A 115,343-nucleotide genomic window follows, 5' to 3' on the forward strand; every position below is an offset into this window, starting at 1 on the left:
AGATCGGGGCGGTCGACCGTGTGGGTGAAGAAGAAGCGCAGGGCCGAAACGATGCTGTTCCAGGTTGGCACGGGAACACCGTCGTCCTGCTGCCCGACCTGGAACCGGCGCAGATCATCCGGCGTCGCCGTATCCGGCGGCCGGCCCAGAAAGCTTGCGAACCGTCCGACATCGCGCAGGTAGTTGCGCTGCGTCTCCTGGCTGAACCGGCGCAGGGTCATGTCGTCGATCAGCCGCTGGCGCAGCGGGCTGATCGGTGCATCGAGAACAGGATGGGGCATGGTCGGGCTCCTTGTTGAAGAAGCCCGAGATGCTCTGCCCCAGCCGGACGACGTTCAATGCGGGCGCGGGGGCCGGCCCGTGACCTCTACCCCACCGCGCGCGCCCATCCCGCGCAGCGGGTTCGTTCCTCGGCCCCCTTTGCGTCATTCCACAGATTGGGCCCAATTGACGTTTCTGGCGCGCAATGGCTGATCCGCAACGATCCTGCGCTCCGATTCCAACTGAAGGAGCGACAGCGCGTATTGTGTCAGGAGGCCATCTGAAGGGTCTCGATACCATGGCGCCGCATTGGTTGCCGACGCGGAAGATTGCCCGCTTAGTACGCGAGTTTGTGCAGCGCACCCGCGAGCACGCGGATCCCGTCGACGATATCCTCGATGGACGAATACTCTTCCGGCGTGTGGCTTCGGCCGTCCTTGCTGCGCACGAAAATCATAGCGACCTTGGCGATCGCCGCCATCTGCTGCGAATCATGACCTGCTCCGCTCGCCATGGTCAGTGTTTTCACGCCCTGCGCCTCGGCTGCGCGCTGGATGGTGTTGATGAGATCCGGATCGCTAAGACACGGCTCGTGATCGATGCGATCGTGGATCTGGAGTTGCAGCCCGCGCCGCGTGGCGACCTCACGCATGAGCTCCTCTTGGCTGGCATACATCGCCCGGCGCTTCTCCGGATCGGGATGGCGCGCGTCGATGGTGAAGGTCACCGAACCCGGGATGACGGCCGGGGCGTTGGGCCACGGGCTGCAGCGCCCGATCGTCGTGACCGCGGGGCGGCCCATGCGGTGGGCATGGTCGATCACTCCCGACGCGATCTCCGCGAACCCCGCCATCGGGTCGTTTCGCAGGTCCATCGGAAAGGCGCCGGCGTGGTTCTGGACGCCTGTTAGGGTCACCTCGGTGTGCCGAATGCCGGTAATGGCATCAACCACTGCGACCGGGAGACCGGCCTGCTCCAGAACTGGCCCCTGCTCGATGTGCAACTCGAGAAAGGTGTCAATGTCATCGCGGCGCGCCTCCGGAATGCGGACGGGATTGAGTCCGACCGTGCGCATGGCGTCGGTGATCGACTCACCATCAAAGCCGCGCACAGAATCGATTTCGCTGGGCGCGATGCATCCGGTAATGGCGCGCGAACCCCAGAAGTTGGCGGTTGGAAAGCGGCTTCCTTCCTCCTCGCAGAGCGACACCGCTTCGAGCGTACGCTTCGGGCAGCCGTACTTCTCCTTGAGCGCACGAATGGCGATCAGAGCCGCCAGCACGCCGAGTGCTCCGTCATAGCGGCCGCCGGGTTTCTGCGTATCCATATGCGAGCCCGAGACGATCGACTTGCCTTTTTCGTTGCCTGGAAGCTTTGCCCAGACATTGCCGACGGCGTCGCTGGAGACGGCCAGGCCGGCCTCGCGGCACCAGCGGGAGAAGAGCGCGTTCGCCGCTCTCCATTCTGGCGAATATACGGTGCGCCAGACGCCGGTCCCGCTGTGTGCACCGATCGCACCGAGTTCCAGGATCAGGCGTTCTACCTCGGCGCCGTTGATATCGATCCTGTCCCCAAGCGCCATGGCTGGCTCCTCGTTTCTTCGGTCTGGTGATGAGATGGCGGTGGGACGTTACCCAAAGGCGACCTCGCGTCCCCGCTCGGCGTTTGGCCGGACGGTAGAATGTCTGCCGCTTGGCAAGTAGGCAAGTGAATCCTTCTGCGGAAGGCGAAGAATAGACCGAGACGACGTCAACAATTCGATTTCGAATGGCGCGGCGTTGCACGCTAAAGCAGGAATTCGAGTTGGTCCGCGGACGGCACGTTACTCCGGCCAAGGCCCGAAAGCGTAACGCCCAGCAGCCGAACCGATTTCCGGAAGGGATGGGCTGCTTCCAGTAGCGTCGTCGCGGCCGTGAGGATCGCGTTGTCATCCGGGAACGCGGTCGGAACGGTCCGGCTGCGGGTAATGATCTGGAAATCCGCGAACCGGATCTTCACGGTCACGGTCTTGGCCGCTAGGTCATGGTTCGCGCAGTAGCGCCAGACCTTGGCGACCAGAGGCTCCAGCTCGCGTTTTGCCGCCTCGAGGTCAGCGATATCGATCGCGAATGTGTCTTCCGCGCCAACCGACTTTCTCTCACGATCCGGCCTTACCTGCCGGTTGTCGATGCCGCGCGCGATGCCATGGAAGTAGGGGCCTGATTTCCCGAAGTGGTCTGTCAGGAACTCGATGGATTTTTCTTTCAGATCCGCGCCGGTCTCGATCCCGAGCGCCGCCATCTTCCTTGCCGTGGCTGGGCCGACCCCATGGAACTTTTTGACCGGGAGACCCTCAACGAAGGCGGGGCCGTTCTTCGGGGAGATGACGGCCTGGCCATTCGGCTTGTTGAGGTCCGAGGCCATCTTGGCAAGGAACTTGTTGTAGCTGATGCCGGCCGACGCGTTGAGGCCGGTGACCTGCTTGATCCTGCCACGAATCTCCGTGGCGATATCTGTCGCGATTGCGACGCCTTTAAGATTCTCGGTGACATCGAGATAGGCCTCGTCGAGCGACAGCGGCTCGATCAGCGGCGTGTACTCGGCGAAGATCGATTGGATTTGCATCGAGACGGCGTGATAGACGTCGAAGCGGGGTTTTACGAAGATAAGCTCGGGGCATTGGCGTGCAGCGGTCACCGAGGGCATCGCCGAGCGCACACCAAAGACGCGTGCCTCGTAGCTGGCGGCTGCGACCACGCCGCGGGCGGCCGGGCTGCCGACGGCGACCGGTTTGCCGCGCAGATCCGGATTGTCGCGCTGTTCGACCGACGCGTAGAAGGCATCCATGTCGACATGGATGATCTTCCGCGTCTGTGTCGCCACTTGCTCGGTCATCTCACTTCCATCGAGCGCATGCGCGTACGGCGATTCCGATCTGGCGCGCGCTGCGTTCCCCCGAGTCGGTTGTTCAGTTTCTGTAGGTAGGCCGCCGTTATCTGTCCCTAAAAATTTGCAAGAAAAAATTCCTGTTTCGTTCTCTTTTCCCATCCTCTTGATCGGCTTTGCGGATTCCTCTCGCGAGACTGACCAACGCCGAGCTTCGTGATCGGGAACGCCTTTCGGGGTGGATTGACTCGTCAGGGCGAAAGGAACAAAAGAAGAACATATCAGCTTGAAGAGCTGCTGGAAACCCCAGAAGGAGTGCCATTTCTGCCGTGTCGAAGCCAGCCGTCAATCCTGTGCTTGCCGAGCTTCGAGAGCGCATCAGCCAGTTCGAAGGTGGAGGGGCACGTGCCAAGTCCGTGCTGCCGTTTGCGGTTCCGGAGATGGACCGTGCATTGCCGGGCGGCGGGCTCGCCTTCGGCGCGCTGCACGAGATCGCCGGTGGCGGAGGCGGGACGGTCGACGGCGCGGCAGCCGCGCTATTCGTGGCCGGCATCGCCGCCCGGACACGGGGCAAGGTGCTCTGGTGCATGACCCGCCCTGACCTCTTCTTTCCGGCGATCTCGCAGGCCGGACTTCATCCCGACCGCGTCGTCTGGTGCGAGAGTGACAAGGAGGAAGAGGTTCTGTCGGCGATGGAGGAGGGGCTTTCGTTCGGCGGCCTGTCTGCGGTGATCGGCGAACTGGTCCGCCTGCCGATGAACGCCTCGCGGCGCCTGCAGTTGGCGGCAGAGAAGGCCGGCAGCATGGGCATCGTGCTGCGACGGTGGCGACGACAGACCGAGGCATCGGACTACGGACAGCCGACGGCCTCGGCGACGCGTTGGCGCATCAGCACCCTGCCGTCGGAACAATTGCCAGTGGCGGGCGTCGGGAGGGCCCGGTGGCTGGCGGAGCTGCTGCGGGTGAAGGCGGGCGAGTGCGCCGAGTTCGAAATTGGAGCCCCCGATGCCAAGGGTCGTATCTGTCTACTTCCCGTTTCTGTCGATCGACCGGATCAGGCGCCAGGCTTGCGACGCCTTGCCGGCTGACAAGCCGCTCGTGGTGATCGCGCGTAGTGGCGCCAAGCGCTGGATATCCGCCGCGGACCCGACGGCGCTTAAGCTCGGTCTGAGAGTGGGAATGCCCGCCAGCAAGGCGCAGGCCATGGTCGCTGGTCTCCTGATGGTCGACGCGCGGCCCACCGACGACGCGGGGGCGCTGGAGCGATTGGCGCTGTGGGCGCTTCGCCAATACAGCCCTGTCGTCGCGGTGGACGGCGTCGATGGTCTCGTTATGGACACCGAAGGGGCAGACCATCTTCAGGGCGGTGAGGAGCTTCTGCTTTCCGGTCTCGTCAATCGAATGCGCAGCCACGGTCTGACGGCGCGGGCGGCCATCGCCGACACCTGGGGCGCTGCGCATGCGTTTGCCCGGCTACGAGCAGCGGAGACAACCATCGTGCCCGTGGGCGAGGTTACCAAGGCGGTCATCGACCTGCCGATTGTGGCCCTGCGGCTTGCCACGGAGACTGTTCAGGGTCTGCGGGTGCTCGGCATCGACACGGTTGGTCAGCTCTCGGCCATGCCGCGCGCGCCGCTGACGCTGCGGTTCGGTCCGGAACCGGCCCGCCGCCTCGACCAGATGTTCGGCCGGGTCGCTGAGCCGATCGAGCCGATCCGCACCCCGGAACTCGTCGAGGTTTCGAAGAACTTCGCCGAGCCCATCGGGGCGGCGGAAACCATCGCCAAATACGTCCACCTGCTGGTCGGGCAGCTCACCGCCCAGCTCGCGCAAAACGGCCTTGGCGCGCGGCGTTGCGACCTCATCATCCATCGCGTCGACAACACGCTCCAGTATATGCGCGCAGGTCTCGCCAAGCCGGTCCGCGATTTGGCGCGCCTGTCGAAACTGCTCTGCGACCGCATCGAGACCATCGAGCCGGGCTTCGGCATCGAGAAGATGGCCCTCGTCGCCATCTCTGCCGAGCCGCTGGAGGAGCGGCAGGTCGTGTCGTCACTGCTAGATGAGGCGGTCGCCGACATCACGCCGCTCGTCGACATTCTCGGCAATCGCGGCTATCGGCTCTTCCGGGTCGCACCTGTCGCCTCCGACGTGCCGGAACGATCGGCCCGACGCATCTCGCCGACAGCGCCGGATATCGGGCAGGCCTGGGCCGCCAAGTGGCCGCGGCCGTCGCGTCTTCTCGCAAACCCCGAGCGCATCAAGGTCATTGCGCTGCTTCCGGATCAGCCGCCTGCGGTCTTCACCTGGCGCGGCAAGCGACGGAAGGTCATTCGCGCCGACGGTCCGGAACGCATCTTTGGCGAATGGTGGCTGCGCCCGCGCGAATTCCAGGCGGTGCGGGACTATTTCGTCGTCGAGGACGAGCTCGGCGAACGCTACTGGGTCTACCGTGCCGGCGACGGCGTCGACCCGGAAACCGGCTCGCATTTGTGGTTCCTGCATGGGGTGTTCGGATGATGCGCTATGCCGAGCTGCAGGTCACCACGCACTTTTCCTTTCTGCGCGGCGCGTCGAGTGCTGACGAGCTGTTCGTCTCCGCAGCGGCGCTTGGCATCGACGCGCTCGGCGTTGTCGACCGCAACAGCCTCGCCGGCATCGTGCGCGCCTGGGAGGCGGCCAAGGCCACCGGCGTGCGGCTGGTGGTCGGTTGCCGCCTCGATTTGACGGACGGCATGTCGGTTCTCGTCTACCCGATGGACCGCCCAGCCTATTCGCGCCTGACCCGGCTGCTTTCCCTCGGCAAGGCTCGTGGCGGCAAAGGCAATTGCCTGATCGATTTCGCGGACGTTGCCGAACACGCCGCCGGGATGATCGGCGTGCTGGTGCCCGACGAAGCCGACGAGGCCTGTGGCGTCCAGCTCCGCAAGCTGGCCGATTTGTTCGGGGGCCGGGCCTATGTCAGCCTGTGCCTGCGACGGCGGCCGAACGATCGCATGCGCCTGCACGGCATCGCCACCCTGGCCGCCCGGTTCAAGGTCAGGACGATCGTCACCAACGATGTGCTCTTCCATGAACCCGGCCGGCGGCAGCTTCAGGATGTCGTGACCTGCATCCGAACCCGCACGACCATTGACGATGTCGGTTTCGATCGCGAGCGCCATGCCGACCGCTACCTGAAGACGCCAGAGGAGATGCACCGGCTCTTCGCCGAGTATCCCGAAGCGCTTGCGCGCACGCGCGAAATTGTCGAGCGGTGCAGGTTCGATCTCGCCGAGCTGCAGTACCAGTATCCGGAAGAGGCGATCGTGCCTGGCCTCGATCCGCAGCAATCGCTGGTCAAGTTCACCTGGGAGGGCGCTGCTGGCCGCTATCCCGAGGGCGTGCCTGAGAAGGTCCGCAAATCCCTGCGGCATGAGCTGGAGCTGATCCGGGTCATGAACTATGCGCCCTATTTCCTGACGGTCTATTCGATCGTGCGTTTTGCCCGGTCGAAGGGCATCCTGTGTCAGGGCAGGGGATCGGCCGCAAACTCGGCCGTGTGCTACTGCCTTGGCGTGACCTCCATCGATCCGGAGACGAACGACCTGCTGTTCGAGCGCTTCGTCTCCCGGGAGCGCGACGAGCCGCCGGATATTGACGTCGATTTCGAACACGAGCGCCGCGAGGAGGTCATTCAGTGGATTTATGACACCTATGGTCGAAGCAGGGCGGCGCTCTGTTCGACGGTGACCCGTTACCGTGCCAAGGGCGCGCTGCGCGACGTCGGTAAGGCGCTCGGCCTGCCGGAGGACATGATCGGACAGTTGGCCGCGGGGGTGTGGGGCTGGTCGGAAGGGGTGTCCGAACGCCAGCTCAAGGAGAATAACCTCAATGTGGCCGACTATCGGCTGAAGCTGACGCTGGAACTCGCGCAACAGCTCATGGGCGCGCCGCGCCATCTCGGCCAGCACCCGGGCGGCTTCGTGCTCACCCATGACCGGCTCGACGATCTCGTGCCGATCGAGCCGGCGCGCATGGACGACCGGCAGGTGATCGAATGGGACAAGGACGACATCGAGGCGTTGAAGTTCATGAAGGTCGACGTGCTGGCGCTCGGCATGCTCACCTGCATGGCGAAGGCCTTCGCCCTGATGGCCAAACACAAGGGCGATGTCCGCGACCTCGCCTCCATCCCGGCGGAAGATCCGAAGACCTACGCGATGATCCGGAAGGCCGATACGCTCGGCACCTTCCAGATCGAAAGCCGCGCGCAGATGTCGATGCTGCCGCGCCTGAAGCCTCGCACCTTCTACGACCTCGTCATCCAGGTTGCCATCGTCCGGCCCGGCCCGATCCAGGGCGACATGGTGCATCCCTATCTCCGTCGCCGGGAAGGCAAGGAGCCGGTCGACTATCCCACGCCGGAACTGGAGGCGGTTCTTTCCAAGACGCTCGGCATTCCGCTGTTCCAGGAGTCTGCCATGAAGGTGGCGATGGTCTGCGCCGGTTTCACGGGCGGCGAGGCCGACCAGCTCCGCAAATCCATGGCGACCTTCAAGTTCACCGGCGGCGTCTCGAAGTTCAAGGACAAGCTCGTCTCCGGCATGGTCAGGAACGGCTATTCGGCCGAGTTCGCCGAGCGCACCTTCAGCCAGCTCGAGGGCTTCGGCGCCTACGGTTTTCCGGAAAGCCACGCCGCCAGCTTCGCCCTCATCGCCTATGCCTCCAACTGGGTGAAATGCCATCACCCGGACGCTTTCTGCGCCGCGCTGCTCAATTCGCAGCCGATGGGCTTCTATGCGCCGGCGCAGATCGTGCGCGATGCCGGTGAGCATGGTGTTGAAGTGCGGCCGGTCTGTGTGAACGCGTCACGCTGGGACTGCACGCTCGAGGAGGCGGGCGAGGGCGACATGAAGGCGGTCCGCCTCGGCATGCGGATGGTGAAGGGGCTCGCCACCGCGGACGCCGCCCGCATTGTCGCCGCCCGCGCCGACCAGCCATTCGCCTCTGCCGACGAACTGTGGCGGCGGTCTGGGGTGCCGACGGCCGCGCTGGTGAAGCTCGCCGAGGCCGACGCGTTTTTGCCGTCGCTGAAGCTTCAGCGCCGTGACGCGCTGTGGGCGATCAAGGCGCTGCGCGACGAGCCGCTGGCGCTTTGGGCGGCCGCCGCCGAACGCGAAGCCCGCCAGGTCGCGGAATTGCAGGAGCCGGACGTTGCCTTGCCGTCGATGCGGGCAGGGCACGAGGTCGTGGAGGATTACGCGCATGTCGGGCTGACACTGCGCCAACATCCGGTCGCGTTCCTGCGCCAGGACCTGCAAGGACGGCGCGTCGTGACGTGTGCTGAGGCCATGGCCGCACGGGATGGTCGCTGGCTAATGACGGGCGGTCTGGTCCTCGTTCGCCAACGGCCGGGATCGGCCAAGGGGGTCATGTTCATGACGCTTGAAGACGAAACCGGCATCGTCAACGCAGTCATTTGGCCCAAGCTGTTCGAGCGGCAGCGCCGGCTCGTACTGTCGGGCACGATGTTGGCGATCAACGGCAAAATCCAGCGGGAAGGCGACGTCGTTCATCTCGTCGCCCAGCGGCTGTTCGACCTGTCGGGAGATCTCGGCCGGCTCGGGGAGCGGGATGTCCAGTTTCCGCTGCCGAATGGGCGCGGCGATGAATTTGCGCGTGGCAATGCCGCGCCCGATCCACGCGAGCGGCCGAAAGCGGCCGCGCCAGCGCGGGACATCTTCATACCCGACCTGCATATCGATCGGCTCAAGGTGAAAAGCCGGAATTTTCATTGAGCCATGGCCGCAGTGCCTGACGGCTTCGCGCCGGCGGCCGCCAATCCGTAAGGGGGCGCTTGGTCATTACCCGGAAGCAGACATCGTCAACGAACACTTTGTAGCTCGCGGCTGCGCCACATAGATGCCCGCCTCGGTCCGCCGGGACAGGATTCTTTTGTGGGGTTGGAGGAGCAAAAATCGGAGAGCGATCTTCGTCAGCCTGTGTTTCCACCCTCAAGTGGGAGCGCATACAGCCTCCATCACGACAATGTGAGACGAGCCAGCAGGGGGCGGGGTCCGGTCTGGGGCTAACTCCAGGGCTCGCGATCGGGAATACTTCAATCAAAGGTTGCCAAGGATTCGTCCCTTCGCTCGAGTCAGCGACAGCAAGGCCATTTCAAGCGGCTGATGCGTCGATCCGACCTGCGCAAAGGATTCATTTTGTGCGACGAAGGACCCGTGTTGCGTGATTAAGGATTCATTTCAAGAATAGGAATGTGAATCCCATTGTATGAAATATAAATCGGAAAGAATCATTAATGAAGTGACGAGAATGAGATGAGGAGGCCGGAGATGTTTTAATAGTCATAAATTACATCCTAAAATGGAATTCTTATAACCACAGCGCGGCCTTCACATTGCACATGCTCATCTTGATGACGGCCGCTGAGTGGAGGATGATGGTCGCCTCACACGTAGGAGCCCACAGACAACGAAGGAGCAGTCAGATCTAGCGGTCAGGGAGGTTATGAAACACCAAGAGTTACGAACCGCACGCATCTCCTCGTCGAGATCGCTGTCGGTTGAAATCGAGCGATCGTTCGAACGGATGGTGGTGTTGAGGGCACTTCGCAAGCTACGGGTGCGCGCCGCCCGGTCAACGGTTGCTGGGGGCGAACTCTTCTGTTCACACGAACGTAGGAGACCACAATGCCCAATGCACATAGGCATAACTCGGTCAGTGCATGCCGCGGTCATCTCAGCAATGACCATGAGGCGTCAGTCGCGCCACCTAAGGAGGTCCTTGGGCTACCCCATCCTCTTCGGCAGGCGACGCGAGGCTTCGACATGCGTCGCAAGAACGGGGTCATCTGGGCGATGATGGAGCACCCCGACGACAATGATTGGCCCGGCGTCGCCCGGGCCGAAGTTGAGCAGGTTTGGGAAAGGCATCCCTACCCCCCGCCTGAAGGCCGAGACGGCCTGGAAGGAAAGCTGAGGAGGGCGAGATGAAGATCCTCGCTAGCCATGAGCTACCAACGGAGACTCCTGAGATAGACCGCGGTCGTGCTGACCCATTGGCAAGCCCCTCCGACCGAAGCAGCCTAGACCTTGTCTGGGGAGCTGAGGCGATCGGCGATCTGCTTGGTATCACGACAAGGCGAGCTTTTCACTTGTTGGGACAGAACGCGATCCCTGCAAGGAAGATCGGAGGTCGATGGGTGGCCGCTCGAGCGCGCCTCCGAGAGTTCTTCCAGTTCCAACAGTAGCGGGCCCCAGAACCAGCCACTGAGTACGTAGCGCGTCAACTTTCGACAATCCCAGCGCGACTGTGTGCAGTCCGCGAGGAGGAGAACTATGTCTATTCGCAAGAAGAAATGGAAGAGCGGAGGGAAGATTAGGGCAGCATGGGTTCTCGACTACGTCGATGAGCATGGAAAACGTCGTCAGAAGACATTTCATACCAAGATGGAAGCAAAAAGCGCAGAGGCGAAGTTTAGATATGAGTTATCTGTGCGCCGTCATGTGGATGCAATAGATCAACTTACAGTAAATGGCGCCATAGAATTGTGGGCTAAATCTCGGGAAGGAGGTGATCTCGAGGAGGCAACGAAATTGTCTTACCAATCAATTGTAAAGTACAACATATTACCATTCATAGGTACTCGTCTATTGAATGATTTCTATATACAAGATGTTCTCCGATTTGAGGATGAGCTTAAGAATACTCCTTACCCGCCGGATTTTCCGTCCCCGCGTAAGCGTGGGCGACTACGATCGCGTGACGCTGTGCGACGCGCAACAATGGTGCTCGGAGCGATTTTCGCGACAGCCCAACTCCACGGTAAGGCCACGCACAATCCAGTCTACGCTATTCCGCGGAGGAAGCGCCCTTATCGCAAAACGGATCGAGAGAAAGTCGCCAATAAGCCGCAGGTCGGAGTGGACATCCCCACGCTAGAGGAGATCGGCCTGATACTCGACCATGTCTGTGGTCGGTACTGGCGACTGATCGTCGTCGTCATCTTCTCCGGGCTGCGCGCTTCCGAACTGCGAGGACTTCGTTGGATAGACATCGATTTCAAGCGCGGCGTAATCCAAGTGCGACAACGGGCCAATTTCCGCGGAAGGCTTGGGCCGCCAAAAAGCAAGGCCGGATTTCGGACAATACCAGTACCGCCGTATGTCTTGCAGATGCTTAGCGAATGGAAAGACGAGTGCTCTGGTGGATCCTTGGGCCTGGTGTTTCCAACAAAGAGGGGGACAGTCCCGGGCTATCAGGTCATCATCAGATGTTCGCTCCGCCCTACCATGAAGCGTGCCGGCCTGATGGTGGACAAGGGCAGGGTCGACAAGAACGGGAACAAAGTCCTGTCTCCCAAGTACACTTTGCATGCCCTTCGACACTTCTACGCATCGTGGTGCATAAATCGTGTGGAGGATGGTGGGCTGGGCCTCATGGTCAAGCAGGTGCAGGAGCGTATGGGTCATGCCAACATTCAGATCACCATGGACACCTACGGCCATCTTTTCCCCATCAGGGACGAGGGCGAAGCGCTCGCAAGAGCCGAAAGGCTCTTGCGACGCAACAAGGACGCAACAAGGACGTGGCGCCGAGGAGGCTAAGCCCTTGCTCGCAATAGGAGATCCGCGCAAGGAGTTGCGGAGCTGCAGTCCGTTGGTCCTCCGGGAGCGCCGGATTCGCCAGCATTTTGAGCCAAAATTTCGGCCGCGGAGCTTCCTATGCGGCATAAGCGTGACGCCAAGGCCCTCAAGGGTCGGAAAATGCTGCTAAGTCATTGAAAAATAATGGCTGGGGAACCTGGATACTCATTTCGCCCCTCGTTAAGCTCATGTATCCATTGACTTTCAAAGGCTTACCAACGATCTAGAGGTACGCAATAGAGGTACGCATTGAGGTGCGCACGGATGTCGCGGGCGGACAGACGTTTTCTTGAGAAGATGAATGGTGGCCGTTGGAGGGTGGTGGTGTCGGTACCCCGCGACCTCCAGAAGTTGGTCGGGAAGACCAAGCTGAAAGAGCCGCTAGACACGGACAGCCTCGTCGTAGCTAATCAGCTAAAGTACGCCGTGGTCGCCAGGCTGAAGGCGACCATTGATCGCCATCGGGCGGGAACAGGTTCTGATGATCTTGCCCGCGAGGCACTAGCTCTGCGCGAGGCTTTGGCACGAACGGAGCGCGCATCCGAGCCGAGCGGGTACACCGATTATGATGCCTTAGCAGACACTATTGCCATCCGGGCGGAAGAGATCGCAGGAGCACCGCAGGGAGAGGAAGCCGGTCAACCCGTCTTCGACCCCGACCGCGAGGCACGGGCTATCCAGTTTGCCGACATCGCCTTCGGCCGTGCTACTCCCCTTGACGCACCTATGGACACATTTCTCGCAGAAACGAAGAGATGGAACGCCCGCACGAGGGCGGACTTTGAGCGTGCGTTTGGCTACCTCAGAACATGGATGCTATCGAAGTCCTATCCATGCACGGTGGAAGCAGTGACCCGCCGGGTCGCGGGCGAATTCGTCAGCAGTCGATTGGTGGAGCACGGCATGGCGGGTGCGACCATCAACAAGTATCTGTCTGGCCTCTCGGGCTATTGGAAGTGGCTCGTCAAAAAGGGGTACGTGTCTAGCAACGTGTGGGAGGGGCAGCGGGCTGAAAAGCGCCGATATGATCATGAAGAACTGGGCATGCGCGAGTTCACCTCTGACGAACTCGACAAGCTCTTTATGGGACAGCCAAAACGTTCCTTCGTCTATGACGCGATGGCGATTGCAGCCCTTACAGGTGCGCGGCTGGGTGTTGTTGTCTCCTTAAAGGTGCGCGACTGTCAGGAAGGCAACTTCCACTTTGCGCGAGCCAAGCACGAGAAGCATTCGCGCCTGGTACCAATTCATCCCGATCTGAAAGGCCTGATCGCCGCGCGTACGCGGGGGAAGAGGCCAGATGAAGACTTATTTCCGGAGCTTCCTCCCCTTGGACCGAATGACGACCCAAGGCGCGAACGTGGCCAGCCTCTAACCAAGTCGTTTGGAACCTACCGCCAGTCGCGTGGGGTCGAAGACCTCCGGCCAGACGGGCGGTCGCGGGTGAACTTTCACTCCTTCCGGCGGTGGTTCATATCGAGCGCGAGTAGGGCGCTGAATGAGGGAGCCACAGGCTACTCTCCATGGACGATAGCCGAGGTGGTTGCACACTCGAAGGACGACATGCCGCTGGACATGACTATGGCCCACTACAAGGCACCGGACGACATGAAGGCGCGGCGAGCCTGCGTTATGGCGGTTCAACTACCGCCAAAGGCGAGAAAAGCACTCCTCATGCGCTATCCCGCACCACTGGAATCGTCGCGCGTGGCAGATGAAGAATTGCTGACGCGAGCTTAACGCAACTCCCCAGTAGGCACACGGGGCAACCAGTCCGGGTTCCGCTCGACAACCCCATGCGTGCGATCTGCTAGCCGCGAGCTAGAGAACGCGGTCGGCCGGCTTCTCGCAGTCTTCGGAATAAGCTTGGGGGCTGAACACTCATGACCTGTGGCCAATGCCCCCGCTGTCATCCGGTGGCGGGGGCATTTTCATGCTGCGGTGGACACCGTAGAGAGGCATAGAGAGCGCGTGGTGTGTTCCACCACTCGGCTACTATGACGAGCGTATGCCCGACCCCGCAGCGCAAAGAAGTACAATCCTCACTGCTTGGCCGCACGCTCCTGGTTCAACGCGAACAGGCGCGCCAGAATTTCATCATCGGACAGGTCCGCAGGCCACCCATATGCAGCCGCCACAGCCTCGTCCAGCACCTTGTGGGCGTGCTGGAGCCATGCCGGGCGCTCGTTGTAGAGATTCGTCAGGGTGCGCTTCTTGAGCTTCCGGGCGGCATCCTCGTTGATCGGCAGGATGCGGTCGGGATAGCCGGGAAGCACCTCCTGTTCCCTCTTCACCAGATCAGCGGGATTGAGCCAGTTCTCTCGAAGCTCGTGGAGACGAGCCGCTGCCGTCGCGATAGCCATGGCGCGAGGGTCTTCGGCATAGTCTCCGGCCGGTATGTCCGGAGTCAGCCCCGCGGGGAACGGGAAGGTCTCAAAGGTGGTCGTGGGCGTGTAGCGCGGCCGGTCCTCCAACGAGGTTCCCATGCGCAACGACCATAACTCATGGAAGCGCGAATGAAGGATGCCGAAGACCGTGTCGTCATCCCGAGCAATGGCCACCACTTGGCTGTCCGGGACCGTGACGTTGGACACCCAGATGAACACCCGGTGTTTGGCAACTCGCGCAGTCGCTGCATAACGATTGCAGCCGTTCATGGCAGATCGTAACGCATGTCGAGGTCGTTGATGAAGCCACCAAGAGGCTTGACTGGAGGGATGTGCTTCCGTGAGTCGATAAGGTTTGACCTTTTGCTCGACATGATCGAAGGGGCTCTCGTAAAGTGCCGCATCATCCTCCGCTAGACCGGTGAAATCGATGATCCAATAGTCTCTTGGTCGTCTGACAACGTCGAGACCGTTGATCCATGGAAAGACTACATCAGCGTTGTTTCTGCCATTGGGGTTAGTGGGACACAATAGTAGCTCGCGGGCGGCTTCACCCGAGATATCGAAGTCACCGCCCTTCTGATTTCCAATGAACGCAACGTCCATATTCGTGGCAAGCGGAGCCGCCGTTGTTAGGTCGTAGGCGCTAGAGGTCAGGTCGCTGTTGATGCCAGCAACATCTGCCCCATCTAGGCGACAGGGAAGAGTTTCGTTTATCGTTGATGCGAACGAAACAATTGAAACACGGACGGCAGCGCCTTCGACAATCCATCGCTCATCTGCCCAAGCGTCAAAAATGCCCCCCATATCGGCTATTCGGTCCAACACCCTCCGATTGGCCCCACCTCGGATGGAATTCGTTGCGACTAAACCTGCCATGCTGGTTTGACCAGAGGAGATGAGTTCACGCGCCTTCTCGAACCAGTAACAAACAAGGTCGGCTCCGCCTGGAACTCTGTTGATGAAAAGCTGCCGAAGCTGTTGAACATATGGCGTTCCGAGACGATCAAGCATGAGCTTGTCCCCAAGGAACGGCGGATTGCCGATGATGGCATCGGCCTTCGGCCACCCGGCTTCTAGCCATCGCCCGCCTTCCTCGCCCGGCTCCCATGTCATCAGGGCGTCCCGGCATTCGATGGTCTCCAACGGCTTCAGGATGGGGTCCGCGCTGGCCGCAAAGCCGTTCTTCAGCATCCACTGGATTTCACCTATCCAGATGGACACGCGGGCAAGTTCGGCGGCATAGGGATTGATCTCGATGCCCTTGACCACCTCCGGGCCAATCCTCGGGAAGCCCCTTGGCAGCCCCAAGGCTTCAGCCTCAACCTGCGCCTTGTGCTCCAAGTCCTTCAACGCGCGAAGCGCGAGGTAGAGGAAGTTCCCCGAGCCGCAGGCAGGGTCGAGAACGCGGAAGTCGGCGAGGCGCTTCAAATGCGCGTCAAAGATAGCCTGGGCCTGGTTCCGAGCCTTGGTTGCGGTACCTCCCTTCGAGGAGGTGGCCTTGTCCATAAGAGCTGCGATCTCAGCCTTGGCCTTCTCCCATTCCGCCGTCAGCGGCTCCACGATGACCGGGTTGATGATCATCATGATCTTGTCCCGGTCGGTGTAGTGCGCGCCAAGCTGGCTGCGCTTGTCGGGGTCGAGACCGCGCTCAAACAGGGTTCCGAGGATGGACGGGTCGATATCACCCCAGTAGCGTTTGGCGGCGCTGTGGACGATGCCAATTTCTTCCCTGGTCAAGGCGAAGACGAGTTCGTCATCGAACAGGCCACCGTTGAACCACGCCACCTTTTCGAACCCGACGCGGCCACCTGTCTTCATCGCCGCGAACAAGCTCCGGGCGAAGCTTTCGAACTCCTGGGGGTCTTCCAAGGCGCGTTCCAGCATGCGCGTGAACATCGCATCCGGGAGCAGCTTTACGTCCTCCGCAAACATGCAAAAGACCAGCCGGTTGATGAAATGCGCAACTTGTTCGGGTTGATGACCACGAGCGCGCAACGAACGGGCAAGTTCGGCAAACTCCCCGGCGACCTCTTCGGTAAGCTCTTGCCGAGTCTTGGTGGGGCGCAGTGCCTCCGGGTCGGACAGCGCCGCCTTCAGCCACCCACGCTTGTCAGGGTCGGCAAGATCGCTGATGGCGATCTCGTAGGCCTTGGAAACCGAATTGGTCCAGTTCGTGTGGATGCGGATGGTCGTGCCGATGTCGGACACGATCAGCAGGGGTGGATTGTCCAGGGCGACGGCGTAGCGTTGAAGCTGCGCGAAGGCGGTGTCGAGATTGGCCTTCGTGCCCTTGTATTCCCAGCCGAAATGCCCGCGCTTGAACACGTCCGCGAAGCCATTGCCGCCAGTGGTCTTGGATGCGCCGACCTCGAAGCCATAGTCTTTGCCGGTCGGGTCAGCTTCCGCTGGGCTGGGCTCTCCCAGCATCCGGCAAAGGTCGAGGAAGTGTTCCTGCGCGGCAGCGCTCTCCTTGAGAGACGAGTTCAGCCATTTGGAAATAAATTGTTGCGGTGTCATGCGATGCGGAGCCCCCCTCAGGCATGTTTGGACGCGACAATAGGCAGGCAGTATGCCCGGAAGCAAGCCGCCGATATGCGAAGCAGTGCCGCCCGGGGCTCGCGAGCTAGGGGGTGTTTTCACGCTGCGGTGGAGACCGTAGAGCGCCGTTTGCTGGGTAGAGGGAGTTCTGTACCCGATTGAGGTCCGCGCGCCGCCACGGTCGCTGCGGGTGCGGCAAGAATGATGGTCAATTACCGCCCACAATATAGGAGGGATGGATTACCCCTCACAATAGGAGGGGGCCCAATCCCCGGCCCGGTTAAAGCTATATCTTATGAGACAGCTTTAGGCTCCCCTCATGCGGGCCAAGGACATGTCCTAGGACATACCCTTCTATGATCACCTTCTATCATCCCCTTCTACCTGGCTTGGTCTTCCGCCTTCTGCCAAGCCTGGCCAGAGGCTTTTCAGGAAGGTGATGATGATGGTCTCCCATTGGAGACCTCCCCCTTCCTGATCTTCACCATCCATCTCCAGCCGTCTTCACCCCGGTCCATCTGGTCCGAGGTCATCGGCACGCGACAACTGCAAGGAACAATCGCCATGCTGGTCATCACCATCACGTCGAATGACAACGGTCGCAGCTTCACCGCCTCCTGCGAAGGTGTCAGCTACAGCCATTCCCGGAAAGACCCCATCGCCCCGCTCTGCCGCAGACTTATCGACCATGGCCATTCTCCCGACATGATGGTCATGGTTTGTCGGGGAGCTTTCCCGGTCATGAAACCTCGCTCACTCGGCGCATGGGCCGAGCATGACATCGTGGAGGACGACAACCGTGGTCTTCTGCGCAGACGCTACAGGGCGCTGCCTGACATCCGAGGGGATGCCGCCACGCAGATCAATTGCGAAAGCCAAGCAGCCTGACTGATATCGGCAAGCTCCCGGCCTGAGCCGGAAGCCCCCTTGCTAGAAGGGTATCCAGAGGGTCACGGTGAGGCGCACCGTGGCCCTGTTTTTTTCGGAAGCTCGCGACTCCCTTCGTGGTCGGTAGGCGGCATTCTTTCCGCTGCCGCAGAGATCGTGGAGCCGCGCTTCATGTGGGCCGAAGGTTTCCGCTTGGGCGTTCATTGTTGCCGCTGCCGTAGAGGCCGTGGAGACGGTTTTCATGTTCGCCGAGGGATTTCCTCTTGGGCAGGCATGAGGCCGCTCTATGATCGCTACGGGTGCGGAAAATGGGCCTATGAGGGGGCGGGATGTTTTGCCGCAAAAATTCGAGCCGGTCCCTCTCACAATGGGGCGGCTGGCTTCCCCCTCCGCCCCCGAATGTTTGGCGTTTCTTTCGCGGCCACGTTGTCGGGAGACATGCCCACCCCTAGTTCAATCGCCCCGGAAAAATCCTGCTGGGGAAATGTCGGGTGGGCGCCTGGGAGACTCGGGGGACGTGCTGACAAGGTTTTGGGTTCGGCAGGCTCCCACGGTGACGCTCATCCCCGGACAGGCACGAAGCCCCTCCACGGCCTTCCCTGAGCCGGCATTAATGGTGTAGAGTTTACTCCTATGGACAGCATCTCCCGCTACCATATTTCCGTCTCTGAAGACGGCTTGTGGAACGTGATCGACACCTCCAGTGGTGGGCCTGCCGAGGTCGATCTCAAGGGCTTCATCGTACTGCTTTACCGGCTCCCCGAATGGGAGGCTAAAGCCTTGTCCAGTTGGCTCAATGAGCGCTCGGGCTACAATCGAGCAGGAGGCAGCGCGCGACCCTCCCGCTGGCCTCTCAAAGACCCCTGACAGCTGGCCGCGAGCCGCGCGATGCCGCTGGTCCATGTGCAAGTCTCGGTTCTCCTGACCTGATAGAAGGCACCAGACTGCGCTTGTCCTTTCTGCACTTCTCGCCCGCTCCGGCTTGCTGGTGCGGGCCTTTTTTCGCCCCGAGACGCGCCATACCGAAAACCCCTGGCAAAACCGGCTGCCTCGCCCCAGCCCTTTCAAGGGGGTCAGAAGCGGCTTGACCGCATACGGAAACCAATTGTATACGGTATAGTAATTTGAGCCGATGAGGACGTTTCCCTATGAGCAAGCGTGTTGCCATTTATCTACGCGTCTCCACTGCCGAGCAGACCACCGACAACCAGCGCCGAGAACTTGAGGCCGTGGCCCAGCGGGCAGGCTGGGAGGTGGTCCAGGTCTTCGAGGACAAGGGTATCTCGGGAACGAAGGGCCGCGATAAGCGACCCGCCTATGACGCGATGCTCAAGGCCGTGACGCGGCGAGAGGTAGACATGGTAGTGGCGTGGTCGGTGGACCGCTTGGGCCGCTCCATGCAGGAACTAACTGCGTTCCTGGGCGAACTCCATGGCCGTGGTGCTGACCTCTATCTCCACCAGCAGGCGCTCGACACCACGACGCCCAGCGGCAAGGCCATGTTCGGAATGATGGCCGTCTTTGCCGAGTTCGAGCGGGCTATGATCGTGGAACGGGTGAACGCTGGGCTGGCGAGGGCCAAGGCTCAGGGAAAGAAACTGGGCAGGCCATCGCATGGCGGCGAGATTGAAGCCAAGGTGCGTCAGCTTCGCTCGACCGGGATGGGTGTGGTGAAGGTGGCGAAGACGCTGGGCATCGGCGTGTCGGTCGTCCAGCGTATCGAGAAGGCAGCGGCGTGAGTGGCGTGTCCGCGTGAAGCGGGGCGTCTATTGGTTTTCCACAGGCTCCGGTGAGGTACGCAGAGAGGTGCGCACAGAGGTACGCAATGCGCGAGCCTGGATCGTAAGCTCTTGATAATTATCGGGAAATATCAGCGTAAAAAGGTTGGCTGGGGAACCTGGATTCGAACCAGGACTAACGGAGTCAGAGTCCGCTGGTCTACCGTTAACCTATTCCCCAGCATTGCGGCAAAGAACCAAGTGCCGCGGCTGTGTCGAAGCAGTTGTTGCTGCCTGATGCGGGGTGGGTTTTAGCCATGGCGGGAAAATAGTCAAGTGCGCAAAGCACTTCAATTCACGTTTCATCACGCCCAAAAACCGCAATGGGCGCCGGCGCTGCGAATTTTTCGCCATGCGGCGCTCAGGTGCGGCGGGAGAATTGGGTCTTCTCGAACACCAGAACCATCACCAGCGCCAGAATCAGCGGGATGATGAGATAAAGCAGGCGAAACACCAGCAGCGCGGCAAGGACTGCCACCGGGTCCATGTCGGACAGCCCGGCCAGGAACACCACCTCCAGCACGCCAAGCCCGCCCGGTGCGTGCGAAAGCAGCGCCACCGAGAACGAAATCACGAAAACGCCCAGCACGACGAAGTAGCCGGGATTCCCGGCCGCCGGCAGGGCGAAATAGATAATGGCCGCGGCGGCCATCAGCTCGATCGGCCCGATGATAAGCTGGCGCGCCACGATGGGCAGGCGCGGGTAGTGGATCTGCAGGCCGCCAAGCCGCAGCGGCTTCAGCCCGAGCCAGCTGCCGAAAACATAAAGGCCCACCAACGCCAGAATCATCGCGCCCGTTGTGCGCGAGGTCGAGATCGGCAGCACGTCGACGAAACGGTCGAGCACTTCCGGCTCGAATATCAGAAGAATAGCGCCGAGCAGCAGGGCGCCGAGCACGAAGGTGAAGGAACACAGCGCCACGAGGATGCCGACCTCCTGGCCAGTCAGGCCCTTGGTGGCGTAGGCGCGGTAGCGGATCACCGCCCCCGACAGCACCGAGCCGCCGATATTATGCGACAGCGCATAGGTGGTGAAGGAGCAGGCCGTGATGAAGCCGAAGGAAATCTTCTTTCCCAGGTGGCTGAGGGCGATGTGGTCGTAGCCGGCCAGCGCCGCATAGGCGACAATTGAACTTGCCATGGCCAGGATCCAGGCGCGCAGGGGAATCGCCGCCAGCCCGTCGCCCACATCCTCAAGCGAGATGCCGCGCAGTTCGTTGTAGAGCAGCCAGACCGAGAAGGCGACCGCGCAAAGCCCGATCACGGGCCAGATGTAACGCTTCCAGGTCATCTAGGTGCGGCCATGCCTGCGGGGCTCCTTTGGCGGCGTCGGTGGGCAGGAGGCCGGAAACCGAACCCCCAGCGGCGGTGTTGTTCCAGAAATGCCTGATCGAAGCCGGCTGTTCAACCTTCAAGTCGAGCGCCGTGCGGGTCTATTTTTCATCGATGCCCTTGGTGAAGCAGCCCGGCGCTGCTATCCTGCGCCCAACTGAAAAATCGAAGCGTCTGCAGCGTCCTCTCGGTTCGCGCGACGCAAGAAGGACATTGCAGGTGGAAGACCCCGAAACCGGCGCGCGGGCGCCGGAAGCGGGCGTGTCCAGCGGGAGCCGGTCGCCGCGCGGCGGACCGGGAAACCCGACGGCCAGCCCGAAAAAACGGGCGCCGGGCTCTCGATCCGCCGACAGGCAGGCGAGGGCCGAGGCACCGCAGGCCCCCAAGGGCAAGAAGCGTCGCAAACGCAAGCGCGGCCGCAAGGTTTTCGCGCGCGATGGCGCGCCTGCGCCCGCTGGTAAGGTCGCGCCTGCCGGCAAGGCTGCTGCTCCCCAGGCGCAGGCCGGCCGCCGCGGGGTTGCGGAAGCAGCTCGCAGCAACATTTCCGTCGCCATCGTCGACCGGCGCAAGGAACGACGAGTAGAGACGGGAGACCTCCCGGTCTTTGCCGCGCTCGACCTGGGCACCAACAACTGCCGCCTGCTGGTTGCGGTTCCGGGGCGGCCGGGCCAGTTCAGGGTGGTCGATGCCTTTTCGCGGATCGTGCGCCTGGGCGAGGGGCTTTCCACCACCGGGCGTCTGTCGCAGGCGGCCATGGACCGCGCCATCGAGGCGTTGAAGGTTTGCGGCGACAAGCTTGGCAGCCGCTCCATCCGGCGCGCAAGGCTGATCGCAACCGAGGCGTGCCGCTCGGCCGAGAACGGCGCCGAATTCCTTGCGCGCGTCGAAGCCGAGGCGGGACTGAAGCTGGAGATCATCGACCGCCAGACCGAGGCGCGCCTCGCCGTCTCCGGCTGCGGCTCGCTCGTGGAGCGCGGCACCGAAGGCGTCGTCCTGTTCGACATCGGCGGCGGCTCGTCCGAGATCGCTTTGATCGACATTTCCGGGCGCCGTTCGGCGCGCCTCGCCAACCACATCGTGTCGTGGACCTCGCTGCCGGTGGGCGTTGTCTCGCTGGCTGAGCGATTCGGCGGTCGCCATGTCACGCCGGAAAGCTTTGCGGCCATGGTTGCCGATGTGGCCGACCGGCTGGCGGGCTTCGAGGGGCGGGACCGCATCGATCATCTGATGGATAGGTCGCGTTTCCACCTGCTGGGCACCTCGGGCACTGTCACCACTCTCGCCGGCGTGCATCTGGGGCTGGAGCGCTACGACCGGCGCCGGGTCGATGGCCTGTGGATGGACAATGCCAGCGTGGACCGCATGATCGAGAAGCTGCTGGGCTGGGATTTCCAGGCGCGCGTGGCCAATGCCTGCATCGGCGCCGACCGCGCCGACCTGGTGCTGGCGGGCTGCGCCATCCTCGAGGCGATTCGGCGCGTGTGGCCTTCGGATCGGCTGCGGGTGGCGGATCGCGGCTTGCGTGAAGGCATATTGAGCGAATTGATGGCCGAAGACGGCGTTTGGCGCCGCAACTGGCGGAACGGATCACGTCCATGACCAAAAAACCCGAAAAAGCCGCCACGCGCGTGCTGAAAACGCGCATCAAGAAGAAGAGCGGGCTCAAGGAGTCGTCGCGCCGCTGGCTCGAGCGCCACATGAACGACCCCTATGTGCACCGGTCCAAGGCGGACGGCTATCGCTCGCGCGCGGCCTACAAGCTGATCGAGATCGACGATCGCTATCATCTGCTCAAGCCGGGCCTGCGGGTGATCGATCTTGGCGCGGCCCCCGGCGGTTGGTGCCAGGTGGCGGCGGCACGCACGAAGTCGACGCCGGAAAACCCACATGTCATCGGCATCGATTATCTGGGCATGGATGCCGTGCCCGGCGCGCCGGTGCTGCAGATGGACTTCCTAGACGACGAGGCGCCCGCCAAGCTGATCGAGGCTCTGGGCGGCGAACCGGACCTGGTGCTGTCTGACATGGCGGCGCCCACCACGGGCCACCGCCGCACCGACCATATTCGCACCATGCATCTGTGCGAGGTGGCGGCCGACTTCGCCATTTCGGTGCTGCGGCCGGGCGGTCACTTCCTGGCCAAGACCTTTCAGGGTGGAACCGAGGCGGATCTGCTCACCCGGTTGAAGCAGAATTTCCGCAGCGTGCATCACGTCAAGCCGCCGGCCTCGCGCGAGGAATCGGCGGAGCTCTACCTGCTGGCGAAGGATTTCAAGGGCCGCGCCAGTTCGGAGACAACAGCGGACTGAGGCCGCGCGTCGGCTTCAGCCCCTTGGCGCGGCCTCGATCGCGCGGGCCTTGCGCCCGCCATGGCCCGAAACCGCGCTGCCCGCGTCGGCTGCAAGCGCCATGAAGAAGAACGATGCCGTTGCCGAGATTGCGGCGACCAGAAAGAACGCCGTGTGAAAGTCGGCGAGGGTCAGCGTGCCGCCATGCAGTTGCGTGCTGACCTCCAGCAGGCCACCGCCCACCGCCACGCCAAGCGCAATGCTGATCTGCTGGAACACGGCGGTTATCGGGGTAGCCTTGCTGGTGTCGGCGTCGGAGATTTCGGCATAGGCCAGCGCATTCACGCCGGTGAAGAACATCGAGCGGATGAAGCCGCCGACCAGCAATATCGCCAGCATCAGTGGGTAGGGCGTCTGCGGCGTGAAGAAGCCATAGACGGCTATGGTGGCGCCGGAAACGAGAGAGCCGAGGATAAGCACCCAGCGGAATCCCGCTTTCCTGAACAGCCAGGCGGTCACCAATTTCATGCCGATGGCGCCGAGGGCCGAGACGAAGGTGATCATGCCCGACTCGAACGGCGTCAGCCCGAAGCCGATCTGCAGCATGAGCGGCAGCAGGAAAGGCACGGCGCCGATGCCGATGCGGAACAGGCTGCCGCCCAGAACGGAGGCGCGGAACACCTGGTTTCGAAAAAGGCTCAGCGCAAGAACCGGATGAGCCGCCCGGCGCGCATGAACGAGATATAGCGCGCCCGAAAGCAGCCCGACGCCGAGGGTGACGATTCCCACGCTTGGCGGCAGCGCCGGAAGGCTCACCACCGAAAGTCCGAAGACCACGCCGGAGGCCGCCACGCCGCTAAGCACGAAGCCGGCCACGTCCAGAGGCGGCACGCCGTTGCCCGGCGTCTTGGGCAGGAACCGCGTCGCTAGCCACATGCCAACGATTCCGATCGGTACATTGATCAGGAAGATCCAGTGCCAGGTGAAATAGGTGGTGATGAAACCGCCCACCGGCGGGCCCACTAAGGGCCCCACCAGCGCCGGAATGGTCAGCCAGGACATTGCGGCCACCAGCTCGCTCTTCGGCGTGGCGCGCACCAGCACCAGCCTTCCCACGGGCGTCATCATCGCCCCGCCCATGCCTTGCAGGAAGCGCGATACCACGAATTCGGCCAGTGATCCCGAGACGGCGCAGGCCACCGAGCCGACGACGAAGACCGCGATTGCCGCCCGGAACACGTTCTTGGCGCCGAAGCGGTCCGCCATCCAGCCGCTTACCGGGATGAACACGGCCAGCGCCACCAGATATGCGGTCAGCGCCAGCTTCAGAGCGATCGGGCTGGTGCCTATGTCGGCGGCAATCGCCGGCAGCGAGGTCGAGATCACCGTCGAGTCCATGTTTTCCATGAAAAGAGCGACGGCGAGTATCAGCGGAAGCGTGCGATTCACGAAACTGTCCGGCATTCCGGCCCAGGCGGCCTGCTGTGGCGTTGGTGGCGCCGATTGGTCATGACACAGCAAGTATGTCGCCGGCTTGTGGCGCAGGCAATCGAGCCACCGTTAGGCCAGATATTGTCGCCCTCGAAGAAACCCGCGGGTCAGGCTGCCGACGGTGATCTCGCTCAGGCGGCCAGGCTTTTATAGCGCGTTGGGCATTTTGCGCGGAAACAGCAGAACCTCGCCCCTGCGCGGCATGTGCTCCGCGGTCAGCGCAAGTTCCACCAGCAGTTCGATTGCTTCCTGCAGCTTTCGGCTGGCGGGGTCGCCGCCTTGAAGTTTTTGCTGCGCAATTTCCAGGTGACGCCGGGCGGCGGCGAAATCCGATCTCATTAGAGCCTCCATCCGCCCCCAGGAAAAAAATAGGCTCGGCTCGCTTGAAAAAGGCTCAACACAAAGCCTCGGATTTTAGCGATCGGGCTGTTTGTCGCCGTTTGCGGCCCCTCCCGCGCTGGCCGGTGCCAGCGGCGGTCGGGCGCGGGTGATTTCAAATTCGCGTTACGCTCATTCTGAAACGGGTTGCGCGAGCTAGTTACCCTGGCAGCAGCAATGGAGAACGATCATGGGGCCTCAACCGAGTTCTCCCGACCCGGCATTGCGAAATCTTGACGCGCTGCTTCCCGACCTGACCAGCCTTTACAAGGACATCCATTCGCATCCGGAACTTTCGATGCAAGAGACGCGCACCGCCGGCCTGGCGGCCGAGCGTCTTCGAGCGGCCGGCTATGAGGTCACGACGGGTGTCGGCAACACGGGCGTGGTCGGCCTGCTTCGCAACGGCGATGGCCCGACCGTCATGCTGCGGGCCGATATGGATGCGCTGCCCATCAAGGAAGCGACCGGTCTCGACTATGCCAGCACGGCAACCGCCACCGACCGCGAAGGCCAGACGGTCCCCGTCTCGCACATGTGCGGCCATGACATGCACGTGACCTGGCTTGCCGGGGCGACCAAGCTGCTCGCCGAGGCGCGATCATCCTGGCGCGGCACGCTGATGGCGGTATTCCAACCGGCAGAAGAAACGGGCGAGGGCGCACGGGCCATGATCCAGGACGGCCTGTTCACCCGCTTTCCAAAGCCCGACGTGATCCTCGGCCAGCATGTCATGGTGGGGCCGGCAGGCACTGTTGCTGGGCGCGTGGGGCCCATCACCTCGGCAGCGGACAGCCTGCAGATCCGCCTGTTCGGGCGTGGCGCGCATGGCTCGATGCCGCAGGCAAGCATTGATCCCGTGGTGATGGCTGCATCCACGGTCATGCGCCTTCAGACCGTGGTGTCGCGCGAGATTGCCGCCGCCGAAGCCGCCGTTGTCACGGTTGGGGTCTTGCAAGCAGGCACCAAGGAAAACGTCATTCCCGACGAGGCCATCATCAAGCTCAATGTCCGGACGTTCGATGCAGGCGTCCGCACCCGCGTGCTGGCCGCGATCGAACGGATCGTCAACGCCGAAGCGGCCGCCTCCGGCGCGCCCCGCCCGCCCGAGATCACGCCGCTCGACAGCTATCCCCTCAACGTCAACAATGCAGAGGCAACCAAACGCGTGGGGGATGCATTCCGGGGCTATTTCGGATCGCACCACGTCCATGAAACCGGGCCCGCGCCAGCCAGCGAGGATTTCGGATCGTTCGGATCCGAATGGAAGGTTCCCTCGGTTTTCTGGTTTGTGGGTGGCACAGACCCGGAAATCTACGCGAAGGCGAAAAAGGAAAACCGGATCAACGAGCTGCCGGTGAACCACAGCCCCAAATTCGCGCCCGTTCTTGATCCCACCTTGCGAATCGGGGTCGAGACGCTGGTCGTGGCGACCCGCGCATGGCTGAAAGCGTAAGCACTGCGTTCGGCGAGGCTCGCATGCAAGGCACGTATGCTCTGTGTCCGACACCGGAAGCCATATCATCGAGACGCTCCCGTATGTGCTTGATCTGTCGGGAACCTTCGTCTTTGCGCTGAGCGGTGCCCTGGCAGGTGTCAGGCGCAAGCTGGATTTTTTCGGCGTTCTGGTGCTGTCGTTTGCGGCGGCAACCGCAGGCGGCATCGCCCGCGACCTGCTTATCGGTGCAGTCCCCCCTGCCTCGGTCAACGACTGGCGCTATCTCGGCGTGTCGCTCTTTGCCGGGGTGGTCACCTTCTACTTCTCGTCCGGGATCGAGCGATTGTCGCACTCGGTCCTTCTGTTCGATGCGGCGGGCCTGTCGCTGTTTGCCGTCACCGGGGCATCCAAGGCGCTCACCTACGGCCTCAACCCGGTCATGGCGGTGGTGCTTGGCATGGTAACCGGCATAGGCGGCGGCATGGTCCGGGACGTGCTGCTGGCCGAGATCCCGATCGTGCTGCGCGCGGAACTTTATGCAATGGCGGCGCTGGCCGCCGCTGCAGTCGTGGTCGTCGGCCACGCGCTACGCTTGCCGGAAGTTCCGGTAACGGCCGTGGCGCTCGTGCTGTGCTTTTCGCTGCGCGTGATGGCAATCAGGTATGGCTGGCGCCTTCCGACCGCGAAAACCCCGGACCAGCCCGGTTCGAAGCCCGAGGACGGAAGCGGAGAGGGGGCCGAGCGGTCCTGAGCCGCAGGATGCGCGAGGATGCATCGATGCAGCAACTGCCGAGGAGGCAGGAATGACAAAGACTGTCATCATATGCGGAAGCCTGTTCGACGGCTTGAACGGCGCGGTGCTCGGCCCTTCGGAGGTTCTGATCGAAGATGACGCAATAGCCGAAGTCTCCGCCTCCGTGGGCCGGCCGGGCGGTGCGAAAGTTATCGATCTGAGCGACCGCACCGTATCTCCCGGTTTCATCGACACGCACGTCCATCTCTGCGTCGACGGGCTCAACCTGGCCCGGCAGACGCTCCAGTGTTCTCCTGCGAAGGCCCTCGCTGGACTGCACTACGCCCAGCAATATATGCGCTACGGCTTCACCACCCTCCGGGACATGGGCACGCTGGACCCGGAATGGCCGACCGTCAATTTGCGCGACGCCATCGCAGCCGGCACGGCCCGAGGCCCCCGCCTGGTCGTGGCGGCGCACATGATCAGCGCGACCGCCGGCCACGCCGACATCCAGGGCATGTTCCCGTGCCGCTGTCATATGGGTTTGTCCAGGGTCGCGGACTCGCCGGCGAAAATTCGCGAACTGGTGCGAATGGAGCACGCATTTGGCGGCGATTGGATCAAGACCATGAACACCGGCGGCTACATGAGCGCCGGCGATGATCCGGCCAGAGTGACCTGGTTCGAAGACGAGATGCAGGCCGTCGGGCAGACCGCGCAACAGCTGGGCATGCCGCTCGCAGTGCACACCGGAGCCGCGGAAGGATGCAAGCAGGCCCTGCGTGCCGGTGCCCGCAGCCTGGAGCATTGCTACCTCATTGACGACGAAGGCGTTGCGATGGCGCAGAAGGCGGGAGCGTTCCTGGTGCCCACCATGCAAATGACCCGGGAGGACAAGGCGCTGCTGCTGGCGGGAAAGCTTCCCGAACATGCAGTCTGGAAGTTCCGCCGTGACGTTGCGGCCATCGAGGACGCGCAGAAGCGCATGGCGCGAAGCAATGCGAGAATCGCGTACGGAACAGATTGCGGCATGTTTCCCTTCAGCGAAGGAATACTCGAGTTTCAGGCGATGACGGCGGCCGGCCTCACCACCGCGCGCGCCTTGAAGGCAGCCACAAGCGTCGCGGCCGAACTGCTGCAGCGCGATGACATCGGCGTGCTCGCGCCTGGCAAACAGGCCGACATCGTCGCCATGCCGGGAAATCCGTTCAAGGATATTGCTGCAACGGCGAAAGTGGACTTCGTGATGAAGGGCGGGCGAGTCTACCGGCACGGATCCTTCGATCTCTTCCAGTGAGAACGTGTCGGCGCTCCAACGTGCCTGTGGCAGTAATCGGAAAGTATAAGCGAGCGCGATACCTGCGACGCGCCTGTGAAATTTCGGTGTTTGGAAAATGTTCTTGCGCGTCTAAAAGAAGTGGCTCCCCGGGCCGGATTCGAACCAGCGACCAACCGGTTAACAGCCGGTTGCTCTACCACTGAGCTACCGGGGAACAGCGGCTCAAGAACGAGGCTGCCTATAGCAAACCCTTTTCGACTTTGCAAAGTGCCATTCTCGTTTTTTCGTGGAATATTCAGCCGGCGCTTCAAAAAAGGCCGGAAATCCACATATGGAGGCGCTCTGCCCGGGCCGGATGGCCGCCCGGGTGGGGTTTTCGGGTCAGGAAAGGGACTACATTTCGCCTATGACGAACCAGAATACAGAGCAGGACGACTCGCCGCGTCGCGTCATTTCGGTCATGGGGCGCGATTTCGCCATGCCGCGGTCGCGAAAGAAGCGGGTGGCGATCGGATTCGGGCTGACGATTCTCGGCTGCTTCGGCTTTTTGCCGATTCTCGGCTTCTGGATGATTCCCCTCGGGCTGCTTGTGCTCTCCTATGAGTTTGCGCTGGTGCGCCGTTATCGCCGGCGCGGCATTGTCCGGTGGGGACGCTGGCGCCAGCGCCGCAATGGCGGCGGGCGAAACGGCGATTCATGAAGGCCGGGCGATTCGGATTTGATTCGGATCTTGCGGGGAGGCGCGCAAGCCTCGGAATTCGTTACAGAAATGTAATGTCGCCGTTCAGTTTGCGTTCATCGGGTGCTGCCTAGGGTCCTCGTGTCGAACACGAAAGGAAGCCTCCCAATGAAGCGCATCGTTCTCGCTCTCGCCGCCGTTTCCATGCTTGCCGCGCCAGTCGCCGCGCAAGCTCACCCCAGCGGCTATGGCAGCCAGGTCGAATACCGACACGATCGCAAGCCGCCGCATTACAAGCATCATCACTACAAGCCGGCTCCGAAGCATCATCACTGGAGCAAGGGCAAGCGCGTGCCCGCATGGCAGCGCAAGCATGTGGTGCGCGATTATCATCGCCATGGCCTGAAGCGCCCCGGGCGTGGCCAGGAGTGGGTGCGGGTGGACAACAGCTATCTCCTCATAAACATGGCCTCCGGCATCATCGCCGGCATCATCGCCGTGCGCTGATTCTCGACCGAGTGGAATGAGGGCGGCCGAGAGCCGCCCTTTTCCGTTGCCGGCTTTTTGCCCGAAACCCGTTTCAAGCTCGCTGGGGCGGCCTGGTTCAGTGGTGGCCACGCCAGGGTGGCGAGGAAAGTTTTGCGGGAACCGCGTCAGACCGCTTGACGCAAAAAATCTGGCAACCTATTGAACCCCCGTAGAACGCCGGCAGCGGCGAGGCCTCGTGGCGGAGTGGTTACGCAGAGGACTGCAAATCCTTGCACCCCGGTTCGATTCCGGGCGAGGCCTCCATACTGCCAGGAAAGGGCGGCAACTTGCGCCCGAATGTTCTACCCGGAATGAAATGCGCATAGCTGGCGCCGAGACGGGTTGTTTTGGGCATGGACATTGATTTTTCCGAACAGCGCGTGAAGATGGTCGACGGCCAGATCCGCACGACCGACGTTACCGACGCGGGCGTGCTGGAAGCCATGTTGACGGTGCCGCGCGAAGTCTTTGTGGGCGCCAAGTGGCGCAGCCTGGCCTATATCGACGACCATATCGAGATCGCGCCCGCCGAGGCTGGAAAGCCCGCGCGCTATCTGATGCAGCCTTCTCCCTTCGCCAAGCTGCTGCAACTTGCAGTTGTCCGGCCGACCGACTTTGTGCTCGATGTCGGGTGCGGCACGGGCTACTCCTCGGCCGTGCTGTCGCGTCTGGCCAGCTCCGTCGTGGCGCTCGAAGGCGACGCCGTACTTGCCGAAACGGCTGCGGCCACGCTCTCCAAATTCGGCTACGACAACGTCGCAGTCGTGCAGGGCGCGCTGACCGAAGGCTATAGGGCCGAGGCGCCTTATGACGTTATTTTCCTTGAGGGTTCGGTGGATGAAGTGCCCCAGGCACTGCTCGATCAGCTCAAGGAAGGCGGCCGCCTCGTGGCCGTCGAAGGGCAGGGCAATGCCGGAATTGCCCGTCTGTTTTTTAAGACTACTGGTGTTGTTAGCGGCCGCGGGGCATTTAATGCGGCAATTCGGCCACTGCCGGGATTCGAACGTGCACGCGAATTCGAATTTTAAGCGGTAACGTCTTGCGACTGACCCGCCTTCGTGGTGGCTTTAGAATCAAAGCATCGTTGCTGAGTACTCGTTCCGTTCGAGTGAGGTTTCAGCAGGGGGGCGTCAAGACGAACCGTTGGTGTGGAACGTAAGGTTCCCCTCGGTGCGACACGTCTCCCGTCGAAACGAATGAGGGATTAGTCGTGTCATTTGTACGCACCGGCATTTTGGCTGCCGTATTTTTGTCTGCCAGCGCGCTTTCCACTGCGCCGAGCTTTGCCGAGACCATTATGGGCGCGATGGCAAAGGCTTACCAGAACAACGCCACGTTGAATTCCGGGCGCGCCGGTGTGCGGGTGACCGACGAGAACGTCGCAATCGCCAAGTCAGGCTATCGCCCGACCATCGCCGGCGTCGGCAACATCAATTACACGTCACAATTCGCAACGCGACTCACGACCGGCAGCTTCGGCGTGCAGATCAATCAGACTCTGTTCGATGGCTTTCAGACCAAGAACAATGTCGCCGCCGCGGAGTCACAGGTGTTCGCGGCAAACGAAAACCTGCGCAACAACGAAATGAACATCCTGTTCGAAGCCGTCAGCGCCTATGCGGACGTGATTCAAAACCGCCAGATCGCGGTGCTGCGCGAACAGAACCTCAAGTTCCTCGACGAGCAGGTGCGTTCGTCCAAGTCGCGCCTGGAGGTGGGTGAGGGCACTCGCACCGACGTCGCGCAGTCCGAGGCCGCACGCCAGCAGGCAATCGCCACGCTGGCCGCCGCGCGGGCACAGGTGGCAACAAGTGAGGCGATCTACCAGCAGGTCATCGGCGAGAAGCCGGGCAAGCTTTCTCCTGTTGCGCCGATCGCCAAGATGCTGCCCAAGAGCTTGGCCGAGGCCTATACCATGGCCGCCGGGCAGCATCCGGCAATTCTGGCGACGCAATATCTGGTCGATGCCGCCGGCTTCTCGGTGAAGTCGGCAGAAGGCGCGCTGCTGCCGCAGGTCACCGGCTCGGCCAGCGTGTCCCGCAACCTGCGGATCAGCGACGGGATCACTGACCAGGGCACGCCGGGCACCAGCAAGGACTATTTCAATTTCGGCAGCATCGGCGCCACGATTACGGTGCCGATCTACCAGGGTGGGCGCGTCTCGGCCCAGGTGCGTCAGTCCAAGGAATCGCTCGGCCAGGCACGCATCCAGGTCGACGTCATTGGCGACCAGGTGCGTTCGCAGGTAGCGGCCGCTTGGGCGGCCTACAATTCCGCCAAGCAGGGCGTTGAGGCGAACCGTTCGGCTGTCGTGGCCGCAAAGCTGGCTCTCGAGGGCATCGTGGAGGAGCGCAATGTCGGTCAGCGCACCACGCTGGACGTCCTCATCACGCAGAGCGATCTCATCACCGCGGAAATCAACCTTGCGCAAGCCGAGGACCAATTCGTGACGGCCAGCTATGGCATCCTGCAAGCCACGGGGCAGCTCTATGCGCGCCGGCTTGGCCTCCAGGTTGCCGAGTACCGGCCGGAAGAACATTACGAGGCCGTCAAGGACAAGTGGATCGGTCTGCGGACGCCGGACGGGCGCTGAGACCCGCGGATACAGTATTGGTCGTATGAAAAAGGGAGGCGTCGTTCGGCGCCTCCCTTTTGCTTTTGATGGTTGAACGCGGCGGGCAGCCTTTCTGTTGAAATCGGCGGTGCCTCTACTTTGGGGATTCTCGCGGCCCCATCCGTCCGCTACGCTAACCTTTGATTCGAAGCCTGTCGGTCTAGGCGCCGAAGGAATCGTTAAATTCTAGTCACAGGGGCGGCAAACGTGACGATGGCACAAGCGAGCAACGCGCAGCGCGAACCCTCGATGGAGGAGATACTGGCCTCCATCCGCAGGATCATCGAAGACAGCGACAGCGCCCGCAAGGGCGCCGAGGACACGCTTGCACGCGACGAGGCGGGAAGCGACCGCCTCGATGGCGCCGTCATCGAGGTCGATGCCTTCCGCGCCGAATTGCGGGCTGCCCGCGCCGCGCCGGAAGTTGATCGGTCGCTGTCGTTGGCCGAGGTTCAGGCACGCATCGCCAGCGAAGCGGAGTACGAGCGGGAGCCGGCCGCGAGTGATTTCGAGATCGCGGCGCAGCAGCCCGAAACAGCCGGGACGCACACCGAAACACCGGCTCTCGCGATGCCCGAGTGGAGTGTGACGCCGCACGCAGAGCCGGAGGAAGTTTCGTCTGCGTTGGACGCTTTCGACCAACAGGCGGCGGCGCCGCGTCATGAGCCTGTGGCTGAATATGTGGCCGAGCCTGAAGCAGCCCGCGAGGAGCCGGCCATCGAGTATCCCGTGTTTTCGGAGCCTGCCAGGGTCGATCCCGTTTCGGCCCCGACGCCCAGCGAAGCCGTCAGGCCTGCCATCATTTCCGAGCATGCGGGCCGTCAGGTTGCCGCTGCCTTCGGCGAGCTTTCCGAGGCATTCGCCGCGCGCAGCCGCAAGACTTTTGACGAGATGGCCGAACAGATGCTGCGGCCCATGCTGCAGGACTGGCTGGACAACAACCTGCCCACCCTGGTCGAGCGATTGGTGCGCGAGGAGATCGAGCGGGTCGCGCGCGGCGGCTGAGCTTCCAGTCCTCCAATCGGGCAGACGCTCCCCGCCATGTGGCCGGAAGCAGGAAAAGCGGCTCTTGCGTGGATAGGGCGGGCGGCAGACGCCGCCTAGCCACTTGATTACTGTTCCGATGAGCGCGTCCGATGACCGCCCGTCTTCCCAAGTTCAAAGGCCAGACGGTGAAAACCGGGCGTGGCGATGATGGAACGCGCCAGCGAAGGCGCCGCGCGAACGACGAGATCGGACGCCTCTTCCCACCCCTCAGGCAACCAACTCGGCCCGCCGCAGTTGACTTGCCCATAGCCTTCCGATTTACACCGGATCGACCAATTCCGGACAATGCGGATCGAATTCCCATGCTTGAGAAGACTTACGACGCCAAGACCGTCGAACCCAAGATTGCCCGTACCTGGGAGGAAACCAACGCTTTCCAGGCTGGCGCCGGCTCGAAGCCGGGCGCGGAGGCCTTTTCGATCGTAATTCCGCCGCCGAACGTCACCGGCTCGCTGCATATGGGCCACGCCCTCAACAACACGCTGCAGGACATTCTGGTGCGGTTCGAGCGCATGCGCGGCAAGAACGTGCTGTGGCAGCCGGGTATGGACCATGCCGGCATCGCCACCCAGATGGTGGTCGAGCGTCGCCTGGCGGAGAAGAAGATCCATCGCCGCGACATCGGGCGCGAGGAATTCATCGAGAAGATCTGGGAATGGAAGGCCGAATCCGGCGGCGCCATTTTCAACCAGCTCAAGCGTCTCGGCGCCTCGTGTGACTGGTCGCGCGAGCGCTTCACCATGGATGAGGGCCTGTCGAAGGCCGTGCTCGAGGTGTTCGTCACGCTCTACAAGGAAGGGCTGATTTACAAGGACAAGCGCCTTGTGAATTGGGATCCCAAGCTGCTCACCGCCATTTCCGACCTCGAGGTCGAGCAGCTTGAGGTCAACGGCAATCTCTGGCACTTCCGCTATCCGATCGAGGGCGAGACCTTCGACCCGGAGAACCCCAAGACCTACATCACCGTCGCCACCACCCGGCCTGAAACGATGCTGGGCGACACTGGTGTTGCCGTCCATCCGGAAGACGAGCGCTATCGCCACCTCATCGGCAAGAATGTCGTCCTGCCGCTGGTGGGTCGCAAGGTCCCGATCGTCGGCGACGAATATTCCGATCCCGAAAAGGGCAGCGGCGCGGTCAAGATCACGCCTGCGCACGACTTCAACGACTTCGAGGTCGGCAAGCGGCACAAGCTGCGCGCCATCAACATCATGACCACCGAGGCGACCATAAACCTCAAGGATAACGAGGACTTCCTCGAAGGCCTTGATTCTACCGCTGAACTGCAGGCGACGCTTGATGCACTGCACGGCCAGGACCGCTTTGCCGCGCGCAAGCTCGTGGTCGAGATGATGGAAGCCGGCGGCTTCCTCGAAAAGATCGAGCCGCACCGCCACACCGTGCCGCATGGCGACCGCGGCGGCGTGCCGATCGAGCCGTTCCTGACCGACCAGTGGTATGTGAACGCCGCGGAGCTCGCCAAGCCGGCCATCGCGTCGGTTCGCGAAGGTCGCACCAACTTCGTGCCGAAGAACTGGGAAAAGACCTATTTCGAGTGGATGGAAAACATCCAGCCCTGGTGCATCTCGCGCCAGCTGTGGTGGGGTCATCAGATCCCGGCCTGGTACGGCCCGGACGGCCACGTCTTCGTCGAGAAGACCGAAGAGGAGGCGCTAGATGCCGCCGTCGAGTATTACCTGGCGCTGGAAGGCCCGTGGAAGGCCTGGGTCGAGGACAAGCTGGAGAACTTCAAGCCGGGCGAGATACTCACTCGCGACGAGGACGTGCTCGACACCTGGTTCTCTTCCGCGCTGTGGCCGTTCTCCACGCTCGGCTGGCCGGATCAGACACCGGAGCTGAAGACCTACTACCAGACCGACGTGCTGGTGACCGGCTTCGACATCATCTTCTTCTGGGTCGCCCGCATGATGATGATGGGCCTGCATTTCATGGACGAGGAGCCGTTCCACACGGTCTACGTTCACGCGCTGGTCCGCGACAAGAACGGCGCCAAGATGTCGAAGTCCAAAGGCAACGTCATCGATCCGCTGGAACTGATCGACGAGTATGGCGCGGACGCGCTTCGCTTCACTCTGGCGATCATGGCCGCCCAGGGCCGTGACGTTAAGCTCGACCCGGCCCGCATCGCCGGGTACCGCAACTTCGGCACCAAGCTGTGGAACGCGACCCGCTTTGCCGAAATGAACGGCGTTGCGCGCAACGATGACTTCTGGCTGCAGGACGCCAAGCTCACCGTCAACCGCTGGATCCTCACGGAACTGTCGCGCGCCACGCGCGAGATCACCGAAGGCATCACCTCCTACCGCTTCAACGAGGCGGCGGGCGCTGCCTATCGCTTCGTCTGGAACCTGTTCTGCGACTGGTATCTGGAGCTCTTGAAGCCAGTGTTCATGGGCGACGACGAGGCGGCCAAGGTGGAGAGCCGGGCAGTAGCCGCGTTCGTGCTGGACGAGATCTACAAGCTGCTGCACCCCTTCATGCCCTTCATGACGGAGGAGCTGTGGGCGCACACGGCCGGCGAGGGCCAGGAGCGCACGACGCTGCTGTGCCATGCCGAATGGCCGGCACCGTCTTTCGAGGACGCCGATGCGGCTGCCGAGATCAACTGGCTGGTCGACCTCGTCTCGGGCATCCGTTCCGTGCGCTCGGAGATGAACGTGCCGCCGGCAGCCATGGCGCCGCTGGTGATGGTTGGCGCCAACGAAATCACGAAAGCGCGCCTGGAACGGCACGACTCTGCCATCAAGCGGCTGGCGCGCGTCGACGATGTGACCTTCGCGGAGGCCGCGCCGAAGGGCTCGGCCCAGATCGTCCTCGGCGAGGCCACCGCCTGCCTCCCGCTCGGCAGCCTGATCAACCTGGAGGCTGAGGCAGCCCGCTTGCAGAAGGAACTGGGCAAGGTGACCGAGGAGGTGGCCCGCATCCACAAGAAGCTCTCCAACGAGAAGTTCGTGGCCAATGCGGCGCCCGAAATTGTCGCCGGCGAGCGCGAGAAGCTGGTCGAGTTCCAGGAAGCTCAGGAGAAGCTGAACAACGCCCTGGCACGGGTTCGCGAGGCCGGCTGACCCCCGCGATTCCTGTGATTCCGGGCGCCGCCGCAGGGCGGCGCCCACCGCCGAAATGTCGGTGACGCTACGTCACTCTGCTGAGCGTCATCTACTTTTTGCCACCTTGTTGCCTTAATGTAACAACATTGCGGAAGCCCGCTAAAACTCCCTGATTTCGGTGTTTTTCGCCGCAGCACGCGAAAAAACTCGGGCATTTTTGTTCAAATGTGATCGTTTTTGGCGCTTTTCGGCGGAGCGGGCAGGCCGCTTCGGCCGCCTGGGCATCCTCCTGCTCCTCCGCCGGCCAAAACGTGGTTGCACCGCCGGCGGGAAATAGTTTTTCTAGCCGAAACCTACGTTCGGGGGAGGGACACTTCATGAATGCAGCGCTCTTTAGATCGGTCCTGGGTGCCGGCTTCGTATCGATTGCTGTCGCGGGATCGGCCAGCGCTGGCGGCTTTGCCCGTGGCACTGCCGACACTGACATCCTCTACGAGGATGGAAACTTTGCCATGCGCACCGGCATCACCTATGTCAGCCCGACACGGAAATACAGCGAGTTCGACGCTGCTCCGGGCCTCGTCGGAACAAATTACACCGACGACTATGTGATCCCGTCCGCGGCGGTCAAAATCAACGTCACGGATGATCTCCGCTGCGCAGGCACCTTGGTGGACAACAATGGCGGCACGGTGAGCTTTGCCGTGCCGAAGCCGAGCGGCAAGATCAAGGAAGATTTCACCACCAATGAAAAGGCGGTGACCTGCGGTGTACGGTTCCAGGCTGGTCCGGGCTATGCCTGGGTGCTCGGCGGCGGGTTCGTGGAAAATTTCGACTATAGTCGTTTGAACCAATATGCCATTCCTGACGGCGCGGGAGGAGACATTGTACTTCCCAATGCGACTCTCAATCTGCATGGACAGAAATACGGCTACCGTCTCGGGCTGGCGTACGAGATTCCGGAGATCGCGCTCCGCGGCCAGGTCTTGTATCGCTCCGGTACCACCTACGGTGCCGAGGGTAACCTGAACATTCCGACGGCGGCCCTACTGGGCGCCAAAGCCAAGGAATTCAAGTCACTGGCCGAGGCGGCGTTGGCGAGAGGGGATCTGCCGAACGCGGCGCTCTACGGTGGACTCGCCGCCGATACGCTGTTGATGGCGCAAGGTGCGGCTGCAGCCGGCCTCAACTCGGAATTTGCGGCGCTCGGAAAGGGCAATCTTCCGCAGAGTGTGGAAGTCAAGATGCAGAGCGGCATCGCTCCCGGCTGGTTGGCATTCGGTTCGGTCAAATGGACCGACTGGAGCGTCCAGAAGGAACTCCTTGTTTTGACGGACAATCCTGAGGTCGGCAGCGCCGACATCTACAACTGGAAGGACGGCTGGACCGTCACCGGCGGTATCGGCCATGCCTTCAACGAAACGGTTTCGGGCGCGCTCAGCCTGACCTGGGACCAGGGCGTCGGGACCGGCTGGGATCTTTCCAGCGACACCTACACACTGGCTGCCGGCGGCGTGATCAGGGACAAGTTGGGCGGCGAGCTGCGCGGCGGCCTCGGCGTCTCCTACCTGACCTCCGCGCGCGAAACCATGTACGGCCCTGGCAACAGCGCCGTCGACAACGGCTGGGCTTTCGCCGTCAACCTCGGCTACAAGGTCAACTGGTAAGCAATTTGAAATGCTGATTTCAGAAAGCCGGGCGTTGCCCGGCTTTTTTTTGCCCGAATGGCAGCTTGTTAAGGCGCCGGGGGCAGTGTGCGCATGCGCAATGTGAACATCCGGCTTGTGGCGATTCAGCAACAGTCTTCGGTGAAGCAATGCGCTAGAACGAGCCACGGCGAAATTGCCGTGTTCCCGCCATAAACCGGGAGCACTTCAAGGTGGTCTCCGGACGCATTTTAGAAATTGGTTGAAGCAACCGCGCTTTGCGGAATGAAGAAGATGGGCACAAGCAAAATCTTGACAGTTAAACTGCCAAGTCGTCGTATGATGAATACGGCACTTGTGTCCGCGCATTCAGGCGCGGGATGTATTTGTGCACGAGCAATAGTGTCGGCGGCTGCCGGCGCTTTTGCCAGCGGCCGCGCGAGAGAAGCACGCTGCTATGCGGATTGATGTCGTTAGGACAGCCTTCCTGTCGGCCATCGTAGCCGTGGCAACCTTCGGCTTCGCAGGCGGAGCCATGGCGCTCGACGACAAGGTCTTTGACGATAATGGTGAGGTGAGAGCCAAGTCCAATCCCTGGGCTGTGTTCCAGTTCGGCTTCTCGGCCTACAAGAGCGGCCACAAGCAGCAGGCGATTGAGGCCTATCGCTATGCGGCCGAGAACGGCCAGATCGGTGCCACCTGGAAACTTGCCCGCATGTATGCTGAGGGCGACGGCGTCGACCGGAACGATTTTGAAGCCTTCAAATTCTACAGCGAGATCGTCGAGCAGGATGTGGAGCCCGGCAGCCCTGAGGAAAGCTATGTGTCCGACGCGTTGTTTGCGCTGGGCAGCTATCTGAAGAAGGGCATCCCCGACAGCCCCATAAGGCCCAACAAGATGGCCGCGCAGGAATATTTCATGCGCGCTGCCGCCAACTACCGTAACCCGGACGCCCAGTTCGAGATGGGCAAAATGTTCCTCAAGGGCGACGGCGGCGTGAAGGCCAGCATGCGCCAGGCCGGCCGCTGGTTCCAACTCGCCGCCGAGAAGGGCCATGCCGGCGCGCAGGCTACCCTCGGCAACCTGCTGTTCCAGTCGGGCAAGGTGGTGCGCGGGTTGGCCATGATGACGGCTGCGCTTGAGCGCGCCGCGCCGGTCGACCAGCCCTGGATCCGCGGAATGCAGGAAGAGGCCTTCGCGCTGGCCGGGGAGGCGGACCGCCGCACGGCCATCGCGCTTGCAGAAGACATCCTTACCAAGGGCTCGGCCCAGTAATCGAGGCGCTGACGCCTCCGGGCGCGCAAGCGCGTGGCTCGCGACCGGGAATTACCTTTTCGAAGCTGGATGAACGGGCAGAGGCGAATTCTGCCCGTTGCTTGATCTTGCCCTTATGCCGGCGCCAGGGCCAGTTCGGCGGCTACCGGCACGTGGTCCGAAGGCTTTTCCCACGCGCGAACATGCTTTTCGATCGACGCTGTCGAAAGACGGTTGGCGGCTTCGGGCGACATCAGCAGGAAGTCGATGCGGATGCCGTTGTTCTTCTGCCAGGCGCCTGCCTGGTAGTCCCAGAAGGTATAGGTGCCGGCCGCGTCGGTGACGGCGCGGGTCGCCTCGGTGAAGCCGAGATTGAGCAGGCGCCGGAAGGCCTGGCGGCTTTCTGGCTGGAACAGGGCATCGTTCAGCCAGGCGTCCGGGTTGCGGGCATCGACAGGCTGGGGAATGACATTGTAGTCGCCTGCGAGGATCAGTGCCTCCTCAAGCAGAAGGCGGTCCCTGGCCCAGTTTTCCAGCCGCGCCATCCAGGACAGCTTGTAGGAAAACTTGTCCGTTCCGATCGGATTGCCGTTGGGCAGGTAGAGCGAGACGACGCGCAGCACGCCATTGTCGGTCGAAAACACCCCTTCGATGAAACGCGCCTGCTCGTCGCCGTCATCGCCGGGAAGGCCGCGGTTTACCTCGTCGAAGCGCAGCTTGGACAGGATTGCGACACCGTTGAACCCTTTCTGGCCATGCGTCTCGACATTGTAGCCCAGCGCCTCGATCTCGGCGCGAGGAAACTGGTCATCGACTGACTTGATTTCCTGCAGGCAGACGATGTCGGGATCGCTGTCTTTCAGCCAGACCAGCAGGTTGCCGAGCCGCGCCTTGACCCCGTTGATGTTCCAAGTGACGATCTTCATGAAAACCAAACGACCATTTCTTCGAAATCCTTGGTAGTGGAATCGGGTGCGGGAGTCGAATCCTGCATTGCCCACTGAGGCAAGATAACGGCCAGGGGAACGGCGGCCGACAGAAATCGCTTCCGTCCTGCTCAATTGGTATTTCAATGGAGCAAAGAGTGAAGCCGAGGAAATGCGCGAAGCATCGATGACCGCAGAGTCCTGAAAATATTTCCCCAACGAAAAAGGCCGCGACAGCGGCCCTTTTTTTATCCCCGAATGGCAGAAATCTAGATCGAGAAGCTGGTGCCGCAGCCGCAGGAAGCCACCGCGTTCGGGTTCCGGATCTGGAAGGACTGCCCCATGAGGTCGTCCACGAAGTCGATCACCGAGCCGCCCATGTAGATCAGCGAGAGATCGTCGATCAGAACCGTGGCGCCGTCCCGTTCGATGGCGACATCATCGTCGTTGCGGTCGGAAACCAGGTCGAACTTGTAGGAGAATCCGGAGCAGCCGCCACCCTCCACTGATACCCGCAACGCGACCTTGCCCGGCTCGTTGGCAATGATTTTGGAGATCCGCTTTGCCGCGGCTTCGGAAAGTTCTACATTCGTCATGGCTGTTTTGGCGTCAGCGCCCATCGGCGTCACCTTGCTTTCGCGTTGTTACCATAGGTATGAAGCGTCACGAGGCAAGTCAACCTGCGGCGGCAACGGACAATGGCGAACGAGCTTGGCGATATCGGCTTCGGCTACCGGCCGCGCGCCTGTTATGCCTGCGACCCGGCGCGCTCGCGCGGGCGACTGGTCCCGGAAAGCGAAAGCCCGACCCGCACGCCGTTCCAGCGCGATCGCGACCGCATCATCCATTCCACCGCGTTCCGCCGCCTCAAGCACAAGACCCAGGTCTTCATTGCGCATGAGGGTGACCACTACCGCACGCGGCTCACCCATACGATTGAAGTTGCGCAGATCGCACGGGCTTTGGCGCGCGCGCTGCGATGCGACGAGGACCTCGCGGAGGCGGTGGCGCTGGTGCACGATTTCGGCCACACGCCTTTTGGCCATACCGGCGAGGATGCGCTGAACGAGAAAATGGCCCAGTGGGGCGGCTTCGATCACAACGCGCAGTCCTTGCGTGTGGTGACGCGGCTGGAGCGCCGCTACGCGGAGTTCGACGGCCTGAACCTGAGCTGGGAGACGCTGGAAGGGCTGGTCAAGCACAACGGTCCGCTGACCGATTCAAACGGTAACGGGCTGAAGGGCAGGGTGCCGCAGGCAATTCTCGACTATTCGCAGCTGCATGACCTCGAACTCGACAAGTTCGCCAGCCTCGAGGCGCAGTGTGCCGCGATTGCAGACGACATCGCCTACAACACCCATGACATCGACGACGGCTTGCGCGCAGGCCTGCTGACTTTCGAGATGCTGGACGAAGTGGCGCTGCCCGCCTCCATTCTGCGGGCGGTGCGCGACTGTTATCCTGGGCTCGACTGGGCGCGGACCGGGCATGAACTGATGCGCCGGCAGATCACCATCCTGGTGGAGGACGTCATCCGTACGGCGGTCGACCGCCTGGCAAGGCTGAATCCGCAGAGCACCCAGGACATCCACGACGCCGGCATGACGATTGCCACCTTCTCGGATGAAATGATCCCCGCCGAAAAGCAGCTGAAGGCGTTTCTCTACAAGAACATCTATCGCCACGAAGATGTGATGCGTGTGCGCGCCGGGGCCGACCAGATCGTTCGCGAGCTTTTCGATGCCTATTTCAACGATCCGCGCACCATGCCCGAGGGCTGGCGCGAAGGGCTCGACCGCGCGGAAGAAGGCGTCAAGGCGCGGCATGTCTCGGATTTCCTTGCCGGCATGACGGACACTTACGCCATCAAGGAACATCGACGTCTGTTTGACCGGACGCCGGATTTGGGATAGGCGGAAAAATCGTTTTTCCGGCACAGGCCGGCTTGAACACCCGATTTTCCAGAGAAAGCCTCATGAACATCTTCGCCGATTTCAACGAGCGGATCATCAAAATCGTTGAAGCGCTCGACTTGAAGGACAAGGACGGCGGCACCGTCGACGTCACGCGCATTTCCGTCGAGCCGCCGCGAGATGCGAGCCATGGCGACCTGGCGACCAACGCGGCTATGGTGCTGGCCAAGCCGACCGGGCAGAACCCGCGCGCGCTGGCTGAAAAGCTTGCCGAGGAACTGCGCAAGGACAAGGATATCGCCGCCGTCGATGTCGCCGGTCCCGGCTTCGTCAATCTGAGGCTCACTGATGGCTTCTGGCAGTCGCACCTGCAGTCGCTGCTGAAGCTCGGCACGGATTACGGCCGTTCCGCCAGCAATGGCGTCAAGGTGAACGTCGAGTATGTTTCGGCGAACCCGACGGGCCCGATGCATGTCGGGCACTGCCGCGGGGCGGTGGTGGGCGATGCGCTGGCCAACCTGCTCGCCTTTGCCGGCTACGACGTGACCAAGGAATACTACATCAACGATGCCGGCGCGCAGATCGACGTGCTGGCCCGCTCGGCCATGCTTCGCTACCGCGAGGCACTGGGCGAGGATATCGGCGAGATACCGGCGGGTCTCTATCCCGGCGACTATCTGGTGCCGGTGGGGCAGGCGCTGGTGAAGGAGTTCGGCGCAAGCCTGCTCGAGAAGCCGGAAGCCGAGGCCCTCGCCATCATCAAGGATCGCACCATCGATGCCATGATGGAGATGATCCGCGAGGATCTGGCGCTGCTTAACGTGCATCACGAGGTGTTCTTCTCCGAGCGCACGCTGCACGCCAACGACGCTGCCGCCATTCGCTCCGCCATCACAGACCTGACGCTGAAGGGCCATGTCTACAAGGGCAAGCTGCCGCCGCCGAAGGGCCAGAAGCCCGAGGACTGGGAGGATCGCGAGCAGACGCTGTTCCGCTCCACCGAAGTCGGCGACGACATCGACCGGCCGCTGGTGAAGTCTGACGGCAGCTTCACCTACTTTGCCGCCGACGTCGCCTACCTGAAGGACAAGCTGCAGCGCGGCTTCAACGAGACGATCTTCATCCTCGGCGCGGATCATGGCGGCTATGTCAAGCGCATGGAGGCGCTGGCAAAGGCCGTCTCCGGCGGCTCGATGAAGCTGACGGTGCTGCTGTGCCAATTGGTCAAGCTCTACCGCCAGGGCGAACCGGTGCGCATGTCGAAGCGCTCGGGTGACTTCATCACCCTGCGCGACGTGGTGGAGGAGGTCGGCCGCGATCCGATCCGCTTCATGATGCTCTATCGCAAGAACGACGCGCCGCTGGACTTCGACTTCGCCAAGGTGACCGAGCAGTCCAAGGACAACCCGGTCTTCTACGTGCAGTATGCTTCGGCGCGCTGCCATTCGGTGTTCCGGCAGGCGAGGGAGCAGTTCGGCGATGAAGATTTCGGCCGGACTTCGCTGGCCGAAGCCGCAGAGCGGCTTACCGACGAAAGCGAGATCGGGCTGATCCGCAAGCTGGCAGAATATCCGCGTCTGGTGGAGTCCGCGGCCCAGGCGCAGGAGCCGCATAGACTGGCATTCTACCTGTATGACCTCGCCTCGACTTTCCATGGACACTGGAATCGGGGCACTGATAACCCGGACTTACGTTTTGTTAAGGTTAACGACCGAGAATTGACGCATGCCAGACTTGGGCTGGTGCAGGCCGTATCCGACGTTTTGACGTCTGGCCTGGCGATTATCGGGGCCGATGCGCCTACGGAAATGCGCTAGGTTGTAGGGGAAAACCTGTCACCTTTTGCCCACATTGCGCTGGTAAGGCCCAACCTTACGTCACGTCCTAGACGTGCGAATAGTGCGAGTTTCGGGAAAGAGTATGGCAGACAGAACCCAGCTGAAAGTCGCCGAAAACGACCAGTTGTCGAGCGACGACCCGTTCGCCGAATTGACGCGGATCATGGGATTTGATCCGCGGGAGTCTGGACGGTCGCAATCCGAAGCGGAGCAGGTGTCTGCAGAGGTTCTTGGCGACGATTTCGGCATCGATCTCGAGAAGGAATTGCTTGGCGCATTCTCGCTCGACGAAGCCGGGGACCAGGCGGACGCATCGCACCATTTCGAGGCCGTGCCGCACGTAGAGGCCCAGGAGGCGACGCACGTCGCCTATGCGCCGGCGTCGCCCGTGCAGGAGCAGGACGCCTACGCTTATCCCGTCGAGGAGACCCAGTACGATTTTGCGGAGCCGGAGCCTCGCTTCGAGCCCGTCGAGGTCGCTTCGGAGGCCTATCAGGTCGAGGCGCCCGGATACCACGATCAGGTTTCCGGCTACGAAGCGGCAAGCTACACCGCCGCCAGCTATCAATACGAGCCGCAAGTTGCCGTTGAATATGAAGGCGGCATGGCGGATTTCGACCACCAGGTAGCCGCGGAACTGGAAGGCAACCTCGCCACGCATGGCGAATGGTCGCCGGAATTCGCCGAGGAGGATTTCTCCGCACCGGACCATGCGTCTTCTGAAGACGAGCGCTATCTTGAGGCGCCGCAGGAGCCGGTGGCCGGCTATGGCTATGCGGACGAGGTGTCGGTCGCGGCGGAAGCTCACGCCGTATCCTATGATGCCGCTCAGCCCGTGGCGCTCGATGACGGCTTCGAACTGAGTGAGGCTCACTGGTCGGTGGCCGAAGAAGTAGTGCCATTCGCGGAAGAGCCGATCGAGGATCTATCCGCGGTTGAGCCGGTAGCTGCCTATCAGCCCGACTATACCTATCAGCCCGACTATGCCGATCAGGCCCCTGCCGATTTGGCCACGTCGGCCAGCGTGGAGGACTTTGACGAGGATTTCGACGCCGCGCTCGCCGAAGTCGATATGGACTTCACCGCCGTTCCGTTGAAGTCGTTCCACCAGCCCGCGCCGGAACAGCCTTCGTTTGCCGATGAGCCTCAGTTCGTGGCCGCTGCGCCGGAAGCGGCGGAGCCCAGCCTGGAAGACGAGCTGAACGCGCTTCTCGGTAATCTGTCGAGCCCGCACCAGCCAACCATGGACGAGCCGGTGGCGGTCGAGGCTGTCGAAGAGCAGCCTGCCTATGACCAGTATGATGCCGAACCGGACTTCGATGTCGATCTGAACCTTTCCGACGAAGATTTTCTGACGGAGGCGGCTTCGCCTCAGTTCGAAGAGCCTGCCGCTGTGCCGCAAGAAGTGGCGCCCGCTGCGGTCGCCAGGTCCGAATATGTCTATTCGCGTGGAAACTACCGCATCGAGACCAGCGAGCCCAGCTATGCTGCGCTGACGGAAGAGGCTTACACCGCCCCGGTGGCAGACGCCTATGTGTCCGAGCCGGAATCCGTCGACGCCGAGCCGGAGGTGAGCCTGGACTTCGATGACGACGCATTCAGCCAGGCGTTCGCCAACTCCTTCGAGGAACCTACTTCCGAAGATTATGGGGACGAGCAGCCGGCAGCGGAACAGTTTGAGGCCGAGGACGCCACGAGCGCGGCCAAGCCCGCCGATCCTTATGCCGAACTCGCCGCGCTGACGGCGTCGTTCTCGTCCGCCTCGGCGGCAACGCCGTCGTGGGACGAGGAGGCTTCGACCCCGGCGGACGAGCCCGCAACGCACTATGGCGAGGCGGATGAGTTTGCGTCGGTTGAGTCCTCAGCGCCGGCATTCGAGGACGTTCCCGACATTGAGACGGTGGATGTGCCGGAACAGGCGGTTGCACTGGCCGATGATCTGGACCTTCCAGAGCTCGTATTCGAGGAAGACGTGCCTGCCGTTTCGAACTACGACGATCTGGACGCCGAGTTCGCCAATCTTCTCAATGACATGAGCTCGCCCGAGCCCGCGACGAAGGCACCTGCCCAGCCGGCGGCCAAGTCGGAAGAGGAGTTCGCGGCCGACTTCGAGCGCGAGTTCCAGATCGAAAGCGAAGATTACGCTGCTGACAGCACCTATCCGGCCGCGGCTGCTGCTGCCGCCGGTGTTGCGGCTGCGGCGGTTGCATCGGCAGCATATTCGCCGACCGCCAACAATGCCTATGCGATGGGCGACTTCTCGGATGCCGGACAAAACCGGTTCCAGTCCTCGTCCGACTATCTCAACTACGATGCCGATCTTGACGAGGAAAGCGGCTCAGCTGCAGCGCTAGAGCGCAAGCAGCCGCAGCGCCGTGGCGCGCTGCTGGCAGCGGTAATCGGCGGCGTCGTCGTTCTGGGCGGCGTCGGCGCCTATGCTCTTTCGGGCGGCGGTGCAGGCTCCGGAGCCCCGGCGATCATCAAGGCCGATGAAAGCCCGATCAAGATGCGTCCGGAAAATCCCGGTGGCACCTCGGTGCCGAACCAGGAGAGCAAGGTCTATGAGACCGTCGCCCGCAGCGACGCTGATTCTGAGCCGACGCAGCAGCGGCTTCTGACCACGGCGGAGCAGCCGATCGACATGGTTGCCCAGCAGGCTCCTCTGGACGAAGAGGAAACCTTCGTCGGCGAGGAACCGGCCGACCAGCCCGTCGGCAAGTCCGAGGACCGCATCACCCAGGTCATCGAGGATGCAGGCGCCGGCCAGAACATGGAAGTCGCCGCAGTGGCGCCGCGCAAGGTGCGCACCATGGTCGTTAGGCCCGACGGCACGCTGGTGCCGCGCGAGGAAGAGCCCGCTCCGGCGCAGGTGGTTGATCCCGCCCCGGCAGCGCCGATTGGCGCGGCCGCAGAGGCTCCGGAGTCTCCTTCAGTGTCGACTCCGGTCGCCGCCCCGGCCGTGCCCGAGCAGGAGCCGGCTGCCGCCGCGCAGGCCCCGACGGCACAGCCCTCGGCTACGCCGCAGACGGTCGCAGTCGCTCCGTCGCGCCCATCTGACCAGCCGGTGAATGTCGTCGGCGAGGTGAAGCCCGATCAGGTTGCCCTTAACGCCGCCAGCGCCGGGGAATGGGCGATGCAGATCGCCTCCCAGCCGACCGAGGCTGCCGCGCAGTCGTCCTATCAGGACCTGCTGCGCCGCTACGGCAACGTGCTGAACGGCCACCCGGCCAACATCGTCAAGGCCGAGATTGCCGGCAAGGGCACGTTCTACCGTGTCCGCGTGCCGGCGGCGACCCGCAACGATGCAATCGCGCTGTGCGAAAGCTACAAGGCGGCCGGCGGCAATTGCTTCGTCTCGAAATAAGTCGATCCGCAGGTGGCGGGTCAGTGAAACAACAGACCGGCGCGAGGTCTTCGCGCCGGTCTTTGCCATTCTGGAAGGCTGGCTGCGCAGTGCCGGTCGGCGGATTTCCAGCTTTCTCGAGTTGATCTAGTTTGAAAGCCATGACCGAATCAAAATCCATGATCCTCGGCTGCGCCGGGAAAACGCTCACCCCGGATGAAATCCGCTTCTATGGCGACGAGCGCCCATGGGGCTTCATCCTGTTTGCCCGCAACATCGGCGAGCCGGAGCAGATCCGCGACCTGGTGGCGGCGATGCGCGACAGTGTCGGTCGGCCCCATGCCCCGGTCTTCATCGACCAGGAGGGCGGGCGCGTGCAGAGGCTGCGGCCGCCGATCGCGCCCAACTATCCGCCGGCTGGTGAAATCGGTGCGCTCTACAAGGAGGACCGCGAGGCGGGCCTGCGGGCGGCCTGGCTGTTGTCGCGCCTGCATGCCTTCGATCTGCGCCGCTTCGGCATCAACGCCGACTGCCTGCCGGTGCTGGATGTGCCCATCGAGGGCGCGAGCGACGTCATTGGCAACCGTGCCTACGGCAAGGACCCGGAGACCGTCACCGCGCTCGGCAAGGCAGCAGCAGACGGGCTGCTGGCCGGCGGCGTGCTGCCGGTCATGAAACATATTCCCGGCCACGGAAGGGCATTTTCAGACACGCATTTCGAGCTGCCCACGGTGGATGCACCGATCGAGGAACTGCGTGCGCACGACTTCGCTCCTTTCAAGGCGCTTGCGAACCTGCCCGCTGCGATGACCGCGCATGTCGTCTTCGCCGCGATTGACCCGGCAAATCCGGCCACGACTTCGGAGAAGGTCGTGCGCGAGATCGTGCGCGGCGAGATCGGCTTCGACGGGCTCCTGATCAGCGACGACACCTCCATGAAGGCGCTTTCTGGGGATTTCCCTTCCAAAGCCGCTTCCATCCTTGCGGCGGGGTGCGATCTCGTCCTTCACTGCAACGGCGTGATGGAGGAAATGGTGGGCATCGCATCGCGCACCACCCCGCTTCAGGGCAAGTCGCTTGAACGGGCAAAGCGTGCCCTTACATGCATCGAAAAGTGCGACACCGCCGACGAGGCGGCAATGCGTGCCGAGTTTGCAACCTATTTCGACGCCGTGGCCTGACGGTAGCGGCCGCCAGAGAAGGAGCCGGATTGGCGCAGACACAGGAGAGCAAGTCCCCGAAGGCCACGCCGATGGATCCCCTTTGGGCGGAACAAGCGGAGGAGCGCGGCGTCAGCGAGCCCGCGCTGCAGATAGATATTGCCGGCTTCGAAGGCCCGCTCGATCTTCTCCTGCACCTTGCGCGCAACCAGAAGGTGGACCTGTCGCGCATCTCCATCCTTGCGCTCGCCGAGCAGTATCTTACCTTCGTCGATAGCGCGCGCGCCATAAGGCTGGAACTCGCTGCCGACTACCTCGTCATGGCCGCCTGGCTGGCATTCCTGAAGTCCAAGCTGCTCATTCCCAAGCAGGCCGGCGACGACGAGCAGAGCGGCGAAGAAATGGCCGCGGTGCTGCAATTCCGGCTCAAGCGGCTTGAGGCGATGCGCGATGCCGCCGCCAGGCTGGTCAACCGCAACAGGCTGGGGCGCGACGTCTTCGCGCGCGGCTGCCCGGAACTGGTGGTGGTGGAGAGGCGAAACGAATACTCCGCCTCCCTCTACGATCTCTTGACCGCATATGCGATCCAGCGCCAGCGGCAGGCGATCACCAATGTGCGCATCGCCAAGCGCGGCGTCTGGTCGTTGAAGGAAGCGCGCGACATCCTCACCCGCATGGTGGGCAGCTTCAAGGAATGGACCGCGCTCGACAAGTTCCTGATCGAATACATGACGACGCCGGAAGAGCGCGCGACCGCGATTGCAAGCTCATTCGCCGCGACGCTGGAACTGGTACGCGAAGGGCATTTGGAAGTCCGCCAGCACGACGCCTTCGCGCCGCTCTATCTGCGCAGCCGCACGGATGCCGCAAATCCAGCTGAAGGTGAGGCATGAGCGAGAACAGCGCCAACGCTACCGTTATCCCCTTCGTCAGCGACGAAGCGGCGGGCGAGCGCAAGGCCGCCGAGCGCCGCCATCTGGCTGAAGTGGTGCGCATGGCGGAAGCGATCGTGTTCGCCAGTGCCGAGCCGGTCAGCGAAAGGGCCCTGGCCGCCCGACTGCCGGAGGGGGTGGACATAGCGGCCACGATGACCGAACTGCAGAAGATCTATGCGCAGCGCGGCGTCAACCTCGTGCGGGTGGCGGACTCCTGGGCGTTCCGCACTGCCGGTGATCTCGCATTCCTGATGAGCCGGGACGCGGTGCAGCAGAAGAAGCTGTCGCGGGCTGCGCTCGAAGTGCTCGCCATCATAGCCTACCATCAGCCGGTAACGCGCGCCGAGATCGAGGATATTCGCGGTGTGGAGACCTCGAAAGGCACGCTGGACACGCTGCTCGAAACAGAGTGGGTGCGCATGCGCGGCCGGCGGCGCACGCCGGGACGGCCTGTGACCTACGGCACCACCGACAACTTCCTTGACCATTTCGCGCTTGAGGACATCCGCGATCTGCCCGGCATCGAGGAGTTGAAGGGGGCAGGGCTGTTGTCGGCCCGCATGCCGTCCAACTTCTCGATCCCGCTTCCCCCTTCGGACCTCGACCTGCTCACTGATGACGAAGATCCGCTGACGGATATCGACTTCGAGGAACTCGGCCTGTTGACACCTCGGGCGGTAGATGATTGAGCAGGGAATGACAGAGCCAAAGGCTGTATTCACGTGAAGCTTGAGAATACGCAGACGGCGAGCCGGGTGACCGCGGGCGTCACCTTTGCTGCGCGCCTCGCGTTCGAAAACATCTGCCATTCCTTTGGTCCCGGCGCCGAGACGCTGCGGGACGTGTCGCTGATCGCCGAGCCGGGCGAGGTGCTGTGCCTTCTGGGGCCCTCTGGCTCGGGCAAGACGACGCTGCTGCGCATTGCCGCCGGCATCGAGGTGCAGTCCACCGGCCGCGTGCTTCTCAACGATCGCGAAATCGCCGGTCCCAGCGTGTTCCTGCCGCCGGAAAAGCGTTCGATCGGCCTGGTATTCCAGGACTTCGCGCTCTTTCCGCATCTCAGCATCCTGGACAATGTTCGCTTTGGCCTGACCGCCTTGTCGGCGGAAGAGGGGCGCCGCGAGGCGATGATCGCGCTGTCGCGGGTCGGCCTTGCGGATTATGCCGCATCCTATCCCCACGCGCTTTCGGGCGGGCAGCAGCAGCGCGTGGCGCTGGCCCGCGCGCTCGCGCCGCGTCCGGCGGTGCTGCTGATGGACGAGCCTTTTTCGGGCCTCGATTCTCGCCTCAAGGACGCTGTGCGGGCCGAGACGCTTGCAATCCTGCGCGAGAGCCGCGCCACCGCAATCGTGGTCACCCACGACGCGGAGGAAGCCATGCGCATGGCCGACCGCATTGCGCTGCTGAAGGATGGCAGGCTGGTGCAGTCGGGCCGTGCCGAGGACCTCTATCTCAAGCCGGCCAGCCTGTTCGTCGCGGGTTTCTTCTCGGAGTTGAACGTCTTTCGGGGCCGGGTGAACGGGCACTGCGTCGACACGCCGATCGGACGGGTGCCGGCGCCGGATCTGGCGGATGGTGCCGACGCGACCGTGGCTGTGCGGCTTACCGGATTTGATGTAAGCGAAACGGCGGGCGAGATCGAGGCAAGGATCCTTTCCCGACGCTTCCTCGGCGTCGTGGAATTGCTTGAACTTGCCGTTTCAGGCGCAGAGGCCCCGGTGCGGGCTCGAATACGCTGTGGGGCATTGTCAGCAAAAGCGCGTGACATCTGGCTTTCGCTGCGCAAGTCTGACGTACTTCTGTTTGAAACACAGCGTGAAAGCGCATAGATCAATCTCAGGAAATCGTTCGAGAGAGAGTTACCATGGGTTCCTTTTCGATTTGGCACTGGCTCATCGTGCTGGTAGTGGTGTTGCTGCTGTTTGGCCGTGGCAAGATCCCGGAACTGATGGGCGACATGGCCAAGGGCATCAAGAGCTTCAAGAAGGGCATGTCCGACGAGGATGCTGACGACGAGAAGGCCGTCGATGCCCGTACCGTGGAGCATCGTGCCGACGAAACCGTCCAGGCGAAGGAAAAGACCAGCAAGAGCTGAAGCGCTTTCCGCTAGTCGGGTTGAGTAACCATGTTTGATATCGGCTGGAGTGAGATGCTCGTGATCGCGATCGTCATGATCGTGGTCGTGGGGCCCAAGGACTTGCCGCGCATGCTGCGCACGTTCGGCAAGACGACGGCGAAATTGCGGACGATGGCCGGCGATTTCCAAAGACAATTCAATGAGGCGCTCAAGGAAGCGGAACTCGACGACGTCAAGAAATCCGTCGATGCGCTTCGCAGCCTTAATCCGGCGACGGAAATCAAGAAGCAGCTCAACCCGTTCGAGCAGGCGGCTGCCGACGTTCGTTCCGGGCTGGATACCGCACTGAAGCCATCGCCGTCGCCGGTTCCGCCTGCGTCGGATGCCGCGCAGCCAGCCGAACCGCTGAAGACCGGCGCAGAGGCTGTGCCGGCAATGCCTGCCGAAGCGGCACCCACGGCGTCTCAGCCAGAGTCCGCCAAGAAGGCTGCCGCCGAGGCTGCGACCGTAAAGGCGAAAAAGCCGGCGGCAGCGAAAGCCGCTGCTTCGGCTACACCCAAGGCTGCGGCTTCGAAGCCTGCAGCCAAGGTGGCTTCCAAGGCCACCACAAAGAAACCCGCCAAGACTGCGGCCCCCGCCGACAAGGCAAAGGCCGCCGCCAGGAAAACCTCATCCGGAAGCGCCAAGTGAGCGAACAGGACGACGAAATCGAAAAGTCATCGGCCCCGCTGATCGAGCATCTGATCGAGCTGCGCAAGCGCCTGATCTGGTGTCTGGGCGGCTTCTTCGTGGCCTTTCTCATCTGCTTTTTCTTTGCCAAGCAGATGTTCAACGTCCTGGTCATTCCGTTCAGGTGGGCGACCGCATGGGCGGGCCTCGACACGCACAAGGTCGAGCTGATCTATACCGCTCCGCAGGAATTCTTCTTCACCCAAGTCAAGCTCGCCATGTTCGGCGGCCTTGTCATCGCCTTCCCGCTTATCGCGGCGCAGATCTACAAGTTCGTCGCCCCCGGCCTTTACCGGAATGAGCGGCGGGCATTCCTGCCGTTCCTGATCGCGTCGCCCATTCTGTTCCTGATGGGCGCGGCGCTGGTCTATTTCTTCTTCACCCCGATGGTGATGTGGTTCTTCCTTGCCATGCAGCAGGTTGGAACCGACAGCGAGGTGCAGATCTCGCTGCTGCCGAAAGTTTCGGAATATCTCAGCCTTATCATGACGCTGATCATTTCATTCGGCCTCGTGTTCCAGCTTCCGGTGGTCACGTCGCTCATGGTGCGCGTGGGGCTCCTTTCGTCGCAGGCGCTCGCCGACAAACGCAAATGGGCCATCGTTCTGGCCTTCGTGGTGGCCGCTGTGCTGACGCCGCCCGACCCGGTAAGCCAGATCGGCCTTGCCCTTCCCACCATCCTTCTTTACGAGATTTCCATCTGGGCCGCCCGGATGATCGAACGGAATCGCGAGCAGGAACGCGTGGCGCGTGAGAATGAGGAAGCCGCCGACGCAGTGACCGACAAGGCGTCGCTGCAAGGTTCAGGCGACAGCCCCGCCGCAAGCTGACCTTTCGATCCGCTGTCGCGGCCATGTTAACTCATACTGCGACCGGATCGTTACATGCTTGATATCAAATGGATTCGCGAGAACCCCAAGACCCTCGTTGATGCGTTGGTGAAGCGCGGCCAGTCGTCGGAGGCCGCGCAGGCAACCGTGGACGACCTGCTGCTGAAAGACGAGATGCGTCGTGCGCATCTCGGCGAACTGCAGGTCAAGCAGGAGCGCCGCAATGCCGCCTCCCGCGAGATCGGCAACGCCATGCGCAATGGCGACTCCGCTCTGGCCGAGCAGCTCAAGCTCGAAGTTGCCGACATCAAGGCCTTCATCCAGAACGGCGAGGCCCGCGAGCGCGAGCTCGACAAGGCGCTTGACGATGCCCTGGCGGTCATTCCGAACATGCCGCTGGACGATGTGCCGGTCGGCGCGGACGAGCGCGACAACGTCGAGCTGCGCAAGGTCGGCGAGGTGAAGCCGCGCCCTAACTGGGTAAGGGAACACTTCGATATCGGCGAAGCGCTTGGCCTGATGGATTTCGAACGCGCCGCCAAGCTCTCCGGCAGCCGCTTCACTATCCTTAAGGGCCAGCTTGCCCGGCTCGAGCGCGCGCTCGGCCAGTTCATGATCAACATGCACACCACGGAGCACGGCTACACCGAGGTCCAGCCGCCGCTTCTGGTGCGCGACGAAGTGCTGTTCGGCACCAACCAGCTGCCCAAGTTCGAGGAAGACCTGTTCTTCACGCCGCACGGCGAAGGGCGTCTCGGCCTCATCCCCACCGCCGAGGTGCCGCTGACCAACCTAGTGCGCGAAGAAATCCTCCATCAGGAGCAGCTTCCTCTGCGCATGACGGCCTTGACGCCGTGCTTCCGCTCGGAGGCCGGGTCCGCCGGGCGCGACACCCGCGGCATGCTGCGGCAGCACCAGTTCTACAAGGTCGAGCTTGTCTCCATCACCGACGCCGACAGTTCCAACGCCGAGCATGAACGCATGACCCAGTGCGCGGAAGAGGTGCTGAAGCGCCTCGAACTGCCGTTCCGCACGATCGTCCTGTGCACCGGCGACATGGGTTTCGGCGCGCGCAAGACCTATGACATCGAAGTCTGGCTGCCTGGCCAGAACGCCTATCGCGAGATTTCTTCCTGCTCGGTCTGCGGCGACTTCCAGGCCCGGCGCATGGATGCGCGCTATCGCGTCAAGGACGACAAGAACCTCCGCTTCGTGCATACGCTGAACGGTTCCGGCACCGCCGTCGGCCGTGCGCTCATCGCCGTGCTCGAGAACTACCAGAACGAGGACGGCAGCGTAACAATTCCTGACGTTCTTCGTCCTTACATGGGCGGCGCGGAGAAGATCGAGGCAATCCGGTCCTGATGCGTATCCTCCTGACCAACGACGACGGCATCCACGCCGAAGGCCTTGCCTGTCTCGAGCGCATCGCCCGCACCATGTCGGACGATGTATGGGTCGTTGCGCCTGAGACTGACCAGTCGGGCTTTGCGCATTCCCTGTCGATCTCGGAGCCGTTGCGTCTGCGCAAGATCGACGACCGCCACTATGCCGTTCGCGGCACGCCCACGGATTGTGTCATCATGGGCGTGCGCAAGGTGCTGCCCGAGCCGCCGGACCTCATCCTGTCGGGTGTGAATTCAGGGGCGAATCTCGCCGACGACGTGACCTATTCGGGCACTGTGGCGGGCGCCATGGAAGGAACGCTTCTCGGCATCCGCTCGATCGCGCTCAGCCAGGCCTATAATGTGGTCGACCAGGCCCGCATCGTTCCGTGGGAGACCGCCGAGACGCTTGCGCCTGCGCTGTTGGACAAGCTGCTGCAGATCGATCTTCCGAGCGGCGTGTTCCTGAACGTCAACTTCCCCAACTGCCCGCCGGAAGAGGTGGAGGCGCCGGTCGTGACGAGCCAGGGCAAGCTGGTGCACAGCCTTTGGATCGATGAACGCGCCGACGGCCGTGGCTTTCCATACTATTGGCTGCGCTTCGGTCGCGAGGCGCCCGAGGTAAGGGAAGGCTCCGACATTCACGCGGTGAGAAACAAGCGCGTGTCCGTCACGCCGCTGAAGCTCGACCTTACCGCCCACGAAATCCGTGACCAGTTGACGAAGGCTTTGGGATGACCACCGCCAGCGAGGACCGCGAAGCTTTTGCCGCTTTCCTGTTGCGATTGCGCGGCCGCGGTATCGTGGCGAAGGACCTGATTACGGCCTTCGAGGCTACTCCCCGGCGCGCCTTCATCCCCGCGCAGTGGCAAAACATCGCCTGGTCGGACCGCATGCTTCCGATCGAATGCGGGGAGACCATGGAAGGCGCCGATCTCCAGGCGACGGTGATTTCGGCATTGGGCATTGAGCCGAACAGTCGCGTGCTCGAGATTGGAACCGGCTCCGGCTATACGGCCGCCGTCATGTCGCGGCTCGCGGCGCGGGTGGTTACCGTCGACCGCTACAAGACGCTGGTCGAGCAGGCTCGCCAGCGCTTCGAGGCGCTGGGCATCGACAACGTGTTCGTGCGGCAGACGGACGGTTCCAACGGCCTGCCGGGCGAGGGGCCATTCGACCGCATCGTGGTTTGGGCGGCCTTCGAAAGCTTGCCGCGCTATTTTGCCGACCAGCTCTCCAGTGGTGGCGCCATGGCGGTGCCGCTGGGACCTCCCGAGGGCGAGCAGGTGATGATCAAGCTGGGCAAGCTTGGCAGCCGATTCGAACAGGAAGACATCGGCGTCGTCCGCCTCCAGCCAATGGCCCGAGGCGTGGCGGCGGCGATCTGACCGGAATTCACAATCTCCAAAATCGCCAACGCTTCAGACGCGCAGCAGCCCGTTTTGCGCGGGTTTCTGGCCGGTGCCATCCGCATTCCGTCGCGGCACTGACCAGGCGTTGGTGTGTCAGATTGCGACGGCTTCGGCAAGGCCGGCCAATTCTTAACCGCCCGGTAAGATTAACGCGCTTTAATCATGCCGAAGTTTGGGTCGGGTATGCGGGTTATTGCGATGCGGTTCAGTATGTTAGCCAAGAATGAACGCGTTTTGGTGCGCAGTGCAGCGGTCCTCCTCCTGGCAGGCATGGCGACCGGCTGCAGTTCGCACGTGTCGCGCTTCGCAAGCGTCGACGACATTTTTACCGCCTCGACGCCGAATCAGCGCCAGATCATGAATCAAAACCAGCCGTATCCTGGCGACATGCAGGCTGCGCCGCTGGCCAGTGCGGAAACCGCTCCGGTTACCCGCAGCACCCTCACGCCGGTTTCGTCGCAGCCGCTTCCGCCGCCGGTCACCCAGCCGGCTGCCGCCACCGCTTCGGTCGCCCCGGCGAGCCAGCCTGTCATGCCGGCACCCGCCAGGGCGGCTGCTCCTGGCCCCGCCCCGCTGGCCTCCGCCGCTCCCAAGCCAGAGATGCAGCCCAGCAAGGCGCAGGTGCTTTCAATCCCCGACGGTCAGGTCGCGATGCTGCCCCAGCCAGCCAAGGTGACGGCAAACCAGGGCGCATCGACCGCAGCGAGCGGATCAGCATCCGGCACCTACACGGTCCAGGAAGGCGATACGCTTACCAAGATTTCCAGGAAGACCGGGGTCAGCGCCGCGGCACTCCAGTCGGCCAATGGCTTGAACGACGGCGTCGTCCGCATCGGCCAGACCTTGAAGATACCGGCAGGCGGCACCACTGCCGTTGCGGCGGCAACACCCGAGCCTGTCGCCGTCAGCGCACCGGCGCCTGCCAAGGCAGCCGCGGAAGCCCCGAAAGTGGCGACCTATACGCCGCCCAAGAGCGAGAAGACGATCGAGCAGGCCGAACAGGTCGCGGCGATCGCTCCTGATTCGACAGGCATCGGCAAGATGCGCTGGCCCGTGCGCGGTCGCGTCATTTCCGGTTATGGCAAGGGCGGCGGCAAGGCCAATGACGGCATCGACATTCAGGTGCCGCAGGGCACGCCCGTCAAGGCGGCCGAGAACGGCGTGGTCATCTATGCCGGTGACGGGCTGAAGGAATTCGGAAACACCGTTCTGGTGCGGCACGAGAACGGCTTGGTCACTGTCTACGGCCACGCCAGCGAACTCAAGGTGTCGCGTGGCCAGACGGTCAAGCGTGGCCAGGAAATCGCGCTCTCGGGCATGAGCGGAAACACCGATTCGCCGAGACTTCACTTCGAGGTGCGCAAGAACTCTACGCCGGTCAATCCGTCGACTTATCTCGAATAGAGCAGCGGGCCGGATCGATCAAAATGACGAACCCGCCCTTTTGGGGCGGGTTTCCTTTTTTCCAGAAGGTCAAGCGCCGGTCAGGAGCGAGGCGCTATCAATCCTTCAGCGGCTGGCCCAAACGCCCAGCCAGATCCTGGATGAACTGCCAGGCGACGCGGCCGGAGCGGCTGCCGCGAGTGGTCGCCCACTCCAGCGCTTCGGCACGCAACGTCTCGGGATCGATGTTCAGCCCGTGATAGCGGACATAGCCGTCGACCATTTCGAGATATTCGTCCTGCGAGCATTTGTGGAAGCCTAGCCAGAGGCCGAATCGGTCCGAAAGCGAAACCTTTTCCTCGACCGCTTCGGAGGGGTTGATGGCGGTCGAACGCTCGTTGTCGATCATGTCGCGCGGCAAAAGATGCCGCCGGTTCGAAGTCGCGTAGAAGATCACGTTGGCCGGCCGGCCCTCCACGCCGCCTTCCAGTGCGGCCTTCAGCGACTTGTAGGACGTGTCGTCATGATCGAACGAAAGATCGTCGCAGAAGAGGATGAAACGATGGAACGAGGCCTTCAGTTGCGCCATCAGCCTGGGCAGCGTGTCGATATCCTCGCGGTGTATCTCGATGAGCTTGAGCGGCGCTTCGCTCTTCCCTGAGGCGTTGATTGCGGCGTGGCTTGACTTGACCAGCGAGGACTTGCCCATGCCCCGCGCGCCCCACAGCAGCACGTTGTTGGCCGGAAGGCCGGCGGCAAACCGTTCCGTATTGTCCACCAGAATGTCGCGCACGCGGTCGACGCCCCGGATGAGGCCGATGTCCACGCGGTTGACGCGCTGGACAGGCTCAAGAAAACCGCGCTCGGCGTCCCAGACAAAGCAGTCTGCCGCGTCGAAGTCGCTTTGCGGCGTTTGCGCTGGCGCCAGGCGGCTGACTGCCTCGATCAGGAGGTCGAGCTTTCGGGTCAGTGCTTCGATGGTCTTGTCGCTCATCCTGTTTTCCGTATTCGAAAGCAAACGGTTGCCCAGTGCCTCTAACACGGTCGAACAGGCCGGGAAAGCAGGGGGGCACTGTGCCAACGCAGTTGCAAAGGTCGCTCCAGCCACTATATTCCGCGCAGCTTTCACCAGGGGGCTCGTTGCGAGCTATCCGTCCATTTCCAGGAGTTTTTGATGTTCGTGACACCGGCATACGCCCAAGGCACCACTGGCGCTTCCCCCGATATGCTTATCAGCGTCCTGCCGTTCGTCCTGATTTTCGTGATCATGTACTTCCTGATCATCCGGCCGCAGCGCCAGCAGCTCAAGAAGCGCGGCGAAATGCTGACGGCTATCCGGCGCGGCGACACGGTGGTGACCGGCGGCGGTCTCGTCGGCAAGGTCACCAAGGTGGTTGACGACAACGAACTGGAAGTCGATCTCGGCAACGGCCTGAAGGTCACCGCGCTGCGGTCGACCATCGCCGACGTGCGCGTCAAGGGCGAGCCGGTCGCCAACCAGAACGCCAAGAAGTAACCGCCTTCGGGCGGGCTCTTTCAGGAGCCGTTGAAAGACAGCCATGGCAGGGATCGAGATACGAGAGGCGCATTTTCCCGGTCGCGCCCCTATCGAGGCTTATGGCAATGGCGGCTTTCGCTTTGCCGACATGTCGCATCGCGGCTCCCTTCTGTGCCTGCCCTCAGGCATCTATGGATGGGAACCAGCTGACCCGCTGGCGCTCGTGGCCGAAGATTTCGCACGGGTGCTGGCGGAAGCGGCCGAAATCCAGATCCTGCTTGTTGGAACCGGCAGCGAGCTGCGCCCGCTGCCGAAGGCCTTGAGGGCGGCACTACGAGAACAGAAAATATCGGCCGACCCGATGTCGACCGGGGCGGCGGTGCGCACCTACAACGTGCTTCTGGCCGAAGACCGTGCCGTTGCTGCCGCACTGATTGCCGTCGACTGACATGGATGATCACGCCAAGATCGTGATGGAGGCGGTGCGGGCCGCCGACCGCGACCGCTACCTCAGCGCCCTCTATGCGCCGGAGGACAAGCGGCCGGCGCTGTTTGCGCTCTATGCCTTTAACGCCGAGATCGCCGCGGTCCGCGACCGCATCCGCGAGGCGCTGCCGGGCGAGGTGCGGCTGCAATGGTGGCGCGACGTGATCGCCGCCGGAACCGCGCAGGCAGCCTCCGGCCATCCGGTTGCGGAAGCACTTGTCGCCGCGATCCACACCTATCGCCTGCCGCAGGCCGCCTTCCAGAACTATCTAGATGCCCGGATCTTCGATCTCTATGACGACCCGATGCCGTCGCGGAACGATCTCGAGGGCTATTGCGGCGAGACTGCTGGGGCGATCATCCAGCTGGCCTCGCTGGTGCTCGACCCATCCGCTGCGCCGGCCTTCGGCACCCTTGCCGGACATGCCGGCTGCGCCCAGGCCATAACCGGGCTGCTGCGATTGCTGCCGCTCCACCGGGCTCGCGGCCAATGCTTCGTGCCGCGTGAGATCCTCGCCGCTGTCGGCTCCTCGCCGGAAGAATTTGTCACCGGCGATGGCGGCGCAGGGATGGCAGGTGCCCTGGCGGCCATGATCGCGCTCGCGGAGGAGCATCTTTCCGCCTTCGACCGCGGCGCAGCCGAGATCCCTGTTTCCCTGCGGCCGGCCTATCTGCCCGTGGCCTTGACCCGCGCCTATCTCAACCGTCTGCGCAGGATGGGCGCCAAGGCGCTGACCGCCCACGCGGATGTATCTGCCTGGTACCGGCATGCGATCCTGTTTCGCCACGCCGCCCGCGGCTGGAAGCCGAATCATTTGACGTAAACGTAAGGCGTGCTAGTTCTTTGCCGTTGCTGCCTGCCTGGAGGAGGGGAGGCGGCGGTCGGGTGGAGAATCGGCTCATGAGCCTGCCTGTCCTCGTCGCCATTGTGGTTGTCGGGATCAGCCTTTGCGTCGTCGCGGTGCATCTCACCGGCGGCAGCAGATTGGCGACGCTCGAAGGCGCCGAAGATGCGGTTCGCCATTTTCACCAGGATTTTCCAGACGAGGCTATCCGCACAGTTCGCCTCACCGCCGACCGGCGTACAGCCTTCATGGAACTCGACGGCGGCCGCACCGGCATCGTCCAGACATTCGGCGATCGTTTCCTGACGCGCATAATTACGCCCCAGGAGGTTGCCTCGGCCTTGCACGCCGGCCCGGGCGTGGTGTCGATCCGTTTCAGGGATTTTACCTGGAGTGGCGGGAGATTCGCATTCGCCGAGGACCAGGATGCAGGCGCTGTGCTGCAGGGGCTTCAGCTTGCCCGTCGCGACCGTGTGGAGGCATGACGATGGAAAGCTACGATTTCCCGCAGGTCACGCAACTCGCCATTCCCTTTTTCGTGGCCGCGATCCTGATCGAACTCTGGCTGGTGCGCACGGGCCGGGCAAAAGGTGCGTTCGAAACGCGCGACACCCTGACCAGCCTGATGATGGGCACCGGAAACGTCGTCGCCGGCCTGCTGCTCGGCGTGGTCTCCTATACCGCGCTGATGTGGGTGTGGCAGTTCCGCTTTTTCAATCTCGGCCTGTCGGTCTGGGTGTTCGTTGCAGCCTTCCTGCTCGATGACCTGCGCTACTACTGGTATCACCGCATCGCTCACCGCGTGCGCTGGGTGTGGGCCGAGCACGTCAATCATCACTCCAGCCAGCACTACAATCTGTCCACGGCGCTGCGGCAGAGCTGGACCGGCCTGTTCACCGGCATGTTCGTGCTGCAGGTGCCGCTGGTGCTGCTTGGCTTCCACCCGGCGGTGATCGCCTTCGTCTTCGGTTTCAACCTGGTCTGGCAGTTCTGGATCCACACCGAGACCATCGGCCGGATGTGGGGCTGGTTCGAGTACATCTTCAACACCCCCTCGCACCACCGCGTCCACCACGCCACCAATCCGCGCTATCTCGACGCGAACTATGCCGGCACGCTGATCATCTGGGATCGCATGTTCGGAACCTTCGTGGAGGAATTGCCGGAGGACCAGCCGCGCTATGGCATCGTCAGGAACATCGGCACCTTCAACCCGGTGAAGGTGGCCTTCCACGAGTGGATCGGCATGTTCCGTGATGCGCTTGCGCCGGGGCTGACGTTGCGCCAGCGCCTTGGTTACCTGTTCCAGCCGCCCGGCTGGAGCCATGATGGATCGCGCAAGACTTCGGAGCATCTGAAGGCCGACTATGTGCGGCGGAATCCGAAGGAGGCGGGCAAGCCCGGGCTGCCCGGTGGCGTCGCGCCCGCCGAATGAAAACGCCCGCCGAAGGCGGGCGCGTTTCCATTTGACCGGGGTTCGGTGAGGCGGCTGCTATTCGGCAGCCTGCGCCTCGGGGGCAATGCCCAGCCATGCACGGCAATCGGCCAGCGCGCGCGCGGTGATCGCATGGCGCTTGGCCACGGTCTTGTCCTTGCCGCGCAGCCGCTTGCCTTCCACCTTCGGTGCCTCGACCGGCGGGAACAGGCCGAAATTCACATTCATGGGTTGGAATGAGCGCTTGCCTGGCTCGTCATCGGACACGATGTGCCCGCCCGTGATGTGGTTGAGCAGGGCTCCGAACGCAGTGGTGGCCGGCGGCGTCGCAATCTCGCCTCCGAGAATTTCGGCGGCTGCGAAGCGTCCGGCCAGCAGGCCTACGGCGGCCGATTCGACATAGCCCTCGCAGCCGGTGATCTGGCCGGCAAAACGCAGGCCGGGGCGGCCCTTGAGTTGCAGCGTCGGGTCGAGCAGCGTCGGGGAGTTGATGTAGGTGTTGCGGTGCAGCCCGCCCAGGCGCGCGAAGTCGGCGTTCTCCAGGCCGGGAATCATGCGGAAGATGCGCGTCTGCTCGGCGTATTTCAGCTTCGTCTGGAAGCCGACCATGTTGTAGAGCGTGCCCAGCGCATTGTCCTGCCGGAGCTGGACGACGGCATAGGCCTTCACCGTCGGGTTGTGCGGGTTGGTCAGGCCCATCGGCTTCATCGGGCCGTGCCGCAGCGTCTCCACGCCGCGCTCGGCCATGATCTCGATAGGCAGGCAGCCATCGAAATAGGGCGTGCCTTCCCACTGCTTGAACTCGGTCTTGCCGCCATCGATCAGCGCCTGCACGAATGCCTCGTACTGCGCCTTGTCCATGGGGCAATTGATGTAGTCCTTGCCGGTGCCGCCGGGGCCGACCTTGTCGTAGCGCGACTGGAACCAGCAGGTGTTCATGTCGATCGTTTCGAAATAGACGATCGGGGCGATGGCGTCGAAGAAGGCGAGCGCATCGGCGCCGGTGCGCTGGGCAATGGCGTCGGCCAGCGACGGCGCGGTGAGCGGCCCGGTGGAGATGATCGCCTGCTCCCATTCTTCCGGCGGCAGGCCGGTGATTTCCTCGCGCTGGATGGTGATCAGCGGATGGGCCTCGAGCGTTGCGGTGACGGCCGCGGAAAACCCGTCACGATCCACCGCGAGCGCGCCGCCGGCCGGCACCTGATGGGCATCGGCCGACCGCATGATCAAGGAGTCGGCGAGGCGCATCTCGGCGTGCAGCAGCCCCACAGCGTTGGCCTGCGCGTCGTCGGAACGGAACGAGTTGGAGCAGACCAGCTCGGCCAGGCCGTCCGTCTTGTGGGCGTCGGTGCCCCGCACGGGGCGCATCTCGTGGAGGATGACGGGTACGCCGGCCTGCGCCGCCTGCCAGGCCGCTTCCGAGCCTGCAAGACCGCCGCCGATAATGTGCAAAGGTTTGATTGTCATGCTCGGGAAATAGGCTGCTCGGCAGAGGAAATCAATCGGAACTGCCTTGTCCGGAAACGACAACACCCGCCGGGGGAGGAGATCCGGCGGGTGTCGGTAGAGTGGTCAGCGATCGGGAGGAGGATGAACGCTGACCTTATTCGTGGGAGCCCGGGAGGAGGTAGGCGCCGACGAAATTCCTTTCGCCATTTTGAGGGTGCGAAGGCCCTGGAAAGAACAGCACCCGCCGAGGGAGGAGGTTCGGCGGGTGCCGTTAGAGGCGGTCAGCGATCGGGAGGAGGATGAACGCTGACCTTATTCGTCGGAGCCCGGGAGGAGGTAGGCGCCGACGAAATTCCTTTCGCCGTTTTAAGGGGGCGAAACCCTGGAGACAGCACCCGCCGAGGGAGGAGGTTCGGCGGGTGCCGTTAGGGTGGTCAGCGATCGGGAGGAGGATGAACGCTGACCTTATTCGTCGGAACCCGGGAGGAGGTAGGTGCCGACGAAATTCCGTTAGACCGAGCGGCGCGCCACCGAGTGGATTTCGCTGCGGCTGATGCCGAGATCGTTGAGTTCGCGGTTCGAAAGGCGGCTCAGCTCGGAAACGGTTTCACGGTAGCGGCGCCAGTTGCGGAAATTGCGGAGAATATTCATTTTTTCTTGCTTTCTTTTTCGTACGGACGTGGCCTGACGGCCTGGAAATTAGATCGACTTGCGCGCCACCTGAGGAATGTCGCCACGGCTGATGCCGAGGTCGTTGAGCTCGCGGTTCGAAAGGCGGCTCAGCTCGGAAACGGTGTCACGGTAGCGGCGCCAGTTGCGGTAATTGCGGATCAGGTTCATCTTCGTGCTCGTCTTCGGTTCGTTTTCTTCAATCGCTGTTTACGAGGCGTAGATAGGCTGGGCCGTATCTATTTGGAAGGGCTGTTGGTGCATGGCAGCAATGCGTTTTGTGCATTGCAACATTAATCGGTTTTAGTGCCTGCGGCGCAAATGTGACCGAATGTTAAAAATCCTGTGACAACAAGGGCTTGAATGGCGGTCGTTTTGCCGCAGAGAGGCTTGGGTGAGTGAATTGGCAGGTTATTCGTCGCGCGTGAAACGGGACATTGCGCGCTGGGCTGAGAAGGGGCTGATAGACGCCTCCACGGCCGAGGCAATCGGGCGCGATGTCGAGGCGAACGAAAGCCGCCTGTTCAGCTTCGGTTTTATCCTGGCGGTCATGGCGGCCCTGCTTCTGGGCGCTGCCATACTTCTTCTCGTAGCGGCGAATTGGGAAGAAATCCCCAGGCTTATTCGAGTGGCCGGGCTGTTTGCGATCATCCTTGCCGGCTATGTCGGCGGCTCGGTGGCGAAATCTCGCGGTCAGGATGCCATTGGCGAAGCGTTGTGGCTGGTGGCGGCCGCTGCCTTCGGGGGCTCGATCGCGCTGATCGGGCAGATGTATCACCTGCCGGGCGATGAAAGCTCAGCCATGCTGACCTGGTGCTTCGGCACCGTGCTGGCGGCGGTGGTGCTGCGGTCTGAGCCCCTTACCATCGCCTCAGCCGCGATCGGCGCCGCCTGGCTTGCGATCGTCGGTTTCGACGACGGCAACCTCCTTCGTCTCAACTTCTATCCGGTGATAGCGCTTGTGGTGTGGCTTGCGTCCTATTGGACGCGGAGCCGGGTGGCGCGTCACGTGATCCTGCTGTCGCTGATATTGTATGCGTGCTTGTTGGCGTTGCATCACGACGTGACGGGAACGGGCATCGGCCTTGCACTGGTTGCGGCGGCGCTGTTCGCACTGGCTTGCCTTTGGCCGGCGCCAGTGGAAGCTGTGGCACGCCTTGGAGGCCGGCTGCAGGTTCATTGCCTGATCGGCTTTCTCGCCGGACTTGCACTGGTCCAGTTAAATCAGATCGATCATGCCGGGCGGCTGGCCATGTCGGCCGTCGTCGTCTTCGCCGGCATCGCGGCCGCGCTTTATTCTGCCGGTCGCGAAAGCCGCGCGCTTCGCACGGTCGCCTATACGGGCTTCGGCCTCGAACTCTGCTTCATCTATGCCGTGACGATCAGCACCATGCTCGGCACGGCAGGTTTCTTCCTGGCCTCGGGTGCTGTGCTGGGCATCATCGCCATCGTCATCATCCGGGTGGAAAGACGCATCCGGGCCAGCGCGGGAGCAGCGTGATGTCCAGAAACAGGCTTGTAGTCGCCGCGACCGTGCTTGCGCTGCTTCAGATCGGGTTCCTGTCCTGGATCATCGCTTCGCGCGCCGCAATCCTGCGCAACGGGCAGGAAGTCCTGCTCAAGGTCGAACCGGTCGACCCGCGCGATCTCCTGCGCGGGGATTATGTCAGTCTCGGCTACGACATCTCGACCGTGCCGGTGAAGATGATCGAAAACCGGCCTGAGGGCTCACGGCTGGCGGATGGCGGGGCTGTGCGCGTGCGCCTTGAAAAGGGCGAGGATGGCTTCTGGCACCCCACTGCGGCCGTGCTCGGCGAGGCATTCGCGGCGCCGCCGGCGGCCGGGCAGGTAGACGTGCGGGGCAGCGTTCTGTCCGGCTGGTCGCTTGACCAGGATGCCGCCGTCCACGTCGACTATGGCATCGGTCGCTTTTATCTGCCGGAAGGCGAGGGGCGGGCGATAGAGCAAGACATGCGCGTACGCAGTTTCGGCATCCTCGCTGCCGTCGCCAAGGATGGCACGCTGCAGATCAAGGGGCTGATGGACGGGGACAAGCTGCTGTTTTCCGAGCCGCTTTACTAGCCGCCGCGCGGTGTCGGCGGCCGGATAGGGCCGGGGGTGCGTTGATCTCAACTATTTGACAGAGTACGCTAAATCCCATGGGAGGATTTATCCCCACGGGCAAGGGGCCGACGCTCATGGCCATGGCAAGGGATCGGCAGATCCGCGCCATGCTCGCGGTCTGTACCGCGATCCTTGGCACCACAGCGCTCTATTTCGCCGGCTCTATCTTCGCGCCGATCACTTTCGCCATCTTCATCCTGGCCATCGTCTGGCCCCTGCAAGATGCGCTGCAGAGATGGCTCCCCAAGGGCGTCGCGCTCTTTATCACGCTCGCACTCACGGCCATCGTCGTGCTGGTCTTCGCTTCCATCGTGGCCTGGGCTTTGAGCTCGATCGCGGTCTGGCTGCAAAACAATGTGCAGCGGTTTCAGACGCTCTATGCTCAATTGACGGACTGGCTCGAAGAGCACGGCATATTCGTGGCCGGCGTGATCGCCGAGCGTTTCGACGCCGTGTGGCTGCTGCGCATGTTCCAGCAGGTTGCCTTGCGCCTTAACCAACTCGCAGGATTCGGCGTTCTGGTCTTCATCTTCCTGATGCTGCAATTGATGGAGGTTGACCAGATCCGCCGGAAAGTTGCGTCGCTCGAAAAGGACAATGGTGCTGCGCTCCTCGACGCCGCCGCCGAAATCGGCGCCAAATTTCGCCGCTACATGCTGGTGCGAACCCAGCTCAGCGTGCTCACCGGCATTCTGGTCTGGGGTTTCGCATGGCTTACCGGGGTGGAGCCCGCGGCCGGTTGGGGGCTTCTCGCCTTCGCGCTGAACTATATTCCCTTCATCGGGCCATTTGTGGCGACGCTGCTTCCGGCGCTGTTTGCCATGGCCCAGTTGGACACATGGCAGGCAGTGGTGTTCGTGGTTATCGGCCTGACCTTGATCCAGTTCCTGATCGGCAACTATCTAGAGCCGCTGGTGGCAGGTGCGGCGCTGGCCATTTCGCCGCTGGCGGTGGTCTTCGCCGTCTTCTTCTGGGGCTTTCTGTGGGGGATCACCGGGGCGTTCATCGGAGTCCCGATCATGATCAGCGTCATTTCGCTTTGCGCCCGTTATCCGTCTACCCGATGGCTGGCCATCCTCTTGTCGGGCAAGGCGCCCTAGGTACTGGGCAATAACGATCTGACTGCGGTAGCGTGCAACCTTCGACAGGGGCCGGTTCTGCCATGACAGATGAGCCAGCGACAGCCGGACAAGCGGCGGGCCCGATCATCGATCCCCGCTTCGGCGATATCGAAGACGACGCCTCCAGCCCCAAGCGCCGCTCGCTGCTTTCGCTCGCGGGAAGCCTGCTGCTGGAAATCAGCCTGCCGAAGCTCATTCTGGCCTGGATATTGCTGCTCGTCGTGCCCGGCCTTCTGCTTGGCCTCGCGCCAATCATCGTCTCGTCCTGGGTCGTGACCTTCTCCGTGAAGATCGCGTCGCTCGTCATTGGCTTCTGGTCGCTGCTTGTTCTAGCCGCCATCATCGCGGCTGGCTGGTTCGGCTGGCGGGCGCTGTTTCGCATGACCGAGAGGAACTTCTGGTCCCTGAACGCCGTGGTCGTGCAACCGGCTTATGCCGCCTTCCGTGAAGCTCTGAACCAACTTACCGAAAGGCTTTTCGCGCGGAATTCCACCGCCGCTACCCGGTCCAGATTGCGCGCGGTGATGTCGGCGGTGGCCGGTGTGCTGGTCTGCGCCCTGGCGCTGCTGGCATGTTGGCTCGCCTGGCCGAGCGCACACCTCTTTGCGGATATCTCCGAGATAAGCTCCTGGAGTAGGGTGGCGATCGTTGCCCTGGCAAACAGCATCGTGCTGGTCTCGGCATATCTGGCGGTGGCCGCTCTGTTCTGGGGCTTCGCCGACGCCACCATGGCCCAGCCTCGCAACCTTGAGCGCTTCGAGACTGCGCCTCCCGGCGCGCGCAGGTGGCGCGTTGCGCATCTTTCGGACGTGCATGTCGTGGGCGAACGCTACGGCTTCCGCATCGAGAGCGGCAGAGCGGGCGCGCGCGGCAACGATCGGCTGAAAAGAATCCTGAACCGGCTAGACGAAATCGACGCGGCCGAGCGGCTCGACGCGATCCTGATCACCGGCGACATGACCGATGCCGGCGTATCGACGGAGTGGGCCGAATTCCTCGATGCCGTTGCCGCGCATCCTCGCCTGGTCGACCGGGTCCTGATGCTGCCCGGCAACCACGATCTCAACATCGTCGATCGCGCCAACCCGGCGCGCATGGACCTTCCGACCAGCCCGAACCGGCGATTGCGCCAGATCCGCGCCTTGTCCGCCATGATTTCCCTTCAGGGGAAACGAGCCCATGTAGTGGATTTGGAGAAGGGCAGCCTCGGCCCCACCCTTGAGGACGCCCTGCAGCCGCATATCGCCGAAATGAGCATATTTGCCGACGAGGCCAGGCCGCGGCTCTCCAACACGATACCGGAAGTCTGGGCAAGAGCGTTTCCGATGGTCGTGCCGCCGCGTCCTGGCGAGCCGCTGGGGATAATCCTGCTGAACTCGAATGCCGATACGCACTTTTCCTTCACCAATGCGTTAGGCATGATCTCGGCTGGACAGATGCGCGGCATCGAAATCGCCAGCGCCGAATATCCGGATGCCTGCTGGATCGTGGCATTGCACCACCATGTGGTCGAGTATCCCTGGGCGGCCAAGAAACTCTCCGAACGCATCGGCACCGCGCTGATCAACGGCAAGTGGTTCGTGCGCCGCATGCAGTCCCTTTCGGGCAAAGCCATCCTCATGCACGGGCATCGTCATATCGATTGGATCGGCGAATGCGGCGGGCTGCCAATCGTCTCGGCCCCGTCTCCGGTCATGCATCCCGACGCAGTCGACACCGCCTTCTACATTCACCGCCTCGCGGTTGGCGAAGACGGCCTGTTGCGGCTGCTTACGCCCGAACGCGTCGTCATCCGTGGAGAGCGTAGCACCGCCGATCTGGCCGCCGGGTAGGGAAGGCGATTAGCCGCTTGTCCGGCGGGCTACACATTTTCGTGCAGCGAACGCTTTTTGACCCGACTCAAAAGTGCTCCCGACCCGCCATGATAGTTTCTGCGCGAACCCGAACAGGGAGCGTTGCCATGAAGAGCATTGTTCTTTCCGGGCTGGTCTTGGCCGGCTCGCTCGCTTTGCTGGCTGTGTCCGCCAGCGCGCAAGACAGCGTCACCGAAGAGGAGGCCCACGCCATCGCGGTCGATGCCTACCTCTACTTTTATCCCCTGATCACGATGGACGTGACACGGCAGCAGTCCGTCAACGTCGAACACCCGACGGAACTCGGCAAGGCGCCGATGAACACGTTCGCCAACGTGCCCACATACCCGCCCGCCGATATGAGGACCGTGGTGCGCCCCAATTTCGATACGCTCTACTCAGTTGCCTGGCTGGATCTGGCGAAGGAGCCGATGATCGTTTCCGTGCCTGACACCGGGGGGAGGTACTATCTCCTGCCGATGCTCGATATGTGGACCGACGTGTTCGCTTCGCCCGGTTGGCGCACGACAGGCACCAGGGAAGGAAACTTCCTGGTCACGCCGCCCGGCTGGCGCCCGAACCTGAGAGAAGTGATCGCAGAGTTCAAACTGCCGAAGGACATCCAGCATATCGCGGCGCCGACGCCGGTGGTCTGGATCATCGGCCGGACAAAGACAGACGGGCCGCAGGACTACGACGCTGTCCACAAGATCCAGGCGGGCTTCAAGATCACCCCGCTTTCGGGATGGAACAAGACCGACAAGCCGGTCGAAGGAAAGATCGATCCCAACGTCGACATGAACACGCCGCCGAAGGTCCAGGTCGACACGATGTCGGCCGAAAAGTACTTCACGCACGCGGCCGAGCTTCTCAAAGAGGTTCCGCCTCACGTCACCGACCAGCCGATTATCGCGCAGATAAGGAAGATCGGCATCGAACCCGGCAAGAGCTTTGACTTCGGGAAGCTCGATCCCGCGGTTCGTACCGCCCTTGAGAGCGCGCCCAAGGATGCGCAGCAATTGATGGCTTGGAAAGTGCCGACGCTGGCGCGCGTCGTGAATGGCTGGTCCATGAACACTGACACGATGGGCGTCTACGGCAACTACTATCTCAAGCGTGCCATCGTCGCCCAGTTCGGCCTCGGCGCGAACCTGCCCGAGGATGCAATTTACCCGCTGAACCTGGCCGACAACACCGGCAAGCCACTGGATGGCGCGAACAATTATACTATTCACTTCGACAAGGGCGCCGCGCCACCGGTTGATGCCTTCTGGTCGATCACGCTCTACGACAGCGATGGCTATCAGGTGGCAAATCCGCTCAATCGCTTTGCCGTCAGCAGCTGGATGCCATTCAAGCACAATGAGGATGGCTCGCTGGACCTCTATTTCCAGAACGAAAGCCCCGGTCAGGACAAGGAAGCCAACTGGCTGCCCGCACCGAAGGGCCCGTTCAACCTGACAATGCGGCTATACGCTCCTCGGTCTGATGCGCTCACCGGCAGGTGGTCGCCGCCGTCGGTCACGCAGGTAGGTGCCTCGGGATCCAACAGCGAGTAGGTCAAGCGGTGTCAGAGAATTTGGCGGCGGCGTCACCGATGATGCCGCCGCTCGTCATGGCCTTGCCGCGAGCAGATCATTCCCTCCGGCCATCTGTTGTTCTAGTTTTCCAGCAGGATCATCGTCAGCGAGTGAGTCTATGGAACGCACAGTCTATGTGAACGGGAGCTATGTGGCCGAAACCGAGGCCAGGATTTCCGTATTCGATCGAGGTTTCCTCTTCGCTGACGGTGTTTACGAGGTAACCTCGGTCCTTAACGGAAAGCTGATCGATTTTGCCGGGCATCTGCGCCGCCTGCGACGCTCGCTCAACGAGCTGGCGCTGGAAATGCCCTGTTCCGACGAAGAGCTTTTGGCAATTCATCGGGCGCTGGTGGAGAAGAACTCGCTGGTGGAGGGCCTCGTCTATCTGCAGATCACGCGCGGGGCCGCCGACCGGCAGTTCCTCTTCCCCAAGTCCACGCCGCAGACACTTGTCCTGTTCACGCAGGCGCGGTCTCTGCTGGAGAACGCGGAGGCCAGGCGCGGCGCGCGCGTGGTCACGGTCGACGACCTTCGCTGGGGCCGGCGCGACATCAAGACGGTTCAGTTGCTCTACGCGTCGATGGCAAAGATGGAAGCCCATGCACGCGGCGTAGACGACGCCTGGTTCGTGCAGGACGGCATGGTCACCGAAGGCACCTCCAACAACGCCTATATCGTGACGCGGGAAGGCACGATCGTCACGCGCGACCTGTCCAGCGACATATTGGCCGGCATCACCCGTGCTGCCGTTCTTGAATGTGCGCGTGAGCTGCAAATGAAGGTGGAGGAGCGCCCGTTTACGGTCGAGGAGGCGCTGAAGGCCGCCGAGGCGTTCACCACTTCGGCTACTGGCTTCGTCTGTCCGGTGGTGGAGATCGACGGGACCGTGCTGGGCAGCGGAGAGCCGGGCGCAGTCGCGACACGCCTTCGCCAGGCCTATATCGAGGCAAGCCTCAACTCGGCGATCTGAACACGACGCCGATTGCTTTCACTGGGCCGTGAGCCGTGGGTGGGGCTAACTCAAAGATAGCGCCCGACCTCTTTACCGAGCTTCAGGAAGCGCAGCGGGTTGACCGCTTCGCCGTTGCGCCGCACCTCATAATGGAGATGCGGCCCCGTCGAGCGGCCGCTGCTGCCGACTGCTCCAACCACGTCGCCAATGGCCACTGTCTGGCCTGTCCTGACTTTGATGCGGCTGAGATGCGCATAGCGCGTGGAAAGGCCGTCGCCGTGGTCGATCTCTACCATGCGTCCGTAGCCGCTGTTCCAGCCGGCCTTGACCACGACGCCGGCAGCCGTTGCGCGTGCATCCGAGCCTTCCGGGGCGCGAAAATCCATGCCGGAGTGCAGGGCAGGGGTGCCAAGCAACGGGTCGTTTCGCACGCCGAACGTGCTGGAAATGGAGCGCCCCGGGGCCGGGTTGGCAATCGGCAGCCTGCGCGCTCTTTCCTTTACGCCGTCGAGCCTCTCCAGGGTCTGGTCCAGTTCCTTGACCTTGGTTTCGAACAGTGCGGGGCTTTCCAGCGCAATCAACGGGCCGCCGACGCCGCTCTGCCCGAATTCGCCGTCAACCGGGAGCCCCGCGGCCTCCAGAGCCTCACTGATCGCGTCTGCCGTCTGGTATGCGCTTTCCGTAAGCGAATTAATGCGCTCCAGTTGCTCGCTTTCGATCGTGCGCAGCGACTTGTTGATGGTTGCGAAAAGGCGATCCGCGCGGTCGGCACTTGTTTCCTGCTCAAGCGCGGCGATGCCCGGCGGCGTCGAAGCGGATTGTGCTCCCGCTCCGCCGAAGGCCAGGGCCAGCACGGGTGCTCCATTTCCGCTGCTCAGGCCTGCGCGGATCTCCGGCTTGATGTTGGGCAAGGGAATTGCCGCTGGCGGCTCATTGCCTGTGGCGCCGGCCTTCTCGAGCAGCGGGGCGATGCGACCGTGCCGCTTGCTGAGCTGCGCCTGCCGCTCGAGCAGTTCGGTGACCTTGCTTTCGACCAGTTGCTGATCGAGCAGCTGCCGGCTGGTGATGCGGTCCACCTGAGCCCGCAGTGCCGAAATGCGGTCTTCATAGGCTTGCTGCATGCGCGCCTGGCGCGCCGTTGCGGCGCCGATGAGATCGTCGCGCAGAACCAGGTAGGAGGTGGCGAGCAGGTAGCCGATGGCTACGGCAGCCACGGCCGAGCCGATGAAGGACGCGGCCCAAGGCGTTATGGTGAAGTGCCTGATCTCGTCGCCGCGAGCGATGATGATAGTGTGCGGCTGTTTGCGTCTGCCGAAAACCGTCGCTTCTTGCTTCACTGAACCGATCCACGCCACTTACGACTGGATCGATTACACAATGTTAGGGTTAACAAAGCTTTTCGGCAGAGCGGCTACCGGGCTCAGAGGGCGCGCGCGGCTTCCAGCACTTCATTGGCGTGGCCCGGCACCTTAACCTTGCGCCAGATCCTGGCGATCTTGCCGTCCGGCCCGATGAGGAAGGTGGAGCGCTCAACGCCCATATATTTGCGGCCGTACATGCTCTTCTCGACCCAGACGCCGTAGGCTTCCAGTGTCTTCCGCTCCTCGTCAGAGGCCAGTTCGACCGACAGATCGTGCTTCGACTTGAACTTGTCATGGCTCTTGACGCTGTCGGGCGACATGCCGACCACCACGGCGCCGACGCTCTCAAATTCGGCCTTCAGCCTTGAAAAGTCGATCGCCTCGGTCGTGCAACCGCTGGTATCGTCCTTGGGGTAGAAATAGAGCACCACTTTCTTGCCCCTCAGTTCCGAAAGCGACAAGTTGCCCCCGCCATCGCGTGGCAAGTCGAATTCCGGAGCATCCTGCCCCGTTGAAAGTTCGGCCATATCAATGCCCTTGTTTGAGGTTACGCGCGGAGCGCCAGACATATAATGTCGGACGCGGATTCGTCCACGATCGATATGCTGTAACAGGACATCGTTTGGAGCACGGCGTAAAAAAACACGAAAAAATTCGATTCCGACGTGATGAGATCGCGGATCTCGGTGCCTTCCCCTCGGCGCTGAGAGAAAAGACTCGTGGAAAAGGCGTAGGGTTCGGAAAGCGTGCAGGAAAGATGCTGTTCGGCACGGCGGCCGCGTCGGCGCTGCTGATCTTTTTTGCCGTGGCGCTGCTTTATCTCGTCGGCCTGTCCGGGGTGGGAGTGGGGCCACTGCGCGCCGAGGCCGAAAGAGCAATCGGCGCCTTTGCCGGCATCCCGATCGATGCCTCGCTGGGGCCGGCAAGCATTTCCATCGATGGCTCAAGCCTTCTAGCACTCGAGGTTCGCGATGTCGGCCTCAAGACCACCGACGGCACCCCGGTCGTGGAAGCCGGCACGGTTCGCTTTGGCGTTCGTTTCCTGCCGCTCATAGGCGGCAATATCCGGCTCGGAAGCGTGTCGATCTCCGACGCCCGCTTTGCCGCCTCCACGCTGCCGATGAGCGATAAGGGCGACTGGACCAGCATTCTGAAGAACGAGCAGGGGCTGATCGATCCGGACAAGCTGGCGCGCGCGATCTTCGACGAAGTTCATCGCGGCTTCGATGCCCTCGAAGTCGGCTCCACGAGCCAGATCGAACTGAAGAATGTGGAATTCGTTCTTCCCGAAGGGCAGCAGCTACGCGTGCTGAGGATCGACCGTGCAAAATTGCGGGCGGCCGGTCCGGGCGAATTGGTCTTCTCCGCAGATATCGATCTGGATGGCAGAAGGCTCCAGCTGTCCGCATCTTCGTCGCGGGATGCGGAGACAGGGCGCATTGCTGCGCTTGATATTTCGGCAAAATCCGTGGCCGCTGCGCCCTGGCAGCGTCGCCTTGGGACGACGGCGGCAACTGCGGAAAGCACCAGCGCGCTTGACAATCTGGACCTCGTCCTGTCGGGCCAGGAAGGCACCGGCGCAGAGCCCGACAGGCTGACTGCTTCCCTGAAGCTGGACGATCTGGAACTCGATCTCGGCAATTCTGACCGCTTCAAGGGCAAGGTCGACCTGGACGCCACGCTGCTCGGCGGATCCGGCAAGCTTGAGATCGATCGATTGCGGGTGGCCGCAGGCCGCTCGGATCTCGAATTCAACGGCGCGTTCGGCCCGCGCCCGCCCAGTGGGGCGCCCGGCGAAAAGCCGGTCTATCGCTTCGAGCTTGTCAGCACGGCGGCAAGACTTGCTCCGAAGGATTCGCCCGAACCCGCGCTCAATTTCCTGGCCCGTATCGGCGGCACATTCGATGCCGATACCTCGGTTTTGACTGCTGACCAGATTGCGATCAGGAGCGGCTCCGGAGAGGCCGTGGGCACAGCATCCCTCGAACTGCCCGGCAAGGGCGCCCCGGGCGTTTCGCTGGATCTCCATGTTCAGGATATGCAGGTTTCGCATGTGAAGCAGTTGTGGCCCTGGTTCGCGGCAAAGGGCGCGCGCAATTGGGTAATGGACCGCCTGTTCGGCGGGCGCGTTGCGGATGCCACCCTCAAATTCAATGTTCCTCCAAACCGGCTGGGCAACGGCGTTCCCCTGACGGCCGACGAGGTTTCGGGGCGGTTCAAGGTGGAAGGCACGCGTTTCGACACCACCGGCGTCATCCCGCCGGTGCGCGACGCGATCGGGGTTGTCGAGTTCAACGGCAATGATGTCGATATCGCGCTGACGTCTGGAACCGTCTACCTTGCCAGCGGCCGCAGCGTCGATGCCAGCAATGGAAAGCTTCGGATCGAGAAAGCCAACCGGCCGCCCTTGATCGGCGAACTTGATCTCGATGTGGCAGGTGATGCCGACGCCGTGGCCGAGCTTGCGACCTATGATCCGATCAATGCGATGCGCTTCGTTGGCATGTCGCCCGACGAGTTCAGCGGCAGGGTTGCCGGCAATGTGAAGGCCGACATTCCTCTGCAGAAGGGTATCGCGTCCGAGCGGCTCGATTGGCGCGTGGTGCTCGATTATGTCGGCCTGTCCCTGGCCAAGCCCTTTCAGGGCCACAAGGTCAGCGATGCCGACGGCACTATCACGATCGAGCCAAACAGGGCGGTGATCAGCGCGAAGGCCAAGCTCAACGGCGTGCCGGCGGAGATTGCGCTGGTCGAGCCGCTCGGCAAGGACGGCCCGGCACGAAAGCGAAATGTGCAGCTCGTGCTCGACGACAAGGCGCGCGACACCATTGCCCCGGGACTCTCGAACCTCATGTCGGGCATGGTGAAGGTGAATCTCGAGGCCGGCGCTGACGGGAGCCAGGACGTCTCGGCCGACCTGACCAATGCCAGGTTGGAGATTCCCTGGATCGGCTGGTCCAAGGGGCCGGGCATCGCGGCCAATGCGAGCTTCAAGATGGACAAGTCCAAAGGTGTTTCGACGCTTTCGGACTTCAAGCTCGAAGGCAAGTCCTTCGCCTTCGGCGGCACGGTGACGCTGGCAGACGGCAATTTTTCGTCGGCACGCTTCGGTACCGTTCAGCTCAACCGTGGCGACTCGGTCGCAGTCTCGGTAAAGCGCGCGGGCAAAGGCTATGCGATCGATATTGTTGGCGATGCGCTGGATGCCCGACCGGTGATCAAACAGTTCACGTCCGATGCCGGCTCCGGCAGCGGCCGGACCGGCGGGAACACACCCGTCTCGGTCAATCTTGACGTCAATTCCGTCACCGGCTTCGGCGGCGAGCGGCTTTCCGGTGTGTCGCTGAGCTATAGTGGCGCGGCCTCGAAGGTAGACGCATTGCGTGTCCAGGCGGCCACGGGTTCAGGCGGGGCGGTTTCGATGCAGAATTCGTCGGATGGCGCTCGGCGCACCTTGCAGATGCAGTCGGCCGACGCGGGAGCGCTGCTGCGCTTTCTCAACATCTATGACCATATGCAGGGCGGCGTGATAAAGCTTGCGCTGGCGGACGACGGAAGCGGCCCATTGCGAGGACGGGTCGACGCCAGCAACTTCTGGGTCGTGAACGAACCCAAGCTCGCTTCGATCGTGTCGACTACGCCGCCGGGTGACAGCCGCAGCCTCAACCAGGCGGTCAAGAGCGACATCGACACGTCGCGTGTGCAGTTCGAGCGCGGGTCGGTGCAAATCGAGAAGGGCCAGGGCTATCTCAAGATCGGCAATGGCGTGCTGCGCGGTCCGCTCATCGGCACCACCTTCCAGGGCACTCTCTACAACGAGAACGGCAACATGGCGATGACCGGCACCTTCATGCCCGCCTATGGCCTGAACCGCATTTTCGGCGAAATCCCGATCGTCGGCGCGATTCTCGGCAACGGTCGCGATCGTGGCCTGATCGGCGTCACCTACAAGCTGCAGGGCAATGCCAAGTCGCCGAACCTGCAGATCAACCCGCTGTCCGTCATCGCGCCGGGCATCTTCCGGTCTATCTTCGAGTTTAATTAAAAAAGGCCCGCTCGAAGCGGGCCCCTTTTTGACTGGCGGAAGCTGGCCTCACACCGGCCGCACGAGGATGTGCTTCTTCTTGCCGAGCGATAGTTTCAGAACGCCGTCCGAAGTGAGGTCGGCGGTGGTAACCGCGCGACGCTCATCCGTCACAAGTTCGTCGTTCAGGCGCACCGCGTGGCCCTGGATATGGCGGCGGGCTTCGCCATTGGAACTGGCTAGGCCGGCGGTCACGAAAAGCGACAGGATGCCGACGCCGGCCTGAAGCGCGTCCCCCGAGACCTCGATCGTGGGCAGCGTGTCGGCAAAGGCACCTTCCTCGAACGTCTTGCGCGCGGTTTCGGCTGCCTGCTCGGCCGCCTCGCGGCCGTGCAGCATCGCCGTTACCTCGGTGGCCAGCACCTTCTTGGCATCGTTGATCTCGGCGCCGCCAAGCTTGGCCAGGCGGGAGATCTCTTCGAGCGGCAGGGTGGTGTAGAGCTTCAGGAAGCGCTCGACGTCGGCGTCCTCGGTGTTGCGCCAGTACTGCCAGAAATCATAGGCCGAGAGCATGTCGGCGTTGAGCCAGACCGCGCCGTTGAGCGATTTGCCCATCTTCGCGCCGGACGCGGTGGTGAGCAGCGGCGAGGTCAGCGCATAAAGCTGCGGCGTGCCCATGCGGTGGCCAAGGTCGATGCCGTTGACGATGTTGCCCCACTGGTCCGATCCGCCCATCTGCAGCCGCACGCCATAGCGCTTGTTGAGCTCCACGAAGTCGTAGGCCTGCAGGATCATGTAGTTGAATTCTAGGAACGACAGCGAGTGCTCGCGGTCGAGCCTGAGCTTCACCGAATCGAAGCTCAGCATGCGGTTGACGGAGAAGTGCTGGCCGACATCGCGCAGGAACTCGAGGTAGTTCAGCGGCCGCAGCCACTCGGCATTGTTGACCATCAGCGCGTCGCGCGCGCCCTCGCCGAAGGTCAGGTAGTTGGAAAACACCTTCTTGATGCTGTCGATGTTCGACTGGATCGTCTCCACCGTCATCAGCTTGCGCGCCTCGTCCTTGAAGGACGGGTCGCCGACCATGCCGGTGCCGCCGCCCATAAGCGCAACAGGACGGTGACCGGTCTGCTGCATCCAGTAGAGCATCATGATCTGGATCAGGCCGCCCGCATGCAGGCTCGGCGCCGTCGGGTCGAAGCCGATATATGCCGAGACCGTTTCCGTCGCGAACAGATTGTCGAGGCCGGCTTCATCGGAGATCTGATGGACGAAGCCGCGCTCCGAAAGGATGCGCAGGAAGTCGGACTTGAATGCGGACATTTCTTTCGTTTCCCGAGAGTGACTGGAGCCCTTGCATGTGATCGTGGCAAGTGCGCTTGCCGCCGTTTAGCATCCGACACCGGAGAATCACAAGGACGGCAGGAAAAATGGGGACAATCTGCGCGATCGGGCTGATGAGCGGCACGTCGATGGACGGGATAGATGTCGCCATGCTGCGCACCGATGGCGTTGCGTCCATCGAGTTTGGCCCCTCGATGTTCGTGGCCTATGAGGCGGAGTTCAGGCAACGCCTGGAGGCGTCTCTTGAAGTCGCCAAAGGCATCGAAAGCCGCGAGGACCGTCCGGGCGATCTCTCCCTGCTCGAACGCGAGATCACCCTTCGCCACGTGCAGGCGGTGGAAAGATTCCTCAAGACAGCCGTCGGCGACTGGGGCGTGCCAGAAGTGGTCGGCTTTCACGGCCAGACGGTGCTGCATCGACCTCATCTCGGCGTCACTGTGCAACTGGGCGATGGCGCGCTGCTGGCCCGGGAACTGAACATTCCGGTCGTATACGACATGCGCGCCAACGACATACGGCACGGCGGGCAGGGCGCGCCTTTGGTGCCGGCCTACCACGCCGCGCTTGCCGCCTCGCTACGCGGCGAATTGGCCGGGCGGCATCCTTTCGCTTTCGTGAATGTAGGCGGTATATCGAACATCACCTACGTGCCGCGAAGTGGCGATCCCATCGCATTCGATACCGGCCCCGGCAATACGCTGATCGACCAATGGGTTCAGCGCGAGGGCGGCGTGCCGTACGACGCCGGAGGCACGATCGCCAGTGAGGGCGGTGTCGTCGAAGCGGTCGTGGCCCGCTATATGGAGGCGCCCTTCTTCCGGCGAAGCGGGCCCAAATCGCTCGACCGGAACGATTTTACGCTCGAGCCGATGGCTGGTCTGGAGTTGTCGGACGGCGCGCGCACGCTGGCGGCGGTTTCTGCCGAAGCAATCCTGAGATCCGTGGAACACATGCCCGAGCCGCCGAAGCTATGGATAGTCTGCGGGGGAGGGCGCAAGAACCCGCACATCGTGGGCGATCTGGTTAGCGGCGCCAGAACCACAGGCGCTGAGGTGATCGTGGCCGAAGAGGCCGGCCTCGATGGCGATTCAACCGAGGCGGAAGCCTGGGCCTTTCTGGCCGTCCGTTCCATGAAGGGCCTGCCGCTGACCTTTCCGACCACGACAGGATGCCGGGAAGCGGTCAGCGGCGGGATTTTGGCAAAGCCTTAGGGCGAACTAGCCGCCGAAGGGGCAAGCCCGGCCATTTCAGAAGCCGAGGACTCGATCTCGGCTGCAAAAACTTACCGGAGGCGCTTCGGGCGCGGGTCGGCCAGTTCGCCGGCGAGGCGACGGTCCAAATAGTCGGCGCACTCGTCGATCAACTGCTCGCTGTGATTGGCGAAGAAGTGGTTGGCGCCGGAGATGGTCTTCTGCGTGATGGTGATGCCCTTCTGCGTATGCAGCTTGTCGACCAGGCCTTGCACATCCTTGGGCGGAGCCACCTTGTCGGCGTCGCCATGGATGATCAGGCCGGAAGACGGGCAGGGCGCCAGGAACGAGAAGTCATAGGTGTTGGGCTGTGGCGCGACCGAGATGAAGCCTTCGATCTCCGGACGGCGCATCAACAGCTGCATGCCGATCCAAGCGCCGAAGGAATAGCCGGCCACCCAGCAGGATTTCGAATCGGGATGCAGGCTCTGGATCCAGTCGAGCGCGGCAGCGGCATCCGACAGCTCGCCCGTGCCGTGGTCGAACTCGCCCTGGCTTCGGCCGATGCCGCGAAAATTGAAGCGCAGCGTGGTAAAATCCCGCTTCTGGAACATATAGAAGAGGTCGTAGACGATCTTGTTGTTCATCGTGCCGCCGAACTGCGGATGCGGATGCAGGATGATGGCGATCGGCGCATTCTTCTCTTTCGACGGCTGGTAGCGGCCTTCCAGACGACCCGCCGGACCGGCGAAAATGACCTCAGGCATGAATGACTCCACTTGACTCGCGCAAAACTTGACTGCCAACCGAAACAATTCCGCAACCGGCCTTGACGGGCGCAGGGCACGTTCTTAAAAGCTAGTTTAGAACTGTTCAAAACTGGTGGCTGGGCCACCTTGTTCGGCAAACCGGGTAGATAGGACGTCTGACCTTGTAATTTCAAGGAAATAACGTTCGCACCGCCCGAATGTTGGCTTAGAGGACCGATCGAGCGCAAATGGCCGCTTCACGCGCCTATATGGATTACAACGCAAGTGCTCCGCTGCTGCCTTCGGCGCATGCGGCAATGCTTGCTGCGCTCGAGGCGTCGGCCAACCCTTCCTCCGTGCACGGGGAGGGTAGGGCGGCCCGGCGCCTGGTCGAAGCGGCTCGCCGCGACGTCGCCACGCTGGTCGGCGCCAAGCCGGAACACGTCGTCTTCACCTCCGGCGCGACGGAAGCCGCCACGACGCTGCTTACGCCGGACTGGCAGATGGGCCGGGCGCCGCTGCGCATGGCGAAGCTCTATGTCAGCGCGGCTGACCATCCGTGCCTGTTGAGCGGTGGACGGTTCGCCGCCGAGAGCATCGTGAGGTTCGGGGTCGACGCTAACGGCGTGGCCGATCTTGAGGCTCTTGCCGGCGCGCTCGACGCACATGACAAGGCCGAGGGGCTGCCGCTGGTGGCGATCCATGCTGCGAATAACGAGACCGGCGTCATCCAGCCGCTGCGCGAGATCAGCAAACTCGTCAAGGCGGCGGGCGGGGTGTTCGTGGTTGATGCGGTTCAGGCCGCAGGTCGAATTCCCCTCGATATTGCAGAGGGTTACGCGGACTTCCTGATTCTGTCTTCGCACAAGATCGGCGGCCCGCAAGGTGCCGGTGCTTTCGTTGCAGGATCGGACCTGATGATGCCACGACCGCTAATCGTGGGCGGCGGGCAAGAAAAAGGCTTCCGTGCTGGCACGGAGAACCTGGCGGCGATCGCCGGCTTCGGTGCCGCTGCCCGGGAAGCGGCCGACACACTTGCCCGCATGGAAGAGGTCAGGTCGCTGCGGGACGAACTGGAAGCCGCCATCGTTTCGCTCGCGCCGGATGCCGAAGTTTTTGGGCGAAACGCGGAGCGTCTTGCCAATACGAGCTTCTTTTCGGTTCCTGGCATCAAGGCGGAAACTGCGCAGATCGCATTCGACCTTGCGGGTGTCGCCCTATCGGCCGGCTCGGCCTGTTCCTCGGGAAAGGTCGGTCCCAGCCATGTTCTGAAGGCCATGGGGCACGAGAACACTGAAGGCGCGCTGCGCGTTTCGATCGGACATGCCACGACGCATGACGATGTCTCGAAATTCGTTGCGGCGTTGACGCAATTGCTTGCGCGACGGGGTGGTAGGCCCCAAGCCGCGTAGGCGGAAAAAATCCGGCCTTTGGCCGGGAAGTCGGTGTGTCCAGGAAGCGTCGATGGCGCTTCTCCGGGTGAATTTCCGGGCAGGACGCACTATATGGAACTTACGCCGCGCACGCGGTGCCATAGTTTGAAAACTGCCGGGCCTTGACCCCGGCGAGGATGGAGAACGCTGATGCCTGCTGTGCAGGAGACGATCGAACAGGTCCGCATGATCGATGTGGACCAGTACAAGTACGGATTCGAGTCTGATATCGAGGTGGACAAGGCCCCCAAGGGTCTGAACGAAGACATCATCCGTTTCATTTCGGCGAAGAAAAACGAACCTGAGTGGATGCTCGAATGGCGCCTGGGCGCGTTCCGCCGCTGGCTGACGCTTGAGGAGCCCACCTGGGCGCGCGTCGACTACCCCAAGATCGACTTCCAGGACATCCACTACTACGCAGCGCCGAAGAGCCAGTCGGGCCCGCGCTCGCTCGACGAGGTCGATCCCGAACTGCTGAGGGTCTACGAGAAGCTGGGCATTCCGCTACGTGAGCAGGAGATTCTTGCTGGCGTCCAGAAGGACGTGCCGGGCGAGTTCGAGGAAGCCGGCGACAACGTCTACAAGTCCGGCCGTGTCGCGGTTGATGCCGTGTTCGACTCGATTTCGGTCGTCACCACCTTCAAGGAGGAACTGGCCAAGGCCGGCGTCATCTTCTGCTCGATCTCAGAGGCAATCCGCGAGCATCCGGAGCTGGTGCAGAAATATCTCGGCACGGTGGTGCCCACGACCGACAATTACTACGCGACGTTGAATTCGGCGGTTTTCACCGACGGGTCCTTCGTGTTCGTGCCAAAGGGCGTTCGCTGCCCGATGGAGCTGTCGACCTATTTCCGTATCAACGAAAAGAACACCGGCCAGTTCGAGCGCACGCTGATCATCGCCGAGGAGGGATCATACGTCTCCTACCTCGAAGGCTGCACCGCCCCCCAACGCGACGAGAACCAGCTTCACGCCGCGGTTGTCGAGCTGATCGCGCTGGATGATGCCGAGATCAAGTACTCCACCGTGCAGAACTGGTACCCGGGCGACGCCCAGGGCAAGGGCGGCATCTACAATTTCGTCACCAAGCGTGGCGATTGCCGCGGCCACCGCTCCAAGATTTCCTGGACGCAGGTCGAGACGGGATCGGCCATCACCTGGAAATATCCGAGCTGCATCCTGCGCGGCGACGAGAGCCAGGGCGAGTTCTATTCGATCGCGGTGTCGAACGGCTACCAGCAGGTCGACAGCGGCACCAAGATGATCCATCTCGGCAAGAACACGCGGAGCCGCATCATCTCCAAGGGCATCGCCGCCGGCTTTTCGCAGAACACCTATCGCGGCCAGGTCTCTGCGCACCGCAAGGCCACCAATGCGCGCAATTTCACCAATTGCGACTCGCTGCTGATCGGCGACCGGTGTGGCGCGCATACCGTGCCCTACATCGAGGCGAAGAATTCGTCCGCGCAGTTCGAGCACGAGGCCACGACCTCCAAGATCTCCGAGGACCAGCTGTTCTACGTGATGCAGCGCGGCGTCCCCGAGGAGGAGGCGATCGCGCTGATCGTCAACGGCTTTGTCAAGGACGTGATCCAGGAACTGCCGATGGAGTTCGCCGTCGAGGCGCAGAAGCTGATCGGCATCAGCCTCGAAGGAAGCGTGGGGTGATCCGCGGCAACATCAACCGCGATCCCGTCGAACAAACCCATTTTTGGCGCCGCAGCGCGCGCCGCTCTGAACTGGAAAAGAACTAATGCTTGAGATCAGAAATCTTCATGCCCGGGTTGCCGAAAGCGGCGTGGAAATCATCCGCGGGCTCAACCTGACGGTCAAGGCAGGCGAAGTCGCCGCCATCATGGGCCCGAACGGTTCGGGCAAGTCGACGCTTTCCTATGTGCTTGCCGGACGCGACGACTATGAAGTGACCGAGGGCGAGATCCTCTACAACGGCCAGTCCATCCTGGAGATGGACCCGGCCGAGCGCGCGGCCTCCGGCATCTTCCTCGCCTTCCAGTATCCGATGGAGATACCGGGCGTGGCGACCATGGAGTTCCTCAAGGTGGCCATGAATGCGCAGCGCAAGGCGCGCGGCGAGGAGCCCCTGACGATCCCCGAGTTGTTGAAGCGCGTCAAGCGTGAGGCCGGCGATCTCAGCATGGACATGGGCATGCTGAAGCGCCCGCTGAATGTCGGCTTTTCCGGCGGCGAGAAGAAGCGCGCGGAAATCCTGCAGATGAAGCTCCTTGAGCCGAAGCTGTGCGTTCTCGACGAGACCGACTCCGGCCTCGACATCGATGCGCTCAAGATCGTGGCCGACGGCGTCAACGCGCTGCGTTCGCCCGACCGCGCCATCGTCGTCATCACCCACTACCAGCGCCTGCTCGACTACATCGTGCCGGACTCGGTGCATGTGCTTTACAAGGGCCAGGTCATCAAGTCGGGCGACAAGTCGCTCGCGTCCGAGCTGGAAGAAAACGGCTATGCCGGAATCATCGAAGAGGCCGCATAGGTGACAGTAATGAACATTCACGCAACTCCCCAGCACACGACCGCCGAGGCGGCGCTGATCGAGGCGTTCGGCGAGCGGCTTTCGCTGCTGCCGGGCGATGGCGAGGTGATGGTCAGGCGCGATGCGGCTGTTGAGGCGCTGAAGGCCGGCCTGCCCACCAGGCGCGTCGAGGCATGGCACTATACAGACCTGCGCCGCCTGCTGACGACGGTTCCCACGCATGACGAGACGGCGAACGCCAAGCCGATAGCTGCATTGCTTGAGGGCTCGGTGGTGCTTCCGGCGCTGAACGGCGCTTCGGCAAGCAAGCTGCCTTCCATCGAGGGCGTGGCCATCCAGCGGCTTTCCGAGAAGCTGGCCGACGGCAGCTTTGCCGCGGCACTGGACCTCGGTGGCGCCGATGACGCCATTGGCGCGCTCAACACTGCTTTCGTGACCGACGGCTACTTCGTCGACATCGCCGCTGGCATGCAACTGCCGACGCCGCTTGAACTGCAGAATGTGCAGGCCGGCGGACAGGTCCATGCGCGTTTCCCGGTGCGGGTCGGCGCAGGCGCAAAGGCAACCATCGTTGAACGCCAGACCGGCAACGGCGCGGCGCTGGTCAGCTCCGTCAGCCAGCTTCTGCTGGGCGAAGGCGCGGAAGTGTTGTGGCTGATCGTGCAGGACCATCCCGAGAGCGCAACGCACCTTGCCCAGTTCAAGGCAGAACTCGGCAAGGATGCGAAGCTCACGCTGTTCATCATGAATGCCGGGGGCAAGCTGGTGCGTCAGGAAGTGATCGTCAACGCGGCGGGAGAGGGCTCTGTCTTCACCCTGCGCGGCGTCAACCTTCTGGCCGGCGACAACCACACCGACGTGACCATGGTTCTCGACCACAGCGTGCCGCACACGGATTCGACCGAGGTGATCCGCAACGTCATCACGGACCGGGCGCACGGCGTGTTCCAGGGCCGCATCAACGTCGCGCAACCTGCGCAGAAGACCAACGCCAAGATGGCGTGCAACACGCTGCTTTTGTCGGACGACGCTGAATTCTCCACCAAGCCGGAGCTTGAAATCTTCGCTGACGATGTGCAGTGCGGGCACGGCGCCACTGTGACGGATATCCATCGCGATCATCTGTTCTACCTGATGGCGCGCGGCATCGACGAGAAGACGGCTCGGGGCTTGCTGGTCAAGGCGTTCCTGGCCGAGGTGATCGAGGAACTCGAAGATGAACCCGCGGTCGAGGCGCTCGAGGCGCTGCTCGGCGACTGGTTCCAGGCGCATGGGTGAGCCATGAATGCACCGGCGAAAATCGTTGACGGCTACGACGTCGAGGCCATACGCCGCGACTTTCCGATCCTGTCGCGGGAAGTCTATGGCAAGCCGCTGGTCTATCTCGACAATGGCGCTTCGGCGCAGAAGCCGCAGGCCATGCTGGATGCTATCCAGCATGCCTATGCCAACGAGTACGCCAATGTGCATCGTGGCTTGCACTTCCTGTCGAACGCGGCGACCGAGGCCTATGAAAAGGCGCGCGAGACGGTCCGGCGCTTCCTGAACGCCGGCAGCGCGGAAGAGATCGTCTTCACCAAGTCGGCCACGGAGGCGATCAACACCGTGGCCTATGGCTTCGGCATGCCCAACATCGGGGAGGGCGACGAGATCGTCCTCTCCATCATGGAGCACCACTCCAACATCGTGCCGTGGCATTTCATCCGCGAGCGCCAGGGCGCGAAGCTGGTGTGGGTGCCGGTGGACGACCAGGGTGCGTTCCAGATCGAGGAGTTCGAGAAGCGCCTCACCGATCGCACCAAGCTCGTCGCCATCACGCATATGTCGAACGTGCTGGGCACGGTCACGCCGATCAAGGAGATCGTGCGGATCGCGCATGCCCGCGGCATTCCGGTGCTGGTCGATGGCAGCCAGGCGGCGGTGCACACACCCGTCGACGTTCGCGACCTCGACTGCGATTTCTATGTCTTCACTGGCCACAAGGTCTATGGCCCGACCGGCATCGGCGCTCTCTACGGCAAGCGCGAGATGCTGGAGCGCATGCGCCCGTTCCAGGGCGGCGGCGAGATGATCCTCGAGGTCACGGAAGACAACATCACCTACAACGAGCCGCCGCACCGCTTCGAGGCCGGCACCCCGCCCATCGTGCAGGCGATCGGGCTTGGCGCTTCGCTCGAATATATGGAGAAGGTGGGGCGCGAGGCGATCGCCGCGCACGAGGCCGACCTGAAGACCTATGCCCATGAGCGCCTGCGCGCCATCAACTCGCTGCGCATCTTCGGCGATGCACCGGACAAGGGCGCGATCATCTCCTTCGAGTTGCAGGGCATCCACGCGCATGACGTTTCGATGGTCATCGACCGGTCGGGAGTAGCGGTGCGCGCCGGCACCCATTGTGCGCAACCACTGTTGAAACGCTTTGGCGTGACCTCCACATGCAGAGCGTCCTTCGCCATGTACAACACCAGGGCGGAAGTGGACCTTCTTGTTGAAGCCCTTGAAAAGGCGCGGAAATTCTTCGGATGACGACGATGGAAGACGCAAACGCTGCAATCGACACGACGCCCGCCGACGGCGAGGCCAACGAAGCTGCCTCAACCTCCGCGATCCCCGCGGAGGAACTCGCACGGCTGACCGACGACATCATCTCGGCGCTGAAGACGGTTTACGACCCGGAAATTCCGGCGGACATCTACGAACTCGGCCTCATCTACAAGATCGACATCGAGGACGACCGCTCGGTCAAGATCGACATGACGCTGACCGCGCCCGGCTGCCCAGTGGCAGGCGAAATGCCCGGCTGGGTTCAGAACGCCGTGGGCGCCGTGGAAGGCGTCTCCGATGTCGAGGTCAACATGACATTCGACCCGCCATGGACGCCTGACCGCATGTCGGAAGAGGCGCAGGTGGCGGTGGGGTGGTATTGATCGCGGCTTGCATGAAGCCCAAATCTCTACCATCCTGAACCGCATCAATATCCGGCAGGCCTTTATCCTGCTCGGTATGGAGACAGAAGTATGGGACGCTTTGCCGTCATCACGATGACCGAAAAGGCCGCAGCTCGCGTCAACGAGATCATGGCCAGCCGCGAGAACGCCAAGGGCATTCGCCTGGGCATCAAGAAGGGCGGCTGCGCGGGCATGGAATACACGGTCGACCTGGTCACCGAGCCCAATCCCGCCGACGACCACATCGAGCGCGACGGCGCGCATGTCTACGTCGCGCCGGAGGCAGCCCTCTTCCTGCTCGGCACCGAGATGGATTTCGAGATGACGACGCTTCGCACTGGCTTTACCTTCCGCAATCCGAACCAGAGTTCAGCCTGCGGCTGCGGGGAGTCGGTCGAGTTGAAGCCGGCCGACCTGAAGCAGCTTGCCGAGGCGCGCACCGGCGGCGCCTGACCGTCGCTCATTCCACCCATAAGCCGTTGCGTCTGTGCCACCCGGCGATGGATTCGTGCGGGTAGAGGTCGAATGTCTTGTCGCCCGGCCGGATATCGGGATCCACCCACGAAGCCTTGTATTTCAGCATCAGGTGCACGCGGTGGGGCGCCGTGGGCAGTTCGCTGTCGATTGCCGAGGCGAAGGGATGCACCAGTTCCGGCCATGTCGGGTCGTAGAGCCAGAGCGCCGAGCCGCATTCGCGGCAGAAGCGTCGCTCTCCTGTAGAGACCTCGGGTGTCGGTCGTTCTTCGTCGCAGACCGTGGCGCGATAGAGGCCAAGATGTCTTTCGCCCACGATCTTCAGCGTGTCTGAAATGCCCGCGAGATTGATCGTGTAGCCCCCACCGCCCTGCTGTTTTCGGCATATCGAACAGTAGCAGAACTGGTATGGCACGGGCGTATGGCTCTGCACTTCGAAGCTGACAGCCCCGCAACTGCATGATCCCTTGAGCAGCATCGGCATCGGTGCTTTCCTTTCCTTCATGGCTCTCGATGCCACATCATCTAGAGGAGCAGCGCAATGACGGAAGCCGACATTGCCGATCTCTTTGCCGGCCTTGGCCCTGTCAGCGTGCGCAGGATGTTTGGCGGGAAGGGGATCTATTTCGACGGCGTCATCATCGCCATTGAGCTTCGCGGCGAGCTGATGCTCAAGGCTGATGCCGAAAGCGCGCCGGATTTCGAGGCAGCCGGCTGCATTCAGTGGACCTACACTGGCACTCGCCACGGCAAGATGGTGGCGATGCCCTATTGGACGGTCCCCGACAGCGCCTTCGACGACCCCGACGAAATGATGCTCTGGGCGCGCAAGGCCTATGAGGCGGGGTTGCGCGCCGGCCGCCAAGAACTGCGCTGAAACAAGCTTCTGGCGCTGGGCCCTTGAACCCCGCATGCATTCCTCTGGCGCGGGTCAGAACGCGGGTGTATTCTTTTGTCCTTGATCGGCCTGCCCGCCGGCAGGCCAACCAACCGGCCAGCGGTGTGGCGAAGAGCCGGTTACGCGAGTGAACCTTGTGCGCTCGCCATCGTCTGGAAACAGTCTTCGCCATGTGTCTCGCGCGGTTGTCGTAAACGCGAAAGGAGACGGACATGGGCATTGCGCTGACGATGCAGGAATTTCTGGAAGATAGCCGTGTCGCCTATGACATCGCGCGGCATGGCAAGACCGGCTCGTCGGCGATGACCGCCCAGGCGAGCCATGTACCAGGCAACGCGCTCGCCAAGGGCGTGGTGCTGAGATGGAACGGCAGCTATCTGCTGGCGGTCGTCCCGGCATCGTCCCACGTGGACCTTGACAGTGTTGGCAAGCTGGTGGGCGAAAAGGTGGAGCTTGCCACGGAAATGGAAGCCAGCACGCTGTTTCCCGATTGCGAGATCGGTGCCGTACCGATCTTCGGTGCGCCGTATCGGATACCCTCCGTCATAGACGACAGCCTGGAACGGCATGGCGACGTCTATTTCGAGGGCGGTGACCACCGCACGCTGGTACACGTGTCGAGCGACGGTTTCGAACGCCTCATGTACGGCATGCCGCATGGACGTATCAGCCTGTAGAAACCGACAAGCTTTCCGGGTTTGCGAAGGGGCCCCTGTGGCCCCTTTGCATATCTGCGCTGTCCGTGGGCGTCGAAACATCCGCCGGCCATCCCGGGCGGCTTGACGCGGGCTGGATTGGGCCATATCCGCTGAAACGTTATCTGCGCTGGGGGCATGCACGCACTTGCGGACGAATTCGCACTCTGATCCCTTGGACGCACGTATCGATGGCCTGATTCTCCCGGGCGCCGCTTGCTTCCAGCCCATCTTCCGGAAGCGGGATTTGGCTGTCCTGCGGCACCCGGCCATAGCCAAGGACAAGACGCAGCAATGAACACACCCAAGAAAGCCGAAATCGCCGAAATGAGGCCACGCCTGACCGTGATCGGTGTTGGCGGCGGGGGCGGCAACGCGGTGAACAACATGATCACCGAGGGGCTGCAGGGCACGGAGTTCATTGTTGCCAATACCGATGCCCAGGCGCTGACCATGTCGAAGGCGCCGCGGCTGATCCAGCTTGGAACCCATGTGACCGAGGGGCTCGGCGCCGGGTCGCTGCCCGAGATCGGCTGCGCTGCGGCCGAAGAGTCGATCGACGAGATCATGGATCACCTTTCCGGCACGCATATGTGCTTCGTCACTGCCGGTATGGGCGGCGGCACCGGCACCGGCGCTGCGCCGGTCGTGGCCCGCGCGGCGCGCGAGGCCGGCATGCTCACCGTGGCTGTGGTGACGAAGCCTTTCGACTTCGAAGGCCGCCGCCGCATGCAGATGGCCGAACGCGGCATAGAGCTGCTGCGCGAATGCGCCGACACGGTTATCGTCATCCCCAACCAGAACCTGTTCAGGGTTGCGAGCGCCAAGACGACCCTGGCCGACGCCTTCGTCACCGCCGACCGGGTTCTCTATTCCGGCGTCTCCTGCATCACGGACCTCATCGTGAAAGAGGGCCTGATCAATCTCGACTTCGCCGACGTCAAGGCGATCATGAAGGACATGGGCCGGGCCATGATGGGAACCGGCGAGGCTTCGGGCGAGGGGCGCGCCAAGGCGGCGGCCGAAGGCGCCATCGCCAACCCGCTGCTTGACGAAGAGTCCATGAGGGGCGCCAAGGGCGTTCTGGTCTCGATTTCCGGCGGCAGGGACATGACCCTGTTCGAGGTCGACGAGGCGGCAACGCGCATCCGCGAGGAGGTCGACGACGACGCCAACATCATCGTCGGCTCGATTTTCGACCAGAGTCTGGAAGGCAAGTTCCGGGTGTCCGTCGTGGCCACCGGCCTTCAGAGCCCCCGGGCCGACAGGTTCATCTGAACCCGTCGGCAGCGCAAGCCGGCCCCTTTAGCCCGCTATCGTGAAGCGGACCGGAACCTGAACGGCTTCGACGTCGTCGAATTCGACGCCGGAGACGACCGCTCCTGCAGGCCCGACCCACAGTCGGTCGAGCATTGCGGCAACCGCCGCCTCAGGTCCGACCAGCAATGCGGTCACGGACCCGTCCGGGTTGTTGCGCACCCATCCGGTCAAGGCGTGTCTTTCGGCCTCGCGCAGCGTCCAGGCGCGAAAGCTCACGCCCTGAACGCGCCCGCGTATCTGCGCCAGTACGGTTCTGCCGGCCTTCTCCAAGCCCTTCCTCCCCGCGGTATTCGATTTCAGATGTGGGGCGCAGATGGCCGATGGCAACCGGCCCGTATTCGCCTAGGTCCTTGCAGTAGAGGAGGGCTGTATTCATCGGCTCGTGCCTTCCTGCCGATCGAAATGCTTCCCCATGGGCACTCGGCGTTTGCCATTCATGTCTTCATCGATTAGACAGACCCGGTTAGGCGTCGCCCTGTTGCTGAACGCGCGATTGTTATCCCTCCCGAAGATTACGGACTATCCCCTCATGGACATGAAGACTGAACCGAGCACGCCGGAAGCGGCAACACGCGTCGAAAGCGACCTGCTCGGCGAGATGCATGTTCCTCAGCAGCACCTCTACGGTGTCCAGACTGCGCGCGCGGTGGAGAACTTCCCGATCACCGGCGTTCTACTCAATCAGTTTCCGGAATTCGTGCGCGCGCTTGCGATGGTCAAGAAGGCGGCAGCACTTGCCAATCGCGAGCTTGAGGCGATCACTCCGCAGATTTCGGACGCCATCGTGGCCGCGTGCGACGACATCATCGCGGGCGAGCACCACGAGCATTTCGTGGTGGACATGATCCAGGGCGGTGCGGGAACCTCCACCAACATGAACGCCAACGAGGTGGTCGCCAATGTCGGCCTCGAGAAGCTCGGCCGCGCCCGTGGCGACTACGTGCACCTGCATCCCAACGACCACGTGAACCGCTCGCAGTCGACCAACGACGTCTATCCGACGGCGATCCGGCTGGCCGTGCTCATGCAGTACGAGGAGCTGGTAGCGGCGCTGCTCGCTCTCGGAGAAGCCTTCTCCGCCAAGGCCGCGGCGTTTTCCGGCATCGTCAAGGTCGGCCGCACCCAGCTTCAGGATGCCGTTCCGATGACGCTCGGAATGGAGTTCGCCTCCTTTGCGGTGGCGGTCGAGGAAGACGCGAAGCACCTTCGCCACGCCGCCGAGTTGCTCAAGACGGTCAATCTGGGCGGAACCGCCATCGGCACCGGCATCGCGGCCCCAGCTGGCTATTGCGAGCGCGCCATCGCGCATCTGTCGGCGGTATCCGGTTTCGAGCTGCAGCGGGCCCGCGACTTGATCGAGGCGTCGTCCGACCTCGGCGCCCTTGTCAGCTTCTCCAGCGCGCTGAAGCGCGTGTCGGTCAAGCTCTCCAAGATCTCCAACGACCTGCGCCTGCTGAGCAGCGGTCCGCGCACCGGCATCGGCGAGATTTCGCTTCCCGCCGTTCAGCCCGGCTCGTCCATCATGCCGGGCAAGGTCAACCCGGTGATCCCCGAGATGGTGAGCCAGGTTGCCTATCAGGTCATTGGCCATGACGTGACGGTGACCATGGCGGCGGAGGCAGCCCAGCTTCAGCTCAATGCCATGGAGCCGGTGGTGGCCTTCAACGTGCTGAACTCGATCAGGCTGCTGACCAACGCCGTCACCGTGCTGCGCGAACGCTGCGTGGTGGGAATTGAGGCCAATGCGCGCCATTGCGAGGAGCAGCTGCGCGGCAGCCTGGTTCTGGTGACCGCCCTTGTTCCCTATATCGGCTATGACAAGGCGGTGCAGGTGGCCACCACGGCCCAGAACGGCGGCCTGACAGTGCTCGAGGCCTCCCAGAGCCTCGGCTTCCTGTCGGATAAGGAATTCCAGGATATTCTGGTGGCCGAAGGCATTTCTTGACACACGGCGATGTGTTGGGGAAGGGGGACACCCGCACTCAAGCGCGGGTGTCCGTGGGTCTCGTTCTCGCTCAGTTCGGAAGAATATACGCCTTTACATTCTGGGTGCTGGTTGAGGAGTACTTGGCGGTGTACGAAGAACCACCGCTGGCGCGTGCAGTTCTTCCCCAACGCTCAGAATGGCTTCTTCAATACGTGCCGCCAGACGCTGCCCCATTGCGGCAGCATTAGCATCATCAAGAGACGATATGAGAGTGGAGTCGAGCAGCGACAACACCACGATGTTGTCGACCTCAGGATATGCTGGCTTAAGCATCGACAAGGTAGAGGTTACTAATCTTTCGGCGAGAGGTGGCCTTTTCGTATTCCATAGATGGACAGCGCACTTCCTGCCGCCAATCACCGTCCCAAAGTCCGCTGTAAAGCTGATCTTGAAAACGTCATTTGGGCTTACGTAAACATGAGGCTTTACTTCAAAAATCCCAACGGGGTTCGAAGCGCGCCAGTTCAGTAGTGTTCTCAAGCCCTGCTGAGCAGAATCTCGCTCTGCTGGCTTTGTGATGCGACCTACAGAGTCGAGCACGTTTTCAATGCTATCGCCGTGCGTGAGTAGGCGATTTGCATGAAGACGGAGTGATCGATGAAAGTCGTAAGCTTTGTCGCTTGGAGAGAGTCTCTTACGTAGCTCCGTTCGTTGAGGTTGCGGGTTCAGGGAAACCAATTTTAGATATGCGGAGATTCCAAAATTAATCATTTTTTCGTCCTTGTGACGCCGCAGCTACCTCGACTCTGAGACCCGACTCCCCATATGGTGACCTTGCTACAGGAGGAGGCTGTCAGGCCTCTTCGCCCCGCGTGGGCTGAAGGCTTATTCGCGGTATCCAAAGCCGATCCGAGAGGGTCGGCTTTGGTGTTTCTAGAGTGATGTCACATGAGGACATCGTCTGCTTGCGGTTCTTGCTTTGTCCCCTTTGCTATTCGGCCCGATCTCGCGACCGGGCCGAACTGAGAAAACCAACCTAGTACTGGCCAACTCACACGTAAGTCATTGTTTTCCTGAGACTGAATCCTCCAAACGCAGCCAGGAATGGCCAATCCGTAAGTCAAAACTGGCCATCGGAGCAGGCCATAAAAAAGCCGGGTCAGAGACCCGGCTGCAAGTGCGTAAGACTACTCAGAAAACATGTGGGCTAGGATCTCCGGCCGTCGATAGAACGGCATATCCGCTGCGACAAACACGGGTGACACCCCTGCGTTGTCGAGTTCGCGCTTCAAGCTCCACGTTCTGGTTCCGCATCCCGTTGCCAGACTTCCCAGCGACACGAACTCCTCCATGAAAGCAATGAAGGCACCGGGTTCGACTACGGTCATCCGACGCGCGGCAAAGTAGGGGGCGGACATGCAGAAGAAAACTGCCGAGCGGGAGGCCTCGCTCGAAGCAATCACCTATGCCGTTGCCATTAGGAACGCATTAAGGCGATGCGGTTTCTACCTGCGGGCACAGCGGACCGACCGAGCTGTTGGTCTGATGCTGCCACCAGACGCGGAAATGGAAACCTATCGGGAGGCGACCAAGGCTGTCCTGCGGCAAACCGATGCCTTGAATCATTACACCGTAACAACCATCCAACTGGGGCGGAAAGGCGAGACATTCTCCGAGGACGCGAGAACGGTCCTGGCTCACAGGTGGGCTGTTGTCGTCCTGATCGAGAAAGGAGCGAAGCCTCCGCCTGAGGTCGCAATTGCGCTGGACCGCGTTGTCGAAGTGGGATCTGTCAAACCCATCCATCTCATGTCCGCTGTGAAGAGTGAATGGAAGGTCGATATTGACAGCGAGGTCGCCAAACAACTCTGCGGTTATCCTCCGAAGCTGTTGTTTGGAGCGCTGCGAAAAGGGCGACCGATCGACATGGTCGTTGGAAAGCTCTTGGCGGCATCCGCGGCTCCGCAGGTTTCTAAATGGGAACCGCGTGTCGAGGAGCTCGAAGGCTACGGCGAGGCCAGGCTGTGGGCGGCCAGCCTCGTCGCCGATCTCGCAGACTGGCGTGATGGCAAGATCGCATGGCGCGATGTCGATTCCGGGCTGCTCCTCAGCGGGCCACCCGGCACTGGCAAGACACTTTTCGCTTCCGCTCTGGCTCGGTCCTGCGGCGCGAAGTTCGTGGGGACATCCAGCGCGCAGTGGCAGGCCAAGGGACATTTGGGCGATATGCTCGGCGCAATGCGAAGGTCCTTCCGGGATGCGGCCGACAATGCACCGTCGGTTCTGTTCATCGACGAGATCGATTCCATCGGCGACCGCCGGGCATTCCGCGGGGCCAACGCCTCATACAGTCTGCAGGTCGTTAATGCTCTCCTGGAACTGCTTGACGGTGCCGATGGTCGCGAAGGTGTGATTGTTGTCGCTGCCTCGAACTTTCCGGATCATCTCGATCCGGCATTGCGCAGACCGGGCCGGCTGGATCGTCATGTCGTGATCGGTCTTCCGGACCGAGCTGCACGTGCACAAATGCTCGCCATGCACCTTGGCGGACAGGTGGCGGTGGAAGGTCTTCAGGAGGCGGCGATGGCGACGAGCGGCTACTCCGGTGCCGCTTTAGCCCAGGTCGCGAAGGACGCGCGGCGGATCGCACGGCGGCAGGGCCGGGAGGTCGCGGTCTCCGATGTGCTCGCTCTCGTTCCGCCCGTCGCGATCATCGATGGCGCCGAGCGATGGGAGGCTTGTGTCCATGAGGCCGGACATGCGGTCGTGGGTCTCGAACTCGCGGTGGCTGAGATCGAGGTGATCGTCGTAGCCCGGGAGGCAGGTCATCGTGAAGGCAGCGTCGGCCAGGTGCGATGGCGGCGGAAGGTGAGACGAAATCGAAGTCGCCAGTCGTATCTCGACGAGATCGCGATGATGCTGGCCGGGATGGCTGCGGAGCAGATCATCCTCGGAGATATCTTCGACGGCTCGGGCGGGGTGGAGGGATCCGATCTGCAGCGGGCCTCGGACCTGGCGACGCTGATGCTCGCGAACCTGGGGATAGGGTCGCTTCACTATTGCGATGTCACGACGTCGAAGGAACTCGATGAACTGCGGCGGAAGGATCCGAGCCTGCGGCGGCGCGTCGAGGATCTTCTTGCGGCGCAACTGCAGCGCGCTGTGGCGATCGTTGAAAACCGTAAGGCGGAGGTCGAGCGGCTTGCAAATGCCGTTGCCGAGCGAAGCCTGTTATCTCGACGCGAGGTTGCGGAACTCATCGCGCCGCTTAGGCGGGCCGGGTAGGTACCATCTGTTCTACCGCTTGAGCACGTTCTCCGAGGGTAAGTGGCGTCCCGTGGCAAAACACGAGCGGCCTGCCTTGTTCGTGCAGGCGACCGTTCTGCCAAGGCGACCGAGAACAAAAGCGTCCATGGTCCAAAGGTGCGTGCCGCAGAGGGAACAGGCGAAGATCTCTAATCCGACCTTCGTTTCCCACCATTTCGAATAGCAGCAATGCGCCCGATGTTGGACGTGGAGGCAAACGGTGCCTTCGCCTGAAAGCGGACATTCAACGAACTGTCGTGACTAAAAGTTTGCGCCATGAAGGCTGCAGGATCACCGCCCGCACACATCTTGAGCGCATGTTAGTCAAGGCCCCCTGCTTGAAGGGCGCCCAGCCGTTCGACCTGGCAGAACAGGCTGCGCGTAAACGGAGTCGCTGAGGGACTATTCAAAACCGCATGCGGGCGCCCAATGTCACCGTGTGCAACGACGCGCGTTTCTGGAATGCGCCATCATAGGCGGCAAACCAATTCATCCCGGTGGAGCTTGCGGAAGTCAGATTGACGTCTGCGGCCAGGCGTAGGACATCGCCGCCAAGGGCGCCAGTACGGGCGTCCAACGTGCGTCCGAGAAGTTCGACGGGAACATGGAGGTTCCTGTCGCCCGCCAGCCGGGTGTAGGAAATATCTCCCGCCAGTCGAAGCGTATGATGCGTCAACGCAATCGGCGTGGACTCGATGCGAACGCCCGGACCGGCCTCGACCTGCGCGTATTCGGCCGACGGCACGGTCAAGGAAAATATTCCGGCGCCGGTTTCGTTTGCCGCATTTGCATGCTGCCATCGCGTCGTAATCGATGCATAGGGAGAAAGGGATCCTAGGTCGTCCAACTCGAAGCGGTGACCAGCACGCAAGCCGACCTCCGTTCCGAGACCGGTGACATTCGACCCGCCGGTCGGCGCCAGGCTGGTGCCCGTTGCTCCGGAAATCGAACGGCGGACGATCGACTGGTCGAAGTGTGCAAATTGCGCGGTTCCGTCAGCGAACCAGCCACCGGCGGCCCACCTGCCATAGGCGCCAAGGTGAACATTGGTGGCCGTTGCGGAGTTGTCCTTGCCAGTGGTGGTCAGCCGGGCGTGCGTGAAGCCACCGACGATGCCGAGTTGCAGTTCCGTATCGGCGATGAGATCGATGCCGCCGACAAGGCCGGCAGTTTCGCTGCTATACGCCGAAGACGAGGCGCTTGCTGTCAGAGATGCGGTTCCATAGACGGGCGTCAGCCAGGCGCTCGGTCCCTCTGGCGTGCGTCCCGCGCCTGAGGACGCAATGGTCGATGTTGCGTTGCTGTCGTAGGCAATCGGCGCCTGGAGCCGGTTTCTCATGACCTGAGTGACACGATCCATTGCTGTGAACCGTGACCAGGCCGCGCCGGCGAAGATGTCGCCGGTGGCCGGCTCGACGGTATCGACAATGTTGCGAAGATTGAGCAGGCCCCAACCATAAACGGGGTCTATGCCCCGCTCGCCAATGTCTGTGGCCGTCTGCAGCACCAGTTGGGCCAGTTGCGAATAGGCGGCATCTGGAAACATCTGCGCGGCGATGGCCATCACGCCCGTGACATGTGGCGTTGCCATCGATGTTCCATTCATCGACACGTAATAGTCGTCGCTGTTCGGCCCCGCCGACCAAATCCCGTCGTCGCCCGGTCCGTCTCCCCCGGGGGCCGCGATGCACCAGGCCGCGGCGACACCGCACATGTTGGCGTAGCTGGCCAGAACGCCTGTCGGTCCGACAGCCGTCACGGCGATCCAGTGCGGCTGCAGTTCGGGGTAGTAGTATGGCAGGCTTGCCAAAATACCTGGCTGAATCATTGCATCGTTCCCGGTCGCGAAGACCTGGACACTTCCAGCGGCGGCTGAATCAACCAATGCGCTGAGCGTTTGCGGCACGCCGCTCTCGAGCTGTGTGCGTGAGATGTCGTTGACCGTGATACTTCTTTTAATCCCGGTTACAGGATCGATGATTTCTAACCCCCAAGAATTGCTGAAGAGGCGAATGCCCTGCGAAAGCCCCCACCGGTAGCCGTTGGCATAGCCGGTATCGCCATTAAGGACGGACCAGTTGATGCCGTATAGGAGACTGCCGGGTGCAACGCCGACATGCTCTCCCGCGATCGTTCCGGATACGTGGGTACCGTGCGGAGCAATCGGGCCATAGGGCGAGCCATCGACATTGAAGCCCCCCATCCATCGGTCGGCAAACTCCTGATGGGTATTGCGCGCCGCTTCGTCCATGACGCCGACCTTTACCCCCGCGCCGCTGTATCCCCTCTCAAGGGCATAGTTTCGCCCCACCATTTCGAGGCCCCACAGCGCCGGTCCGTCCGACGCCAGAGCGGCCTTGCTGGATACCAACGTGGTTACTGCGAGCAGCAGCAGGCGGCTCGCGGGAAAAGCATTTGCGTGCATCGGTCAGTGTTCTCGCGAGAATACAAGATGATGGTAAGTGTGCTGATACGAGCCAGCACAAGATGCAGAGACCACTGCCACCTGTCACGTCCCCCTAAACCCAAATAGCTCCAGCCCGCCCTTACCTCTTTGGCCAGATGGCAGCAATCCCGCAGGCTGATCGCATTTGAGAGAGCTCAAAAGAAGCGTCATGCCCGCGAAGTTGAGAGTGCGCCTCGGATGACGCTTGAATGCAGCGCACGATGAATACAGCGACTGTTGATGAAGCGCTTCAGTGCGGACATGGCTCGATGAACAGCGGGGCATCTGGGAAGCCCGCCTCGACCGGTTGGACGCGCGCAAACGCTTTGGTCAGGGTTTGCCTTGACGGGGCGGCGGCATCGGGTCTGGTACTCCGGCGATACTGGTTGGCAAGAGGAATTCGATGAGATTGGGTCGCGGCTCGGACCGCTGAAAGCGGACCAGCAAATTTCGGCCCCTTCGGGCAAACTTTGCCTAGTCCGCAACGCGCACCATGTCGGCCGTTGAGGCAAACTTTGCCTTCGCTCGGAAGCGGACATTACTGGATTGCGCAGTTCTTAGCTCAGGACGCCAACGTCTTGTCGAGCGGGAATTCCTTATCACGTCCTCCGAGCGCGACCCCCAAGATCAGCGCAATAGACCCAACCAGTTTCCATCCTGTCTCGGGAGGGAGTGGTTGGACATTCGGCGGCGCCCTCGGGTCGATATCTCAGCTTCGGGCCGATTGAGCCTGCCAAGCCGAGCACCAGAACCATCAATAGTCTCTGAGGTTCTGGCCTGCGAAGCCGGCGGCGGACCATTGTCACAGTTCATGGGGAAAGCCGACACGGTCCAGCGGCCAGACCGGACGGCGGACGCGAACATAGGGTCGAAGGTGCGCCTGGGGGGTAGCGAGCGCTCCGGTGTCGCAGACGATCACCTGGCCTGCGACCGGCTCAAAGGCGGCACGGAAATGCTGCATCGACTTCACCACCAGAAAACGCAGTCGCGAGGGCTCGATGCCGAAGGTGCGCACCTGTTGGAGGTCGAGCATCTGCCCCGGCAAGGTGACGATGAGGATGTCGATCCCCTTCACGCGAAACACGGCGGTCCGGCCGAAGCTGTGGGTGATACCGCCAAGGATCGGCCCGTCGCCGGTATAGGTGCCGTCCGAAAGGTGAACGATCTCACCCGTTAAAGTAAGCGGGCCGCCGCCGAAGGCCGGGTCGCACTTGCCGCCGATCGCCAGCGTCACGGTCTCGCCGACCGCGTGCCCATGAAGCTCCGCTGCGGCGGCCGGATCGATCATCGGCGCAAAGGCCCCTCCCGCGGCACCAACCTTCAGAAGGGCGGCGAGAAGCGCGGTGGCATCCCCATAGGCGCCGGCGCCCGGGTTGTCGGCATAGTCGGCGATCACCAGAGGCCCCTGGGGTGAATCGAAGTCGCGGGCGGCGGCGGCAGCCTCGCTCGGGCTGAGAAAATCGTTCGAGGTCTGCCCACGGCCCTCCCAGATGGCGTGGGCGAGGTCCTCGGCAATTTCGCGGGCGCGCGGGCCGGCGCCTTCGTCATGCGTCACCAGAACGGTCGGACCCATCTCCTCGATATCAGCTTCCGAAAAGCCGGCGTTGATCGAGACGGCGAGGATCCCCGGTTCGGCCTCGAAGGCGCTGGCACGGGTGTAGAGCGCCGCCGTCTGCGGCACATCGGTGCGGCCGGCATTGGCCTCGTCGAGCATCGGGCGGTGGGCGCGCAGCGTGCGCGGCCGGACCGCCCCGCGCATCGCCGCATCGAGAAGGCGGCCGGCATGGCGGCCGGTCTCGCGCATGTCGACATGCGGATAGGTCTTGTAGCTGACAAATATCTGCGCCTGTTCCACCATCGCGGGCGTGACCATGGCATGCAAGTCCAGCGTGACAGCGATGGGGAGTGCGTCACCGAGGATGGCACGCAGGCGGGCAAGAAGCTCCCCCTCGCCGTCCTCGCAGAACGTGGGCACCATGGAGCCGTGCAGGCTGAGCGCCACGCCGTCGAGCGTGGCGCGATGAGTGCGGGCAGCCTCGCAGATGATCCCAGCGATGTGGTCGAAGGCTTCGCGCGAGACGCGGGCGCCCGGGGTGGCATGTGCTGAAACCGCGTGGGTCACGCGCCAGCCGGCCTCTCGGCCCGCGTCGAGGAACCCCGCCAGTTCGTCATTTACGTCCCCGAACCGTTCGACGGCCGCCTGGCCGATATCGAGCACACCCTCGCGGAAGTCCTGGAGCGTGGTCTCGCCCTTCTTGAACGTATTGCTTTCATGGACGAAGGCGGCGGTAAGGACGTGGAATGGCATCGGATGTGGCTTTCAGAGAGGATGGAAGCAGGCGACGGGATGGACCGGGTCCTGTGACAGCACCGGCCGCTCGCTGCGGCAGCGGTCGGACGCAAAGGCGCAGCGTGTGGCAAAGGCGCAGCCCGCAGGCAAGGCGAAGGGACTGGGGATCTCACCGCCAAGCGGCGCGATTTCGCGCCGGCGGGCCGGATCGGGGGCAAAGCCCGACCGCATCAGCGCATCGGTATAGGGGTGGCGTGGCGCGGCTTTGGTGTCCGGCAGCACCTCGACCACCGAGCCAAGATACATCACCACGATGCGGTCGCAGAAATAGCGCACAAGGCCGAGGTCGTGGCTGATGAACAGGTAGGTCAGCCCCATCTTGTCGCGCAGATCGGCGAGAAGCGCGATGATCTGGGCCTGGATCGAGACGTCGAGCGAAGCGGTCGGCTCGTCCAGCACGACGAAATCGGGGCGCAGGGCCAGGGCCCGGGCGATGCCGACGCGCTGGCGCTGCCCGCCGGAAAGCTGGTGCGGGTAACTGGTCGCAAGCGTTTCCGGCAAGCCGACGGCGGCGAGCATGGCGGCCACGGCGTCCGGCGGCATCACACGGCCCTGCACCCGGAAGGGCTCGGCCAGCACCCTGGCCAAGGTGAACCTCGGATCGAGACTCGAGTAGGGGTCCTGAAAGACCATCGCCATGCGCTTACGCATCGCGCGCAGGGCGGACGCGGACAGGGCGGTCAGTTCGGTGTCGTCAAAGACGACGCGACCGCTGGTCGCCTCGATCAGCCGCACGATCAGGCGGGCCAGCGTGGACTTGCCGCAGCCGCTCTCGCCGACCACGCCCAGCACTTCGCCACGGGCGATTTCCAGCGAGACATCGCGCACCGCGATCATGGCGCGCTCACGCGAGAACAGGCCGCCGCCGGACCGGAAGCGTTTCGTCAGCCCTTCGATGCGGAGCAGGGGGCCGGTCACGGCGCGGTCCCTGCGTGATGGCAGGCGACGATTCCCGCGTCTCGGGGTAGAAGCGGCGGGGCGTTGTCCCGGCAGATTCCGGTCGCCCGCCCGCAGCGCGGATGAAAGCGGCAGCCGGTCGGGAAGGCGAGGGCCGAGGGCACTGCGCCGGGAATGCCGCGAAGGCTGCCCCTGACGGTCGCTTCTTGCGGGATGCAGTCGATCAGGGCGGCGGTATAGGGATGGGCGGGGGCCGCGAAAATCGGGCCGACCGGCCCCTCTTCGGCCAGGCGGCCGCTATAGAGCACCGCGACCCGGTCGCAGATCTGCGAGATGACCCCCATGTCATGCGTGATAAGCAGCAGCGCCAGCCCGCGGTCGCGCACCAGAGCGCCGAGTATCTGGATGATCTGGGCCTGCACCGTGACATCGAGCGCCGTGGTCGGCTCGTCGGCGATGATCAACTCGGGTTCGCCGGCAAGCGCCATGGCGATCACGATGCGCTGCTTCATGCCGCCGGAAAGCTGGTGGGGATAGGCATCGACCACGGCTGCCGCGTCGGGAATGCGCAGTTGGGTCAACAGGTCCAGCGTGCGGGCGCGCGCCGCACTTTTCGTCAGGCGAAGGTGCAGGCGCGAGACGATATCGACCTGCGCCCCAATCCGCTGCACCGGGTCGAGGGCGGTCATCGGGTTCTGGGTAACGAAACCGATGCGCCGGCCGCGCAGCGCGCGGCGTTCGGCCTCGCTCATCGCGGCCATATCCCGTCCGGCAAAGCGCACCTCGCCTTCCGTGACGCGCCCGCCGATAAGCGGCAACAACCCCATCGCGGCCATGGCGGTCAGCGACTTGCCCGAGCCGCTTTCACCGACGAGGCCGAGGATTCGGCCGGCTTCGACGCTGAGGCTGATGCGGTCGAGGAGCGCCACATTGCCGATGGCGACGCTGACGCCCGAGAGTTCCAGAAGCGGACTCATCCGGCACCCCGCAGCTTCGAACGGATATCGAGTTCGGCGATCAGCGCATCGCCATAAAGGTTGATCGCCAGCACCGTCGCCGCCACGGCAAGGCCCGGAAAGATGATGATCCAGGGCGCCTTGAACATCAGCGCCGAGCCGGCTGACATCATGCCGCCCCAGGAGGGCACCGGCGGCTGCGCGCCGAGGCCGAAAAAGCCGAGCGTCGCTTCGAGGATGATCGCATCGCCCGTGGCCAGCATTGCCGCGACGAGCACGGGGGCGAACGCGTTGGGCAACAGGTGGCGCAGCAGGATATGCGTGTTGCCGGCCCCGAGACTGCGCGCCGCCTCGACAAAGGTCTCCCCCTTCAGCGTCATGATCTGGGCCCGGGTCAGGCGGGTGAACTGCGCCAGATAGGCAACGGCGATGGCGATCATGGTGCCAGTGGTGCCGGGGCCAATGATGGCGACCAGGATCAGCGCGATCAGGATCTCCGGGAAGGACCAGGTCAGGTCGACGACCACCGTCACAGTGCGATCGAACCGGCCGCCGAACCACGCAGCGGCCGCGCCGAGCACCATGCCGCATGCCACCGACAGCGAGATCGCGGTGGCGCTGACCGAAAGCGATGTGCGGGCGCCGTACATAAGGCGGGTCAAAAGGTCCCGCCCGAACTCGTCCGTGCCCAGCCAATGCGCCGCCGAGGCCGAGCCATAGGCCTCCTTCAAGGCCTGCGCGTCATAGGCATAGGGCGAGATCACCGGGGCGAAAAGCGCTGCTGCGACGATAAGGATGAGCCACGCGCCGGCGATGCCGCCGACCGGCCAGCGAAGCGCACGCAACGGGGCAGGCCACGCGCTCATGCCATCGCCGCCCTGACGCGCGGATCCATCATCGCCTGCAGGACGTCGCCCAGGAGCGTGCCCAGCATCACCGCCATCGCCAGCATCAGCAGGCACGCCTGCACCACCGGATAGTCATGCTGACCGAGCGACTTGATCAGCAGGGTCCCGAGACCCGGACGGGCAAACACCACCTCGACGGTGATCGCTCCGCCGAGGATCCAGCCGATCCTGAGCGCGAGGATCGTCACCACCGGGATCAGCGCGTGGCGAAGGACGTGAAGGAGTTCGATGCGCCAGGGCGGCAGGCCCTTGGCGTGCAGAAGCGTGACGAAGTCCTGCCTGACGGCCTCGATCATCGCCACGCGGGTGATGCGCGTGACCAGCGCGGTGCCGCCGAGGCCGATCGTCAGAACCGGAAGCACCAGCGAGTTCCAGCCGCGCGCGCCGGAAACCGGGAACCATCCCATCCAGACGGAAAAGATCAGCATCAGGATCAGCCCCAGCCAGAAGTTGGGCATGGTGGAGCCAAGGAGCACGCCACCCATGATGGCGCGATCCGGCCAGCGGTCGCGCCAGAGCGCCGCGATGATCCCCAGCGTTATTCCCACGACACTCGAGAAAAGCAGCGCCAGGCCGCCCAGGCGCAAGGAATGCGGCATCGCCTGCGCGATCAGTTCGGCAACCGGCCGGCGCGCCACGATGGCCATGCCGAGATCCCCCTGGAGCACCTTTCCAAGCCAGATGCCGTATTGCACCGGCAGCGCCCGGTCGAGACCGTAGCGCGCCTCCATCTCGGCGCGGGCCGAAGCCGGCGACCCGACCTTCAACAGGTTGTCGATCGGGTCACCAGGTATGAAGTGGAGAATGGAGAAGATCACCACCGACACGGCCAGGAAAACCGGCACGAGCATCAGCACACGGCGGATCAGCCACGGCAGCATGCCGGTCCTCCCTTGCCGCGGTCGCGCCTACTCCTTCACCTCCATGTCCATTATCGCCACCGTGCTGATGCCAGGCGCATTGATCTCTTCGGGCATGACCAGGCGGTCCTTGTTGTAGGCGACCGCCTGGACTGGCTGATAGATCGGCGCCATCGGGAACTGGGTCAGCACATAGTCATGATAGGTGGTGAAATTCGCCACGCGCTCCTCCATGTTTTTCGAGCCGGTCATGGCTCTTGCGCGCAGTTCTTCCGCCTTGGGGTCGTTGAACATGGAAACGTTGGGATAGCCGAGCCGGTCGGCGCCGAAGAACCAGTCGACGATGTCGGCATTGTCCCAGTTATAGGAACGCACGGCCAGTTGCTGGTTGCCGGTCTTGTACTGGTCGCGGATCATCGAACTGTCGAAGGTGGTGATGTCGGCTTCGATGCCGACCGCCTTTAGTTGCGCCTGGATCACTTCGGAGAGGCGGCGGAAGATTGAATCCGACTGAGTCCACAGGCTGACCTTCAGGGGGGCGCCGTCCTTGGCCCTCACGCCGTTTTCACCCATCTGCCAGCCGGCCTCGTCCAGCAGCGCATTCGCGCGGTCAGGATCGAAGTGGATCCTGGCGCTGTCAGAGACACGGCTTTCCGGCAAGGCCGAAATCAGGAACGTGTCGGCCACGGATCCGATTCCCCCGAAGACCGATGCCAGTATTTCTTCCTGGTTGATCGCCTTGGCCGCCGCCTCGCGCACGCGGATGTCGTCGAAGGGGGCCTTCGTCACATTGATCGGCATGTAGTAGACGTCCTCGCCAGGCATGGTCAGGACGGCGAGGTTCGCACTCTTCTCCACCTCGGTGGTGAGGTCGGCGGGAACGCTCAGCAGAAGGTCGACGCCGCCGGTCTTGAGTTCCAGCAGCGCCGTCGAATCCTCGGCGATCTCGCGCAGCGTCAGCTTGGCGATCTTCACCGGCCCGGCGTTTTTGGCCAGAGACGGACCCCACTTGTAATCGTCGTTGCGAACAAGCACCGTCTCCTGGCCGATCGTAAAGCTTTCCAGCTTGAACGGTCCGGTGCCATACACCTCGGTCACGCCGAAATTCTCGCCGAGCGCGGCCCTGGACTCCGGTTCGACGACCGACATGTAGCTCGAAGACAGGTTGTAGAGCAGGTTGGGCTCCGGCCGCGCCATCACGAACTTCACCGTGTCGCCGTCGATCACCTGAACCTCGGCGATCGCCTCGCTCATATAGGCGTTCTCGCTGGCCTTGAACTGTTCCAGCCAGGCCTTGACCGCACCGGAGTCGAACGGCTTGCCGTTGTGGAATGTCACGCCCTTCTTGAGATGAAACGTCCAGGCCATGCCGTCCGGCGCTTCTTCCCAGCTTTCCGCAAGCCAGGGGTGATAGGACAGGTCCGCTGCCTGGCTCACCAGGCGGTCGAAGATCAGCACGGTCCCGCGGCCCAGATTGTTGGCCCGGATCGGATCCAGCGTCGGTATCCCCACTTCGCTGTTGGGAGCGACGAACACTGCCTCCTGGGCCTGGGCGGCGAAGATCGCGACAAGGCTGACGGAGGCTGAAATCAAGGTCTTGCGGAAGGGAAAGGTCATGGCGTTTCCTCTGTGTTGGAACCTGTGGTTCACTTTTTGCCCGGACTGCGCCCGGGAACGATATGGCCGACGAACTCGTCGTAGAGGGCTGAAACGCGGGCAATCCTGGTTTCGACGTCGGCCCCCAGCTCGCGAAAGACGCCATTCACCATCAGCCCTATCAGGGAGGACATGGCCGAGGTGGCGTCCCAGAATTGATTGAGGTCGGTCGGCACGGCGAACAATTCGGTGACGACGCCGGGCGCCCAGTCGCAATAGGGATCGGTGATCAGCGTCACCGGAATCTCCTCGTCTCGCGCGGCCAATGCCAGATCGTGCGTCAGGCGCGAATAGCGCAACCCATCGATCAGGACGAGCGTGGTCTCGGCCGCTTCTCCCAGCAGGATTTCCGCGAAATGGCCGCCCGCGACATCTGCCAGATGCACGCCTGGCCGTAGATACTGCAGGTTGTGGGCCAGTTCGACAGCGTGGCCGCGCTCCGTCTGGAACCCCGCGATGAAGACCGAGCGCCGCCGCGCCAGCCGCTCGATCGCCGCCTCGAAGGCCGGCGTCGCCGCAAGCTCGTATACGGTGACAAGCGCGGCAATCTCGCGTTCCAGCGCCCGCGCGAGTTCCGCCCCGCCTTCGCGACTGCGGCGGTGGAAATCCTTCAGCCGATCGCCGATGAGCCAGGGCTTGTCGCCCAGATCCGCCTGGAGGCCGGATTTCATGTCCTTGAGATGGCGGTAGCCGATGGAGCGGCAGAACCGGCCGACAGAGGCCTCGGAAACCCCCACCTTGCGGGCAAGCGTCGCCGCGGTCTCGAATGGCAGCGACGACTGGTTGGCCAGCAGATAATGCGCCAGCGCGCGCTCCGAAGGCGTGCCGCCTTCCACGGCTGCGGTCAGACGGTCATGCAGATTGCCGTCAAAGGCGGTCCGATCGGCCGTACCGTTAGATTGCGCCTCCTGCGAGCGGCCCACCGGCTCTCCCCTCCCGTGTTAGATGAACTTAGCGTGACAGGAATCTTTCACCTCGTCAACAATGCAAGTAAACTGTAAAGATGCTTCGGAAGCGCACTGCTGAGGATGCCCGCCATGCCCGATTCCACGTCCACCCGCCTGCCGCTTCGCATCGACGGCGCCGAATTGCGCCTGGTGCGGCTGCCGCTGGTGAACCCGTTCACCATCGCCACCGGCACGATGACCGAAAAGATTTTCCCGCTGCTGATCCTTCGCTCGGGCGGGCTGGAAGGCTACGCGGAGGGCGTGATGGACACGCTGCCCGATTATCTGGAAGAGACGGTAACCGGGGCGATTGACCTTCTGGCGACCGTGCTTTTGCCGCAGGTTCTGGGTAAGGCGTTCCCCCATCCGTCATCGCTGGCGCGGGCTCTCGAGCCATGGCGCGGCAACTTCATGGCCCGGGCGACGCTGGAGATGGCCTTCTGGGACCTGTGGGCCAAGGCGCTTGACATGCCGCTCCAGACCGCGCTCGGCGGCGAGGGCGAGGCGGTGGACGTCGGCGTCTCGCTTGGCATCGCGCCGATTGCCGCGACGCTGGACAGCGTCGCCGCCCATGTGCGGCAGGGCTACAGGCGGATCAAACTCAAGGTGAAGCGCGGCCACGACATCGCGCTCCTCAAGGCCGTTCGGCAGGACTTCCCGGACGCCCATCTGACCGTGGATGCGAATTGCAGCTATACGCTGGCTGATACCGACCTGATCAGGCGAATGGACGAATTCGACCTCGACTACATCGAGCAGCCGCTGGCCTGGGACGACATCCACGATCACGCCACGCTGCAATCGCGCGTCCGCACGCCGATCTGCCTAGACGAATGCATCCGCACGGTGGAGCACGCGCGCAAGGCGCTGCAAGCGGATGCGGCACGGGTGATCAACATCAAGGTTGGGCGCGTCGGTGGCCATGCGGCGGCGCGCGCCATCCACGATCTGTGCGCAGCCTTCTGCGTGCCGGTCTGGTGCGGGGGGATGCTGGAATCGGGAATCGGCCGGGCGCACAACATCCACCTCTCGACGCTGCCGAATTTCACAAAGCCCGGCGACACCTCCTCGGCCAGCCGCTATTTTACCCGCGACATCATCGAGCAGAAACTCGAAGCCCGGGACGGAAGGATGCCGGTGCCCGAAGGTCCCGGTATCGGCGTGACGCTAGACCGGCATTATCTCGCCACCGCCACCTTGTCGCGGCAGGAATTTCGGTCATGAGCGGCGTTGTCCTGCGCGAACTGTCCGGCATGGCGGAATTCCGCGCTGCCGAGGCGCTTCAGCGTGAAGTCTGGGGTCAGGGCGACCTGCCCGATCCGGCCGATTTGATGATGGTAATCCAGGCCGAGGGCGGCCTCGCCGGCGGCGCCTTTGCGGAGGGGCAGCTTCTCGGCTACGTCTTCGGCTTTCCGACACGCGACCCTTCGATCCAGCATTCGCACCGGCTGGCCGTACGGCCGATGGCGCGCGGCGCTGGCCTCGGCGTCCGCCTCAAGCGGTATCAGCGCAGTTGGTGCCTGGCGCGGGGCATCACCCTGATTCGCTGGACATTCGATCCTTTGCGCGCAGTGAACGCCGTCTTGAACATTCATCAGTTGGCGGCGACCTCGAACACCTATCTCGAGGATTATTACGGCGAGATGGAAGGGATCAACCGCGGCCTCGCTTCCGACCGGCTTCTTGTGGACTGGCACCTCGATGCGCCGGTGGTCGCCGCCCTGGCGCAGGGTGGGCAGCGCCCTGTGCAGCCAGCCACAGCGCTACCGCTTTCCCTTCCCAAAGACCTCGAGCAACTGACGCAAACGGCGCCTGACCAGGCCCGCGACCTGCGCAACCAACTACGCGCTCTGTTGCAGACGGCATTCGCAAACGGGCGCTCGATCGTTGATTTCGACAGGAACGAACGGTGCTATCTTCTGGCCGAAGAGCAATCGAGCACGGCTGAGGATTCCAGCCGGAAAGCGATCCGGCTGTAAGGGATGACGTCAGGTCAATCTGATGACGTCATGCCTTGGGAAGGTAGGAAAGCTCGGGCCACCCCGGGCACCGCATTCCACTCCGCGATCGCCCCGTGGCGGTGTAGGGCGCCTCTAGGAAACTATCACTGATCCCCAGTTGACCTGACATCACACCTCTTATGTGCTTCAAGAAACGGCCGCTCTGCGCCGATTGTTTCCGAAAGAGGACCGACAGAAATCGGCACTAACAGCCCGTCCGCAACGCGCCCATGTTGGACATAGAGGCGAACTTTGCCAACGCACGGAAGCAGACGCCGCTGGTCACGTTGCTGAAGGCCGCAGCCGCGCCAGAATCGGCCTAATGTGGCTGTCCTCCAACCTAACATTCGCGTCGCGGGAAGAGGAAAGAGCACGGAAGGTGAGATGATCCGCCGCCGGCCGAAAGCGCAATGCACGCTGCACAACAATGCGACGCTGGAACTTTCCAGCAGGCCCTCGCTACGCCGTGGGCAGACATGGGGGATACACCCGGGGACTTCACCTTGAAGTGCTGCTTCTGTGATCCCTCACTGATTGTCGATTCACGAAGCCGCACTAATGTTGATACGACAGTTAGCAAGCTGGCTTCGCGGCCAAGATCGAGGTCGTCATGACACGCTGGCGTTGGGTTTTGGCGGCTACCTCATTTACTCTTGTCGCCGCATTTGTAACGCTTCCCGCAACTCATGCACAGCAACAGACGGGTGCTGCAAACGCGCCAGGAGGCACGCCCACCCCGGCCCTGCGCACCGCTGACGAGTTGAAGGTCCTCGTCGCTCCGATCGCGCTTTATCCGGATGAACTGGTCGCCGTGATCTCGCAGGCAGCTCTCTACCCGCTTCAGATCGTCGAGGCTGAGCGTTATCTCCAGCAATACGCCAAGGACAAGAGCCTTAAGCCTAAGGCAGACTGGGATAGCAGCGTCATCTCGCTGCTCAACTATCCTGAGATCGTCAAGCAGATGAGCCGGGATCTCGATTGGACCCAGCAACTGGGCAGCGCGATTGTCGATCAGCAGAAGGATGTGTTGGTCGCGATCCAGCAACTGCGCCACGAGGCGGTTGAAAAGGACATCATCAAGTCGGACGACAAGATCAAGGTGACGGAGGAAGAGAACAAGGTCATCATCCAGTCAGCGATCCCAGACAAGATCTATGTGCCGCAATACGACCCGGAAATGCTTTACGTGGCTGAGTACCCGGCACAACCGATCTCCTACTATCCCGAAGCCTATCCCGACTATTGGTACCCGACGGCTCCCTTCTTTGCCGCGGCGGTCACCGGCGCAGCATGGGCGGCCGCCATCGACTGGAACGACTGGGGTGTCTGGGGCGGGCGCTGGGGCAACGACATTGATGTCGACTGCAACCATTGCTTCAACAATCGCGACTTCAACGGCAAGGTGAACTTCAACGACATCGACTGGCGCAATGTCGACCGGTCGAAGATCAATATCAACCGGGATCAATCCGCCAAGTTCAGCCAGGCGAACATCAGGAACAGCTTGGAGCGCAATGGCGCGAACAACGTTGGCAATCGGGCCGCCAACATCAGGAACGAGCGCAAGCCAGCGGCATCCCGCAACGCTGGCAATGTTCGGAAAAGCACGCTCGAGGGTTTGAAGGGCCAACCCGGCCAGCACAAGGCAAATCTCAACAAGCAGAACGTCAACAGGGCCAAAGCCAAGAGCGCTGGCGCCGCGAAGGCGACCGCCCACAAGCCCAACGTCAAGACAGCGTCCAACGTCAACCGGCCTTCCGCGAAAGCGAGGCCCACAAGTGGGGCGCATAACCGGGCGAAAAAACCGTCCGGCGTGAGCAACCCCCGTCATGGCAAGATGCAGAACGTGGCTTCAAATCGCGGCGCTCACGCGATGCGAGCCGCTAGCCATGGCCGCCACGGCATGACCGCGTATCGCCCTCGTCACCAGATGGCCGGTGCCCGGCGCGGTGGTGGCCAAGCCATAGGTCGCGGCGGCTTTCGAGGCGGCGGCGGCTTTCGTGGAGGCGGGCGGCGGCGCTGAAACCTTGCAAAACGTGACTAGGTCTTCTGTCACGAGCCCCTACTTTGCACCAGAGGTGTCTTTGCTGATCACTTCCAGTGTGTGCCGCGCGATCATCAGTTCTTCGTCTGTGGGAACGACGAGCAAGACAATGCGGCTGGAACTGGTCGAAATCGCCAGCCTTCCCTCTGCATTCGCCACCGGGTCAAGCTCGGCCCCCAGCCAGGCAAGGTTTTCGACAATGCGCGCGCGCATCAACGCCGAGTTTTCTCCAATGCCGGCTGTGAAGACAAACGCATCAAGACCATTCAAGGCTGCGGCGAGCGTGCCTGCATAAAGCCCGACACGGTAGACAAAATAATCCAGGGCGAAGGCGGCTTGCGGACTGTCGCTTTCCAGCAGATCACGGACGTCGCTGCTGATGCCGGAAAGGCCCTTCAGCCCGCTTTCGCGGTATAGGAGATCCTGAATCTCTGTCGCCGTCATCCCCGTTTCTGTCATGAGGTAGAGGATCACGCCCGGATCGATCTGACCGCAACGCGTTCCCATCGGCAGCCCGTCGAGCGCGGTAAATCCCATCGTGGTTTCGATGCTGCGCCCCGCGAATATGGCACACATTGAGGCGCCGTTTCCCAGATGGGCGACGATCACCCGCTGGTCAGCAATCTTCGGGGCCACTTCGCGGAGCCGCGCGGAGACATATTCATAGGATAGGCCATGGAAGCCGTAGCGCCGCGCACCTCGACCATGGAAGCGCCGAGGGAGTGCATAATAGTCCGCTACGTCGGTGTGGCCTCGGTGGAACCCGGTGTCGAAACAGGCCACTTGAGGCAAGTCGGGGCGACTCTGCAGCAGCATGCGGATCGGCTCCAGATTGCCGGGTTGATGGAGGGGAGCAAGAGGAACGAAGCGTTCCAGATTTCGCAGGACGCTTTCGTTCACCCTTAGGGGTTGGTCATGATCCGGTCCTCCTTGAACCACGCGATGCCCGACGGCGACAAGATTGAAGCCCTGCCTCTCGCTCAGCCAGGTTCCCGCAAGTTGGGCGGCGGCGGAAAGGTCGGGTATATGATCGTGCGAATAGCCCTGGTCTATCAGTGGCACCCCGTCCACCCCTAAGGCGCGCATGCGCGGCGAGGTGCCGACGCCGTCCACGAGCCCCTTGACCAACCGCTGCAAATCGCCTGCTGCGGCGACGCCGAACAATTGGAACTTCAGGCTTGATGAACCCGCATTGATGACAAGGACCGTTTCCATAGCAACCACGTCACCATCATCACCGCCGCGCCTCAGCAAAGCCCTCGCTATTGCGCATGAGGTAAGCCCCTGCGGACGTAACTTCTATGCTAGCATAAGTTCCCAGACGTCCCGGAATAATACCGCATCGACGATACATTCGAGCCGGATGGAGTGGGCATTTGCCACCTTAAGCGGGGGCATTGTTGCCGTGCCATCCAGTTCGCACCAACTCAAAGTCTAGATACGGCATCCTGTGATGACACCAACCATGCACAGACTGTGCAGGATTATCTGCAAGCCAAGGGCAATTTGGGTAACGCCGAGAACGACGGCAAACACTTGAAGCGCGGTGCCAACCCATCTCAAAATCGACTCGGCGAACAGCATTGCGACCCAGTCAAGCAGCAAGATGAGGGCGACGATCGCGCCTACCCGAAACTGTGAGTGGTACTGCTCCCCTGCCAGGGTCGCAAACACGATCACTGCGGCAACCCCGTAGGGTGTGACTATTATCGGAAACGCCAGTGGAGTGAGGGCATGCCCCAATTCTGCGGGCGGCTGGTCCTCGTTCGAGCGCTCGACGGCGCCCGACGATTGTTGCAGTACGGTTCCCAGGGCGACCAGAAACAGGACAATGCCTCCGGTCATCGCGAGCACAGGCACTGAGATTTCGAAGCCCTCCAGCAAGTTGCGGCCTAGCATGACGGCAATTGCCAGCGCAGCGGCCGAAAACAGAATGGCCCTCGTGGCGAGCCGCCGACGAAACACGGAATCGGCTTTGTGCGACATGTTCACGAAGGGCACCAGGATCTTGACCGGTCCAAGCATCAGAAACAGCATGAAGAAGATTTTGCGTGCTCCGAACTCCGGCGGCGGCGCCGAGATCGCAAGGACCAGTTCCTGCGCGAAGGTGGGGATCGGGAACATGATGACAGCGATACACACAAGGAACGGTACATTGAGCTCCGCTGGCGCCCGGTGCGTCGGATGCGACGCGCAGCGCTCCCTCTTTGAACGATAGCTCCGAACCCCACCGAGCATCCGGTTCACCCATCAGGCCTAACGCGCCGCGATAATCGGTCTTTCCTAGAAGATCGCCGCAGGCACCTTGTTCCGCCGCTTCGGCGGCATCGAGGGGATTCCTAGTGGCTCGCCGAATAGTCGAGCGTGGGCGGCTTCCAAGCCCCTCCCAAGGCCACATGGACAGCATCTTTCCTGTCTTGTTCGCTGTTTCATCTCGCGTCGCGTTCTCGATCGCTTGGCGCAGTGCTGGATCCCATTTACTCGGATATTGCGGCAATGCTGGCGGCCGCATCAATCATCGGCTGTTGGTCCACTTCAATGGCCCCGGCTCCCGGCCTGTCGAGGTCCAGTATCAGGACTATGACGCAAGTGACCAGGAAGCCCATGACGTAGACCGGTATCCGAGAGCGCCGGGCTTTAAGACCGCTTGCGTAACCTGCGAACCCGCTCGCGACGATGGCGATTCCGAAAAGTGCCAATTGCACTATGTTCGGCACGCGACTGCGGTGCGCGGCCAGCCGTCTTGCTTGGTCGTCGATCATCCCATTCAGGGCCTGGATGAACAGGCCTGAGGGTATCATCCCGCGATCGGATGCGGCCATCGCCATTGCCTGTTGCCAGAGTTTCTCTTGGATCGCATTCGACTTGTCGATCTCCGCCGCCCATTCGGCTTGTGTTGTTGAACGCGTGGTGAGATCGAGCCGGATGTTCACGTAGTCCCGCAGCAGGTCCAATACTTCCTTGCGATGCGGTTCGGGTAGGAGGCGCGCGCGCAAGGCTGTCGTAGTGATTGCATTGGCTTCGGCCAACACGGCAGTTCGTCGAGCGTCAAAGCGCGAGAGCGCCGTGGCAAACGTGAAGGCCACTACCAGTGCCAGCAGACCGATGACCGCGCCTTCCAGTGTGGGAACGTGATCGTCGCCCTGGTCACCAACGCGCGCACCAAGCTGACGACCGATCTCGATCGCGGTCAGAATTGCGAGGATGCCAACCAGAAATATCGTTGGAAGCGAATAGTCATACAGATCGACCATGAGACAACTCCCGTCAGAATGGGTCATCCCGCTCTATTGGAACGTCTAGCCCGCTTGATCGCAAGTGCCTCCGTCCCGACATTGAATTGAACTATTCCCTCCCATCTTGTTCAAATTCGTGTGGACTGAGATAGCTCACCAGGCCAGCATGGTTGTTGGCGAATCCACGGAGCATCAGTGCTGGTTCAGCCTGACTACCCGGGACTTGTCGATCTGTCATGCAGTGGCGGTGCGGGTGATTGCGCTTCGGCGCCGATGCAGTGCTGAGGGACTGGTCGATCAGCCCGGAGACGTTGAGAATCTCGGCCCCCTCAGCTTGCGAAGGTCTAAAGCTTCCACGTGCGAAGCTAACGGCAGCTTACCGCGATGTGCACCCCGAAACCGGACGGTCCGCTAGCGGCCCCCAAGCTGCCGGGCGGCAGCGCGCCCGATCTCCGCCATTCGGCAATAAGTCCGACACTCCCAAAAGCGGACGTTCATGGGGTGCGCTCGCAATATCCAAATCGCGCCCCCAAAATCGGCCGTTGAGCACATCGGTGGAATACAGCAAGCGGAAGCCCTCGCGACCACATGCGCACTACGGTCGTACCAATGCGCACGCGAATGACGTTTAGCGCAACAGGTCGGACGACGCGACTGACCTGAACGCAGCCTCGATTTTACCCAAAGCGCTAAGCGAGGCGCGCGACTGGTGGAGCAGCCTTGCGGATGAACATTCTTGCCGTTTACATCTGTCCCCAAACGATTTGAGGTCGCGAACCGTGCAGAAATTCTACTTACGCGCTGGAGAAGCTGCGCGAGCTTCTGCAGTCCGACGAGGTAAGCGCGGACGGCAAATTGCCGACGGAATGGGTGCTTTCCGAGAGGCTCGGCGTTGGACGCCGCGACATCCGGCGTGCCCTCGAGGTTCTGGAGGCGGAGGGCCGTGTCTGGCGTCGCCAGGGGTCGAGTACTTGCGCTGGTCTGCGGCCGGACTCGGCGCAATCGTCGCCGGGACGGATTTCCTCGAGATCATGGAAGTTCGTCTGCGCATCGAGCCGCAGATGGCGCAACTGGCGGCCCTCCGAGCCAAGGCTCCCGATGTCGAGCGTCTGTACGAACTTGTCGGCAAGTAATGGGGATGAAGATAACGGCTGCTATGGTGCGGCAGTTCGAAGACCATTCGAGCGGCTTTCGAAGAGGTCGAGCTTCTTGAGACCTGGCGCCGCACGCGGTTCCGGGGAGCGACCAGCCATTCTGGCGTCCTGGAATCGTCAGCGGGCATCGGTCCTGCCCAGAGCACCCGACACGGCAACAAGCTTCGCGCATCACCCGATGCCGGCCATCTTGCACAAACTGGCTGCATGCGGCATCGTCTGCAACCATGCTTGAACTCTTGGCGACGGGATGACGCAAAGGAGCCGCAAGTGCCAACCCCCACAGCCTTACTCACCGTATCGTCCGCCACACGACTGGCTCTCCCGTCACATGTCTCGTTGCAATCGCTCGGCGAGGAGGACGGAGGCGTGCTGCTGAGGATCGATACCGGCGAGATGTACACCGTCAATGACACCACGCTGAGCTTCCTGCAGGAACTCGACGGCGAACGCAGTGTCGCCGACATTGCCGGCCGGATGGTTGACGCTTTCGACGTGGAACCAGCAATTGTGCTGGCTGACCTGATCGAGGTCGCCAACGGGCTTGCTGCCGAATCCCTGGTCGTCATCGCCCAATGATGCCGTTTCCCTCCGCACGGTTGCCATTCAGATGGAACC

At 62.6% G+C, this 115,343-nt stretch carries 97 protein-coding genes, 3 tRNA genes and 1 pseudogene (1 of these 101 running past the window's edge); 68 read left to right on the forward strand and 33 right to left on the reverse strand.

Features of this window, described 5'->3' with window-relative positions:
* The 3 genes from ABLE86_RS12155 to dinB all read right to left on the reverse strand — a co-directional run.
* The coding region (locus ABLE86_RS12155) for a site-specific integrase (RefSeq protein ID WP_348779234.1) at window positions 1-281 on the reverse strand (281 nt) is incomplete at its 3' end.
* 317 nt (window positions 282-598) lie between these two features.
* Window positions 599-1,843, reverse strand: coding sequence for a Zn-dependent hydrolase (locus ABLE86_RS12160; protein ID WP_348779235.1), 1,245 nt, complete (start codon window positions 1,841-1,843; stop codon window positions 599-601).
* Between the two features lie 203 nt (window positions 1,844-2,046).
* Window positions 2,047-3,135 carry a DNA polymerase IV gene (gene dinB / locus ABLE86_RS12165; RefSeq protein WP_348779614.1) on the reverse strand — a complete coding sequence of 363 codons (1,089 nt, stop codon included), beginning with the start codon at window positions 3,133-3,135 and terminating at the stop codon, window positions 2,047-2,049.
* 320 nt (window positions 3,136-3,455) lie between these two features.
* Between dinB and ABLE86_RS12170 the strand changes: the two genes are divergently transcribed.
* The 5 genes from ABLE86_RS12170 (at window position 3,456) to ABLE86_RS12190 (ending at window position 13,514) form a co-directional block, all read left to right on the forward strand.
* A complete protein-coding gene (locus ABLE86_RS12170; RefSeq protein WP_348779236.1) occupies window positions 3,456-4,214 on the forward strand; it encodes an ImuA family protein in 759 nt (252 codons plus the stop codon).
* The gene (locus ABLE86_RS12175) at window positions 4,132-5,646 is read left to right on the forward strand and encodes a DNA polymerase Y family protein (RefSeq protein ID WP_348779237.1); all 1,515 of its coding nucleotides are present in this window, start codon (window positions 4,132-4,134) and stop codon (window positions 5,644-5,646) included. Before ABLE86_RS12170 ends, ABLE86_RS12175 begins: the two co-directional genes overlap by 83 nt.
* Complete coding sequence (locus tag ABLE86_RS12180) at window positions 5,646-8,906, forward strand: error-prone DNA polymerase (RefSeq protein ID WP_348779615.1); 3,261 nt, start codon at window positions 5,646-5,648, stop codon at window positions 8,904-8,906. Before ABLE86_RS12175 ends, ABLE86_RS12180 begins: the two co-directional genes overlap by 1 nt.
* A gap of 1,560 nt (window positions 8,907-10,466) precedes the next feature.
* Window positions 10,467-11,735 carry a tyrosine-type recombinase/integrase gene (locus tag ABLE86_RS12185; RefSeq protein WP_348779238.1) on the forward strand — a complete coding sequence of 423 codons (1,269 nt, stop codon included), beginning with the start codon at window positions 10,467-10,469 and terminating at the stop codon, window positions 11,733-11,735.
* Between the two features lie 303 nt (window positions 11,736-12,038).
* On the forward strand, window positions 12,039-13,514 hold the full coding sequence (locus tag ABLE86_RS12190) for a DUF6538 domain-containing protein (RefSeq protein WP_348779239.1): 1,476 nt from the start codon (window positions 12,039-12,041) through the stop codon (window positions 13,512-13,514).
* 302 nt (window positions 13,515-13,816) lie between these two features.
* Here the strand turns inward: ABLE86_RS12190 and ABLE86_RS12195 are convergent, their stop codons facing one another.
* Window positions 13,817-16,681, reverse strand: a complete 2,865-nt coding sequence (locus tag ABLE86_RS12195) for a DNA methyltransferase (protein ID WP_348779240.1) — start codon at window positions 16,679-16,681, stop codon at window positions 13,817-13,819.
* Window positions 16,682-17,266: 585 nt separating this feature from the next.
* Here ABLE86_RS12195 and ABLE86_RS12200 point away from each other — a divergent pair.
* From ABLE86_RS12200 to ABLE86_RS12210, 3 genes are all read left to right on the forward strand, one after another.
* Complete coding sequence (locus tag ABLE86_RS12200) at window positions 17,267-17,590, forward strand: hypothetical protein (protein ID WP_348779241.1); 324 nt, start codon at window positions 17,267-17,269, stop codon at window positions 17,588-17,590.
* A 633-nt stretch (window positions 17,591-18,223) separates the two neighbouring features.
* Complete coding sequence (locus tag ABLE86_RS12205; RefSeq protein WP_348779242.1) at window positions 18,224-18,457, forward strand: hypothetical protein; 234 nt, start codon at window positions 18,224-18,226, stop codon at window positions 18,455-18,457.
* A gap of 281 nt (window positions 18,458-18,738) precedes the next feature.
* On the forward strand, window positions 18,739-19,329 hold the full coding sequence (locus ABLE86_RS12210) for a recombinase family protein (protein WP_348779243.1): 591 nt from the start codon (window positions 18,739-18,741) through the stop codon (window positions 19,327-19,329).
* Between the two features lie 146 nt (window positions 19,330-19,475).
* Here the strand turns inward: ABLE86_RS12210 and ABLE86_RS12215 are convergent.
* A tRNA-Gln gene (locus tag ABLE86_RS12215) sits at window positions 19,476-19,549 on the reverse strand.
* Window positions 19,550-19,729: 180 nt separating this feature from the next.
* Window positions 19,730-20,659 (reverse strand): YbhN family protein, encoded by a 930-nt coding sequence (locus ABLE86_RS12220; RefSeq protein WP_348779244.1) that lies wholly within the window; start codon window positions 20,657-20,659, stop codon window positions 19,730-19,732.
* 260 nt (window positions 20,660-20,919) lie between these two features.
* Between ABLE86_RS12220 and ABLE86_RS12225 the strand changes: the two genes are divergently transcribed.
* Window positions 20,920-22,299: a Ppx/GppA family phosphatase gene (locus ABLE86_RS12225; protein ID WP_348779245.1), complete on the forward strand. Its 1,380-nt coding sequence runs from the start codon at window positions 20,920-20,922 to the stop codon at window positions 22,297-22,299.
* Window positions 22,296-23,009 (forward strand): RlmE family RNA methyltransferase, encoded by a 714-nt coding sequence (locus tag ABLE86_RS12230; RefSeq protein ID WP_348779246.1) that lies wholly within the window; start codon window positions 22,296-22,298, stop codon window positions 23,007-23,009. Before ABLE86_RS12225 ends, ABLE86_RS12230 begins: the two co-directional genes overlap by 4 nt.
* A 15-nt stretch (window positions 23,010-23,024) precedes the next feature.
* Here the strand turns inward: ABLE86_RS12230 and ABLE86_RS12235 are convergent, their stop codons facing one another.
* Both ABLE86_RS12235 and ABLE86_RS12240 read right to left on the reverse strand, forming a co-directional pair.
* Window positions 23,025-24,437, reverse strand: a complete 1,413-nt coding sequence (locus ABLE86_RS12235; RefSeq protein WP_348779247.1) for an MFS transporter — start codon at window positions 24,435-24,437, stop codon at window positions 23,025-23,027.
* Window positions 24,438-24,626: 189 nt separating this feature from the next.
* A complete protein-coding gene (locus tag ABLE86_RS12240) occupies window positions 24,627-24,818 on the reverse strand; it encodes a hypothetical protein (protein WP_348779248.1) in 192 nt (63 codons plus the stop codon).
* A gap of 229 nt (window positions 24,819-25,047) precedes the next feature.
* On the opposite strand from ABLE86_RS12240, the gene ABLE86_RS12245 reads away from it, so the two are divergent.
* From ABLE86_RS12245 to ABLE86_RS12255, 3 genes are all read left to right on the forward strand, one after another.
* The gene (locus ABLE86_RS12245; protein WP_348779249.1) at window positions 25,048-26,313 is read left to right on the forward strand and encodes a M20 family metallopeptidase; all 1,266 of its coding nucleotides are present in this window, start codon (window positions 25,048-25,050) and stop codon (window positions 26,311-26,313) included.
* A gap of 43 nt (window positions 26,314-26,356) precedes the next feature.
* A complete protein-coding gene (locus tag ABLE86_RS12250; protein WP_348779250.1) occupies window positions 26,357-27,046 on the forward strand; it encodes a trimeric intracellular cation channel family protein in 690 nt (229 codons plus the stop codon).
* Window positions 27,047-27,140: 94 nt separating this feature from the next.
* Entirely contained in the window at window positions 27,141-28,328 is a 1,188-nt protein-coding gene (locus ABLE86_RS12255) for an amidohydrolase family protein (RefSeq protein ID WP_348779251.1), read from the forward strand.
* A gap of 121 nt (window positions 28,329-28,449) precedes the next feature.
* Here the strand turns inward: ABLE86_RS12255 and ABLE86_RS12260 are convergent.
* Window positions 28,450-28,524 (reverse strand) — tRNA-Asn (locus ABLE86_RS12260).
* 192 nt (window positions 28,525-28,716) lie between these two features.
* Here ABLE86_RS12260 and ABLE86_RS12265 point away from each other — a divergent pair.
* From ABLE86_RS12265 to ABLE86_RS12305, 9 genes are all read left to right on the forward strand, one after another.
* Window positions 28,717-29,010, forward strand: coding sequence for a hypothetical protein (locus ABLE86_RS12265; protein ID WP_348779616.1), 294 nt, complete (start codon window positions 28,717-28,719; stop codon window positions 29,008-29,010).
* A 147-nt stretch (window positions 29,011-29,157) separates the two neighbouring features.
* Window positions 29,158-29,496, forward strand: coding sequence for an RcnB family protein (locus tag ABLE86_RS12270; RefSeq protein ID WP_348779252.1), 339 nt, complete (start codon window positions 29,158-29,160; stop codon window positions 29,494-29,496).
* Window positions 29,497-29,707: 211 nt separating this feature from the next.
* Window positions 29,708-29,781: transfer RNA gene (locus tag ABLE86_RS12275), tRNA-Cys, on the forward strand.
* A gap of 89 nt (window positions 29,782-29,870) precedes the next feature.
* Complete coding sequence (locus ABLE86_RS12280) at window positions 29,871-30,545, forward strand: protein-L-isoaspartate O-methyltransferase (RefSeq protein WP_348779253.1); 675 nt, start codon at window positions 29,871-29,873, stop codon at window positions 30,543-30,545.
* A gap of 182 nt (window positions 30,546-30,727) precedes the next feature.
* Complete coding sequence (locus tag ABLE86_RS12285) at window positions 30,728-32,110, forward strand: TolC family outer membrane protein (protein ID WP_348779254.1); 1,383 nt, start codon at window positions 30,728-30,730, stop codon at window positions 32,108-32,110.
* Between the two features lie 234 nt (window positions 32,111-32,344).
* Complete coding sequence (locus tag ABLE86_RS12290) at window positions 32,345-33,136, forward strand: PopZ family protein (protein WP_348779617.1); 792 nt, start codon at window positions 32,345-32,347, stop codon at window positions 33,134-33,136.
* A 344-nt stretch (window positions 33,137-33,480) separates the two neighbouring features.
* Window positions 33,481-36,264 carry a valine--tRNA ligase gene (locus ABLE86_RS12295; RefSeq protein WP_348779255.1) on the forward strand — a complete coding sequence of 928 codons (2,784 nt, stop codon included), beginning with the start codon at window positions 33,481-33,483 and terminating at the stop codon, window positions 36,262-36,264.
* 359 nt (window positions 36,265-36,623) lie between these two features.
* Window positions 36,624-37,913, forward strand: a complete 1,290-nt coding sequence (locus ABLE86_RS12300; protein ID WP_348779256.1) for an aromatic hydrocarbon degradation protein — start codon at window positions 36,624-36,626, stop codon at window positions 37,911-37,913.
* 436 nt (window positions 37,914-38,349) lie between these two features.
* Window positions 38,350-39,168, forward strand: a complete 819-nt coding sequence (locus tag ABLE86_RS12305; RefSeq protein WP_348779257.1) for a tetratricopeptide repeat protein — start codon at window positions 38,350-38,352, stop codon at window positions 39,166-39,168.
* A gap of 113 nt (window positions 39,169-39,281) precedes the next feature.
* On the opposite strand, the gene xth is transcribed toward ABLE86_RS12305, so the two are convergent.
* Together xth and erpA are read right to left on the reverse strand one after the other, a co-directional pair.
* Window positions 39,282-40,073, reverse strand: a complete 792-nt coding sequence (gene xth, locus ABLE86_RS12310; RefSeq protein WP_348779258.1) for an exodeoxyribonuclease III — start codon at window positions 40,071-40,073, stop codon at window positions 39,282-39,284.
* Between the two features lie 269 nt (window positions 40,074-40,342).
* Window positions 40,343-40,693, reverse strand: coding sequence for an iron-sulfur cluster insertion protein ErpA (erpA, locus tag ABLE86_RS12315; protein ID WP_348779259.1), 351 nt, complete (start codon window positions 40,691-40,693; stop codon window positions 40,343-40,345).
* Window positions 40,694-40,771: 78 nt separating this feature from the next.
* Between erpA and ABLE86_RS12320 the strand changes: the two genes are divergently transcribed.
* From ABLE86_RS12320 to ABLE86_RS12385, 14 genes are all read left to right on the forward strand, one after another.
* Complete coding sequence (locus ABLE86_RS12320; protein WP_348779260.1) at window positions 40,772-41,986, forward strand: deoxyguanosinetriphosphate triphosphohydrolase; 1,215 nt, start codon at window positions 40,772-40,774, stop codon at window positions 41,984-41,986.
* 62 nt (window positions 41,987-42,048) lie between these two features.
* On the forward strand, window positions 42,049-43,803 hold the full coding sequence (argS, locus tag ABLE86_RS12325; protein ID WP_348779261.1) for an arginine--tRNA ligase: 1,755 nt from the start codon (window positions 42,049-42,051) through the stop codon (window positions 43,801-43,803).
* A gap of 103 nt (window positions 43,804-43,906) precedes the next feature.
* On the forward strand, window positions 43,907-47,188 hold the full coding sequence (locus ABLE86_RS12330; protein WP_348779262.1) for an SPOR domain-containing protein: 3,282 nt from the start codon (window positions 43,907-43,909) through the stop codon (window positions 47,186-47,188).
* A gap of 140 nt (window positions 47,189-47,328) precedes the next feature.
* On the forward strand, window positions 47,329-48,348 hold the full coding sequence (gene nagZ, locus ABLE86_RS12335) for a beta-N-acetylhexosaminidase (RefSeq protein WP_348779263.1): 1,020 nt from the start codon (window positions 47,329-47,331) through the stop codon (window positions 48,346-48,348).
* 71 nt (window positions 48,349-48,419) lie between these two features.
* Window positions 48,420-49,220: a ScpA family protein gene (locus ABLE86_RS12340; protein WP_348779618.1), complete on the forward strand. Its 801-nt coding sequence runs from the start codon at window positions 48,420-48,422 to the stop codon at window positions 49,218-49,220.
* A complete protein-coding gene (scpB, locus tag ABLE86_RS12345) occupies window positions 49,217-49,951 on the forward strand; it encodes an SMC-Scp complex subunit ScpB (protein WP_348779264.1) in 735 nt (244 codons plus the stop codon). Before ABLE86_RS12340 ends, scpB begins: the two co-directional genes overlap by 4 nt.
* A 33-nt stretch (window positions 49,952-49,984) precedes the next feature.
* Window positions 49,985-51,091 carry an ABC transporter ATP-binding protein gene (locus ABLE86_RS12350; RefSeq protein WP_348779265.1) on the forward strand — a complete coding sequence of 369 codons (1,107 nt, stop codon included), beginning with the start codon at window positions 49,985-49,987 and terminating at the stop codon, window positions 51,089-51,091.
* 35 nt (window positions 51,092-51,126) lie between these two features.
* Window positions 51,127-51,357 carry a twin-arginine translocase TatA/TatE family subunit gene (locus tag ABLE86_RS12355; RefSeq protein WP_348779266.1) on the forward strand — a complete coding sequence of 77 codons (231 nt, stop codon included), beginning with the start codon at window positions 51,127-51,129 and terminating at the stop codon, window positions 51,355-51,357.
* A 30-nt stretch (window positions 51,358-51,387) separates the two neighbouring features.
* Window positions 51,388-52,029, forward strand: coding sequence for a Sec-independent protein translocase protein TatB (gene tatB / locus ABLE86_RS12360; RefSeq protein ID WP_348779267.1), 642 nt, complete (start codon window positions 51,388-51,390; stop codon window positions 52,027-52,029).
* The gene (gene tatC, locus ABLE86_RS12365) at window positions 52,026-52,898 is read left to right on the forward strand and encodes a twin-arginine translocase subunit TatC (protein WP_348779268.1); all 873 of its coding nucleotides are present in this window, start codon (window positions 52,026-52,028) and stop codon (window positions 52,896-52,898) included. The genes tatB and tatC overlap by 4 nt, the downstream gene beginning before the upstream one ends.
* A 54-nt stretch (window positions 52,899-52,952) precedes the next feature.
* Window positions 52,953-54,263: a serine--tRNA ligase gene (gene serS / locus ABLE86_RS12370; protein WP_348779269.1), complete on the forward strand. Its 1,311-nt coding sequence runs from the start codon at window positions 52,953-52,955 to the stop codon at window positions 54,261-54,263.
* Window positions 54,263-55,021, forward strand: a complete 759-nt coding sequence (gene surE / locus ABLE86_RS12375; RefSeq protein WP_348779270.1) for a 5'/3'-nucleotidase SurE — start codon at window positions 54,263-54,265, stop codon at window positions 55,019-55,021. The genes serS and surE overlap by 1 nt, the downstream gene beginning before the upstream one ends.
* Complete coding sequence (locus ABLE86_RS12380) at window positions 55,018-55,671, forward strand: protein-L-isoaspartate(D-aspartate) O-methyltransferase (RefSeq protein WP_348779271.1); 654 nt, start codon at window positions 55,018-55,020, stop codon at window positions 55,669-55,671. The genes surE and ABLE86_RS12380 overlap by 4 nt, the downstream gene beginning before the upstream one ends.
* A gap of 222 nt (window positions 55,672-55,893) precedes the next feature.
* The gene (locus tag ABLE86_RS12385) at window positions 55,894-57,099 is read left to right on the forward strand and encodes a M23 family metallopeptidase (protein WP_348779272.1); all 1,206 of its coding nucleotides are present in this window, start codon (window positions 55,894-55,896) and stop codon (window positions 57,097-57,099) included.
* Between the two features lie 97 nt (window positions 57,100-57,196).
* Here the strand turns inward: ABLE86_RS12385 and ABLE86_RS12390 are convergent, their stop codons facing one another.
* Window positions 57,197-58,072, reverse strand: a complete 876-nt coding sequence (locus ABLE86_RS12390) for an ATP-binding protein (protein ID WP_348779273.1) — start codon at window positions 58,070-58,072, stop codon at window positions 57,197-57,199.
* Between the two features lie 180 nt (window positions 58,073-58,252).
* Here ABLE86_RS12390 and yajC point away from each other — a divergent pair, with 180 nt between their 5' ends.
* The 5 genes from yajC to ABLE86_RS12415 all read left to right on the forward strand — a co-directional run bounded on the left by yajC (window position 58,253) and on the right by ABLE86_RS12415 (window position 61,342).
* Window positions 58,253-58,594, forward strand: a complete 342-nt coding sequence (yajC, locus tag ABLE86_RS12395; RefSeq protein WP_348779274.1) for a preprotein translocase subunit YajC — start codon at window positions 58,253-58,255, stop codon at window positions 58,592-58,594.
* Between the two features lie 43 nt (window positions 58,595-58,637).
* Window positions 58,638-59,024, forward strand: coding sequence for an Mth938-like domain-containing protein (locus ABLE86_RS12400; RefSeq protein WP_348779275.1), 387 nt, complete (start codon window positions 58,638-58,640; stop codon window positions 59,022-59,024).
* Window position 59,025: 1 nt separating this feature from the next.
* Window positions 59,026-59,886: a phytoene/squalene synthase family protein gene (locus tag ABLE86_RS12405; RefSeq protein ID WP_348779276.1), complete on the forward strand. Its 861-nt coding sequence runs from the start codon at window positions 59,026-59,028 to the stop codon at window positions 59,884-59,886.
* Window positions 59,887-59,963: 77 nt separating this feature from the next.
* Window positions 59,964-60,392: a hypothetical protein gene (locus tag ABLE86_RS12410; RefSeq protein WP_348779277.1), complete on the forward strand. Its 429-nt coding sequence runs from the start codon at window positions 59,964-59,966 to the stop codon at window positions 60,390-60,392.
* A gap of 2 nt (window positions 60,393-60,394) precedes the next feature.
* The gene (locus ABLE86_RS12415; RefSeq protein WP_348779278.1) at window positions 60,395-61,342 is read left to right on the forward strand and encodes a sterol desaturase family protein; all 948 of its coding nucleotides are present in this window, start codon (window positions 60,395-60,397) and stop codon (window positions 61,340-61,342) included.
* A 57-nt stretch (window positions 61,343-61,399) separates the two neighbouring features.
* On the opposite strand, the gene trmFO is transcribed toward ABLE86_RS12415, so the two are convergent.
* The 3 genes from trmFO to ABLE86_RS12430 form a co-directional block, all read right to left on the reverse strand.
* Window positions 61,400-62,809 (reverse strand): methylenetetrahydrofolate--tRNA-(uracil(54)-C(5))-methyltransferase (FADH(2)-oxidizing) TrmFO, encoded by a 1,410-nt coding sequence (gene trmFO / locus ABLE86_RS12420; RefSeq protein ID WP_348779279.1) that lies wholly within the window; start codon window positions 62,807-62,809, stop codon window positions 61,400-61,402.
* Window positions 62,810-63,301: 492 nt separating this feature from the next.
* Entirely contained in the window at window positions 63,302-63,442 is a 141-nt protein-coding gene (locus ABLE86_RS12425; RefSeq protein ID WP_348779280.1) for a DUF1127 domain-containing protein, read from the reverse strand.
* Between the two features lie 48 nt (window positions 63,443-63,490).
* Entirely contained in the window at window positions 63,491-63,631 is a 141-nt protein-coding gene (locus tag ABLE86_RS12430; protein WP_348779281.1) for a DUF1127 domain-containing protein, read from the reverse strand.
* A gap of 232 nt (window positions 63,632-63,863) precedes the next feature.
* Here ABLE86_RS12430 and ABLE86_RS12435 point away from each other — a divergent pair, with 232 nt between their 5' ends.
* The 6 genes from ABLE86_RS12435 (at window position 63,864) to ABLE86_RS12460 (ending at window position 71,111) form a co-directional block, all read left to right on the forward strand.
* On the forward strand, window positions 63,864-64,961 hold the full coding sequence (locus ABLE86_RS12435) for a DUF2157 domain-containing protein (protein WP_348779619.1): 1,098 nt from the start codon (window positions 63,864-63,866) through the stop codon (window positions 64,959-64,961).
* Window positions 64,958-65,542, forward strand: a complete 585-nt coding sequence (locus tag ABLE86_RS12440; RefSeq protein ID WP_348779282.1) for a GDYXXLXY domain-containing protein — start codon at window positions 64,958-64,960, stop codon at window positions 65,540-65,542. The genes ABLE86_RS12435 and ABLE86_RS12440 overlap by 4 nt, the downstream gene beginning before the upstream one ends.
* Window positions 65,543-65,658: 116 nt before the next feature.
* A complete protein-coding gene (locus ABLE86_RS12445) occupies window positions 65,659-66,684 on the forward strand; it encodes an AI-2E family transporter (protein ID WP_348779283.1) in 1,026 nt (341 codons plus the stop codon).
* A 62-nt stretch (window positions 66,685-66,746) separates the two neighbouring features.
* Entirely contained in the window at window positions 66,747-68,537 is a 1,791-nt protein-coding gene (locus ABLE86_RS12450) for a metallophosphoesterase (protein ID WP_348779284.1), read from the forward strand.
* A gap of 128 nt (window positions 68,538-68,665) precedes the next feature.
* Window positions 68,666-70,117: a DUF1254 domain-containing protein gene (locus ABLE86_RS12455; protein ID WP_348779620.1), complete on the forward strand. Its 1,452-nt coding sequence runs from the start codon at window positions 68,666-68,668 to the stop codon at window positions 70,115-70,117.
* 139 nt (window positions 70,118-70,256) lie between these two features.
* Window positions 70,257-71,111 carry a D-amino-acid transaminase gene (locus ABLE86_RS12460; RefSeq protein ID WP_348779285.1) on the forward strand — a complete coding sequence of 285 codons (855 nt, stop codon included), beginning with the start codon at window positions 70,257-70,259 and terminating at the stop codon, window positions 71,109-71,111.
* Between the two features lie 50 nt (window positions 71,112-71,161).
* Here ABLE86_RS12460 and ABLE86_RS12465 read toward each other — a convergent pair whose 3' ends face one another.
* Both ABLE86_RS12465 and ABLE86_RS12470 read right to left on the reverse strand, forming a co-directional pair.
* Window positions 71,162-72,430, reverse strand: coding sequence for a peptidoglycan DD-metalloendopeptidase family protein (locus tag ABLE86_RS12465; RefSeq protein ID WP_348779286.1), 1,269 nt, complete (start codon window positions 72,428-72,430; stop codon window positions 71,162-71,164).
* A gap of 83 nt (window positions 72,431-72,513) precedes the next feature.
* On the reverse strand, window positions 72,514-72,981 hold the full coding sequence (locus ABLE86_RS12470; RefSeq protein WP_348779287.1) for a peroxiredoxin: 468 nt from the start codon (window positions 72,979-72,981) through the stop codon (window positions 72,514-72,516).
* A gap of 230 nt (window positions 72,982-73,211) precedes the next feature.
* Between ABLE86_RS12470 and ABLE86_RS12475 the strand changes: the two genes are divergently transcribed.
* Entirely contained in the window at window positions 73,212-76,499 is a 3,288-nt protein-coding gene (locus ABLE86_RS12475; RefSeq protein ID WP_348779288.1) for a DUF3971 domain-containing protein, read from the forward strand.
* Between the two features lie 48 nt (window positions 76,500-76,547).
* On the opposite strand, the gene tyrS is transcribed toward ABLE86_RS12475, so the two are convergent.
* Window positions 76,548-77,801 (reverse strand): tyrosine--tRNA ligase, encoded by a 1,254-nt coding sequence (tyrS, locus tag ABLE86_RS12480; protein WP_348779289.1) that lies wholly within the window; start codon window positions 77,799-77,801, stop codon window positions 76,548-76,550.
* A 107-nt stretch (window positions 77,802-77,908) separates the two neighbouring features.
* On the opposite strand from tyrS, the gene ABLE86_RS12485 reads away from it, so the two are divergent.
* Window positions 77,909-79,033, forward strand: coding sequence for an anhydro-N-acetylmuramic acid kinase (locus ABLE86_RS12485; protein ID WP_348779290.1), 1,125 nt, complete (start codon window positions 77,909-77,911; stop codon window positions 79,031-79,033).
* A gap of 71 nt (window positions 79,034-79,104) precedes the next feature.
* Here ABLE86_RS12485 and ABLE86_RS12490 read toward each other — a convergent pair whose 3' ends face one another.
* Window positions 79,105-79,779 carry an alpha/beta hydrolase gene (locus ABLE86_RS12490; protein WP_348779291.1) on the reverse strand — a complete coding sequence of 225 codons (675 nt, stop codon included), beginning with the start codon at window positions 79,777-79,779 and terminating at the stop codon, window positions 79,105-79,107.
* A 230-nt stretch (window positions 79,780-80,009) separates the two neighbouring features.
* Here ABLE86_RS12490 and ABLE86_RS12495 point away from each other — a divergent pair, with 230 nt between their 5' ends.
* From ABLE86_RS12495 to sufA, 7 genes are all read left to right on the forward strand, one after another.
* A complete protein-coding gene (locus ABLE86_RS12495; protein ID WP_348779292.1) occupies window positions 80,010-81,173 on the forward strand; it encodes a cysteine desulfurase family protein in 1,164 nt (387 codons plus the stop codon).
* 171 nt (window positions 81,174-81,344) lie between these two features.
* Window positions 81,345-82,862, forward strand: a complete 1,518-nt coding sequence (gene sufB, locus ABLE86_RS12500; protein ID WP_348779293.1) for a Fe-S cluster assembly protein SufB — start codon at window positions 81,345-81,347, stop codon at window positions 82,860-82,862.
* Window positions 82,863-82,947: 85 nt separating this feature from the next.
* Window positions 82,948-83,703 (forward strand): Fe-S cluster assembly ATPase SufC, encoded by a 756-nt coding sequence (gene sufC / locus ABLE86_RS12505; protein ID WP_348779294.1) that lies wholly within the window; start codon window positions 82,948-82,950, stop codon window positions 83,701-83,703.
* Window positions 83,704-83,712: 9 nt separating this feature from the next.
* Entirely contained in the window at window positions 83,713-84,981 is a 1,269-nt protein-coding gene (gene sufD, locus ABLE86_RS12510) for a Fe-S cluster assembly protein SufD (protein ID WP_348779295.1), read from the forward strand.
* Between the two features lie 3 nt (window positions 84,982-84,984).
* On the forward strand, window positions 84,985-86,229 hold the full coding sequence (locus ABLE86_RS12515; protein WP_348779296.1) for a cysteine desulfurase: 1,245 nt from the start codon (window positions 84,985-84,987) through the stop codon (window positions 86,227-86,229).
* A gap of 5 nt (window positions 86,230-86,234) precedes the next feature.
* A complete protein-coding gene (locus ABLE86_RS12520) occupies window positions 86,235-86,630 on the forward strand; it encodes an SUF system Fe-S cluster assembly protein (protein WP_348779621.1) in 396 nt (131 codons plus the stop codon).
* A 90-nt stretch (window positions 86,631-86,720) separates the two neighbouring features.
* Window positions 86,721-87,104, forward strand: coding sequence for a Fe-S cluster assembly scaffold SufA (gene sufA / locus ABLE86_RS12525; RefSeq protein WP_348779297.1), 384 nt, complete (start codon window positions 86,721-86,723; stop codon window positions 87,102-87,104).
* Between the two features lie 7 nt (window positions 87,105-87,111).
* Here the strand turns inward: sufA and ABLE86_RS12530 are convergent, their stop codons facing one another.
* Window positions 87,112-87,609 (reverse strand): GFA family protein, encoded by a 498-nt coding sequence (locus ABLE86_RS12530; protein ID WP_348779298.1) that lies wholly within the window; start codon window positions 87,607-87,609, stop codon window positions 87,112-87,114.
* Window positions 87,610-87,666: 57 nt separating this feature from the next.
* Here ABLE86_RS12530 and ABLE86_RS12535 point away from each other — a divergent pair, with 57 nt between their 5' ends.
* The 3 genes from ABLE86_RS12535 (at window position 87,667) to ftsZ (ending at window position 89,996) form a co-directional block, all read left to right on the forward strand.
* Complete coding sequence (locus ABLE86_RS12535) at window positions 87,667-88,002, forward strand: TfoX/Sxy family protein (RefSeq protein ID WP_348779299.1); 336 nt, start codon at window positions 87,667-87,669, stop codon at window positions 88,000-88,002.
* A gap of 233 nt (window positions 88,003-88,235) precedes the next feature.
* Window positions 88,236-88,700 carry a YbaK/EbsC family protein gene (locus tag ABLE86_RS12540; RefSeq protein WP_348779300.1) on the forward strand — a complete coding sequence of 155 codons (465 nt, stop codon included), beginning with the start codon at window positions 88,236-88,238 and terminating at the stop codon, window positions 88,698-88,700.
* Between the two features lie 312 nt (window positions 88,701-89,012).
* The gene (gene ftsZ / locus ABLE86_RS12545) at window positions 89,013-89,996 is read left to right on the forward strand and encodes a cell division protein FtsZ (RefSeq protein ID WP_348779301.1); all 984 of its coding nucleotides are present in this window, start codon (window positions 89,013-89,015) and stop codon (window positions 89,994-89,996) included.
* A gap of 27 nt (window positions 89,997-90,023) precedes the next feature.
* Here the strand turns inward: ftsZ and ABLE86_RS12550 are convergent, their stop codons facing one another.
* A complete protein-coding gene (locus ABLE86_RS12550) occupies window positions 90,024-90,308 on the reverse strand; it encodes an acylphosphatase (protein WP_348779302.1) in 285 nt (94 codons plus the stop codon).
* A 265-nt stretch (window positions 90,309-90,573) separates the two neighbouring features.
* On the opposite strand from ABLE86_RS12550, the gene ABLE86_RS12555 reads away from it, so the two are divergent.
* Window positions 90,574-91,983, forward strand: coding sequence for an aspartate ammonia-lyase (locus tag ABLE86_RS12555; protein WP_348779622.1), 1,410 nt, complete (start codon window positions 90,574-90,576; stop codon window positions 91,981-91,983).
* Window positions 91,984-92,076: 93 nt separating this feature from the next.
* Here the strand turns inward: ABLE86_RS12555 and ABLE86_RS12560 are convergent, their stop codons facing one another.
* Window positions 92,077-92,736, reverse strand: a complete 660-nt coding sequence (locus ABLE86_RS12560) for a hypothetical protein (RefSeq protein ID WP_348779303.1) — start codon at window positions 92,734-92,736, stop codon at window positions 92,077-92,079.
* 645 nt (window positions 92,737-93,381) lie between these two features.
* Between ABLE86_RS12560 and ABLE86_RS12565 the strand changes: the two genes are divergently transcribed.
* Window positions 93,382-95,250, forward strand: coding sequence for an AAA family ATPase (locus ABLE86_RS12565; RefSeq protein WP_348779304.1), 1,869 nt, complete (start codon window positions 93,382-93,384; stop codon window positions 95,248-95,250).
* 427 nt (window positions 95,251-95,677) lie between these two features.
* Here the strand turns inward: ABLE86_RS12565 and ABLE86_RS12570 are convergent, their stop codons facing one another.
* Window positions 95,678-97,696 carry a S8 family serine peptidase gene (locus ABLE86_RS12570; RefSeq protein ID WP_348779305.1) on the reverse strand — a complete coding sequence of 673 codons (2,019 nt, stop codon included), beginning with the start codon at window positions 97,694-97,696 and terminating at the stop codon, window positions 95,678-95,680.
* A gap of 363 nt (window positions 97,697-98,059) precedes the next feature.
* On the opposite strand from ABLE86_RS12570, the gene ABLE86_RS12575 reads away from it, so the two are divergent.
* The gene (locus tag ABLE86_RS12575; RefSeq protein WP_348779306.1) at window positions 98,060-98,224 is read left to right on the forward strand and encodes a hypothetical protein; all 165 of its coding nucleotides are present in this window, start codon (window positions 98,060-98,062) and stop codon (window positions 98,222-98,224) included.
* Window positions 98,225-98,519: 295 nt separating this feature from the next.
* On the opposite strand, the gene ABLE86_RS12580 is transcribed toward ABLE86_RS12575, so the two are convergent.
* Genes ABLE86_RS12580 through ABLE86_RS12610 form a run of 7 tightly spaced genes read right to left on the reverse strand, consistent with a single transcriptional unit; the run spans window position 98,520 to window position 106,267 of the window.
* Complete coding sequence (locus ABLE86_RS12580; RefSeq protein ID WP_348779307.1) at window positions 98,520-100,025, reverse strand: M81 family metallopeptidase; 1,506 nt, start codon at window positions 100,023-100,025, stop codon at window positions 98,520-98,522.
* Window positions 100,026-100,037: 12 nt separating this feature from the next.
* A complete protein-coding gene (locus tag ABLE86_RS12585; protein ID WP_348779308.1) occupies window positions 100,038-100,985 on the reverse strand; it encodes an ABC transporter ATP-binding protein in 948 nt (315 codons plus the stop codon).
* Entirely contained in the window at window positions 100,982-101,941 is a 960-nt protein-coding gene (locus ABLE86_RS12590; RefSeq protein ID WP_348779309.1) for an ABC transporter ATP-binding protein, read from the reverse strand. Before ABLE86_RS12590 ends, ABLE86_RS12585 begins: the two co-directional genes overlap by 4 nt.
* Complete coding sequence (locus tag ABLE86_RS12595; RefSeq protein ID WP_348779310.1) at window positions 101,938-102,786, reverse strand: ABC transporter permease; 849 nt, start codon at window positions 102,784-102,786, stop codon at window positions 101,938-101,940. The genes ABLE86_RS12590 and ABLE86_RS12595 overlap by 4 nt, the downstream gene beginning before the upstream one ends.
* Window positions 102,783-103,709: an ABC transporter permease gene (locus ABLE86_RS12600; protein ID WP_348779311.1), complete on the reverse strand. Its 927-nt coding sequence runs from the start codon at window positions 103,707-103,709 to the stop codon at window positions 102,783-102,785. The genes ABLE86_RS12595 and ABLE86_RS12600 overlap by 4 nt, the downstream gene beginning before the upstream one ends.
* 27 nt (window positions 103,710-103,736) lie before the next feature.
* Window positions 103,737-105,305, reverse strand: coding sequence for an ABC transporter substrate-binding protein (locus ABLE86_RS12605; protein WP_348779312.1), 1,569 nt, complete (start codon window positions 105,303-105,305; stop codon window positions 103,737-103,739).
* A gap of 29 nt (window positions 105,306-105,334) precedes the next feature.
* Window positions 105,335-106,267 (reverse strand): MurR/RpiR family transcriptional regulator, encoded by a 933-nt coding sequence (locus ABLE86_RS12610; protein WP_348779313.1) that lies wholly within the window; start codon window positions 106,265-106,267, stop codon window positions 105,335-105,337.
* 114 nt (window positions 106,268-106,381) lie between these two features.
* Between ABLE86_RS12610 and menC the strand changes: the two genes are divergently transcribed.
* The 3 genes from menC (at window position 106,382) to ABLE86_RS12625 (ending at window position 110,314) form a co-directional block, all read left to right on the forward strand.
* Window positions 106,382-107,515 carry an o-succinylbenzoate synthase gene (gene menC, locus ABLE86_RS12615; protein ID WP_348779314.1) on the forward strand — a complete coding sequence of 378 codons (1,134 nt, stop codon included), beginning with the start codon at window positions 106,382-106,384 and terminating at the stop codon, window positions 107,513-107,515.
* Between the two features lie 29 nt (window positions 107,516-107,544).
* A complete protein-coding gene (locus ABLE86_RS12620; protein ID WP_348779315.1) occupies window positions 107,545-108,270 on the forward strand; it encodes a GNAT family N-acetyltransferase in 726 nt (241 codons plus the stop codon).
* A 631-nt stretch (window positions 108,271-108,901) separates the two neighbouring features.
* Entirely contained in the window at window positions 108,902-110,314 is a 1,413-nt protein-coding gene (locus ABLE86_RS12625) for a DUF3300 domain-containing protein (RefSeq protein WP_348779316.1), read from the forward strand.
* A gap of 39 nt (window positions 110,315-110,353) precedes the next feature.
* On the opposite strand, the gene ABLE86_RS12630 is transcribed toward ABLE86_RS12625, so the two are convergent.
* The 3 genes from ABLE86_RS12630 to ABLE86_RS12640 all read right to left on the reverse strand — a co-directional run bounded on the left by ABLE86_RS12630 (window position 110,354) and on the right by ABLE86_RS12640 (window position 113,589).
* Window positions 110,354-111,550, reverse strand: a complete 1,197-nt coding sequence (locus tag ABLE86_RS12630) for an acetate/propionate family kinase (RefSeq protein ID WP_348779317.1) — start codon at window positions 111,548-111,550, stop codon at window positions 110,354-110,356.
* 219 nt (window positions 111,551-111,769) lie between these two features.
* The gene (locus tag ABLE86_RS12635; RefSeq protein WP_348779318.1) at window positions 111,770-112,459 is read right to left on the reverse strand and encodes a MarC family protein; all 690 of its coding nucleotides are present in this window, start codon (window positions 112,457-112,459) and stop codon (window positions 111,770-111,772) included.
* A 353-nt stretch (window positions 112,460-112,812) separates the two neighbouring features.
* Window positions 112,813-113,589 (reverse strand): hypothetical protein, encoded by a 777-nt coding sequence (locus ABLE86_RS12640; RefSeq protein WP_348779319.1) that lies wholly within the window; start codon window positions 113,587-113,589, stop codon window positions 112,813-112,815.
* A gap of 783 nt (window positions 113,590-114,372) precedes the next feature.
* Here ABLE86_RS12640 and ABLE86_RS12645 point away from each other — a divergent pair.
* The 3 genes and pseudogenes from ABLE86_RS12645 to ABLE86_RS12655 all read left to right on the forward strand — a co-directional run.
* Window positions 114,373-114,701: pseudogene (locus ABLE86_RS12645) on the forward strand (GntR family transcriptional regulator); the annotation flags it as partial.
* A gap of 393 nt (window positions 114,702-115,094) precedes the next feature.
* On the forward strand, window positions 115,095-115,304 hold the full coding sequence (locus tag ABLE86_RS12650) for a PqqD family protein (protein ID WP_348779320.1): 210 nt from the start codon (window positions 115,095-115,097) through the stop codon (window positions 115,302-115,304).
* Window positions 115,301-115,343 carry the 5' end (the start) of a lasso peptide biosynthesis B2 protein gene (locus ABLE86_RS12655; protein ID WP_348779321.1) on the forward strand. 425 nt of this gene lie beyond the right edge of the window, so 43 of the gene's 468 nt are visible here — the first part of the coding sequence; it begins with the start codon at window positions 115,301-115,303; its stop codon lies beyond the right edge, outside the window. The genes ABLE86_RS12650 and ABLE86_RS12655 overlap by 4 nt, the downstream gene beginning before the upstream one ends.

Origin of the sequence: Mesorhizobium sp. KR2-14 (genome assembly GCF_040049255.1) — a bacterium.
Taxonomy (GTDB): Bacteria; Pseudomonadota; Alphaproteobacteria; order Rhizobiales; family Rhizobiaceae; genus Pseudaminobacter.

Bases quoted from the DNA above. Each gene is read 5' to 3' on its own strand.
- ABLE86_RS12160 (WP_348779235.1), bottom strand. From the start codon at position 1,843: ATGGCGCTTGGGGACAGGATCGATATCAACGGCGCCGAGGTAGAACGC.
- dinB (WP_348779614.1), bottom strand. From the start codon at position 3,135: ATGACCGAGCAAGTGGCGACACAGACGCGGAAGATCATCCATGTCGAC.
- ABLE86_RS12175 (WP_348779237.1), top strand. From the start codon at position 4,132: ATGCCAAGGGTCGTATCTGTCTACTTCCCGTTTCTGTCGATCGACCGG.
- ABLE86_RS12180 (WP_348779615.1), top strand. From the start codon at position 5,646: ATGCGCTATGCCGAGCTGCAGGTCACCACGCACTTTTCCTTTCTGCGC.
- ABLE86_RS12185 (WP_348779238.1), top strand. From the start codon at position 10,467: ATGTCTATTCGCAAGAAGAAATGGAAGAGCGGAGGGAAGATTAGGGCA.
- ABLE86_RS12190 (WP_348779239.1), top strand. From the start codon at position 12,039: ATGTCGCGGGCGGACAGACGTTTTCTTGAGAAGATGAATGGTGGCCGT.
- ABLE86_RS12195 (WP_348779240.1), bottom strand. From the start codon at position 16,681: ATGACACCGCAACAATTTATTTCCAAATGGCTGAACTCGTCTCTCAAG.
- ABLE86_RS12200 (WP_348779241.1), top strand. From the start codon at position 17,267: ATGCTGGTCATCACCATCACGTCGAATGACAACGGTCGCAGCTTCACC.
- ABLE86_RS12205 (WP_348779242.1), top strand. From the start codon at position 18,224: ATGGACAGCATCTCCCGCTACCATATTTCCGTCTCTGAAGACGGCTTG.
- ABLE86_RS12210 (WP_348779243.1), top strand. From the start codon at position 18,739: ATGAGCAAGCGTGTTGCCATTTATCTACGCGTCTCCACTGCCGAGCAG.
- ABLE86_RS12220 (WP_348779244.1), bottom strand. From the start codon at position 20,659: ATGACCTGGAAGCGTTACATCTGGCCCGTGATCGGGCTTTGCGCGGTC.
- ABLE86_RS12230 (WP_348779246.1), top strand. From the start codon at position 22,296: ATGACCAAAAAACCCGAAAAAGCCGCCACGCGCGTGCTGAAAACGCGC.
- ABLE86_RS12240 (WP_348779248.1), bottom strand. From the start codon at position 24,818: ATGAGATCGGATTTCGCCGCCGCCCGGCGTCACCTGGAAATTGCGCAG.
- ABLE86_RS12245 (WP_348779249.1), top strand. From the start codon at position 25,048: ATGGGGCCTCAACCGAGTTCTCCCGACCCGGCATTGCGAAATCTTGAC.
- ABLE86_RS12265 (WP_348779616.1), top strand. From the start codon at position 28,717: ATGACGAACCAGAATACAGAGCAGGACGACTCGCCGCGTCGCGTCATT.
- ABLE86_RS12270 (WP_348779252.1), top strand. From the start codon at position 29,158: ATGAAGCGCATCGTTCTCGCTCTCGCCGCCGTTTCCATGCTTGCCGCG.
- ABLE86_RS12280 (WP_348779253.1), top strand. From the start codon at position 29,871: ATGGACATTGATTTTTCCGAACAGCGCGTGAAGATGGTCGACGGCCAG.
- ABLE86_RS12290 (WP_348779617.1), top strand. From the start codon at position 32,345: ATGGCACAAGCGAGCAACGCGCAGCGCGAACCCTCGATGGAGGAGATA.
- ABLE86_RS12295 (WP_348779255.1), top strand. From the start codon at position 33,481: ATGCTTGAGAAGACTTACGACGCCAAGACCGTCGAACCCAAGATTGCC.
- ABLE86_RS12300 (WP_348779256.1), top strand. From the start codon at position 36,624: ATGAATGCAGCGCTCTTTAGATCGGTCCTGGGTGCCGGCTTCGTATCG.
- ABLE86_RS12305 (WP_348779257.1), top strand. From the start codon at position 38,350: ATGCGGATTGATGTCGTTAGGACAGCCTTCCTGTCGGCCATCGTAGCC.
- xth (WP_348779258.1), bottom strand. From the start codon at position 40,073: ATGAAGATCGTCACTTGGAACATCAACGGGGTCAAGGCGCGGCTCGGC.
- erpA (WP_348779259.1), bottom strand. From the start codon at position 40,693: ATGGGCGCTGACGCCAAAACAGCCATGACGAATGTAGAACTTTCCGAA.
- ABLE86_RS12320 (WP_348779260.1), top strand. From the start codon at position 40,772: ATGGCGAACGAGCTTGGCGATATCGGCTTCGGCTACCGGCCGCGCGCC.
- argS (WP_348779261.1), top strand. From the start codon at position 42,049: ATGAACATCTTCGCCGATTTCAACGAGCGGATCATCAAAATCGTTGAA.
- ABLE86_RS12330 (WP_348779262.1), top strand. From the start codon at position 43,907: ATGGCAGACAGAACCCAGCTGAAAGTCGCCGAAAACGACCAGTTGTCG.
- nagZ (WP_348779263.1), top strand. From the start codon at position 47,329: ATGACCGAATCAAAATCCATGATCCTCGGCTGCGCCGGGAAAACGCTC.
- ABLE86_RS12340 (WP_348779618.1), top strand. From the start codon at position 48,420: ATGGATCCCCTTTGGGCGGAACAAGCGGAGGAGCGCGGCGTCAGCGAG.
- scpB (WP_348779264.1), top strand. From the start codon at position 49,217: ATGAGCGAGAACAGCGCCAACGCTACCGTTATCCCCTTCGTCAGCGAC.
- ABLE86_RS12355 (WP_348779266.1), top strand. From the start codon at position 51,127: ATGGGTTCCTTTTCGATTTGGCACTGGCTCATCGTGCTGGTAGTGGTG.
- tatB (WP_348779267.1), top strand. From the start codon at position 51,388: ATGTTTGATATCGGCTGGAGTGAGATGCTCGTGATCGCGATCGTCATG.
- serS (WP_348779269.1), top strand. From the start codon at position 52,953: ATGCTTGATATCAAATGGATTCGCGAGAACCCCAAGACCCTCGTTGAT.
- surE (WP_348779270.1), top strand. From the start codon at position 54,263: ATGCGTATCCTCCTGACCAACGACGACGGCATCCACGCCGAAGGCCTT.
- ABLE86_RS12380 (WP_348779271.1), top strand. From the start codon at position 55,018: ATGACCACCGCCAGCGAGGACCGCGAAGCTTTTGCCGCTTTCCTGTTG.
- ABLE86_RS12385 (WP_348779272.1), top strand. From the start codon at position 55,894: ATGCGGTTCAGTATGTTAGCCAAGAATGAACGCGTTTTGGTGCGCAGT.
- ABLE86_RS12390 (WP_348779273.1), bottom strand. From the start codon at position 58,072: ATGAGCGACAAGACCATCGAAGCACTGACCCGAAAGCTCGACCTCCTG.
- yajC (WP_348779274.1), top strand. From the start codon at position 58,253: ATGTTCGTGACACCGGCATACGCCCAAGGCACCACTGGCGCTTCCCCC.
- ABLE86_RS12400 (WP_348779275.1), top strand. From the start codon at position 58,638: ATGGCAGGGATCGAGATACGAGAGGCGCATTTTCCCGGTCGCGCCCCT.
- ABLE86_RS12405 (WP_348779276.1), top strand. From the start codon at position 59,026: ATGGATGATCACGCCAAGATCGTGATGGAGGCGGTGCGGGCCGCCGAC.
- ABLE86_RS12410 (WP_348779277.1), top strand. From the start codon at position 59,964: ATGAGCCTGCCTGTCCTCGTCGCCATTGTGGTTGTCGGGATCAGCCTT.
- ABLE86_RS12415 (WP_348779278.1), top strand. From the start codon at position 60,395: ATGGAAAGCTACGATTTCCCGCAGGTCACGCAACTCGCCATTCCCTTT.
- trmFO (WP_348779279.1), bottom strand. From the start codon at position 62,809: ATGACAATCAAACCTTTGCACATTATCGGCGGCGGTCTTGCAGGCTCG.
- ABLE86_RS12425 (WP_348779280.1), bottom strand. From the start codon at position 63,442: ATGAATATTCTCCGCAATTTCCGCAACTGGCGCCGCTACCGTGAAACC.
- ABLE86_RS12430 (WP_348779281.1), bottom strand. From the start codon at position 63,631: ATGAACCTGATCCGCAATTACCGCAACTGGCGCCGCTACCGTGACACC.
- ABLE86_RS12445 (WP_348779283.1), top strand. From the start codon at position 65,659: ATGGCCATGGCAAGGGATCGGCAGATCCGCGCCATGCTCGCGGTCTGT.
- ABLE86_RS12450 (WP_348779284.1), top strand. From the start codon at position 66,747: ATGACAGATGAGCCAGCGACAGCCGGACAAGCGGCGGGCCCGATCATC.
- ABLE86_RS12455 (WP_348779620.1), top strand. From the start codon at position 68,666: ATGAAGAGCATTGTTCTTTCCGGGCTGGTCTTGGCCGGCTCGCTCGCT.
- ABLE86_RS12460 (WP_348779285.1), top strand. From the start codon at position 70,257: ATGGAACGCACAGTCTATGTGAACGGGAGCTATGTGGCCGAAACCGAG.
- ABLE86_RS12470 (WP_348779287.1), bottom strand. From the start codon at position 72,981: ATGGCCGAACTTTCAACGGGGCAGGATGCTCCGGAATTCGACTTGCCA.
- ABLE86_RS12475 (WP_348779288.1), top strand. From the start codon at position 73,212: ATGCTGTTCGGCACGGCGGCCGCGTCGGCGCTGCTGATCTTTTTTGCC.
- tyrS (WP_348779289.1), bottom strand. From the start codon at position 77,801: ATGTCCGCATTCAAGTCCGACTTCCTGCGCATCCTTTCGGAGCGCGGC.
- ABLE86_RS12485 (WP_348779290.1), top strand. From the start codon at position 77,909: ATGGGGACAATCTGCGCGATCGGGCTGATGAGCGGCACGTCGATGGAC.
- ABLE86_RS12490 (WP_348779291.1), bottom strand. From the start codon at position 79,779: ATGCCTGAGGTCATTTTCGCCGGTCCGGCGGGTCGTCTGGAAGGCCGC.
- ABLE86_RS12495 (WP_348779292.1), top strand. From the start codon at position 80,010: ATGGCCGCTTCACGCGCCTATATGGATTACAACGCAAGTGCTCCGCTG.
- sufB (WP_348779293.1), top strand. From the start codon at position 81,345: ATGCCTGCTGTGCAGGAGACGATCGAACAGGTCCGCATGATCGATGTG.
- sufC (WP_348779294.1), top strand. From the start codon at position 82,948: ATGCTTGAGATCAGAAATCTTCATGCCCGGGTTGCCGAAAGCGGCGTG.
- sufD (WP_348779295.1), top strand. From the start codon at position 83,713: ATGAACATTCACGCAACTCCCCAGCACACGACCGCCGAGGCGGCGCTG.
- ABLE86_RS12515 (WP_348779296.1), top strand. From the start codon at position 84,985: ATGAATGCACCGGCGAAAATCGTTGACGGCTACGACGTCGAGGCCATA.
- ABLE86_RS12520 (WP_348779621.1), top strand. From the start codon at position 86,235: ATGGAAGACGCAAACGCTGCAATCGACACGACGCCCGCCGACGGCGAG.
- sufA (WP_348779297.1), top strand. From the start codon at position 86,721: ATGGGACGCTTTGCCGTCATCACGATGACCGAAAAGGCCGCAGCTCGC.
- ABLE86_RS12530 (WP_348779298.1), bottom strand. From the start codon at position 87,609: ATGCCGATGCTGCTCAAGGGATCATGCAGTTGCGGGGCTGTCAGCTTC.
- ABLE86_RS12535 (WP_348779299.1), top strand. From the start codon at position 87,667: ATGACGGAAGCCGACATTGCCGATCTCTTTGCCGGCCTTGGCCCTGTC.
- ABLE86_RS12540 (WP_348779300.1), top strand. From the start codon at position 88,236: ATGGGCATTGCGCTGACGATGCAGGAATTTCTGGAAGATAGCCGTGTC.
- ftsZ (WP_348779301.1), top strand. From the start codon at position 89,013: ATGAACACACCCAAGAAAGCCGAAATCGCCGAAATGAGGCCACGCCTG.
- ABLE86_RS12555 (WP_348779622.1), top strand. From the start codon at position 90,574: ATGAAGACTGAACCGAGCACGCCGGAAGCGGCAACACGCGTCGAAAGC.
- ABLE86_RS12560 (WP_348779303.1), bottom strand. From the start codon at position 92,736: ATGATTAATTTTGGAATCTCCGCATATCTAAAATTGGTTTCCCTGAAC.
- ABLE86_RS12565 (WP_348779304.1), top strand. From the start codon at position 93,382: ATGCAGAAGAAAACTGCCGAGCGGGAGGCCTCGCTCGAAGCAATCACC.
- ABLE86_RS12570 (WP_348779305.1), bottom strand. From the start codon at position 97,696: ATGCACGCAAATGCTTTTCCCGCGAGCCGCCTGCTGCTGCTCGCAGTA.
- ABLE86_RS12580 (WP_348779307.1), bottom strand. From the start codon at position 100,025: ATGCCATTCCACGTCCTTACCGCCGCCTTCGTCCATGAAAGCAATACG.
- ABLE86_RS12590 (WP_348779309.1), bottom strand. From the start codon at position 101,941: ATGAGTCCGCTTCTGGAACTCTCGGGCGTCAGCGTCGCCATCGGCAAT.
- ABLE86_RS12595 (WP_348779310.1), bottom strand. From the start codon at position 102,786: ATGAGCGCGTGGCCTGCCCCGTTGCGTGCGCTTCGCTGGCCGGTCGGC.
- ABLE86_RS12600 (WP_348779311.1), bottom strand. From the start codon at position 103,709: ATGCTGCCGTGGCTGATCCGCCGTGTGCTGATGCTCGTGCCGGTTTTC.
- ABLE86_RS12605 (WP_348779312.1), bottom strand. From the start codon at position 105,305: ATGACCTTTCCCTTCCGCAAGACCTTGATTTCAGCCTCCGTCAGCCTT.
- menC (WP_348779314.1), top strand. From the start codon at position 106,382: ATGCCCGATTCCACGTCCACCCGCCTGCCGCTTCGCATCGACGGCGCC.
- ABLE86_RS12620 (WP_348779315.1), top strand. From the start codon at position 107,545: ATGGCGGAATTCCGCGCTGCCGAGGCGCTTCAGCGTGAAGTCTGGGGT.
- ABLE86_RS12625 (WP_348779316.1), top strand. From the start codon at position 108,902: ATGACACGCTGGCGTTGGGTTTTGGCGGCTACCTCATTTACTCTTGTC.
- ABLE86_RS12630 (WP_348779317.1), bottom strand. From the start codon at position 111,550: ATGGAAACGGTCCTTGTCATCAATGCGGGTTCATCAAGCCTGAAGTTC.
- ABLE86_RS12635 (WP_348779318.1), bottom strand. From the start codon at position 112,459: ATGTTCCCGATCCCCACCTTCGCGCAGGAACTGGTCCTTGCGATCTCG.
- ABLE86_RS12640 (WP_348779319.1), bottom strand. From the start codon at position 113,589: ATGGTCGATCTGTATGACTATTCGCTTCCAACGATATTTCTGGTTGGC.